At 57.4% G+C, this 107,083-nt stretch carries 86 protein-coding genes, 1 tRNA gene, 3 pseudogenes and 1 riboswitch; of the genes and pseudogenes, 46 read left to right on the top strand and 44 right to left on the bottom strand.

Annotation, left to right across the window (positions count from 1 at the left end; all coding sequences use genetic code 11):
- Nucleotides 1-713: 713 nt before the first annotated feature.
- Nucleotides 714-962 (bottom strand): hypothetical protein, encoded by a 249-nt coding sequence (locus JOD69_RS15180; RefSeq protein ID WP_139841196.1) that lies wholly within the window; start codon nt 960-962, stop codon nt 714-716.
- A gap of 131 nt (nt 963-1,093) precedes the next feature.
- Between JOD69_RS15180 and JOD69_RS15175 the strand changes: the two genes are divergently transcribed.
- Nucleotides 1,094-1,594, top strand: a complete 501-nt coding sequence (locus tag JOD69_RS15175) for a hypothetical protein (protein WP_086135715.1) — start codon at nt 1,094-1,096, stop codon at nt 1,592-1,594.
- Between the two features lie 422 nt (nt 1,595-2,016).
- Here JOD69_RS15175 and JOD69_RS15170 read toward each other — a convergent pair whose 3' ends face one another.
- A complete protein-coding gene (locus tag JOD69_RS15170) occupies nt 2,017-2,313 on the bottom strand; it encodes a helix-turn-helix transcriptional regulator (protein WP_086135714.1) in 297 nt (98 codons plus the stop codon).
- A 90-nt stretch (nt 2,314-2,403) separates the two neighbouring features.
- Here JOD69_RS15170 and JOD69_RS15165 point away from each other — a divergent pair, with 90 nt between their 5' ends.
- The 7 genes and pseudogenes from JOD69_RS15165 to JOD69_RS15135 all read left to right on the top strand — a co-directional run bounded on the left by JOD69_RS15165 (nt 2,404) and on the right by JOD69_RS15135 (nt 7,165).
- Nucleotides 2,404-2,616, top strand: a complete 213-nt coding sequence (locus tag JOD69_RS15165; RefSeq protein WP_077730240.1) for a hypothetical protein — start codon at nt 2,404-2,406, stop codon at nt 2,614-2,616.
- Nucleotides 2,617-2,638: 22 nt separating this feature from the next.
- Nucleotides 2,639-2,890 (top strand): hypothetical protein, encoded by a 252-nt coding sequence (locus tag JOD69_RS15160; protein WP_077730239.1) that lies wholly within the window; start codon nt 2,639-2,641, stop codon nt 2,888-2,890.
- A 16-nt stretch (nt 2,891-2,906) separates the two neighbouring features.
- A complete protein-coding gene (locus JOD69_RS15155; RefSeq protein ID WP_077730238.1) occupies nt 2,907-3,095 on the top strand; it encodes a hypothetical protein in 189 nt (62 codons plus the stop codon).
- 443 nt (nt 3,096-3,538) lie between these two features.
- Nucleotides 3,539-4,180 (top strand): hypothetical protein, encoded by a 642-nt coding sequence (locus JOD69_RS15150; protein WP_077730237.1) that lies wholly within the window; start codon nt 3,539-3,541, stop codon nt 4,178-4,180.
- A 108-nt stretch (nt 4,181-4,288) separates the two neighbouring features.
- On the top strand, nt 4,289-4,585 hold the full coding sequence (locus tag JOD69_RS15145) for a hypothetical protein (RefSeq protein WP_139841195.1): 297 nt from the start codon (nt 4,289-4,291) through the stop codon (nt 4,583-4,585).
- 66 nt (nt 4,586-4,651) lie between these two features.
- Nucleotides 4,652-5,779 (top strand): annotated as a pseudogene (locus JOD69_RS15140) (IS3 family transposase).
- A gap of 225 nt (nt 5,780-6,004) precedes the next feature.
- Entirely contained in the window at nt 6,005-7,165 is a 1,161-nt protein-coding gene (locus tag JOD69_RS15135) for an acyltransferase (protein ID WP_086135713.1), read from the top strand.
- 17 nt (nt 7,166-7,182) lie between these two features.
- Here the strand turns inward: JOD69_RS15135 and JOD69_RS15130 are convergent, their stop codons facing one another.
- Nucleotides 7,183-7,785, bottom strand: a complete 603-nt coding sequence (locus tag JOD69_RS15130; protein ID WP_168183917.1) for a PAS domain-containing protein — start codon at nt 7,783-7,785, stop codon at nt 7,183-7,185.
- Between the two features lie 207 nt (nt 7,786-7,992).
- The gene (locus tag JOD69_RS15125) at nt 7,993-8,328 is read right to left on the bottom strand and encodes a hypothetical protein (RefSeq protein ID WP_086135711.1); all 336 of its coding nucleotides are present in this window, start codon (nt 8,326-8,328) and stop codon (nt 7,993-7,995) included.
- A gap of 548 nt (nt 8,329-8,876) precedes the next feature.
- On the opposite strand from JOD69_RS15125, the gene JOD69_RS15120 reads away from it, so the two are divergent.
- The 10 genes and pseudogenes from JOD69_RS15120 to JOD69_RS15075 all read left to right on the top strand — a co-directional run.
- Entirely contained in the window at nt 8,877-9,875 is a 999-nt protein-coding gene (locus tag JOD69_RS15120; protein WP_077730233.1) for a hypothetical protein, read from the top strand.
- Nucleotides 9,875-12,361, top strand: a complete 2,487-nt coding sequence (locus JOD69_RS15115; RefSeq protein ID WP_077730232.1) for a DUF6603 domain-containing protein — start codon at nt 9,875-9,877, stop codon at nt 12,359-12,361. The genes JOD69_RS15120 and JOD69_RS15115 overlap by 1 nt, the downstream gene beginning before the upstream one ends.
- Nucleotides 12,362-12,364: 3 nt before the next feature.
- Complete coding sequence (locus tag JOD69_RS15110) at nt 12,365-15,637, top strand: hypothetical protein (protein ID WP_086134731.1); 3,273 nt, start codon at nt 12,365-12,367, stop codon at nt 15,635-15,637.
- Between the two features lie 98 nt (nt 15,638-15,735).
- A complete protein-coding gene (locus JOD69_RS15105) occupies nt 15,736-20,703 on the top strand; it encodes a hypothetical protein (protein WP_086134730.1) in 4,968 nt (1,655 codons plus the stop codon).
- An 8-nt stretch (nt 20,704-20,711) separates the two neighbouring features.
- Nucleotides 20,712-22,718, top strand: coding sequence for a hypothetical protein (locus JOD69_RS15100; RefSeq protein WP_077730229.1), 2,007 nt, complete (start codon nt 20,712-20,714; stop codon nt 22,716-22,718).
- 50 nt (nt 22,719-22,768) lie between these two features.
- Nucleotides 22,769-23,845 carry a hypothetical protein gene (locus JOD69_RS15095; protein WP_139841111.1) on the top strand — a complete coding sequence of 359 codons (1,077 nt, stop codon included), beginning with the start codon at nt 22,769-22,771 and terminating at the stop codon, nt 23,843-23,845.
- Between the two features lie 82 nt (nt 23,846-23,927).
- Nucleotides 23,928-25,013 (top strand): hypothetical protein, encoded by a 1,086-nt coding sequence (locus JOD69_RS15090; RefSeq protein WP_077730227.1) that lies wholly within the window; start codon nt 23,928-23,930, stop codon nt 25,011-25,013.
- Between the two features lie 14 nt (nt 25,014-25,027).
- Complete coding sequence (locus tag JOD69_RS15085; protein WP_077730226.1) at nt 25,028-25,717, top strand: dienelactone hydrolase family protein; 690 nt, start codon at nt 25,028-25,030, stop codon at nt 25,715-25,717.
- A 128-nt stretch (nt 25,718-25,845) separates the two neighbouring features.
- Nucleotides 25,846-26,217, top strand: a pseudogene (locus JOD69_RS15080) (transposase); the annotation flags it as partial.
- A 591-nt stretch (nt 26,218-26,808) separates the two neighbouring features.
- A pseudogene (locus tag JOD69_RS15075) lies at nt 26,809-26,943 on the top strand (IS256 family transposase); the annotation flags it as partial.
- Between the two features lie 129 nt (nt 26,944-27,072).
- Here JOD69_RS15075 and JOD69_RS15070 read toward each other — a convergent pair.
- Together JOD69_RS15070 and JOD69_RS15065 are read right to left on the bottom strand one after the other, a co-directional pair.
- Complete coding sequence (locus tag JOD69_RS15070) at nt 27,073-27,282, bottom strand: zf-HC2 domain-containing protein (RefSeq protein ID WP_086134729.1); 210 nt, start codon at nt 27,280-27,282, stop codon at nt 27,073-27,075.
- Between the two features lies 1 nt (nt 27,283).
- Nucleotides 27,284-27,853: a sigma-70 family RNA polymerase sigma factor gene (locus tag JOD69_RS15065; protein ID WP_086134742.1), complete on the bottom strand. Its 570-nt coding sequence runs from the start codon at nt 27,851-27,853 to the stop codon at nt 27,284-27,286.
- Nucleotides 27,854-28,080: 227 nt separating this feature from the next.
- Between JOD69_RS15065 and JOD69_RS15060 the strand changes: the two genes are divergently transcribed.
- Nucleotides 28,081-28,827 carry a DUF547 domain-containing protein gene (locus JOD69_RS15060; RefSeq protein ID WP_086134728.1) on the top strand — a complete coding sequence of 249 codons (747 nt, stop codon included), beginning with the start codon at nt 28,081-28,083 and terminating at the stop codon, nt 28,825-28,827.
- A 1,237-nt stretch (nt 28,828-30,064) separates the two neighbouring features.
- On the opposite strand, the gene JOD69_RS15050 is transcribed toward JOD69_RS15060, so the two are convergent.
- Nucleotides 30,065-30,979, bottom strand: a complete 915-nt coding sequence (locus JOD69_RS15050; RefSeq protein ID WP_086134726.1) for an SRPBCC family protein — start codon at nt 30,977-30,979, stop codon at nt 30,065-30,067.
- A gap of 181 nt (nt 30,980-31,160) precedes the next feature.
- Here JOD69_RS15050 and JOD69_RS15045 point away from each other — a divergent pair, with 181 nt between their 5' ends.
- Nucleotides 31,161-31,466 carry a helix-turn-helix domain-containing protein gene (locus JOD69_RS15045; RefSeq protein WP_086134725.1) on the top strand — a complete coding sequence of 102 codons (306 nt, stop codon included), beginning with the start codon at nt 31,161-31,163 and terminating at the stop codon, nt 31,464-31,466.
- Between the two features lie 336 nt (nt 31,467-31,802).
- On the opposite strand, the gene JOD69_RS15040 is transcribed toward JOD69_RS15045, so the two are convergent.
- From JOD69_RS15040 to JOD69_RS15010, 7 genes are all read right to left on the bottom strand, one after another.
- Complete coding sequence (locus tag JOD69_RS15040; RefSeq protein WP_086134724.1) at nt 31,803-32,669, bottom strand: phosphate ABC transporter ATP-binding protein; 867 nt, start codon at nt 32,667-32,669, stop codon at nt 31,803-31,805.
- Complete coding sequence (gene pstA, locus JOD69_RS15035) at nt 32,666-33,538, bottom strand: phosphate ABC transporter permease PstA (protein ID WP_240507068.1); 873 nt, start codon at nt 33,536-33,538, stop codon at nt 32,666-32,668. The genes JOD69_RS15040 and pstA overlap by 4 nt, the downstream gene beginning before the upstream one ends.
- Nucleotides 33,531-34,409 carry a phosphate ABC transporter permease subunit PstC gene (pstC, locus tag JOD69_RS15030; RefSeq protein WP_086134723.1) on the bottom strand — a complete coding sequence of 293 codons (879 nt, stop codon included), beginning with the start codon at nt 34,407-34,409 and terminating at the stop codon, nt 33,531-33,533. The genes pstA and pstC overlap by 8 nt, the downstream gene beginning before the upstream one ends.
- Nucleotides 34,366-35,196 (bottom strand): phosphate ABC transporter substrate-binding protein, encoded by an 831-nt coding sequence (locus JOD69_RS15025; RefSeq protein WP_205781101.1) that lies wholly within the window; start codon nt 35,194-35,196, stop codon nt 34,366-34,368. Before JOD69_RS15025 ends, pstC begins: the two co-directional genes overlap by 44 nt.
- A gap of 517 nt (nt 35,197-35,713) precedes the next feature.
- Nucleotides 35,714-37,057: an SCP2 sterol-binding domain-containing protein gene (locus JOD69_RS15020; protein WP_086134722.1), complete on the bottom strand. Its 1,344-nt coding sequence runs from the start codon at nt 37,055-37,057 to the stop codon at nt 35,714-35,716.
- A gap of 44 nt (nt 37,058-37,101) precedes the next feature.
- Nucleotides 37,102-37,515, bottom strand: a complete 414-nt coding sequence (locus JOD69_RS15015; RefSeq protein ID WP_077730215.1) for a MarR family winged helix-turn-helix transcriptional regulator — start codon at nt 37,513-37,515, stop codon at nt 37,102-37,104.
- A 413-nt stretch (nt 37,516-37,928) separates the two neighbouring features.
- Nucleotides 37,929-40,076 carry an FAD-dependent oxidoreductase gene (locus JOD69_RS15010; RefSeq protein WP_086134721.1) on the bottom strand — a complete coding sequence of 716 codons (2,148 nt, stop codon included), beginning with the start codon at nt 40,074-40,076 and terminating at the stop codon, nt 37,929-37,931.
- A 171-nt stretch (nt 40,077-40,247) separates the two neighbouring features.
- Between JOD69_RS15010 and arsS the strand changes: the two genes are divergently transcribed.
- From arsS to JOD69_RS14990, 4 genes are all read left to right on the top strand, one after another.
- Nucleotides 40,248-41,204 (top strand): arsenosugar biosynthesis radical SAM (seleno)protein ArsS, encoded by a 957-nt coding sequence (gene arsS / locus JOD69_RS15005; protein WP_086134720.1) that lies wholly within the window; start codon nt 40,248-40,250, stop codon nt 41,202-41,204.
- Nucleotides 41,205-41,231: 27 nt separating this feature from the next.
- Nucleotides 41,232-42,353, top strand: a complete 1,122-nt coding sequence (locus JOD69_RS15000; protein WP_240507067.1) for a methyltransferase domain-containing protein — start codon at nt 41,232-41,234, stop codon at nt 42,351-42,353.
- A 206-nt stretch (nt 42,354-42,559) separates the two neighbouring features.
- The gene (locus JOD69_RS14995; RefSeq protein WP_086134718.1) at nt 42,560-43,129 is read left to right on the top strand and encodes a carboxymuconolactone decarboxylase family protein; all 570 of its coding nucleotides are present in this window, start codon (nt 42,560-42,562) and stop codon (nt 43,127-43,129) included.
- A gap of 859 nt (nt 43,130-43,988) precedes the next feature.
- Nucleotides 43,989-45,185: a hypothetical protein gene (locus tag JOD69_RS14990; RefSeq protein ID WP_210024027.1), complete on the top strand. Its 1,197-nt coding sequence runs from the start codon at nt 43,989-43,991 to the stop codon at nt 45,183-45,185.
- Nucleotides 45,186-45,343: 158 nt separating this feature from the next.
- On the opposite strand, the gene JOD69_RS14985 is transcribed toward JOD69_RS14990, so the two are convergent.
- Nucleotides 45,344-47,095 (bottom strand): alkaline phosphatase D family protein, encoded by a 1,752-nt coding sequence (locus JOD69_RS14985; protein ID WP_245245614.1) that lies wholly within the window; start codon nt 47,093-47,095, stop codon nt 45,344-45,346.
- A 216-nt stretch (nt 47,096-47,311) separates the two neighbouring features.
- Here JOD69_RS14985 and JOD69_RS14980 point away from each other — a divergent pair, with 216 nt between their 5' ends.
- Together JOD69_RS14980 and JOD69_RS14975 are read left to right on the top strand one after the other, a co-directional pair.
- Nucleotides 47,312-49,528, top strand: a complete 2,217-nt coding sequence (locus JOD69_RS14980; RefSeq protein ID WP_210024026.1) for a DNRLRE domain-containing protein — start codon at nt 47,312-47,314, stop codon at nt 49,526-49,528.
- A gap of 68 nt (nt 49,529-49,596) precedes the next feature.
- Nucleotides 49,597-50,412 (top strand): tetratricopeptide repeat protein, encoded by an 816-nt coding sequence (locus JOD69_RS14975; RefSeq protein WP_210024025.1) that lies wholly within the window; start codon nt 49,597-49,599, stop codon nt 50,410-50,412.
- 435 nt (nt 50,413-50,847) lie between these two features.
- Here the strand turns inward: JOD69_RS14975 and JOD69_RS14970 are convergent, their stop codons facing one another.
- The 3 genes from JOD69_RS14970 to JOD69_RS14960 all read right to left on the bottom strand — a co-directional run bounded on the left by JOD69_RS14970 (nt 50,848) and on the right by JOD69_RS14960 (nt 53,176).
- Complete coding sequence (locus tag JOD69_RS14970; RefSeq protein WP_210024024.1) at nt 50,848-51,291, bottom strand: hypothetical protein; 444 nt, start codon at nt 51,289-51,291, stop codon at nt 50,848-50,850.
- Between the two features lie 146 nt (nt 51,292-51,437).
- Nucleotides 51,438-52,166 carry an alpha/beta hydrolase-fold protein gene (locus JOD69_RS14965; protein ID WP_086134716.1) on the bottom strand — a complete coding sequence of 243 codons (729 nt, stop codon included), beginning with the start codon at nt 52,164-52,166 and terminating at the stop codon, nt 51,438-51,440.
- 53 nt (nt 52,167-52,219) lie between these two features.
- Nucleotides 52,220-53,176: an acetylxylan esterase gene (locus JOD69_RS14960; RefSeq protein WP_210024023.1), complete on the bottom strand. Its 957-nt coding sequence runs from the start codon at nt 53,174-53,176 to the stop codon at nt 52,220-52,222.
- A gap of 538 nt (nt 53,177-53,714) precedes the next feature.
- Here JOD69_RS14960 and JOD69_RS14955 point away from each other — a divergent pair.
- A complete protein-coding gene (locus tag JOD69_RS14955) occupies nt 53,715-54,560 on the top strand; it encodes an aldo/keto reductase (RefSeq protein WP_077732832.1) in 846 nt (281 codons plus the stop codon).
- 97 nt (nt 54,561-54,657) lie between these two features.
- On the opposite strand, the gene JOD69_RS14950 is transcribed toward JOD69_RS14955, so the two are convergent.
- The 13 genes from JOD69_RS14950 to yjgA form a co-directional block, all read right to left on the bottom strand.
- Nucleotides 54,658-54,876, bottom strand: a complete 219-nt coding sequence (locus JOD69_RS14950) for a hypothetical protein (RefSeq protein ID WP_210024022.1) — start codon at nt 54,874-54,876, stop codon at nt 54,658-54,660.
- Between the two features lie 403 nt (nt 54,877-55,279).
- Nucleotides 55,280-55,474 (bottom strand): hypothetical protein, encoded by a 195-nt coding sequence (locus JOD69_RS14945; RefSeq protein WP_139841110.1) that lies wholly within the window; start codon nt 55,472-55,474, stop codon nt 55,280-55,282.
- 79 nt (nt 55,475-55,553) lie between these two features.
- A complete protein-coding gene (locus JOD69_RS14940; protein WP_086134714.1) occupies nt 55,554-55,745 on the bottom strand; it encodes a hypothetical protein in 192 nt (63 codons plus the stop codon).
- A 19-nt stretch (nt 55,746-55,764) separates the two neighbouring features.
- A complete protein-coding gene (locus JOD69_RS14935) occupies nt 55,765-56,034 on the bottom strand; it encodes a type II toxin-antitoxin system RelE/ParE family toxin (RefSeq protein ID WP_077732830.1) in 270 nt (89 codons plus the stop codon).
- Nucleotides 56,018-56,242 carry a DUF6290 family protein gene (locus JOD69_RS14930; protein ID WP_086134713.1) on the bottom strand — a complete coding sequence of 75 codons (225 nt, stop codon included), beginning with the start codon at nt 56,240-56,242 and terminating at the stop codon, nt 56,018-56,020. Before JOD69_RS14930 ends, JOD69_RS14935 begins: the two co-directional genes overlap by 17 nt.
- A gap of 247 nt (nt 56,243-56,489) precedes the next feature.
- Nucleotides 56,490-56,738, bottom strand: coding sequence for a BrnA antitoxin family protein (locus JOD69_RS14925; RefSeq protein ID WP_086134712.1), 249 nt, complete (start codon nt 56,736-56,738; stop codon nt 56,490-56,492).
- Nucleotides 56,739-57,093: 355 nt separating this feature from the next.
- Nucleotides 57,094-57,167, bottom strand: a tRNA-Gln gene (locus tag JOD69_RS14920).
- Nucleotides 57,168-57,205: 38 nt separating this feature from the next.
- Nucleotides 57,206-57,598: a 30S ribosomal protein S9 gene (gene rpsI, locus JOD69_RS14915; protein WP_077730789.1), complete on the bottom strand. Its 393-nt coding sequence runs from the start codon at nt 57,596-57,598 to the stop codon at nt 57,206-57,208.
- Between the two features lie 20 nt (nt 57,599-57,618).
- Entirely contained in the window at nt 57,619-58,047 is a 429-nt protein-coding gene (rplM, locus tag JOD69_RS14910; protein WP_077730788.1) for a 50S ribosomal protein L13, read from the bottom strand.
- Between the two features lie 60 nt (nt 58,048-58,107).
- On the bottom strand, nt 58,108-59,997 hold the full coding sequence (locus JOD69_RS14905; protein WP_240507065.1) for a nucleoside-diphosphate sugar epimerase/dehydratase: 1,890 nt from the start codon (nt 59,995-59,997) through the stop codon (nt 58,108-58,110).
- 3 nt (nt 59,998-60,000) lie between these two features.
- Nucleotides 60,001-61,026, bottom strand: a complete 1,026-nt coding sequence (locus JOD69_RS14900) for a glycosyltransferase family 4 protein (RefSeq protein WP_077730787.1) — start codon at nt 61,024-61,026, stop codon at nt 60,001-60,003.
- 58 nt (nt 61,027-61,084) lie between these two features.
- Nucleotides 61,085-62,353: a TIGR03790 family protein gene (locus JOD69_RS14895; protein ID WP_205781099.1), complete on the bottom strand. Its 1,269-nt coding sequence runs from the start codon at nt 62,351-62,353 to the stop codon at nt 61,085-61,087.
- 9 nt (nt 62,354-62,362) lie between these two features.
- Nucleotides 62,363-62,881, bottom strand: coding sequence for a ribosome biogenesis factor YjgA (gene yjgA, locus JOD69_RS14890; protein WP_077730786.1), 519 nt, complete (start codon nt 62,879-62,881; stop codon nt 62,363-62,365).
- Nucleotides 62,882-63,037: 156 nt separating this feature from the next.
- On the opposite strand from yjgA, the gene JOD69_RS14885 reads away from it, so the two are divergent.
- The 6 genes from JOD69_RS14885 to JOD69_RS14860 all read left to right on the top strand — a co-directional run bounded on the left by JOD69_RS14885 (nt 63,038) and on the right by JOD69_RS14860 (nt 72,924).
- Nucleotides 63,038-65,347 carry an alpha/beta fold hydrolase gene (locus tag JOD69_RS14885; protein WP_168183852.1) on the top strand — a complete coding sequence of 770 codons (2,310 nt, stop codon included), beginning with the start codon at nt 63,038-63,040 and terminating at the stop codon, nt 65,345-65,347.
- A 42-nt stretch (nt 65,348-65,389) separates the two neighbouring features.
- Entirely contained in the window at nt 65,390-67,108 is a 1,719-nt protein-coding gene (locus JOD69_RS14880; protein ID WP_205780789.1) for an AMP-binding protein, read from the top strand.
- Nucleotides 67,109-67,285: 177 nt separating this feature from the next.
- On the top strand, nt 67,286-68,422 hold the full coding sequence (locus JOD69_RS14875; protein WP_086134709.1) for a thiolase family protein: 1,137 nt from the start codon (nt 67,286-67,288) through the stop codon (nt 68,420-68,422).
- 53 nt (nt 68,423-68,475) lie between these two features.
- Nucleotides 68,476-70,815 (top strand): 3-hydroxyacyl-CoA dehydrogenase/enoyl-CoA hydratase family protein, encoded by a 2,340-nt coding sequence (locus tag JOD69_RS14870; RefSeq protein ID WP_240507064.1) that lies wholly within the window; start codon nt 68,476-68,478, stop codon nt 70,813-70,815.
- A 2-nt stretch (nt 70,816-70,817) separates the two neighbouring features.
- Complete coding sequence (locus JOD69_RS14865; protein ID WP_086134708.1) at nt 70,818-72,602, top strand: acyl-CoA dehydrogenase C-terminal domain-containing protein; 1,785 nt, start codon at nt 70,818-70,820, stop codon at nt 72,600-72,602.
- A gap of 91 nt (nt 72,603-72,693) precedes the next feature.
- Nucleotides 72,694-72,924: a hypothetical protein gene (locus tag JOD69_RS14860; RefSeq protein WP_086134707.1), complete on the top strand. Its 231-nt coding sequence runs from the start codon at nt 72,694-72,696 to the stop codon at nt 72,922-72,924.
- A 186-nt stretch (nt 72,925-73,110) separates the two neighbouring features.
- Here JOD69_RS14860 and JOD69_RS14855 read toward each other — a convergent pair whose 3' ends face one another.
- Entirely contained in the window at nt 73,111-74,412 is a 1,302-nt protein-coding gene (locus tag JOD69_RS14855) for a porin (RefSeq protein ID WP_086134706.1), read from the bottom strand.
- Nucleotides 74,413-74,764: 352 nt separating this feature from the next.
- Nucleotides 74,765-74,871, top strand: a riboswitch (guanidine-I (ykkC/yxkD leader).
- 63 nt (nt 74,872-74,934) lie between these two features.
- On the opposite strand from JOD69_RS14855, the gene JOD69_RS14850 reads away from it, so the two are divergent.
- The 9 genes from JOD69_RS14850 (at nt 74,935) to fusA (ending at nt 87,704) form a co-directional block, all read left to right on the top strand.
- Nucleotides 74,935-75,930, top strand: coding sequence for an ABC transporter substrate-binding protein (locus tag JOD69_RS14850; protein WP_086134705.1), 996 nt, complete (start codon nt 74,935-74,937; stop codon nt 75,928-75,930).
- Nucleotides 75,931-75,995: 65 nt separating this feature from the next.
- Nucleotides 75,996-76,820, top strand: a complete 825-nt coding sequence (locus tag JOD69_RS14845) for an ABC transporter permease (protein WP_086134704.1) — start codon at nt 75,996-75,998, stop codon at nt 76,818-76,820.
- Between the two features lie 5 nt (nt 76,821-76,825).
- Nucleotides 76,826-77,674: an ABC transporter ATP-binding protein gene (locus JOD69_RS14840; protein WP_077730797.1), complete on the top strand. Its 849-nt coding sequence runs from the start codon at nt 76,826-76,828 to the stop codon at nt 77,672-77,674.
- A gap of 85 nt (nt 77,675-77,759) precedes the next feature.
- Nucleotides 77,760-78,491, top strand: a complete 732-nt coding sequence (locus JOD69_RS14835) for an urea amidolyase associated protein UAAP1 (protein ID WP_086134703.1) — start codon at nt 77,760-77,762, stop codon at nt 78,489-78,491.
- A 10-nt stretch (nt 78,492-78,501) separates the two neighbouring features.
- Nucleotides 78,502-79,152, top strand: coding sequence for an urea amidolyase associated protein UAAP2 (locus JOD69_RS14830; RefSeq protein WP_086134702.1), 651 nt, complete (start codon nt 78,502-78,504; stop codon nt 79,150-79,152).
- Nucleotides 79,153-79,317: 165 nt separating this feature from the next.
- Nucleotides 79,318-82,962 carry an urea carboxylase gene (uca, locus tag JOD69_RS14825; RefSeq protein WP_086134701.1) on the top strand — a complete coding sequence of 1,215 codons (3,645 nt, stop codon included), beginning with the start codon at nt 79,318-79,320 and terminating at the stop codon, nt 82,960-82,962.
- Nucleotides 82,959-84,761: an allophanate hydrolase gene (atzF, locus tag JOD69_RS14820; RefSeq protein ID WP_086134700.1), complete on the top strand. Its 1,803-nt coding sequence runs from the start codon at nt 82,959-82,961 to the stop codon at nt 84,759-84,761. Before uca ends, atzF begins: the two co-directional genes overlap by 4 nt.
- Before the next feature lie 239 nt (nt 84,762-85,000).
- A complete protein-coding gene (locus JOD69_RS14815) occupies nt 85,001-85,297 on the top strand; it encodes a hypothetical protein (protein ID WP_086134699.1) in 297 nt (98 codons plus the stop codon).
- 352 nt (nt 85,298-85,649) lie between these two features.
- Complete coding sequence (fusA, locus tag JOD69_RS14810; RefSeq protein WP_086134698.1) at nt 85,650-87,704, top strand: elongation factor G; 2,055 nt, start codon at nt 85,650-85,652, stop codon at nt 87,702-87,704.
- Between the two features lie 29 nt (nt 87,705-87,733).
- Here the strand turns inward: fusA and JOD69_RS14805 are convergent, their stop codons facing one another.
- Nucleotides 87,734-88,468 carry a hypothetical protein gene (locus JOD69_RS14805; RefSeq protein WP_240507063.1) on the bottom strand — a complete coding sequence of 245 codons (735 nt, stop codon included), beginning with the start codon at nt 88,466-88,468 and terminating at the stop codon, nt 87,734-87,736.
- 504 nt (nt 88,469-88,972) lie between these two features.
- Between JOD69_RS14805 and JOD69_RS14800 the strand changes: the two genes are divergently transcribed.
- Nucleotides 88,973-89,455 carry an MEKHLA domain-containing protein gene (locus JOD69_RS14800; RefSeq protein WP_240507052.1) on the top strand — a complete coding sequence of 161 codons (483 nt, stop codon included), beginning with the start codon at nt 88,973-88,975 and terminating at the stop codon, nt 89,453-89,455.
- Nucleotides 89,456-89,472: 17 nt separating this feature from the next.
- Here JOD69_RS14800 and JOD69_RS14795 read toward each other — a convergent pair whose 3' ends face one another.
- Entirely contained in the window at nt 89,473-91,065 is a 1,593-nt protein-coding gene (locus tag JOD69_RS14795) for a hypothetical protein (RefSeq protein WP_086134696.1), read from the bottom strand.
- Nucleotides 91,066-91,474: 409 nt separating this feature from the next.
- Here JOD69_RS14795 and JOD69_RS14790 point away from each other — a divergent pair, with 409 nt between their 5' ends.
- Nucleotides 91,475-91,960 carry a DUF5063 domain-containing protein gene (locus JOD69_RS14790; RefSeq protein ID WP_166642569.1) on the top strand — a complete coding sequence of 162 codons (486 nt, stop codon included), beginning with the start codon at nt 91,475-91,477 and terminating at the stop codon, nt 91,958-91,960.
- 83 nt (nt 91,961-92,043) lie between these two features.
- On the opposite strand, the gene JOD69_RS14785 is transcribed toward JOD69_RS14790, so the two are convergent.
- From JOD69_RS14785 to JOD69_RS14760, 6 genes are all read right to left on the bottom strand, one after another.
- A complete protein-coding gene (locus JOD69_RS14785) occupies nt 92,044-93,210 on the bottom strand; it encodes an ABC transporter permease (RefSeq protein WP_077730770.1) in 1,167 nt (388 codons plus the stop codon).
- Nucleotides 93,211-93,463: 253 nt separating this feature from the next.
- Complete coding sequence (locus tag JOD69_RS14780) at nt 93,464-94,624, bottom strand: ABC transporter permease (protein ID WP_086134695.1); 1,161 nt, start codon at nt 94,622-94,624, stop codon at nt 93,464-93,466.
- An 11-nt stretch (nt 94,625-94,635) separates the two neighbouring features.
- Nucleotides 94,636-95,328, bottom strand: coding sequence for an ABC transporter ATP-binding protein (locus JOD69_RS14775; RefSeq protein ID WP_077730768.1), 693 nt, complete (start codon nt 95,326-95,328; stop codon nt 94,636-94,638).
- Nucleotides 95,329-95,350: 22 nt separating this feature from the next.
- Nucleotides 95,351-96,481: an efflux RND transporter periplasmic adaptor subunit gene (locus tag JOD69_RS14770; RefSeq protein ID WP_086134694.1), complete on the bottom strand. Its 1,131-nt coding sequence runs from the start codon at nt 96,479-96,481 to the stop codon at nt 95,351-95,353.
- A gap of 466 nt (nt 96,482-96,947) precedes the next feature.
- A complete protein-coding gene (locus tag JOD69_RS14765) occupies nt 96,948-97,607 on the bottom strand; it encodes a GNAT family N-acyltransferase (protein ID WP_086134693.1) in 660 nt (219 codons plus the stop codon).
- 375 nt (nt 97,608-97,982) lie between these two features.
- Nucleotides 97,983-98,735: a PEP-CTERM/exosortase system-associated acyltransferase gene (locus tag JOD69_RS14760; RefSeq protein WP_077730765.1), complete on the bottom strand. Its 753-nt coding sequence runs from the start codon at nt 98,733-98,735 to the stop codon at nt 97,983-97,985.
- Nucleotides 98,736-98,843: 108 nt separating this feature from the next.
- Here JOD69_RS14760 and JOD69_RS14755 point away from each other — a divergent pair, with 108 nt between their 5' ends.
- Complete coding sequence (locus tag JOD69_RS14755; RefSeq protein ID WP_086134692.1) at nt 98,844-100,826, top strand: ThiF family adenylyltransferase; 1,983 nt, start codon at nt 98,844-98,846, stop codon at nt 100,824-100,826.
- A gap of 33 nt (nt 100,827-100,859) precedes the next feature.
- On the opposite strand, the gene JOD69_RS14750 is transcribed toward JOD69_RS14755, so the two are convergent.
- Nucleotides 100,860-102,260 carry a DUF1302 family protein gene (locus JOD69_RS14750; protein WP_210024021.1) on the bottom strand — a complete coding sequence of 467 codons (1,401 nt, stop codon included), beginning with the start codon at nt 102,258-102,260 and terminating at the stop codon, nt 100,860-100,862.
- A 74-nt stretch (nt 102,261-102,334) separates the two neighbouring features.
- A complete protein-coding gene (locus JOD69_RS14745; RefSeq protein ID WP_077730762.1) occupies nt 102,335-103,012 on the bottom strand; it encodes an ABC transporter ATP-binding protein in 678 nt (225 codons plus the stop codon).
- A 326-nt stretch (nt 103,013-103,338) separates the two neighbouring features.
- Here JOD69_RS14745 and JOD69_RS14740 point away from each other — a divergent pair, with 326 nt between their 5' ends.
- On the top strand, nt 103,339-104,109 hold the full coding sequence (locus tag JOD69_RS14740) for an outer membrane lipoprotein-sorting protein (RefSeq protein ID WP_077730761.1): 771 nt from the start codon (nt 103,339-103,341) through the stop codon (nt 104,107-104,109).
- A gap of 111 nt (nt 104,110-104,220) precedes the next feature.
- Here JOD69_RS14740 and JOD69_RS14735 read toward each other — a convergent pair whose 3' ends face one another.
- Both JOD69_RS14735 and JOD69_RS14730 read right to left on the bottom strand, forming a co-directional pair.
- Nucleotides 104,221-105,432 (bottom strand): ABC transporter permease, encoded by a 1,212-nt coding sequence (locus tag JOD69_RS14735; RefSeq protein WP_086134690.1) that lies wholly within the window; start codon nt 105,430-105,432, stop codon nt 104,221-104,223.
- A gap of 32 nt (nt 105,433-105,464) precedes the next feature.
- Nucleotides 105,465-106,628: an FtsX-like permease family protein gene (locus tag JOD69_RS14730; RefSeq protein ID WP_205780788.1), complete on the bottom strand. Its 1,164-nt coding sequence runs from the start codon at nt 106,626-106,628 to the stop codon at nt 105,465-105,467.
- Between the last annotated feature and the right edge of the window lie 455 nt (nt 106,629-107,083).

The raw sequence follows: 107,083 nt of genomic DNA, 5'->3' as shown, positions 1-107,083 counted from the left end.
TGCCGCTTCGCACTGCGCTTCACTGCCGTATTGCGTCAGAAACTCGGCCAACGACAAACCCTTTTGAAATTGCACCCGGTTCATAGGCATGGGACTCCCCTCTTGTGATAGATGCCCATAGTCTAAGGACCCTAGCGGCTCACTATGTGAGCCTGTACTGAACTTCGTCGCTAATCAGGAAGGACTTTGTGGGAAGGGGCGTCCTGGCGCTCCAATCGCAAACGGTCATCCCAGGAGCGCTGGGATGACCCTTCCAATCGCAAACGGCCTGGCCGGGAGCGCCGGCCAGGCCCTTCCCAGGACGGCCGTTTGCGATTGGGAAGGGATTGCCGACCTACATATCGGGCTCCCTGATACCGGATCGGAAAATTCTCTAGGCGCGAGCGCATCATAAGACGACAGGGCGGTAGTTTTGAGCTTGGTTCGCTTTTACCCCTTTGCCGCTGGAAGACTTTACCGAGCAGAGTGAAGCTTTCCGAAAGGCCGTAATGCCGCCTCCAATCCTTTTTCTATCTATTCGTAAGTTCTGGCTTACACGATTTTCAGCCTTTTCCGACTCAAACCTGGCTTTTTTGAGTCGCGAAGTCACTAGACTTATCTGCTGGGATTATTCGAAACGACGTTTAAACATGGGTTACCGTCGCCGATATCGTCGCAAACGCTCACGGTCAGGGGGAGTGTTGAGTGACACGACTCACATTGCAAACCGTTTGTCATGAAAAGGTGCAGTGCTCTTTGGCCTTGTACTGTTTGTGATGTTCTATTGGTTGCTGCCGGCGTGGATGAATCATCTCCTTGAAAGCCGTCGCAGCAGCATGTTTTTCCCTGCGGTTGAGGCGATCTTCACTCGGCGGATTCATTGGCTTCAATGGTTGGGCATCGCCTTTGCCTTGATCTGCGGTTTTTTCGCCGTTAGCAACTATTTGTCCGCCGGTCGCCTGAGCCCTAAAGGTGAGCGCCATGTGAGTTTATTTAGTCGGCTCTTGGCCAGGTTCCTGGATTGATCGACGTGAATTGGGTCAATCTTATTCATTCTTCCAACCTAATTTGGCACCGCCGCAGGCGGATCATCAACAACTTTTCGGAGATTTAGATGCGCATGTTGCTATTGATCGCAATCCTGGCCGGCGTCAGCTGGTATTACTTCATCGGCGGGCGCAAGATCTCGGACGATCAGGTCAGGGCCTTCTACCAAATGCAGACTCACGCGACGTTGAGCCGCAATCCAGAAGCGCTCTGCAATTTATTGGATAACGACTTTGAGAGTCGCGGCATATCAGTCGTTTACGGTCAACGAACAGAGGTCACGCAGAACAAAGAGGAAACCTGCGCAGCCTACAAACAGATGTACCAGGGGATAGCTGACATCGGAGCGCGCCTAGGCGGTATAGCCACGCTCGGCTACGAGCATCACATTGATGAAGTCGAGGTCTCGTCGAATCGGAAATCCGCCATTGCGTCCGTTCACTTCGCCCTCACAGTCGCCGGCTCCGTCATGCAATATCGCGGGCACTCCAAAGATACGCTGATCCGCCGAGCCGGTCGCGTTCTCCTCCTGCGCAGTGAAGAGAAATCGAGCATCGGCAATGGCTAGCCGGCATCCAACAATTGGTTCGTAGGACAACGTCGGAAACAGCGGACGAATCTCACTTTTCCTTTCGAGTTAGAGGCTGTTTTCTATTCACCCGATGTTGGCCGAACTCTCGAACAATCTCTTATCTTTTCCGTTTTCTCAAATTCAGCCAGGACAAACCCGAAACGGACAGCAAAAGAGTGAGAGCTAGAGAAACGTCTTAAAAATTGCTTACTGGTACGAACAGGGGGAGGATCGACGCGACACTGTTTCCGAAACGTTATGAGAAGCTCCGTAAGCATCCCTTGATTCTTACGTAGTCCATAGCTAACAGAAATCGATGGCTTCCCGGCGAGTTACATTATCGACACGGAACTGTACGGGGATTTGGGTGAAGTTGATGTCCCCAAAAATACGCCGGTCGGCTATTGTCCTCCCTCTCGTCAGCGCTTCTCCGGCGGTGGCTCGGCCACTTTCAAATATCTCTGCGATTCCTTGATTTCGGGGCTGATTTGCCCGGCATCGGGCAGGACCTTTCCCGTACAAAGCCAATAACCGTACTGTGGCCATTCGTTGGAAATCGCCTCGATATGCCAGGCGTAAACCTTCTGCTTTTTGTGTTCCAAATTGCTGAGCTGGTTCGTTCCTATTCCTGTCTTCTGGGCGAATTCGTCCCTCGTCAGGCCTAATGTCTTCCGTAGCTGCTTAATTCGGTCGTTCGCGGCAAATTCGTCAAGCATAGATCTCATACTTGTACTATTTACCGTAATGTATAAAATACATGTTCAAATAGCATGTTATTTCCCAATGTAACGCAATGAGGGGACATTATGGACGAACAGGCCATCCGTCAAGTTCTGTTGCTGCCGCACGTGCAGGTGATGCACCGGGAGAAGTTCGCGGAACTGGTGGGGGTATCGCCGGGTGTGGTGGAGGGGTGGGTCGATCGGGGTCAGGTGGACAGCATCGTCATCGGCAAGCATCGGTTGATCAACATGGTCAAGCTCACCCTGCGCTGCCTCGAGCAGGAGGCGTATTTCTAGCCAAGCCACAGGGAAAGCACCGATGTCTATCTATCAAACCAAGATGCCCCTCGGCGATCTCCACGCTGCCTGTCAGTCGATTGTGACCCGGCTGGTCGACTATGTCCGCCGCGGCGGCAGTGTCGAGCTCGGCTATTTGATGTACCGGAATCAGCTTCAAGGCTTTCTCCTCTTCACTGCCGGAACTGCGGGAGAGTCGATCGTCAAACATGCGCAAAACGCCCTGGACGCCGAGTACCGGCGCTTGACAAGCCGGCGCAATCCGGGCGAATAGTCCCTCTACCCAGAAGATGAAAACATCCGACAACCACGCCGGCGAACGCCCGATGAGCCTCCCCCGTTTCTCAAGGTTTCTGGCCCGAACCGAGACCCACATCGTTCTCGCCGCCCTCCTGCTCACCGCTGCCTGCATCGGCATCGGCGGCTTGATCGTCGATCGACTGGTGGCGCTTCGCCTCTTCACCGGGACGGGTGGTTAGATTCAGTCACGTGGGGCAGGCAAGGGCCCACTGGCGTTGCAATGCGGGCGCCGCACGCCCGGCAACGAATGCCTGATATCCCTTTTCTTATCGGTTCATTGCTTCGGCACGAAGAGCGATTTTCGACAAAGTCAATGCACTTTCTTTTATTCCGATATCCGGACGAAATACGAGGAACCGGTAGAGTTCGAGCGCTGTTGGTTTTAGCTAACAGTACAAGATCCCATATAAATCATCGACATGAATAACTTAAAGCGTATAGCCGTTGGGCTGCCCCAACAGTGAAATCCGAAGCTCTTCGGTTCAGCAACCCTGATAAGCATCTGATTTTTCATGGTTATTCATGTTTGGCACGGTTTATTCAATACATCGGTCATGGATATGCAAACCGGCAGATCCAGATAAAACGAATTCAATAAACAAAACAAAAAGGACACAGTTCCATGATCAAGAAAACCGCTTTTTCCCTTTCCAGCCTCGTTGCAGCCGCATGTCTGGCTACCGCAGTGAATGCCGAGACCAATAACGCCTATCCCGGCGCCAATGGCAAACCGTTTCAAGCTTTGCAGGGGCAGGTAAACGATTTGCAGAGCCAGCTGGACCAGGTGAAAGCCTCCCTGCAAGCGCAAATCGACGAGGCAAGTGCCAAGATAGTCATGCTGAGCCAAACAGCCAGTGAACACGAAACCGAGCTGAGCACGCTGAATACTCAACTTAACCTGTTACAAAACCAGTTGGCCACTCTGGAACAGACCAAGCAGGACCGTATCAACGGCGCTTGCGAAGAAGGCTATGCCATCCAGGAGATTCTGTCGGACGGAACCACAATCTGCGCTCGCGACGGCGGCAACGGTTTCAAGTTCGTGAAAGAGACCTTTAACGTCCTGCCCGGCGTATACCTCAATGAGGTCCTGAAATGCCCTGCCTCTCACCCGGTCGTTACAGGCGGCGGCTACTACGAAGGCGGCACGGTCAGCGCCGTTGCCAGCAGGCCCACGCCGGAAGGGGACGGTTGGACGGTGTTCTACAGCGCTGTCGTTCCGGGGGACATTTTGATGATTCATGCAATTTGTACGGTTCAATGAACCATGAATTGATCGCTCCCCGTTTAAAGGCCGGCTTTCAGACTGTGTGAAAAGTCTGCGATGGTCCTTTCAAGAAACGCCCCGCTCAAAAGGCGGGGCGTTTTCATTTTGCACGCGCATAAACGCGAACTCCCGCGGAACGGCGCCCTCCGCGAATGGGTTCGAAAACGATTTGATCAGTCGGGGGATAATCCATGGCTGGAAATGCTGGACCACTGCGTTCTGGAGCTCGATGATGCCTGGAGAGGCACGCCGATCCCGATCAGCCAGGTGCGGGACTGGGTGTACGAATACGGCGGCGAGTCCCGCTACCGGGTGGTGGGGCGGATAACTCTGTCCACGGTCCACGGGGCGAAAAACAATTGGGCTTGGCGGATGTGGATAGAGGTGGCCTCAGAAATTTGAACAGTCGGTTAAGTGGATAAACTGCTCCCTAACGGCGTGGGCAACACCGATGACTTGGAGCGATTTATGAGCAAACGACCTCGCCGAAACCACTCACCGACCTTCAAGGCCAAGGTAGCATTAGCCGCGTTGAAGGGAGAGAAGACCCTGGCCGAGTTAGCCCAGGAGTTCGACGTCCATCCCAATCAGATCAGTGACTGGAGAAACCAGCTTTTGGAGCGGGCCGCCAGCGTGTTTGGCGGCGACGCCAAGACCGAACCGACTATAGACCTCAAGGCCCTGCACGCCAAGATCGGCCAGCAGGCGTTAGAGATTGATTTTTTAGCCGGCTTAGCTCAAACGCCGGAAAGCTGAGCGCAAAAGATGATCAATCAGACCCATGACCTACCAGTGACTCGTCAGACCGAACTGCTGGGCATCAGTCGGGGAAGCCTTTACTACGTGCCCCGGCCTCCGGCGGACTCTGATCCGAAGCTCATGGGCCAGATCGACGAATTGCATCTGGAACATCCCTTCATGAGCGCCCGATTGCTCCGGGATATGCTGAACCGGGAGGGCTTCCAGGTCGGACGCCAGGATGTCTCCACGCTGATGGAACGCATGGGCATCGAGCCCCTCTACCGGCGTCCGAGGACGAGCCGGAAGCATCCCGCCCAGCCGGTCTACCCGTATCTGCTGCGCGGACTGACCATCGACCGAGCGAATTTCGTGTGGGCTCTGGATATCACGTACGTGCCAATGGCTAAGGGCTTCGTCTACTTGTGCGTCGTGCTCGACTGGGCCAGCCGCAAGGTCCTGGCCTATCGGCTGTCGATCGCCATGGATGCCGGCTTCTGCGTTGAAGCCCTGGAGGAAGCCTTCCGCCGTTATGGCTGTCCGGACATCGTCAATACTGATCAAGGTGCCCAGTTCACTAGCGCGGCGTTCATCGAAGCGCTGACGAGCCGGGGCATTCGGATCAGCCTGGATGGCAAGGACGCCTGGCGCGACAACGTCTTCGTCGAGCGTCTCTAGCGCACCGTGAAATACGAGGAGGTTTACCTTAAGGCGTATGATTCGGTCTGCTACGCTGGCGAATCTATCGGGCGATACCTGGACTTCTACAACACCCGACGACCCCATTCGAGTCTGGACGGCAGAACCCCGAATGAGGTTTACTTCAACCCTCTAACGGCCCTTCCCAAGGCCTCGTAACCCCAGGAAGTAGCGGCAGCAGTTTTGCCATCGGGCGTTATTGGAAACTGCCAATCGTCCTTTGCGTGTATGAAGCCGCCATCGATCGGAATGTCGTCAGTGGCAATTAGATGGGGGAAGGAGACGTTCAACGCCTTGGGAACAATGTGTGGGTGACCAGGCTAAAATCAGTAAACTGTCAAAGTATTGTCTTGGTATAAACCAGCTTGCGAGGAGTATCGCTCGATGAGGTATTGCTTTGTAAACAGTCCGGGAGGGAATGAAAGCATCGATATTGCACGTGGGCTGGGTATGTTTCTCGTAATCTATGGTCACGTTTTGCAAATTTTATTCCATAAACGAATGGATGGCGGTTTTTCGCAGATCGCCTTTGCGCAGTGGCAGGCGATATACAGTTTTCATATGCCATTGTTTTTCATGATTTCGGGAATGATAGCGAATCAGTTTTCCGGAAAATCCTGGAAACAGGTGGCAGACCGATCCATTTATCTGATTCTGATAGCCTATATTGTGGATGTGATTGGCACTTCTTTCACCGTCATCCACCAAGGCGCGTCGGCAATTTCCAAGTCTAAGGTCGAAGACTATCTGATTAAGCACATAGCATTGGCGGAGTCATTCAGCACGATTACCGTATGGTTTCTCGTCGCAATTGCAGTTGTCCGCTTGGCCTCATACTCAATACTCAGATACACGGGAATTGTTCGGTGGTTCATCGTTGCTATTTTGATCGTTAGTTTTGTGTTTTCCTATGAGGGCCCTAACGCATTCCACATAAGGGCTGTGGCCCCCGGCGTCGTTTTTTTCATGATCGGTCGCTACCTCGCGTTATGTTCGATCAGTATCTATATCTATGCGGCACTGTCTCCTGTTCTTCTTGCGATCTCGCTGTGGCTTGCCCATTACAACGGGGGATGCACCTTTGGATGGCAATCCTCTTGTGAAAACCCGGAATTGCCAGGCCATTTTGCAGTACTGATGATCTTTGGACTATATGGGAATTTGCCATTGTTTTTCCTGACAGCCACTATGGGTAGTCTGGCCGTAATTGGGCTTGCCAACTTGCTTGTAAATACCAAGCTGTCCCCAATACTCGGTTTCATGGGAAGGAATTCCCTGGGTCTGTTAATCATAAATGGGTTTTATCTTGCCTTCGTCAATCCGCTTCTGAGAAACGTGATCGATATCGACGACACCATTATCTTTTATGTTGTACTAGGAAGTCTGGCGATGCTTGCGCATATCATTACTTTGCTGTTAATGAAACCCGTGCTTTCTTGTATTGAAAGTGTTGCGCAACGAATCGCTCAATTCTCTGTTGGAATCCTTTGGCTAGCTTTGGCTCGGTTTCGAGTGGATACTCGGCATGCTGGAACCGGTACATGATTTACCTGAGTGGCTTTTTAGAGAAGCGGCTGGTCGTGCAGATTCAAAGGCGGAGTGGAAGTCATCACCAGACTGACGAGTTCGGCCTGTCGGCCGGTTCCGGTTTTGTCAAATATCCGTTGCAGATGGGTACGTGCAGTTGTCAGACTCACGCCGATTTGTCTGGCTGCGTGGGCAAGCCCAGTTCCAGATAAGATTGAATCCAAAACGCGGGTTTCAGCGGGAGTCAAACCATAAATGCGCGCGATGAGATTGGATCGCGATTCTTGAACGGACTCGGGGTCGCAGACGAAAACCGCGCAGCAAGCGCGGGATTCCAGGTCCAGAAAGAACTGGTTTCCGGCGGGGAGAGGAAGAACGGTGGCAAGCAACGGCCGCCCTTGTTCGCGGTCGATTTTGATCTCAGCCCCGGCATCGGGTTTCCGTGCCACCACCTCGAGTATCGCCTTTTTCAGTTCACGGTTTGAGCGCGATTCTCGGCTCATAACGGTACCCTTGATCGTGGTCAAGCAGGTACCAGAAGCCAGCAGTTTTTCGGCGGCCGCGTTGGCGAAAACGATACGTTGATTTCTGTCCAGCAAAAGAACGGCAATCGCCGTGTGCGTTAAGATCGCTTCCATCGCGGACCTCTGATGTTGCAACGAATCAATCTGCATACCGACCCGCATGGCGCGCATCAGATGTGGCGCTAACCTGGCCAACAGAGCCCGCTCGTGATCGGTGGCGTCGCCGGCACCATCCGCACGAACCAAAGTCAAAGGACAGTAAACGTCATCCTGACGATGCAGCACCACGGTGACTGGGCAGCACAATCCCTGAGGACGTGCCTAACCATCATAGAACTCGGTGCGGCGGAACTCCTTGACAGGTACGACATCCCCGTTCGTGACAACGAATCCTGGCTGCATTTGCGGTGCAATTTCGAACAAGGGATTCATTGGCAAGTAATATGCGAAGGTTTTCTCCACATGATTCTTGTCAAAGCCAAAATAGACAAGAGGCTTTCCTTCGCGGGTTCGGCAATCCTCGATGGTAAGCCCACCGGCAATGCAATTCGTTAACCTGGCTAGCCGCCGCAGGACCTTTTCCCAAGCGGCGGGCTCCAGCGCTGCTCCCTGAATGAGGTCAAGGACGTCAAGATAATCCGCTTCCGAAACGACCATAACGATTCCCCTATCCGATCGAAGCCTTTGCCCCTCCTCGATTTCATACGCTATCCCCTGTCAAAGTCGTATGTTTTATCGGTGCCGGCGGGCATCTAAGTAGTGCTTTTTTGGACAAATCGCCACTCCGCCGATTGTAATCCTTGCTTAACGGAAAGGACCCCGGTCCGGTCTACATCTGGGCTGGGGAAATCGGTTAGAGCATCTTTCTATTGGGTTGTCATCATCCGTTTGAATGACGACGACGCGAACGCCGCGTTGAACAATCACCATCGCCCACAATTCGGCTTCCAGTCGCGAGCTTATCTTAGCAGGAGGTAAATCGACCTCCGCCTTCACAGAGGGGAGAGCGTGGCTCAACGCATTGGATCCGTATTGTTGCCAAGGATGGCGTTCAGGGCAGGTGTCCGACCGTGTTCAGCTTGCGTCAGCCGCATAGCTTAACGTCAATCCGGGGAAGAATTGAAGCCGATTTGCACCGGTCAGTGTAGGCCGAATTAGGTAAAAATCAGTGCTCAATAATAACGTCAAAGAAAGGGAGACAGAATGTGGCCGATACCGGGAAAAGCACTCTCCAGACAATTCTGGAAAATATCCGCGATGCAGGAGTTAGCTTTGGCCAGCGTTTCACTCCTCCGCAGGCCAACGTACTAGCCGAAGTCCGTAAGCTGCTTGCAGAACTCGGTATTAAGGACCCGGGAGGTTCGGTATCGAGCGCATTAGAAAGTGTCGCAGCTGATTGGAAAAGCATCGCTGATTCGCTTTCGGCAATTAGCCTTGATTTCACCGATCCTGCGGCAGTTATCGCTGGTATCGGCAAGAAGGCGGAAGATATCAAGGAAGCATTTGAAGGGATTCTCAAAGCGCCTGAAACCGCCTTATCCGGTCTCCAAGCGAACGGCGCCGCGCTCCGGGCAGTATTCCCGGAGCGCCTTCTTCATTACATTGTTTACGACTTTATTACCAAGTCGCACGAGAAAGTAGGCGGTGTATTCCTTTTACTCGGCGTGCTGCGCCGAGAGGTCAAGAGCGCTGCCGGCAATTCTGCATTGATTGATAACGCGGAGGTCCGCGTATTCGATCTACCACAACTTGTCCACGCTCTAACACATCCCCGTGAGGCGTTTCTACGGGTGTTTAAATGGGGAAAGGATGATTTCAATGCGCGGCCACTCGTCGACGGTATGGTGCTTCTGCTCGGAACCCTTCGGACAGTCTTTCCAGGTATTTCGATCGGTCCCGACGACGATATCTTTCCTCTTTCTGAAGAAAGTCCATTTGTCAACCGGAACCTGACCGTTGAAGGACTGAAACCCAGCGCTCGGCGTTCTATATCGAATGTGCCAAGTGTCGCTGGCGGAACGACGACGCTTTCTTTCGTCGGCTTGCACAAGCATGGGCTCGGTTTACAAGTTCCCAATCCGGTAAATTTGACTGGCAAGTTTGGTTCACTCGAATTGCCAAAGCTTCCGCCATCAAAACTTTTTGCTTTTACTCCGGGAAACACCCCTGAGACTGATCCACCAAGCTTTAAGGTTCTCCCGTAATGGCGAACGAGAAGTTGAAATTCAACCTAGGCGACGGTTCCGCACAACCCGTGCCGCTGCTCACCATTCCCGGTGGGATAGGGCTTTATCGAACGGATGTTGCACTTGATCTGGAGCTCGAGGTCGCACAAGGTCTCTCCGCGGAGGCTGGCTTCAAGAAGTGCTTCGTTCGACTGGGATCCAACGGCGATTCTTTCCTTGAAGCGCTAGTGCCTGGCCTTCAGGATAGCCAGCCCTTTGATTTGACGGTTCGTTGGGATAGCGAAAAGGGCGTGTCCTTTGCCGGTGGCGGGGCGCTACAGGTGACCCTCCCGATTCGTGCCCAGCGTCCGTTCGTGAAGCTCAATGCCTTGCATCTCATTGCCACTCCACGGCTGCAAGCTGACTCAAAACTCGCCATCGAGTTATCTGCCGATGTCACGGGCTCGTTTCTTGATGTGATCGACACGTCGGTGCAACGCATCGGCATAATGGCGGATTTCTCCGTTTCGGGGGCTGATCCCTTAGGTGCAATACCTTTTGGAACCACAATAGCATTCAAACCGCCGACCGGAGCCGGTCTAAATCTCGATGTCGCAGGGATATTAAATGGCGGCGGGTTTCTATCGATCGACCATGACAAAGGGCTTTATTTCGGAACGATCTCGGTTGAGCTTTTAGGGATAGGTGTAACGGCCAACGTTCTTATCAATACTCGGCCCAGCTTTTCTCTTTTGGCAATTCTTAGCGCGGACTTCAGGCCCGTAGGTTTGGATATTGGGTTTGGCTTTACCATCAACGCGGTCGGCGGACTGTTGGGCCTGAATCGGAGCGCCGATCTGGCTGCATTAAAGGACGGCGTGCGTACCAACGCGATCGCCAGCATTATGTTCCCGCCGAACCCGGTGGCTGATGCTCCTCGAATCTTCAGCGATCTTTCCCGTTTCTTTCCAGTGCTCGAAAACCAGTTCGTCGTGGGGCCGATGATCGAAATGGGCTGGGGAAAACCCACCGGCATGATGACATTGTCGCTCGGTCTCATCATCCAGGTGCCCGATCCGAAGTTCGCCATTCTCGGGATCCTGAAGGTACTTGTCCCGCCGGGCATCGATGCAGCCCCGCTCCGCATCCAGGTCAACTTTGCGGGCAGCATCGATTTTGCTGCGCGATTCCTCCGTTTCGACTCGAGTCTCTTTGACTCCCGCCTGCTTACGTTCGCGCTCGACGGCGACATGGCGGCTCGCCTGCGCTGGGGAGCCAACGCCAATTTTGCGGTGACCGTAGGAGGGTTTAGCCCGAAGTACGTACCGGCCTCCGATCTGGACATCGCTGGGACACGGCGGGTCTCGATCAATCTCTTGCCCACTTCGGACAATCCTCGGCTTCGGATCGAGTCTTACTATGCCGTCACCAGTAATACCTTACAGCACGGCGCCCGCATCGAAATATATGCCGCCGCAGCGGGCTTCGGGATCAGGGGTTTCCTGGGCTATGACGTGCTCGTACAGCTTTCACCGCTTTACTTTGACGCCTCTTTTGGCGGGGCGGTCGCGGTCATGGCGTTCGGCGAGGACATAATGAGCGTCGGTCTCGACGTGCGGCTGCAGGGGCCGGTCCGTTGGCAGGTGGATGGTGAAGCGAAATTCAGGTATCTGCTCATAAAGCACAACGTTCCGGTTCATGAAACCTTCGGTGGCGGCGAAGCGCCCGCCGTGCCGGATGTGATGGTCGAGGAACGATTCCGCGAGCAGGGAAGAAACCCGAAAAACTGGAGCGCAACCTGGCCGGGGCAAGGCCAGCTTGTTGTCCAATTGGTGCCCAGGCTTTCAATCGCCGAAAATGAAACCCTAGCCCATCCCTCGGCGACCCTTGAATTCAATCAACATACGCTGCCCTTGAACGAAACCTTGCAGCGTTTCGGCGCGGCCGTGCCAGCCGGCGCACGGTTCTTCGACATCATCGGCATGAAGACGAAGCACGGCAGTCTTCCCGCGTTGGAGGTTCTGCCGCTGAAAAGCGAGTTCGCCCCGGCGCAATTCTTCGAGCTGAGCAACGACGAAAAGATCTCGGCACCCGCGTTCCGAAGCTTCAAGAGTGGGGTGCGGGCGGATGGGGCCGCATTGGTCGAGTTCACAAAAGCCGTGCGGCGCGATCTCGTATACGAAGCCCACGTCATCGACCCCGTTGCTGAAGACGCTCCGCAGTCGCTCGCAAAATTACTGCTGTTCAACGTCCGGGCTTCGGAAGCGGCCAATCTCCTCCGCGGTGCCGCAATCGCACGATCCAGCATTTACAAGGATCGCGTTGCCAGCCTGCCGACGGGTGCCGAGGTGAAGAGGGTAACCCCAGGTTACTGTGTGGTCGACAAGGCGACCTTGACGCCGATTGCGGGCATAGGGGTCCTGGATAACCACGTCACGGCAAAACGCGCTCACGCGGATGCCGTGGCATTGAATCCCAGCCTTGCTGGCAAGCTCCTGGTTATCTCCGAGAATGAATTGGTGTAGGCCATGGTAGAGTCTTTAGCCCATTACACGTTCTTGCCCTTCTACCGCACCGGATTGGCGTCCGCCGTCGATCGCGGGACCGATGGTCGAGGCGAACTGGAAGTAAGCATTCAGGCAAAGATCGGTTCCAACGAGGAGTCTTTCTCCCGAACCATCAGGCTTATAGGGCCGGGCGATCTTCGCGGCATCGATCCACGGGCGATCATCCGGGTGGAGCCTCGTCCTCTCACCAACGATTTCGAACCCAATTACCTGGCGGCCATTGAGTTCTTTGACGAGGACTTTCCCTGGCGGTATTCGCCGCAAGCGCCCGCGGGGGACAGGCTGCTGCCATGGGTCGCGCTGATCGTTCTGGAAGAGGGCGAATTTGAAGGGCCTAAGGATCAGGGCCCGGAGCTACCGCCATTCATCTCCATTCAAAAGGAGCATGCTGCCAAATTGCCGCCGCCCGACCAACTCTGGGCCTGGGCTCACACCCATTTGAATTCCATTTCCGCCTCCTCTGCGAATCCCCGTGCGACTGCCGCTGCGCTGACCGGAAATCCGGCGCTGGGATGCTCCCGGCTACTTGCACCTCGCAGGTTGCAACCGAACAAGGCCTATTGGGCTTTTCTGGTACCGACTTTCGAAACAGGGCGCCGTGCCGGCCTGGTGCCCCAGGCGATTCAGCCCAACCGGCCCTTTGCGTGGGACCGGGCGAGTTCCACGACACTGCCGGTCTATTTTCACTGGCAGTTTCGGACCGGCACGGAGGGGGATTTCGAGGCGTTGGCGGCACGCCTGAAGGCGAAGGCTCCCGACAAGACCGTAGGACGGCGCCCAATGGATCTCTCGCGGCCGCTACCTGGTATGCCCGAAAAAGGAAAAGGATCCATACCTAAGATTCTGAACATCCCGCCACAAAAGTCCGGAGTACCTGAACCTGCCAGGCCCGTTCTCGACCTGGAAGGTGCGTTGCAGATCCCTGGCGCCAAGCCGAGCGCGGACTTTTGGGAGGCGCAAAGCAAGGCCGACTTTCAGAGCTGGCTGGCGGACTTCATCAATCTGGGCGAAGTGTGGACCATCAATACCCAAAATCGGCTGAGCGGCGCTCCGGAGCTCCCCAGCGGCATCAAGCTTCCCATCGTTTTGCCGCCAAGCTATGGTCGCTGGCAAGCGAATATCGAAGCACTAGAACCCGCCCAGGCCGAAGACCGCTGGTTAGAACAGATCAACCTGGACCCGAGCAACCGCGTGGCGGCGGCTTTCGGCACACAGGTGGTCCAGAAAAACCAGGAGGACTTCATGGCTCGTGCCTGGAGGCAGTACGGCGAACTTTTCGAGGCTAACCGCTTCCGCTTTCGCGCGCAATTCTTTCGCGAGTTGCTGACCTCTGTCGAGTTGAAGCATTTCACTGCACTTTCGGAAGCCAACCTGTTGGCGACCACCGCTTTCGTTCACCCCAAGGTGCTGGCCGAGACGGGGGAACGCCGCACGGTCTTCGGCGTCATCGATGCCAGCATCCTTCCGCAGGCCGCGGTGCAAACGACCATGCGCCGCATTTTGCGAGCCAATGGTCCGATCACCAAGCGGTTCGGAGGGGCGAAAGGTGGCCTCAAGCCGGTCCTTGAGGCGCTGGCCGCCGGGCGCGCCAGCCTTGCCCCGCCGTTGAACCAGCCGGAGGATCGTCTGACTCTTGCGACCTGGGGAGACAGGCATCGGGTTCCCGGAGAAATCGGTTGGTTGTGCGGCCTCTGGAAAAGGCTGCCGCCGTTCATCAGAAACTTCCTGGAGCAGTTGTTGATCCTGGTCGAGAAGCTTCCCGCTATAGGCATCATCGCCCGCTTTTTACTGGACAGCCTGGCCGTATGCCACAGCAAGCCCGCGCTGTCGGCGGAAGGCTTAACGCCCCAGGCAGTCGAAGAAGCGCAGGTGGCGGGTGGATGGGTGCCGCTGGCTAATCCGGGCGAGACGCCGCAGGTTCGGATCGAAGACCGCGCCCCTGCGCCTGAAAACCCGATTTTCTCCTCGGCGGCCTGGAATTTCCGTCAGGCCGCCTTGAATGCCACGGAATGGCTCACGCTGCCCATACCCGAGCCGAAGCCCCGCCCAATGCTCGATGTGGCAAGTACGGCCGCTACCCTCCGAAAATCACTCATTCCATATATCACCGTACCTGAGCGGGTCCGTCTGTTCTTCATGCTGCCGCCATGGGTGAAACTACCATCCTACGATCCTCTTGAAGCCATTATGGCGTATCCAAGTTTTGACGATGCCACCTATGCGTTTCTCAGAAAGCTTTCCGAGGAGCACCTGGTTCCGAACCTTTCGAAAATCGAAAACAACACCGTGACCCTGCTCGAGACCAACTGGCGCTTCATCGAAAGCTTCCTGGTAGGCCTCAATCACGAAATGGGGCGTGAACTCCTCTGGCGCGGCTATCCCACCGATCGGCGAGGGAGCTATTTCCGCCAGTTCTGGGATGTGGCGGGTATTCCCCGTGCCCATGACAGCCAGGGACGCATCGTCGAAATGTTCCGCGACATACACCCTATCCATGGCTGGAAATCCGAAGGGAAGTTAACCGAACTGGGCGGTAACCGCCCCATTGGCAAAAAAGTCACCAGCAACCTCGTTCTGGTGATTCGAGGCGACCTGTTGCGGCGTTATCCGAATACCGAAGTCTTCGCGGTGAAGGCGGTTCCGAATCCGAAACCGCGTCCGAAGGACGATGGTTTTGAACACCTAAACCGCAAGCCGGGCAATGATCTTAACGAGCCGACTAATTCGCAGAGGCAGAACCCTGTTTTTGGGCCAGTTCAATTGGCCGCCGACATATTCGGTTATGGATTCAACCTTGAGAAGGGCGAAGTTATCGGAGTAGATGCTGGAGAAGGTGAGCGAGTGAATCTGGGCTGGTATTTCGTGTTGCGGGAACGCTTCGCGGAACCGCGGTTTGGTTTGGATGAGCCTAAATCGCCTCCGAAACAAGATGCGGATCTCGCGAAAATCGTCGACGACAAGGGCCGCCCAAGCAAAAAAGCCCGCGATCTGAGCTGGGCTTCTCTGGTGAAGACCTTAAAAGAGTATGCGGATCTGGCTGCCATTGATCTGGACCGCAACAAGCCTAATTTGGATCACAGCAAGGTGGCAGATATCTTGGACATCGATAATCCTCCGACATCTGCCACCTGGAATAAAGATGCTGCGGACATGGCGATGATTCTCTTGCAAAGCCCGGTCAGCGTTTATTTTCACGCCAGCAAAATGCTGCAGGGAATTGAAGACGGCCCGTAGCCCATGAGACTGAGAATAGACATGACATCAAATGATCGACGAGGACGATATATGAGCTGCCCGACCTCTGCTTCCTGTGACCGTAGAGGACTAAGCCCGTGTCTATAGCCTCTCTGGACCTCTTTCGAACCCGGGTTGCCAAACTCCGCGATCGGCATTTGGCGTTGCGGCAAGAACTCGAACGGAACTTCCAGTCCTTTGCCATCGCCAATGAAGAGTCCGATCGGGCCATCAAACCGTTACGGGAGAAAATCGAAGCGGCTCGTGGAGAGGAAAAGGCCGTCATAGATCAGTATGTCGACCCTCGCGTCTTCATGGATGATTTGAAAGGGGAGATTCCCATATTGCTGTTCCCTTTGCGCGTGCAAACACGATTTTCGGACGCACCGCAGGGTGGAAGTCTGCGAATTCGGGTTTACCCCGACGATATCTCGGTGCAGTCCCACGAATCCAGGCTGACGGAGAATGAAAAAGCGGTCGGGGATCTGTTTTGGTCTAGCCCAAAAAACAAAATCGATTCCGAAACACGCATTCAGGTCGAAATCTGGCGAGGTATGGTTGGACGTTTCGGGATGAGGCGTGCCGCCTGGATCAGGCAGGCAACGGACCCGACAGCCCCAAAGGGTCCGGAATTGATCAACGCGCCCGTGCGGATTCCCGCGGTTTGGACTCTTCCCGAGCGCTTGGTGTTTCGGTTGTACGGTCCGGGGGATCGTCTTCTCATGCCGGAGATCCTCGGCGGTCCCATCCCGGATGGCCTAGAAATGGGGTTTGATCCCACCCGGTCGAACATGGGATTTATCAATGAGAAGCATGAGGACTTCGAATATCCGCCGGAACTCCTCTGGCAGGCGGATTTTTCCGAGGCGGAAAAGGTGGGCATGGGGATATCGATACCCCTGAGCAAACTTGGAGACGTGCGGAAGATCGAGCGGCTCGTGGTATTGGGTGTTCGCCTTTCGTCGGATGAGAAAGCTTCTAAGGAGTTGCTGGAAAAACTGATCGAGGACCACCTCTATTCTGATGGATTCTCCCTGGTGCCCCAAGGGACACCTACGAATATCACCGAGGACAACGATATTCGCTCAGAGCCGGGCCCTGACGATGTCCTTAACTGGTTGCAAGAGGGCGGGGAATTTCGGGGCAAAGACCTGAAGGATAGAAAGTACGAAGATGAAGCGGACGGCCTCCGCCTAGCCCACGCTCTCGGGATCGCACCCGAAGCCCTGCGTTATGTCCGCCATGCCGGCTGCGAAGACGGCCGGGAATCCATTTCGATGAAGCGGGCGCTGTGGGCCGGAACCTTTGGCTACTATCTCCAGCAAATGCTCGCGCCGCTTTTCGAGAGCCCGGAAGAGGTGCGGCGTGATCGGAATCGAGGGGAACGCCTGCTGCTGGCGACCCGTTTCTTCTTCACACACTTCGTGTTCGGAAGGGGGCCATTGCCGGCAATCCGGGTGGGCGATCAGCCCTACGGCGTTCTGCCCGTGTCCGGCGATATGCTGCAGGCGGCCGAGGATCGAGTGCCGGAATGGAATGAATCATTTATCGACGAATTTACCGGGGTCCTTCAGCAGAAGCTTATCCTTCTGTCGAAAGCATGGATGGAGCTTGTTCCGAAGCTCCCGGTCGCCGGCGCAAGCAAGGACCCCGGCGATGACGCGGATGCCCGTTTGATCAGCATCTTGGGACTACAACCGGCGTCGGGGGAGTATCGCAGCGAACGCCTTGTGGGTCCGGAATACCTCCGGAATTACCTGGACTTCCGGAATGAACGCAAGAGGGAAGCGGCGCTGGGCGCGTTGGAAGGACTGCGGCAAACCCGGTTTGCCCGCTTCAGGGACAAGTTCCCATCCTTGTTCGAAGCACAGTCCAGGATCTTCGACCTTACATTTTACGGAGCCGCTTGGACACAAATCCTGGCGGGTGCGGAGGCCGGTGCAAACGGATTGAGTCGGACGTTAGTGCCGCCGCTGTCCGGCGACGTGATAGACAATCTGCCGTTGTCCGAATCACGCGTGATCGACAGTGGATGTCCGAATTACATCAAATTGCTGGCGGAACTCCCTTTGGCGGAGATTCGCAAGGGTATTCAGCGCGCCGGAGAGAACGGCAAAATCGAGCCCGTCTCCGCGCTGCTTTACATGCTTCTTCGCCACAGTTACCTGTACGAGTATGCGTTTGGGGCGATGCGATTGCATCACCATCTGAACGGGACGCCCTGGAGCGAGTTTCGTGAGAAAGAGCTTTATAACCTGTATTTTATTTTTGACCGCACCTATTGGGATTTACTCGAAACCGAGGTTAACCTGCCTCAGGTGGCGGCTGTCGCTTTGCCCAATCCCACCGCACTGCAAGTCCTACAAGGCCGGGAGAGATATCGGCGTGAGCTTGGCAACAACTGGAGCCAGATTTTCGGGGACGTTGACGAGTTGCATCGTGCCCTCGTCCATCTTCAGGACCTTCCCACGGCACGGTTGGAGCGGCTCTTCGCCGAACATGTCGATCTCGCCGGCTATCGGCTCGATGCTTGGCTGACGGGCTGGGTCTATCAGCGTCTGATGGCCTTTCGCGCGTGGAGCGAAGATGCCCGTGGAGACCGCATTCATCCTCTTTATCCCGAAGATACCGAGCAGACGCTCCATGTCTTCCCCCGCACCGCGGCGGCGCAGATCCTGCGGTACGATTTGAATCACCGGCCGATTGAGAAATACTCGGAAGGCATTTATATCGGTGCCTTTGGCTGGGTCGAGCATATCGAAGCGGATCCAACACCCACGCCGGCCGACGATTTACCGACGGAACTTCTGCCAAAGAACGGTGGCCCGGTCACTCGCGATCCGGCGAATGTCGGCTTGATTCATGCGCCTTCGCTCAATCAGGCCGTGACTGCGGCTCTGTTGCGGAGCGCCAGTGTAAGCCAACCGGACAAAACGGCGTTCAATATCGATCTGTCTTCCGCCCGCGTCCGTGAGGCACTCTGGATTATCGACGGGGTGCGCAACGGGCAGGCCCCCGCCGCGTTGCTGGGCTACAAGTTCGAGCGTGGTTTGCGGGAACGGAAACCGGCCCTCCAGCAATATCTTCCCCACCTTCGGCAGGCATTCCCGATGCCCCATAGAGAAGAAACGGATACCGCTGGGGCCGAATCCATTCCCGCCAAAGATGTAGTCAATGGGCTTCGGATCATTCAAGCCCGCCGGGACAAAACGCCAGGCAAACAACTGGACGATTTCATCACCAGTTTCATGCAGGATCGGAATGACCGGCTCATCATCGAGGAACTCGCCGACGGTCTGATCGACGCATTGGATGCCTGCGCCGACCTCATGCTTGCGGAAAGCGCCCATCAGGCCGCTCAAGGCAACTATGAGCGCGCTGGCGGTGCGGTCACCGCCAGCGGGGAATTCACCCATGTTCCCGCCGAGTTTGAGGTCATCGATACACCGCGCAGCGGTACCTCCATCACCCATCGCGTGCTGCTCGCCTTTAATGAAGAATCCTCCGCTACTCCGGCAAAGACGGCACGCGCACGCCTTCAAGTCCAGATAAATGCTTGGCTGGGTGCCATTCTGGGCCCCCTGGACAAGATCGTGTGCGGTTTGACCTATATCTTCCGGAAGAACAATACCGGCGGCCGGGTGAATTACACCATCACCCTCGATCAACTCGGGCTCGAACCCATCGATCTCATCTACGTTTTCGACCGGGCCCTTATCAGCGAACTGGCCGGCCATTTGAACGCCGCCATGCGATCAAATTTTGATGCGCAGCACCCGAGCACGCAGATCGAGGGCGTCGAAGTCCAGTTTTTTGCCACTGGAAACTCCGGCACGCGCCCCGTAGGGGAATTTCTGCCTCTGCTAGGACAACTGCGCAAGCTGTTGACCAGCGGACGCCCGGCAACGCAACGCGATCTGGTCCCTCCCAAGGATTTGCATGGGCGGGATCAGGAAAAGATAGATGCAATCGATCGCGATGAACTCGTCCAGCGAGTGCTTGGTGTCACGGCCGCGGCGCCGGGCATGCGTGCAGCGGACAGCCTGTGGGGTGGCTTCGAGGCGGCGATGAAGGCTTTGGACTCCATCGGCGGTTTGAATGCAGACGGCATCCGGGACCGGTTACTTGCGGCAGCGCAATTCGGTATTCCGGAAGCCGCGCCCGACATCGCTGCCGAGCCCGCGCAGCTTCTCGAAATGCTCAAGACCCAAGCGATCCGGGTCAAAGACATCATGCAATCGCGCCTTGACGAGGCGAACGAAAAGTTGAAAGTCCGGCTGTCCCCGGAAGAGAAAGATGTGACGCCGACACCGGTCCCGAAGGGCGAAATCCTGACGTTGTGCCGGGAGGTCACTGGCATCCTGCTTGGAACAGCGTTCCCCGTCATGCCGCGAATCGCTCCGCCTGCGGGCTTCTCCGGTGCTCGCCTATCTCCCTCCCCGCCTAAGCCGGAGCACGTCGACGATTGGCTTTTCCTGGCATCGAACGTGCGCGAAAACGCCATGCAACTTCAACATGCCCGCGTCCTCGCAGAGACCACCGCGGGCGGCCTCCCACCGCTGCAGGTATTCCAGTGGCCGGCGGCATACCCAAGTTGGGTCGCCGACCCGCTGCCCGTCAAAGGGATGCCCGTTCACGATTTCATTTCCATCGTGATGCAACCGGCGAAAGCCTTCGAAGCGGGCAAGCCGATGTCAGGCCTAGTGATCGACGAATGGCACGAGCTGATTCCGAACGAGAACGAGACCACAGGCATCAGCTTCCACTACGACGCCCCCAATGCCGAACCCCCACAGACTCTGCTGCTAGCCGTATCGGAACGCCGACGGGACCAACATGGCCAATGGTCATGGGACGAACTCGTGCGGTGCATTGACCAGTCGTTTGCCTTGGCGAAGCTGCGTGCCGTCGGACCGGACGAACTTCGCCAAACGCCCCTGGATACCGTCCTGCCGGCCACCGTCGCGGCTGAGGCAGCAACGCCCGCCACAATCGCGACCAGCTTTCTCGCCAATGCCTCTGTGCGGATGGCCGCGGCCTACTCGGAAGCCTGGAAGAAAACATAGGTAAGCCCATGATTAACCATGACGTTTCGCGCTTCCAGGAACGCGCCAACATCAGCGACCGCATAAACAAGGGTTTGTCGGTGCTTTTTCGCATCCCGACCGCGACCTTGTGGAACCGCCTAGAGGGGCGCCCGCGTTCCGAAGATCTCGGCCAGGCTTTACGGGCCGAGGTGCGGGATCCTCTTTGGATGCTGGCTCGGCAATGGCAACTTGGAGAGTTCAAGGGCGAAGATGCCGGAACGCCGATACGGGCGAAGCTGTTCGCAGAAACGACCTCATTGGCAAGCTTGACCCTGGGAGGCAAGCCACCCGAAGCCTACGATGCGAAGAAACCTCTGGAGTTCGTCGTCGAGCGTCAAAGGTTCGAGCCGGATTTGATGATGAGCTTATTCATCGGGCAGGCTTGGCTCCGGAAGCTGGAGCAGAAAGCAGGTGCGGCGGCCGGTGCCTTAATCGCGAGTTTCAAGACGTCCGAGGCTTACGGTATCCGCGCGCCTGTGCAGCCCCCCGAAGATGCCGATACGTCCACGGTCTGGATCGCTCCTTCGAGTCAAACAGAGGAACCGCCGTCCAAGACGCAACAGAAAGACCTCGAGTTCTTGACACTACTGACTCATCGCCGTGAGCTTGAAACCCGGCTTGCGGCGGCTGGGCGGGGTATTGATGGGGGAAAGCTCCTTGTCGACATCTCAAAGGCGTTAGGCGATGGAACGTTACCTTCAGCCCAGTTCGTCGCCCAGGGTGTGGCCGTGCCGTACTCGCTGGCAAAAAAAGTGGATACCCTGGCGAGCGATTTCAAAAAAGAATGGTACGACAAACTCTTCCTTCCCCCCTCTGGCGATGAGAATGCGTGGGTACCGGAGCATCTCGAGCACAACTTTTCACTAGGAGTATCGAACGGAGACGGAGCCGGAACCGAAACCCGACTCGTTGCCGACCAATACCCCGGTGGACATCTTGACTGGTATTCCTTTGACGTTGCCGGCCGCGAAAAAAGCACCATCGCCAATGCGCCGGGGCCGACGAAACGGACGAAGTCATTCGTGCCGACGCCTTTGCGTTTCCCGGGCATGCCCAACGTTCGCTGGTGGGAATTCGAGGATAACCGGGTGGGCTTTGGGCTGACTACTGCTGCGAAGACCGATTTAGTCAAGCTCTTGCTTGCGGAATTCGGGCTGGTTTTTTCCAACGACTGGTTCATCCTGCCGTTTCGGGCGGACGTTGGGACGCTGACCGACACCAAGGGTATCGTCGTCACCGATAACTTCGGCATCAATACCCTGATTGAACCAACGGCAAAGCGCCATGCCGATGCTGGGCTTGCCGGACAATGGGGGATGTGGACCCTAACCAAGCGTGATGCCCCTCGGGCGGTGGACACACGGTTGTTTCTGGCGCCCGCGGTGGCGCGTTCACTCGAGTCGAAACCCATCGAGGAGGTCGTATTCCTTCGGGATGAGATGGCCAACCTCGTGTGGGCCGTCGAGGCCATCATTCCCGATCCTCTGGGGGGCGGACGCGATGCGCAAGAAGCGGGCAAACTCTTGCGCGAGGCCATCGTTCAAGCCTATCCGGAAGAGCCGAAAGGCGCTGACTGGAAAGATGTGCTCTTGCGCTATCAGCTCATGGGTAGCGTTCCGGAGAACTGGATTCCGTTGGTATCGGTGCGGCTGCAGGGCCAAAGCGCTTCGACGGCGTTTCTACAGGGAGCCATGCCGCGCGTGCCGCCGCTCAAACCGCCTGACGACGCCACAGACCTACAGAAACTTGCCCATAAAGTGGTCCTGCCCCGCGGCACCATCTTGGCCAGCGATCCGGTCAACCATCCAAACGTAATCCATGAGGAAGAACTGCTGCGCGGTGGCAGCTTGGTCCGAAGGACTTTTCAGCAGGTGCGCTGGCATGACGGTGGGACTTTCGCTTGGGTTGGCCGCAAGAAGAAAAACGGACGCGGAGAAGGAGCTAGCGGCCTTTCCTTTGACCAAGTAATACAACAAGTAACTCAAAACGATTAAGCCGATAACTGATTATATATTTAACTCTATACGTTTGAATGGAGGTTGCGATGGCCTTTAGTTTGCAGGGGGCGGTAGGCCTCAACAATGACGGTAGTTTTGCTAAAAATCTCGCGCAGGACCAACAACAGGTTGCCGAGCTGCTGATGATGATTCCTTTACCAGCTGGCGGCCTTAAGACCAGTGCAGGCTCCGCCGTCGAGATTCCGACCCCCTTTATGGCAGGTACCATCTCGGCTGAACTGTTAGGTGCGATCCAAACCTTCCAGACCGTTCAGAATGCATCGTTGAACGTTGATCTTCGGGTGGAACCCAATAGCCCAACCTTTCAGCTACTCGTTCAGCTTGCAACGCAACCACCGATCCCCACCAATCTCCTGGCAAACATCGTTCTTAGCCCAATTGATCAAGTTCTCGAAGAAGCTCCCCCAGCACCGGTTATGGGCCTGCCAACTATCGTCTATAAGCCTGCTAATACCGAACAGCTGGTGTTCGATAATGGTGCGGTGCGAGTAACCATGTCCTTTAGCGGCCTGCTCAGCGGTGCATGGGGGCCTAGCTTTGGCCTGGCTTGTGCTGCAAACCCTTCATTATTGGCGCTCGATCAGGCAGTAAAATCCGGGAGCGCACGACGGATCGGAGCGACAGCGCTTGACCAGGCATGTAACGAGCTTCGCGCTCAGACACGGCTCGCAGCCAATGGACTATTCGCCTCGGTAGCTATGAGTGCTGACATTCAAGGAACGTTTAAAGTGAGCGGCAGCCTCGGTGATAATTGGAGGCAGTTGTCACTTGGCTTTGTCTTTCCGAATACCGTCGTTGCGACCGGATCTATCACCGTTTCCGAGACCATACCATTGCCAACAATAGGCGGTAACGTCAAATTCGATGGAACGATGGCATGCACTATAACCGCGATGTTCAGGGACCAAATTCCTATGGATCAAGCTAGTCTCTTGGCAAGCCTCGCTGTAGTTCTCATTGCCGGTAGGGTTGTGCTTGTTCCTCTTGCCGCTTGGATTGCTGAGGCCGCGACAATTGCAGGCGCCCGAGAACTCGTTCGGAGAACAGCGTTAGGTCTTGTCAAGGAATATGTTTTGTTAGGACCTAGTCCTACTCTTCCTTAGGGAATCTCTGTATAAAAATTCAATTGATCAACAGGACTCCCGCTTAACTGAAAATAACAATTTTTCTAGTAGAGGAGAAACTATGGCAAAGGCAATGCTAGTAATTCCCGCAAATTTACCGATGGTTGCATTACAACAGATTTTCTCTGCATTTCCCGATCTCGCGCCCCACTTGGTGGTGGACGGTGTGGGGGCAGTCGTCGACGTACCCAATAACCTGGTAGCGAGCATTGCTAGTAGTCCGTCGGTGGCAGCGCTATCTACTGGCCCTATAGCAAATCCACAGACATTGCCGATAGCACCGGAAGCGATTACTTGGCTCGAAGCATGGAACCGGTTGTTCGATCCTGTATATCTCGACAAGCTTGCATCAAGGGCACTCAAATGGCTGAATACTTCGATCACGTGCCAGACAGTAAGTGCATTCGGTTCACCACAACCGATGATGACGTTAACAGGAGATATTGCTGTCGGCATCCTGATTGTTGATGGCCTAGCAGGGTCTACGGCGCAAATCACTTCTTCGGAATTTCTGGATATAACACTGGCACTCATCCAGGGGTTCGAAATTCTTTACAGAAATGCGCCGTCATCGGCGAAACTGGTTTTCGTGGCGGAACAGCGGCGAATCGCCTTATCACTCAACCCAGCGACCGTGCCGGGACCAGTGCCAGATCCCAGTACAGCGACATTCGCCGATTACGAAGCAAGAGAGTCGTTATGGCGCGATCCTGCGTTACAAGCCATCGGTTTTCAGGCCGGATTACCCGGTATTGATGCATACCGCGCAAATCTAATGAATCGCCAATGGCCAGCAGGTGCACCTCGGCAATCGATAGTCGTGCTGCTGAGCAAATACTCGGCTGCGCATTTCGCGTATGCCGCCTCTGGCAGATTACTCCTGCAGTTCGATAGGGCTTCATTGATCGTTCAGCCTGAGAATCTCGACCGTGTCATAGCCCACGAGATCTGTCATTTGTTCAATGCCCCGGATGAGTACGGAAGCTGTAATCCGCTACAAACATTTGGCCCGTTCGGAGCTGTTAACGGAAATTGCTTGAATAACCCCTTTGCGGCTATTGGACACACCCCTTGCCTAATGGCCGGTGAGGCCGATGATATGTGCCGTTTTACGAAAGCACACGTCGGGTGGGTGCCGCTTAATTAACAAGTGAGTTAACAATGGAAACCTACAAGAGCGGTGGTCAGGACATCAAGTTCGAATCTTTTGTCCCAAATACTACAGGCCAAAATCCTGCCGTGGTCATTCTGCCAGGAACGTTTGGCATGTTGCCCCCATGGGGCGACGATATTCGGACTTTCGCCAAAGGACTCCAGAGTGCAGGGATTGTTGCGTTTATTCCAAGTTATTTTGATCGCACAGGAACACAACCAGGCATGGAAACAACTGTTGCTATCACGAGACTGGTGAAGGACCACGGAGATGAATGGAATATGGCGATCGAGGATGGCATTACACTCGTGTCAAGGCTCCCAAGCGTGGATTCCGACCGGATCGGGTTACTTGGTTTCTCACTGGGTGGTAATAGGGCGTTGACTTTAGCAATGAAGCCCCAGCGCGTCGTGAAGATCAAGAGGATTGTGGAGTTTTTTGGTCCAACCGTATCAATTCCACTCTCCGGGGATGTAGCGCAGCTTCCGCCGCTACAAATTCATCATGGCGATGAAACCGACGTAATTGTGCATCCCGGCGAGACAGACGCCCTGATTAATCGGCTTAAAGGGACGGGCAAAACCGAAGGCACCGATTTCGTAGTACATCGTTACAAAGGAGCAGGACACGGCTTTCAGGGAAAGGATCTTGATGACGCACGCAAACGCACCTTGGAGTTCTTTAAGAATGGCCTCTAAGCAAGTGTTGATTGTCCACCGATTTCTACAACAAGTGAACCGGTTTGCTTCGGGATTTGCTCGATGCGCGAGCCTGTCAGAATTTTTGTGTGTGCGGCATATCATGTTATTAACAACCGGGAGCATGTATGCCAAGCAAGACGAGGAAGGCTACGGTGTGGGAGACGGCGTTGCCGTCTATCCCGAAGGAACTGATTGATCAGTTCGTGACCGGTCCTATGGGTGCCGAAGCGGTTAATGCCACGTCCTTGGCCTTCAAGAAGGCGCTGATCGAACGTGCACTGGGGCCAAGCCCGAGAAACGCAGGTAATCACCATAACGGCGCCACAAGCAAGACGATTTTGATTGATGAGGGTCCGCTGCGCATCAAAGTGCCGCGAGACCGCGACGGCAGCTTCGAACCATTACTCATCCCGCAGCAGGAGCGACGCTTTACCGGCTTCGATGACAAGATCATCGCGATGTATGCCCATGGCAGACTAAGTACATCCCAGAAAGTTTCGCGGAACGCGAGTGCAACACGTCGACAAAGGATTGCCGACGAATACTTCCGCGCAAAGCGATGTACTACGAACGTTTCGAAACCACGGCCGCATGACTTCAAGTCGCCCAGCGTGTTTCGACCCATCCAATCGAATCCCTGACAATTCTGCGCAATGAGCGGTTCGTATGCCGTAGGACTTTCCTGAATGTACTTAGAGCATTTTCTAATCGGGTGTACGGCGTTTCTGTATTTTCCCGGATGGCGCGCCCGAGCATCGCCGCCGGCTCAAGGCGGCGATGCGCAGGATCAGTGCGCCATCCGGGTGCCCTTTCTTTGGGTTACTTTGGATTTACGCCTATCCTGGCGCAAACCCTTCGGGCGCGCTCCGCGCGTCCAAATTTGTTCCCGACAAATTTGTCTTTGGGCAAGCAAAGACAAACTCGCCGGGAGCGAGTTTGGACCGCCGAAGGCTGACCCGACGGGCAAACCCCAAGGATGGGTTTTGCAAAAGTAACTCGCCTGCGGGGCTAGACCCGCTTTAAACTCGGCTGCCCGCCGAAGGCGGCTTCCCTTATGACCGTACATCAGCGATGAAAACGCTCTAAAGCGCGAGATTCAGGGCTTCCTGGTCGAGCAATACGGCGTTGAGGTCGGTCTGGAGCTTATCAGCTCGGTGATCGATGCCGTCATGGTCGAGCACGCGGTGGTCCGCACCAAGGCCATTTACTTGGCGCGGGGCGTGCCGCACAAGACTGGAAGATGGCGATGAACCAGTTCGCCATACTCTACGACGAACGATTCACCAAGTGATCCGCTGATCCTGTTGCTCAACCCCTCACACACAGAATTTCTGACACTTCCGATCCTGCCGTTAGCGCTTGACCGATTCTTTACGGCTTGTTTTTTCCAGATACTCCACATAACTCGCACCCGCCCGGCACAGGAACAACATCTGTTTCTTGAAGTTGCTGCAGTGCCTGCACATCATCAGGTGCAGCCGCACTGCCATCCGCTCTCTCAGACTCAAGTGAACGTCCAATGACTTGGACACCAGCTCACTGACTTCCCGGCAGGAACGCATGTTATTTATCTCCGGTCTGCTGTATGCCGAACCACCGCGCTTCCAGACATGCCCGCAATCTCATGCGGGCACGATGCAACGTAACCCAATAATTGGTCGAACTGAGGTTAGCTTCCTTACAGATTTCTTCCGGCTCCAATCCGACCAGTTCCCTGAGCATGAATACTTCGGCCTGACGCGCCGGCAGATTCTGCTGGCACCACTCGTAGATACGCCAGAACTCCTCCTGTTCCAGAGCATTTTCAGGATGCGACCAGACCTTGGGCGGTGAGTGCCAACTCCCTTCGGCGTTGAACAAGTGCTCCTCAATGTCCTCGTCCGCCCCAACCCGGTCCGGCTCGAACAAACGGGTTTCTCGTGCGTCACGACGCTGTTGGTCGGCGATCTTGTGCTTCAGGATCCCAATCAGCCAGGTACGCAACGATGAGCGTTCGGCAAAACCGGCATCGGACTGCAAGGCCGCCAGCAAGGTTTCCTGCACCACGTCTTCCGCCAAGTCGGCATCACGCAGATGCAGCAGCGCATAGCGGAACAATATCGGGCGGTGTTGTATCAGCGTGTCATCGGTCAAGGCATGCCCCTTCGGTTTTCTTGTTCGCTTCGGGCCATTGTTCTGGTGCCTTTTCACTTTAACCTTTGCACTTTGCGGGCAACAAGCCGGCTGGAATTTCTCGATGCGCGCCTCGCAAGGAAACGTATATTTCACGCACTTTTGAACTCTTCGGCCAAATCAGTCGTAAGGTTCGGCCCCGGCCAGCGACTAAGGGACAAACTTTCAATTGTAAGAGGACTCGATCTATGGCGAGGCACTGGCTTTTCCTATTCGGCCTTAGCATGGCGCTGGCCTTCCGAATTGGGTATGCGGCCGAACCGGACTGGAGCAACTACGGCCAGATTCTCGCGCGACACCTCAGCGAGCGCACCGTCGCCGGAACTCGTTTGGCATGGCTGAATTACACCGGGTTGAAAAGCGATCCGGCGTTCACGCGGGCGATCGCACAAATCGCTGCCTTTCCCGTGGACAATCTCAAGTCCCGCGAGGAAAAGCTGGCCTTCTACATCAACGCTTACAACATACTGGCCATCAAGACCGTGCTGGATCACTGGCCGGTTGAGAGCATCAAGGATGTCGGCAATCTCCTCAATCCGGTGTGGAAGCGCCCGGTCGGCAATGTGGGCGGCAATGCCCTGAGCCTCGACGAGATCGAGAACGACATCCTGCGCAGACTGGGCGAGCCGCGCATCCACATGGCCATCGTCTGCGCCTCGAAAAGCTGCCCCGATTTACATCCGGAACCCTATACCGCGGCAAAGCTGAATATGCAGCTCGACTCCGCCAGCGCCAGCTATTTGAATAATCCCACCAAGGGCCTGCGGGTAGAGGGAACGGCGGTAAGGGTATCAAAAATCTTCGACTGGTTCGGCGAGGATTTCGAACAGAAGGGCGGCGTCGAGGCATTCATCCGGACTTATCGCCCGGACTTGCCGCAAGGCTTGGAGATCAAGGCCAATCTGCCCTATGACTGGACGCTGAACGGCGAATGACGCCCAAACAGCGGAGTTGAGATCATTGTCCAGCAGCGCGAAAACGAGAACGCTGCGGAGAGGGTCCGTGCCAGAGTCTCGAGTGTCATCAGTGTTCTCTTTTGATTGAAACGACATGGAATGGATTCATCTGTTCTGTCGAACGCCCCCTGCCTCAGCATTTATTTGGCCACGACGGCAGACATCACAAGTCTCCGGCAAACAGCAGTTCGCCCCAATAGTGCCGGATCAGTCCAGCCAGTCGGCTACCGACCATCTTTCACTATATCGGTATAAACATTAGAGCATTTTCATACCTACTGTACGGGCACTCGCGAGTAGGTCGGGAATCCTTTCCAATCGCAAACGGCGTCTTCGGGAGCGCCGAAGCCCCCTTCCCGAGGTGCAGTTGGGCCAACGAGTTCGTCGGCAAAGGATTGCCGACCTACTCCACTGTTGGCCTCGAACAGTACAGGTTCTCGGTCCAGAAAAACTGGCCGATGTTCTCCCTTCCCGCAACACACCGGGAATTCCTGGACCAAGCCGCTGTGCCTCGCTGTGGCTCCCATTCGCAGGAAGCCCTCTAGCGTAGCGCCCCTCTCGAACGCCGGGTTGGGTGTTTCTTGCGGCGTTCGTGCACCGCTAACACCCGGTGGGAGCAGGCGGAAGGTCCGCATGATGGCCCGTGTAAGGGTGTCCGTTTTCAACCAAATACTTGAAGGATGCGAGTGACTGCGCCCCCATTCTTCGCATTCTGGCAAGCATAGCTGGCTCAAGGAGCGTTCCAATTAGACCACCCTTTAGCTCAATTTCGGCTTCCGACACCAGCAAAGCCTGTTGCGCGCCTTCCGGATGTACCGACCAAACATTGCTTGCTCGCTTAACGAACGGTATTCCAAACCCTTCGTACTTGAAGGCCCGCCCTTCGTCCCATGCGATCCAACGCTCCTTGATCGTTAACTTTCCCGCCAATTCGCAGGTGCGCTCCGCGCCAACACCGCGGGCGACCGGTCCATCACATGTGGCACGGAGTACAGGCTCTGACCATAGCTGTATGTCCTCCAAAGCTGCGAGCCTCTCCCACACGACCGAGGCAGGAGCGTTGATGCATACAGAACTGGACAGCTTAATCATGTAACCTCCTTTTGCGATCGGGGATGGTTGACGACCAATGTCTGAATTCACCGGACCTGCGCCGCTTTTCGCGCAGGTCCGGTGAAATGATGGGTCGGGCGCCATTTCAGATGGATAGCCCAGATTAACAAAGATTCGGCAGAAGACGCGTCATTACTTTGGGGATCGATTGCAAGTGAACTTCGTTACTCTTTCCTAAAGCGCTTGCAGCCATGCGCTGTATGATCTTTGGGAAATCGCGGTCGGCCTGAAAGGCCAGCAGAGGAAGGATGACCGGTGCAAGCAACCTGTTCTTCGGCATCAATTCCCACCACACCATGACTTGCGAACCAGCGTCCGATGGTGTGATTTTCCATCCGCCGCACATCGTTTTTGCCGGAAACGGAAAATCCGGAGCTTCTGAAAGAAAGCGCACGGCGAAACTGTGGCCGGGATTGAACTCAGTACATTCCTCGGACCATCGTTTGCCCGCGTGATCTTCACAAGATCGGACAGCCCCGACAGCAGGTGCTTTTCCTTCCAGGACAACGGAGCGCTTCAATGACGGCATGTACTTCTTGATGTCGCCAATATTGCCCACAATCGGCCACATTTGTGCAACGGGTACATTGGTTTCAACGATAATGCAATGGCGATAATCGCCATTTTTTCCTGTCCTGTGAGCCCGGCCAACGGCCCAAAGCTGCCAAGCGCCGAAGACAAATACCGCGCCAGCGACGGCAAGAACAAGAATAATGCCCAGAGGTGAAAACAGCTTAGGAAAGGCAAGCAACAAAACGATGGAGCCTACTACCCACGAGAAATCGGCGGCACTTGCATAAAGCGCGCGCCACGTTGCGATCCTCTGACGCGTTGCCTGATGGATCAGGTCGGCAGCAAAGATGACCAAGACGATGCTGACTACTTGAAGCACAGCTGGCGCATGTATCCCAAGCCACTCGCCCACCAGCGCTGGGCGAAGGAGCATGAGCAGCGCGGAGGAAAGTGAAAAGACGGCGTTCGCCGCCAAAGCCAAACGAAGCGGTAAAACGGCATGCATTTAATATCTCCTTTCGACGAATGACCAAGGGATGGATTCTTGGCCCCAACTTTCGATGTAGTGGGCTTTGTGCTCCTGCTCCCATGAGCTGGCGACCGGCGCTGTGATTGACAATCGCTTGCACGTTGCAAGTATCTGCATTTGGCTTGTGACGTGCAAGCGTTTTGCGTACGCTCGATTCATGAGAGAAAAAGCGCCTGCCGGGCGGCGTTCGGGCTGCCCGATCAACATCCTGCTCGAAGCTGTGGGAGACACCTGGTCGCTGCTGATCGTGCGTGATCTGATGTTCTTCGGACGCAAGACCTACAACGAGTTTCCGAACGCGGGTGAAAAAATTGCGACCAATATCCTGTCGGATAGGCTGCAACGACTCGAATCCTCCGTGATCGTCGCGAAGCAGCGCGATCCCTCCGATGCCAGGCGATACCTCTACCGCCTGACGGAGAAAGGCACGGACCTCGCCCCGGTCGCAATGCCGTTAAGTTAAGGCGTCATTCCGGCAGGGATTGCTCGCCCCTTCCCTGGGGCTCGTCCTTCGGACCGTGCTTAGCACGTCCAAATTCGCTCCTTGCGAATTTGTGCCGGAATCCAGAGCACAGGGAAGTGACACGCCTCTGCCATCCATGGCTTCTGGACCCCGGCATTCCAATCGCAAACGGGCCTTTAGTCGGCCCCTTCCCTGCCGGGGTGACGTCATTCGCCTTAAACTCAACGGCATTGACCCCGGTCGGGGTCATTCGCGAAATGACGGAGAACCGGGAGGGTTTCATCGCCAAGGTGCGCGAACGGTGGATGCATGGCTCACCGCCGTGACGAATCGACATCACCCCCGCATCCCGCTCACATAGGCCGCCGTCAGATCATGCGCCGGAGCCTCGAAGATCTGCCGGCAGTGGCCGAATTCGACGAGAGTCCCGCCCCGCTCCCGCAACCAGAAGAAAGCGGCGTAATTGGCGATTCGTTTTGCCTGAGCCAGGTTGTGGGTAACGATGACCACGGTATAGCGTCCCCTCAACTGGGCGATCATATCTTCTACGATGCCGGAAGCGATGGGATCGAGGGCGCTGCAGGGCTCGTCCGTGAGCAGCACGGAAGGCGCGAGAGCGAGCGCACGGGCGATGCACAGGCGCTGCTGCTGACCGCCGGACAGAGCCAAGGCCGGCTTGTCGAGCCGATCCTTGACCTCGGCCCACAGGCCCACATCGGTGAGCACCCGTTCCAGCGTTTCGTCCAGATCGGCGCGCTTTTTCATGCCGTGTTCACGCAGCGGCATCTCGATGTTGCGGCGGATGGACAGCGGAAAGGGATTCGGTTTCTGGAAGATCATACCCACCTCCCGGCGCAGCGCCGACACATCTAGGCGGGGGGCGAGTATATCCTGGCCGCCGATACGGATGCCGCCCTCGACTCGGCAGCCCGGAATCATGTCGGTCAGCCGGTTGAGCGCAGACAGAAAACTCGTCTTCCCGCACCCGGATGGACCGATCAACGCTGTGATACAGCCCTTGTAGATATCCAGCGTTACATCCTTCAGGGCTGGGTGATCGCCGTAGCTTACGGAGAGATTCGTCACCCGGATCAGGGGTTCGGGTACACAACAGGGCGGACCGGATTGCAATGGACCGACGGTGTAGGTGCCGGCATCGATACTGGGCGAACAGCCGCTGTGTCGGTCGAGAGTTTGCGTCATGGAGCTATGATCCTTCGGTTTAGCCAATGTTCCGCCAGATACAAGGCCGTGCCGTTGATCAGGATGAGCAGGCCGATCAACACCAGCGCTGAGGCGTAGGCATTGCCGTCGCCTCCGGCGACATTCATCGACAGGTCGTAAATGTGGACGGACAGCGCGCGGCCGGAATCGAGGAGCGACGACGGCATGCGATCCACATAGCCGCTGGTGAAGATCAGCGCCGCCGTTTCCGCCATCGCTCGGCCGATGCCCAGCAGCAGTCCGGCCACAAGGCCCGATGACGCCGCCGGCAGCAGGATATGGCGAAGCGCCGCGGTGCGCGACAATCCGAGCGCGGCACTGCCCAGCCGCCAATCGTCGGGCACGGCGCGCAGGCTGGCTTCCGCGGTGCGGATGAGGATGGGCAGCACCATACAGGCGAGGGTCAGGCCGCCGGACAGGATGGAAAAGCCCAGCCCCAGAAAGACGCTGAAGAAAGCATTGCCGAACAGCCCGAAAACGATGGAAGGCACCCCGGCGAGCACATCCAGGCTCAGGCCGACGAGTCGCCCGAACCGACTGCGGGGACGAAGAAATTCCGTCAGCAGCACCGCCGTCGCCAGTCCCAGCGGCACCGCGGCGGCGACGGCCACGCCCAGGATCAGCAGCGTGGAAACCAGGATAGGGCCGATACCCCCGGTCCTACCGGCGTTCAGCGGCGATGACGACAGGAAAGCCCAGGACAGCCGCTCGGCACCATGCCATAGCAAATCGCCCACCAGCCACAGGAAAGCGCCCGCCACCAGAAGCGCCGAGCCCCAGACGGCCAAGGTCATCAGCGGCTCAAGCACCCGACCGCGAACCATGGCAAACCGTCCCGCCTCAAACATGTGAACGCGCTCCGCCGAACCGCAGCGCGGCAACCGCCAGCAGGATGATCATCCCAGTCAGAACCAACCCGGACACGAAAAGTCCCGCACGGTGCTCGCCGGTGGCATAAGCCATCTCCAGAGCGATATTGGCGGTCAGCGTACGCACCGGGTCGAACAGGCTATGAGGGGTTTGCACCACATTGCCGGCAACCATCAGTACGGCCATGGTTTCGCCGAGGGCACGCCCGGCCGCCAGCAGCAGACCCGCGATGATGCCGCTCCGCGCCGCCGGCAGCACCACGCGAAGAATCGTTCCCGAACGCGATATCCCCAACGCCGCCGCACCGTGCAGGTATGCCTTGGGCACCGCCGCCAGCGCGGCATCGGCGGTGAGGGCCACGGTGGGCAAGATCATCAGGGTCAGAATGAGGATGCCCGCCAAAAGGCTGGCCCCCGGCGGTTGCCAGCGGGCGATCAGCGGCACCAGCACGGTCAAGCCCCAGAGCCCGAACACGACGGAGGGAATGCCGGCGAGCAAGGCCACCATTCGCCGATAAGGGCGGGCGGCGGATGGCGGGGCGTAAAACCGGCAGAACAGTGCCGAGGCCACACCCAAGCCCCCCGCCAGCACCAGCGCCCCGGCGCTGGACGCCAATGTCGCCCAGAGCATGGGGGCGAGGCCGAACAGCCCTTCGGAAGGATGCCAGGCCGCATCGGTGAAAAAGCGCAGCCAACCGATCCGCTTGAGTACCGGCCAGGATTCGTGCAGCAGAAACAGCACGATCAGCACCAGAACCGCGGCTGCCAGTCCGGCCGCGACCGAGAGCCACCCGGCGAGGCGCGCGTCAGTGCGCGAGGGGGACGAAATACTGTGCTTCGACCAAATCATGAACACTTTCCGAGCGGCTGAAGTCGATGAACTGCCGGACCAGCCCTTCAGATTCAGCCTTGGTCACCAGATTCAAAGGCCGCGCCAGCGGAAACCGGCCATTGCGCACATTCTCCACCGATGCATCGACCCCCGCCATGGGCAGCAACTTGATGGGCACGCCCTGAGAGGCCTCGTATTCGGCGGTGCCGATCGAAACGTAGCCGATGGCACTCGTGTTGCCGGCGACGGTCTTGATGCCCTGCTGGTTTTCGCCGATGACCACGTGGGCCTTGATGTCGCCGCTCTTGAGCTGAAAGTGATGCAGGAACAACTCCAGAGTCGAGCGGCCTTCGGCCTTGTTGACCACGGTAATGGGCCGGTCGGCCCCGCCCACGGCACGCCAGCGGGTAATCTTGCCGGTGTAGATGTCGACGATCTGCGGGTCGGTCAGGGTCTGCACCGGATTGTCCTTATGCACGATGAGAGTGATGCCGTCCAGCGCGATGGTGAAGCTTTTGAGGTCCTGCTCGTCGGGCTTGAGCGCCCGCGACACCAGGCCGATATCGGCCAGCCCCGAGCGGGCGTCGGCGATGCCCCGCGACGAACCGCCCGACTGCACATCCACTCGAACGCCGGGATTTTCCCGCTCGAAGCGCTTGCCGATCTCCGCCGCCAAGGGCGCGACGGTGCTGGAGCCGGTCAACACCAGCTTCCGCTCGGCCGCCTGCGGAATCGAGGCCGTTGTCGCGACGAGCAGCATGACGGAGAGAGCGCTCAGGTAGCGATTCAAGGATAGGAGCGGCATAAGTGTCGGGTCCTGTGAAAAGTATGTAATCACAAACTTACCGCATCATCGACTTGTCCGATGAAGCGCGGCAAGGGGAATCAGGTTCGTGGCAAGCGCACGAACTTCTTTCTGCGATAGGAGTTTCCGCCGCAGCGGTTCTCGTGAGCCTGCTGTTTACGCGTGATATTTAGTCGGGACAAATTCCACTTCCTTACAAGCTGTTCGATCAGCAAACGCCTCCATCCGCGGCCGTTTCGGCCAGCACCACTTGGCCGCCGCAGAATCATGCATTCATGGCACACTACTGCCGGATTGCACACACCGGCTAGCACGTGACCGGAGTTCTCTTAGGCTTGGAATGTTTGCCTTCATAAGAATGTCCGTTTTCGACCAAATACTTGAAAGCGGCGAGCGACTTCGGCGGCATCGCCTTTCCGGAGCGACACAATATTCTCCGGCAGGCGTACGGATTGTCCTTCCGCGAGGCGTTGTACGCCAGCGCCGCGAGCCGGTTGTCGCCGCAATCGGCTTGGGTTTACGCAGGAAAACAACGGCCGAATGCCAACAGCAGCCCCGGTGGTCCCTTGAACCGAATTTTTCGACGAATCAGCGCCCAGGCGAGGTATTTCTCCTTGGCCAGGAATTTAAGCCAAGTCCGGCTATCGGCCTTCAGCTGAAAATCCGGACGGCCGCTATGTCCTTCCAGTACCTGGAGTTTTTCGTCACGAATGATGATAGTGGCCTCGATTTTCTCGCCGCCAGTGAAAGTAAAGTGATAGGTGGCGTTGAGGCCTTTCGATTTCCCTCTTTGGAATACATTAGGAAGTCCCTTCAGGAAGGCCGGCACCGAGGTTGGCCTTAGGCTGTTGTTGGCGCGTTTGGCGGTTTTATGCGGAAAGCGGCGGGCCACATGCCCTTCCGCATCGGAGCCGGCTATGACATAGACGGTCTCGTGCTTGTCCTGCAAGGGGCGCACAACGTCTTTGACAAAGCGCTTCCGGTCATTGAGAAACGGTCCGATGACGTCATCGCCGGCGGGACACACCGCCATACAATAGGCAGCCTTGTAATTCGCCCCGAAGGAAAGGCTTTGCCACATGGAAACGGACTCGGCGTCAGAGACTTTCTTCCGATAGCTTCTGGCGTTTGCGCTCGAGGCGATGGCCTCGACCCAGTCGGTGAATCCGCCCATGAACTCCCGATAGTTGTGGGTGTAACAGGCCGAAAAGTCGAAATGCCCGTCGGCTCCGATCGCACCCACGGGACAGGCGGCAACGCAGAGCTTGCATTCGAGGCAAGGGTTGTAGTCAATGGGATGCGACTCCTCGTCGATCTCGGCATCCAGAATGATCGTGCCGAGAAGAACGAAGTTGCCGAACCGGGGATGGATGATATTGCGATGGATACCCATGCGCCCAAGACCTGCCGCCTCGGCTACCGGCTTGTGCGACACCACCCACATCTTGCCTGGCCAGCGATCCGCCTCCATCGGAAATCCCATCGCACCATTGATCGCACGGATGCCTTTTTGCTCCAAAACCCTGACCATTCGCCGGGCGACCTCGTTGATCTCGTCGCCCGTATTGTGGAACTCCAGATTGGCGACGGAACGGGCGGGACTGCGGATGTTCTCCCGGTTCATGCGGCAAACGAAGCTCAAGAGGGTCTTTGCCCACGGGAAGACGCGCAGGATGTCCGCTCGTTGTGCGTCGAGCTCGGACCGGCCAATCCCTATGCAACCGGCGTCGTCCGCGCCGGCTTCCGAAGCCAGTCGGCGCAACCAAGATGCTTCCAGTACTCGCCCGCCAATCGCCTCTTCCGCCGCTGGATCGGCTTCACGAAAATGCCTGACGGTGGGGTGTTCATCGAGATTCATCATGTATATCTCCTTATAGTGTATATACACGTAAATGACGAAAAAAATTATCGCGCCTGTGATGCCTCAATCAAGTCCGACAGGCTTCTCATCAGGATTTGCAATCGGTCTTCGCCCATAGCCTCCCTGATTCTGGACTGTGCCTGTTCCCACAGAGGATACGCTTTAAGCAGCACGCCCCGTCCTTCGTCGGTAATCGTCACCATCCGGGTGCGGCGATCTTCGCCGGAGGCGACATCAATAAGCCCTTGATTCTCAAGAAGCTCCAGATTACGGCTCAAAGTCGTTCGGTCCATGACGGCGTTCTCGGCAAGCTGGGTCACCGTGATGGGTCCGCTCATATGGACGGCGACCAGAAGCGAATACTGCGTACCCCGGATGCCGGCCGGGCGCAGCATCTCGTCGTAAAGCTGACTCACCGCACGGGTCGCCTTACGGAGATTGAAGCCGGTGCATTCCATACAGCACCGGTAATCCGGCATTTCACTCGAGGGGGCACATGCTTGGGACAAGTTCGGGATACCTAACTTTTAACGAAAGATATTAAGGAGTATATACACGTAATATCACATGTCAACGATTACTCGCGCTCTGCCGTCGCGGCTTGGCGGTGATTTTCCGGTCGTTGAGATGGCCATGCGGGGCTACAGAAATATTCATCCTCCGGACGTCGCGAGCCGGTTCTGGAATGCACGGTTCCGTGCACGTAAGGGTTTGCGAAGAAGCTAAGAGTTTTCCGATTCGGCGTGACGGAGCCTGATGTGTAGGTCGGCAACCCTTTGCCGACGTACCGGCTCGGCAAGGGATTGCCGACCTACGCTCTTCCTGCCCGACACGAATCCGTACACCGTAATGAAAACGCCCTATTTGGCCATCACCCCCGCCGCCAGGCATGATACCGCTCCATCCATCGAAGCAGCGCTTCCGGCGCATGCGCGCGTTTCCAGACCCCGGCGGCGTATTTATTGGCTTCGGCCAGGGTCGGGTAGATGTGAATGGTGGCGAGTACTTGGTTAAATCCCAGCCCGTGTTTCATGGCCAGGATGAACTCGGCGATCAGGTCTCCCGCATGCTCGCCGACGAGGGTCACGCCGAGTATCCGGTCCTTGCCCGGTACGGTGAGCACCTTGACGAAACCGTGCGCTTCGCCGTCCGTAATGGCGCGGTCCAGATCGTCGAGGCCATAGCGGCTGATTTCATAAGGTATGCCCCGTTCCTTGGCTTCCTGTTCGTTAAGGCCTACCCGCGCCACTTCCGGATCGGTAAAGGTTGCCCAAGGAATGACCCGGTAATCGGCCCGGAATTTCCTGAAATCGCCGAAGAGCGCGTTGACCGCCGCGTACCAGGCCTGATGGGAAGCCGTATGCGTGAACTGGAACGGCCCGGCCACATCTCCGCAGGCGTAGATATTTGGATAAAGCGTCTGAAGAAACTCGTCGGTTTCGACGGTGCGCGCTTTCGTCGTTTCGATGCCGAGTTCTTCCAGCCCGTAGCCCTTAGTGTTGGCGACGCGGCCGACAGCCACCAGTATTTGGTCGAAGACTATCCGTATCTCTTGCCCCTGGTGTTCGACGATCAGGATTTTCTCGCCGTTCTCGACGATGATCCGTTTGGCTTGATGCTCCAACCGAAGGTCTACGCCCTCGTCGCGGAAACGCCGCGCAATGATTTCGGAGACTTCCGGATCCTCCCGGATCAGCAGTCGGGACAACATCTCCACCTGAGTAACCCGACTGCCGAATCGGACGAACGCCTGCGCCAGCTCACAACCGATCGGACCACCACCGAGGACGACCAGACGCTTCGGCAATTCGCGGATATCCCAGACGTTGTCCGAAGTGAGATAGCCCACCTCCTCCAATCCGTGGATAGGCGGCACGAAAGGCCTCGCACCGGCAGCGATGACGATGGCGCGGGTGCTGAGCGTGCGAGTGCCCGCTTCCGTGCGAACCTCCACCGACCAGGGCGAGACGATCCTCGCTTCGCCCTCGATCACTTCAACGCCCAATTCGGTGTACCGTTCCGCCGAGTCGTGCGGCGCCACAGTCCGTATCACCCGCTGCACCCGTTCCATCGCATCGGCGAAATCGAACTCCGCAGAGGCCCGGCGGATGCCGAACTCGGGTGCCCGACCGATCTGGCTCAGCAGTTTCGCCGTGCGTATCAGGGCTTTCGAAGGGACACAGCCGGTGTTGAGGCAATCTCCGCCCATGCGGTGTTTCTCGATCAGCGTCACCTTTGCCTTCACGGCGGCCGCGATATAGGCGGTGACCAGACCCGCAGAGCCCGCACCGATCACCACCAGGTTACGGTCGAAGCGTTTGGGTTTTTCCCAGGGCTCATATAGCTTGCGGGCCTTGATCGCATCCACCAGCCTGCGGGCCAGTAGCGGGAACAGCCCCAATAGCGCAAATGACAAAAGCAGGCCGGGCGAGAGGATGTCCGACAGGGATTCGATCTTGGCCAACTGCGTGCCGGCATTCACGTAAACGATCGTTCCCGCCAGCATCCCCAGCTGACTCACCCAATAAAATGTGCGAGTGGGTATGGCGGTCAGGCCCATCAGAAGATTGATGACGAAGAACGGAAACGCCGGCACCAGCCGCAAGGTAAAAAGGTAAAAAGCGCCATCACGGGCGATGCCTGAATCGATGGCTTTCAGACGCTCGCCGAACCGGGCTTTGACCGCATCGCGAAACAAAAAGCGGGATGCGAGAAAGGCCAAGGTTGCCCCGATGGTCGAAGCGAAAGATACAATCACCGTGCCCCACAGCAGACCGAACACGGCGCCGCCGGCCAAAGTCAGCACCGCCGCGCCGGGCAGGGACAGCCCCGTGACCGCTACATAGAGGAGGGCGTAAATCGTGATGGCGAGGAAAGGACGGGCGGTTCGATAAGCGGCGATGGCTTCCTGCTGGGCTTTCAACGTCTCCAAAGTGAAAAAGCGTTGCAGGTCGAAGGCGAAAAAAGCCCAAGCAAGCGACAGGAGGACGATGACAAGACCGATACGGTAAGGGTTCATGACGGATTTCCCTAAAGGCAATGGTCGAATAATGCTATTAATTGGTCGGACAATGAGATAGAAAACTTACAGCCGCACCGGGATGATTTTCTTCGCGACGCTGTAAGATTTCGTCTCAGCAGGCGACTAATGATTAGAATTTTCCACTTCCCGACGGAGTCTAAGCCGCGCATGCATGCGATATTGCCCTTGGTACGATCCAGCAATTTTCCCGTCATCGTCCGCGGAGAGCTGGACACGGTGCAAGTGAACCTGGGTTACCGCTGCAATCAGACCTGCCTGCATTGCCACGTCAATGCCGGACCGAAACGCAAGGAGATGATGGACAGGGAAACCGTGGACCAGGTGCTCGATCTGCTGCGGCGGGCCGGAGTTGCCACCTTGGATTTGACCGGAGGCGCCCCTGAGATGAACCCGCATTTCCGCCATCTGGTGGAGAGCGCGCGGGACTTAGGTCTACAAGTGATCGACCGCTGCAACCTCACCATTCTGGAAGAACCCGGTTACGAGAGCCTCGCCGATTTTCTGGCCGCGCAAAAGGTGGAAATCACGGCTTCCCTCCCCTGTTACCTCGAAGATAACGTGGACCGGCAACGCGGCAACGGGGTATTCGAAGCGAGCCTTCGCGCCTTGAAAAGGCTCAACGGACTCGGCTACGGCCGACCCGGCACGGGGTTGATCCTGAACCTGGTCTACAACCCCCAGGGGCCGACATTGCCGCCGGCCCAGGAGGAACTGGAAGCCGCCTACCATCGAGAGCTGAAGGCCCGCTACGACCTCGTCTTCAACCGGCTTTATGCCCTCGCCAACATGCCCATCCAGCGCTTCGGCAGCACCCTGGTGTCGAAAGGCCAGTTCGAACCCTACATGCGCTTGCTGAAAAGCGCCCATCGCGATGAAAACCTGGAAGGCATCATGTGCCGCAGCCTGATCAGCATCGATTGGCAAGGTTACGTCCACGACTGCGATTTCAACCAGATGCTGGGCTTGCCGCTGGGCGGGCGACGGCGTCATATCACGGAAATCGATGCAACCGCATTGCAAGGCCAGGCCATCGCCACGGCCGATCATTGCTATGGCTGCACCGCCGGCTGCGGCAGCTCCTGCGGTGGCGCATTGAACACGTAGAAAGAGAACAGTGAATCTGGAGAGCCCATGATGTTTGTAGAAGAGTCGGTACGAGAACGCTATTCCGAAGGTGCTCGCGAGAGGCAGGCAGCCTTGTGTTGCCCGGTGGATTACGACCGCGAGCTATTGAAATTGCTGCCTCGGGAAATCATCGACAAGGATTACGGCTGCGGGGATCCCTCCCGCTATGTACGGGAGGGCGACACCGTGCTCGACCTGGGCTCGGGCGGCGGCAAGATTTGTTATATGGCGGCACAACTGGTCGGCCCTCAAGGGCTGATCATCGGCGTCGACATGAACGACGACATGCTGGCCCTGGCCCGCAAATACCAGTCGGAAATGGCTGAGAAACTGGGCGGCGACCGGGTGCGTTTCCACAAGGGTTATATCCAGGATTTGGCCCTGGACGTCGCCGCAATGGAACGCTATCTGGCCGAACAACCGGTTACCGACGCGGCGTCCCTGGCGGCGCTGAAATCCTGGCAGGCCAGGCAGCGCAAAACCCAGCCGCTGATTGCCGACGCTTCGGTGGATTTGGTCATTTCCAACTGCGTGCTGAACCTGGTGGGCGATGACGAAAAAACGCAACTGGTGCGGGAAATTTTCCGGGTGCTCAAACCGGGCGGACGGGTTGCCATCTCCGACATCGTCGCCGACGAGCCCGTACCCCAACATCTGAAGGACGATCCCGCGCTGTGGAGCGGCTGCATCTCCGGCGCCTTCGAGGAACGGGAGTTCGTCCGAGCCTTCGAGCAAGCCGGCTTCGGCGCCGTGTGTCTGGACAAATGGGAAGCCGAACCCTGGCAGGTGGTCGAGAACATCGAATTCCGCGCCGTCACCCTGGTCGCCGTCAAAGGCTACGGCCGGGAATGCCTGGACCGGGGCCATGCGGTGATCTATCGCGGCCCTTACGCGGAAGTGCGCGACGAGGAGGGCCATATCTTCCCGCGCGGCGAGCGCATTGCCGTATGCGAGCGAACCTTCCGCACCCTCACCGGAGGCCCTTATCAGAAGCACTTCATCGGCATCGAACCAAAGATTCTCGCCGAACCGGTGGCTTGGTGCGCGCCACCGGGAACCCGCCGTCCGGCAGCGGAAACCAAGGGCGGGCGACAAATCGCCGAATGCGGCGGGGAAAAATGCTGCTGAAGTTGAGCTGAGACCATAATTTTCCCAGGGACGATCTTCAGACTGCGACGACTCGCGGACTGAAGATCGCGCCCACCGCCACATACCGAAAACCTGAAGCAATCGTAGGTCGGCAATCCCTTGCCGACCTACTTCGGGCGCTACACCAAACCGGAAAATGGTCTAAACCCTGACTCCACCGTTACACACTGAAAACCGGAAGCCCTATGAGCTTTGTCGACACCCCCGAGAACTACCGCTATGCCTGGTACTTGCGCCCGGTATTAGCCCTGATGCGCCGGCGTTTGCGGGTTCTGCCGGAACCTGTGCGCCTGTGGGCACGCCTGCCGCTGGCGTTCGTCGGCTTTCAGTTGATGAATTTGGCCCTGGAACGTAAATCTTCACCCTTGAGCGGTGCGCTGCGCGCACTGATCCGCACTCGCATCGCCCAGCTCAACTCATGCCATTTCTGCATCGATCTCAACGCCTCCCATGCTATTGACCGGGGCGTATCGCCAGAGCAATTGCACGATCTGATCGGGTTTAGGGATTCGCCTCGATTCAGCGAAGCGGAAAGAGCCGCTCTAGCCTACGTGGAGGCCATCACGGGCACCGGAATCGAGATAGATCAGGATTTGATCGACCGATTACGGCAAGCCTTCGGCGACGATGGCATCGTGGAACTGGCGGCGCTCGCCGCGCATCAGAACCTGTCCGCCAAGTTCAACGCGGCCCTCGGAGTACCGGCCCAAGGTTTTTGTATGACCGCTCACGGAATTGCTGCGCCGGATCGGTGAACGACATCTTCCTCGGCAAGATTTCGGCCAGAGGGGCGTCGTCCAAGACGACGAGAAAGAAGAATCAGTTCATGTAGCTTGAACATTTGCTCAGTCGGCCAGATGAAGTCTCGGCTCTAGTAGACGTAGGCAATACCGGCGAGTCGGAGGACGCGACGAGCAGACACACGTTTAGAATCAGTTGACGGGTGTCACCTAGAAAGTTGCCCTGCCCGCTCTTTGGGACGGAAAGGCTCGAAAAATCAGAGCAGTAGTTTCAATCTCCGCCACAGCCCATGGGAGACCGGGAAACGAAGCGCTGGATAGAGTCAACGGAATCTGTGGCAACTACCCGATTGGCCGATCTTGACGGCCAGAGCGCTGGAGGCTCGCGGCGGCTGCACAGCGCAAGGGCTTTCCAACATGCCGCTGGCAGATATGAATACCCCCGGCATTTTCGAGCAATGTCACGATTTGGTCACGTGACAATGCTGGGAGTGGCTGGGGGACCTGGATTCGAACCAGGGTTGACGGAGTCAGAGTCCGTTGCAACGTGACGCAAGGACACGAAAAACAACCAAATACAAACACTTACAATTCAAAGCATCACAAAAAGCCGTAAAACGTTATAACTGCGTTGACACTCGGTTGACACATAGCCAGTTAAGGCAACACTTGATCATAAAGAAAGCTTGGGATATCCGCCCCTTTTTCGGATTCCCCTCAAAATCCCATCAAACAATGAAAAGCCGACACCTTCTCGCCCTGCCCTGTGCGCGGCTTTTTTGCGTCTAAACTAAATCGCATTGGCGTTGAAGCAAGCACCCAAGCGGGAGCTTTAGGCCACGAGTCTCGGTTGCCACTACATTGTTTCCGAATGATGCAAAAAGGAACCTATTTTTTAGCTTTTTTGCTAGTAATGATTTGCCCGTTAAGCTCACATGCCGGTGGAGCTTTTGGCAACTGGTCAGAGAGCTTTCAGGTCCACGGATTTCTCGAACAAGGTTTTGTAGCCACATCCGGAAATCAGTTTTACGGCAACAGTAGGCACGGAAGCTTCGACTTGACGCAGGTCGGATTAAATGCGGCGGCGCGTCCCTTCAATAATGTCCGCTTCGCGGTCCAAGGCCTATATCGCCGAGCTGGCGAGCAAATTCCCGAAGAGCTACGGCTCGATTACGGTCTTATGGACGTCACGGCGCTCGATCATCCCGGCTTTCGATCCGGAGTTCGCCTGGGGCGAGTCAAATTACCGCTGGGTTTGTATAACGAATCACGGGATGCTCCTTTTACTCGACCTTCCATATTTCTGCCCCAAAGTCTTTACTTCGACCGTACTCGAAATGTCGGCATGGCGACCGATGGCGCCCAGTTTTACACGGACTTCAGTTCCCCTTTCGGCAATTTTTCATTCAAGGCAAATCTTGGAGCATCCATACCGGATAATAGCCTTGAATTTAATGTATTCGGGGGCAGCAACCGTCCAGGAAAGTTTGTCGGAGATTTTTCGGCGGCAACTCAGCTGGCGTATGACTATTCGGGTGGGCTAATCCGGGTCGTATTTAGCGCTGCGTGGTTAATCAGCGATTATGATAAGCAATCGGATCCGATAATCGATTCGGGTGAATTTGAATATCAACCCTACGGTTTAGGCATCCAGTACAACGGCGAGTCGCTATCGCTTGCTTCTGAATATTCAATTCGCAACATACGCTTTGAGAACTTCGGGCGATTTCTCCCAGATAATGAATACAACGGTGAAGGGTATTACTTTCAGGCGGGTTATAAGATCAACCACTATATCGAATTGATCGGGCGTTACGATGTATTTTATACAGACGTCAGTGATCGCTATGGGAAAAAGTACGAAGTGCGTACCGGCATTCCTGGCTCCTTTTTCTTTGCCAAAGATTGGATGGCGGGACTTCGATTCAACATAATCGATAACTTTATGATTCGTGCCGAATATCATCGGGTCCATGGTGCGGGCTGGGTATCTCTTGCCGAGAACCGGAACGTCAGAGAACTCGAACGTGATTGGGATTTGTTTGCAATCGAGGCTGCTTATCAGTTTTAAGCCGTATGGCCCCCAATTTGCCCGAGTCGGTGGGTTACGCTGCGCTAACCCACCCTTACGATTAATGTTCGCTTGAATGTCGAACGAAGGAACGCTTCCACGGGCCGATGGCGTCGACATGCGTTTTCACCAATTCGGGGCCTGGCTCGGTTGTCTACTCAGTCGGGATCTCGTCCGTGTTCAGCCTTCAGTGTCTTGCTGAATACCGACGCGCCGTAAAGATCCTTTAGGTCCACCGTCAACTCGTGGGTCTTGCGGTTGATGTTGACCTCGCCGAAGAACTGCAAGCCCGCATAGGGCGAGAGGTTGACCTGACCCGCCGGCGGCGCCTTGGCGAACACGACCTGCGGCCCGAAGGTGCCGTCGGTGGTATTGGGACCGAAGGAACCGGCGTTGAGCGGGCCGGCGACGAATTCCCAGAACGGCGAGAAGTTCTTGAATTGCGCCTCCGAGGGATCGTAGAAATGCGCGGCGGCATAATGGACGTCGGCGGTCAGCCACACGATGTTCTTGATTCGCTCGTGCTTGATGAAGCGTAAGAGGCGGGCGATTTCCAGCTCGCGGCCGACGGCGGGGCCGTTGTCGCCGTTGGCGATGGCTTCCCAGCGGGGCTGGCCGTTCGCATCGACGCCGTCGCCGATGTTGAGGCCGATGGGCATGTCGGCGGAAATGACTTTCCAGGTGGCCCGCGATTTCTTCAGTTCCTTTTTCAGCCACTTCAACTGCGCTTCGCCCAGAAACGCCGTTTCCGGTCCCTCCTGCGTCTGCAAGTTGGCCGTGTTCGGGCCCCGGTAGCTGCGCATATCGATGACGAACACGTCCAGCAGCGGGCCGTAGGAAATCTTGCGGTAGAGACGCTCGGACTCTTCCGCCGTATGCGGGCGCAGGGGCGCATATTCGTGGAAAGCGCGCGTGGCGTGAGCGATCAGCACCGGAATCTCCTTGAGCGTGTAGCGGGGATCGTTGGCCAGGTCCTTGGCATCGGACCAGTTGTTGACCACTTCATGGTCGTCCCATTGCCAGATCTGCGGCACTTCGGCGTTGAAGCGGCGGAGGTTGGCGTCCAGCAGGTTGTACTTGTAGCGGCCCCGGAACTCGTCCAGGGTTTCGGCGACCTTGGAGACTTCGGGCGTTACGAGGTTGGTCCAGATCTGGCCGTTTTCGGCCGGTTTGCTCGCTTCGATGGGACCGTCGGAGTAGACGCTGTCGCCGCTCTGAATGAAGAACTGCGGCTTCACTTGACGCATGGCTTCATAGATCCTCATGCCGCCGAACGCCTCGTTGATGCCCCAGCCCTGTCCCGCGGTATCGCCGCCCCACACGAAGCGTATGTTCTCGTGCTTGCCCACGGTGTGGAAACGACCGATGACCGGCTCGCTCTTGTTGCGGGCGTTGGTCAGATCCTCGAACCAGACCTTCACATACACGTCCTTTCCGGACGGCAGCCCGACCAGGTCCTGACGCGCGGTGAAGTCGGAGACTTCGAGCGCATGAGGACCGCGGATGACCTTGGAATCGGTGAATTGTTCGTTGAACGCGTATTCCACCCACATACGGGCCGGGCGGTCGCAGCGGCTCCACACGATGGCGCGTCCCTCGCCGACATCGCCGAACTGGATGCCCTGTTCCATTTGCGGCAGATCGTGAAGAAGCCGGAGCGGGTCACTCGGGCGAAATATGGGAAGACGGCCTCCGTCCGCTGTGATTTGACCGACGGGGATTCGAATGCGGTCGGGCGCTCCTGGGACTTGAATGGTAGCGCCTGCGATTTCACCGCCGGCGGAAAGCTGAATGTCGCCGCCCTCCGCCAAGACTTGAGCGGACATGCTCAAGGCCAACAGGAGCGCGGACGCGGCAGCTTTGCCGATGGGAGACAGAATATTGCGTGTTTGTCGATCGAAGGCCTGCATGGAACACCTCATGGAGTTTCTGGAGGCCCGGATTCTATAAATCGCTTCGGGTCAGCCTGATGACGGTTCGATGACCGATTCATGACCTTTACAGGTTCGGCTCACCTGGAAGTCTTCGATGCGCTGAGCTTCGTTTTCGTCGTATCCCTGTCACTAGTTCGTCACTTGTGCTGCGTAGTATTCCGGCGGCTCCACAACCAACACCAGGGAGTTTCTATGAAGCCGTCGAACTTTTTCCGCGTTTTTTCATTGACTCTTGCCGCCTTGATGGCGACGACGCTGGCCCGCGATGCCGCCGCGCTTTCGGTCACCCGCGGCCCTTATTTGCAGATGGGCACATCTAGTGGGCTCATCGTGCGCTGGCGCTCGGACGTGGCCTCGAACAGCCGGGTGCGCATCGGCACCAGCCCTACGAACTTGACGCTCACCTTCGATGATGCCGCGTCGACCACCGAGCATATCGTGCAGGTCACCGGACTCAATCCCCAGGCCAAGTACTATTACTCGATCGGCTCCACCACGCAGACGCTCTCGGGCGGCGACAGCAATACCTATTTCCACACCGCGCCGACCACGGGCACGCAGCAGCCGACGCGCATCTGGGTAATCGGCGACGCCGGCACCGGGACTTCCGGCCAGGCCGCCGTGTACAACGCCTATCGCAACTTCACCGGCGCCAATCCCACCCATTTGTGGCTGCAGCTCGGCGACAACGCCTACAGCAGCGGTACCGATGCCGAATATCAATCGAAGATGTTCAACATGTATCCGGACATGCTACGGCAGTCCGTGACCTGGCCGACGCTGGGCAACCACGACGGCGCCTCGGCCGATTCGGCCACCGAGACCGGCCCTTATTACGACATCTTCTCGCTGCCGCGTAATGGCGAAGCGGGCGGTGTGGCATCGGGTACGGAGGCGTATTACTCCTTCGATTACGGCAACATCCACTTCGTCGTGCTCGATTCGCAGGATTCGAGCCGCGCCGTCGGCAGCCCGATGTTGAGCTGGCTGGAATCCGATCTTCAGGCGTCCAGCGCCGATTGGAATATCGCCTTCTGGCATCACCCGCCCTACTCCAAGGGTTCGCATAATTCCGACACCGAGACTGCGTTGGTCCAGATGCGCCAGAACGTCGTGCCGATTCTCGAAAATTACGGCATCGACCTGGTACTGACCGGCCACAGCCATTCCTATGAACGCTCGAAGTTCATCGACGGCCATTACGGCTCGTCCTCGACCTTCAGCGACGCGAGCCATGTCGTGCAGTCCGGCAGCGGCCGCATCGACGGCACCGGGGCCTACACCAAATCGGGCGTCGGCGCACCGCACGCCGGCGCGGTCTACGCGGTGGCGGGCAGCTCGGGTCAGACCAGCGGCGGCACGCTCAATCATCCGGCCATGTATGTCTCCTTGAACGAACTGGGTTCGATGGTGCTGGATGTGAACGGTTTGACGCTCGACGCCAAATTCCTCAACAACAACGGCACGGTGCGCGACTACTTCACCATGACCAAAGGCGGAACACCGCCGCCGCAGTTGGCCAACGTGAGCGGCGCGGTGTGGCAGGACATCGACGCGGACGGCATCCGCGAAACCGGCGAGAGCTTCCTGCAAGGCATCGAGGTGCGGCTCTATACCGATACCAATACGCTGGTTGCCACCCAGTCCACCAACGCGAGCGGTGCCTACCAATTCTCGAGTGTTGCGGCCGGCAGCTACTACGTGCAGTTCATTCCGGGCACGCGCACCATCTCGCCGCAGGATCAGGGCGGGAACGACAGCATCGACAGCGATGCGAGTCCGCTCGATGGCAAGACCGCCGTGTTCAGCGCGGTTGCGGGCAGCAGCGTCGTCAACGTGGACGCCGGCATGTACACGGCCGGCGGCGCGCCGCAAACGGTACACTTGCAGGACGGCCTAAACGCTTACGCCGGCACGCAAGACACCTATGTCGCAAGCGGCAAGGCCACCACCAACTACGGCAATGCCACGACCGTACTCGCCGATGGCGCCGACGGCACCAACGGCCGCCTCATCGGTTTGATGAAGTGGAATGTTTCATCAATCCCGGCAATGGCCACCGTGACCAATGCCACCGTCACGCTGCGGATTTCCAACCTCAGCAACGGCACCTACGACCTGTATGCGGTGAACACGGCCTGGACCGAAGGCGGCGCCACCTGGAACAGCGTCGATCCGCTGAACAATCAGGGCGTACTGATCGGCTCCTTCCAGCCCTCGGCGACCGGCACCCACACCATCCAGCTCAACGGCGCCGGCATCTCGCTGGTACAGGGCTGGGTCAACGGAGCGGCCGCGAACAACGGCCTCATGATCGTGGACGGCGGCACCAGCGACGGCGTCGATCTGCGTTCGTCCGAGTACGGTACGCAGTCGCAACGACCGAAACTCACTGTCACCTATCAATAAACTTCCGACGCCGGGCACCCGTGCTCAATGCCCGGGTCCCGGCACGTTCTTGCACCTAGGAAAAGTTCATGTCTACACGAACACTGCTTATTGCCGCACTGCTGGGATATTCTGGCTTCACGCTGGCTCACGGCGACGTGCACGAACGCATCCACGATCTCAACCGCGAAATCGCTCATCACCCCAAGAACGCCGATCTGCTCATAAAACGCGGCCAATTGTTTCTCGACGAGGGTCACGCCGACCATGCGCACGACGACCTCGCCAAAGCGATCAAACTCGCTCCTGGACGGATCGACGCACTCTTCCATCTGGCACGGGCGCAACTCGTGCTGAAACAGCCGGATGCCGCGTTGGAATCCGCGCGGCAATTTCTCCGGCAGGCAACGAACGATGCCGCCAAGGCGCGCGGCCACGTGCTCACCGGCGATATCCTGTCGGTATCGGGCAAACCGCTAGCCGCGGCCGAGGCGTACCTGACAGCCGTCAGACTCTCCAAGGACATAAAACCCGATCACGTGCTCTACGCCGCCGACGCCTTTCACTCGGCGGGCAAAACGGACAAGGCCATAGAAGTGCTGAACGACGGAATCGCGCGGCTCGGCCCTCTGCACGTGCTGAGCGAGCGGGCGCTGACGCTGGAGATGGAGCAACAACGCTACGAGTCGGCGTTGCGGCGGGTCGATCAAATGCTCGCAACCCACCAGCGTATGCCTTTCTTGCTCTACAAAAAGGGAATGATTCTCAAGGCGCTGGCGCGCATGGACGAATCCAAGCGGACTTTCGCCGCCGCGCTCAAGGAAATCGACGGACTACCCGAGGCGCGCAAACAAACTCCGGCTCTCGAAAGTCTCCGGACTTCGCTGTTGGCGGAGATGAACTAGGCGCGTTCACATTGATCTCTCACCCGCTGTCGATGATGGACGACATTCGATCCCCCCGCCGGCGCATGCAAGTTCGCCAGGTGCCAAGGGAGAACATCTGGTTGCCGGAGTGTTATCGTCCGATCGATTAACGAAAAGACAAACAAAAACCCCGCGAAACGAGGCGGGGTTTTTTCGAAGTAGGCGGATAATCCTAGAAACGGCAGTTGGACGTGCTCGAGTGTGCGGCGGGCGGGTCGGCTGGCAAGGCGCGACGCCGCCGCGGGGTAGTCTCCCGCAAGAAGGAGCAACGCCGCCAGGTGGCCCGCCCGCCGTGCAATCGGGCACGTAGCGGCTTCACCCAAACGGTGAAATCGGCAGAAGGGACGACGGTCGGAATCCTCGCGGCGTTTCTACCGCATCTAAGCGGTCAACTGCCGTTTCTAGGATAATGGCTCAGGAAGTGGCTAAGCCCGCGTCCGCGGGAGCTTCAACGGTAGCGGCCGAATCCCGATGAGCCGCCCGCTCCTTCTGGTACTCGTCAAAGGATTTCTTGGCAGCGTCCGCGCCGGCCTGGATTCCTTCGCCCATGGCATTATCGGTGGGTATCAGGCTCGCGACGACCAGAGCGCTGTAAACGACCCCGTACGATAGATAATAAAAGCCTTTATAAACAACCTCGGACAAGGTCTGACTTACGGCCGACACGCCTCCGGAAACGGCTTCGCGCGCATCGCCCGCACCTTCCCTTAAACCTTGAACGGCTGCTTGTGCCGGCGTTTCCAGGGCGGTTGCTTCCATCACGGTTTCTTGGTGCGTTTCGGAAGTCATCTGTACGATGGTTTCCCGAAGGATTTTTTCTCCAGTGTCATTTGAATCGGAGGATGTTTTCTTGGCCATAGTGATACCTGTATGGGTTGCTGCGACGAAAGCGATGGCTTATGGAACAAGGCGATTTCGACGATAGCAAAAACTTTTCGGCCTGTCGTACATGCCTCATGCGACATTTCCGCACAGGTACTTTAGTCTGAAAACGGACATCCAAATCACACGTATAGCGGCGCCATCTTGCGCCAGTAGTGGGCTTGATGGGCGCGGCCGTCCCACTCGCTGAGGTGGTTCCACACGCCTTTTTCCCAGAGCATGCGGCTCAGATAACGGTTGTTTTCGAGAAAGGGATCCTCCCGACCGACGACGAGGATGATGTCCATGGCGCGCAAGGCGTTCAGTTGGTCGCATTGCCCGAGATTGGGCAGGAAATGGCAGGGGGTATTGTAATAGATGTTGTCGTCGTAATAGCCGTCGTACAGATTGCCGAAATGCTCGACACTCAGGGTCAGATCGTAGCGCCCGGAAAATGCGCTGAGCTTCCGAAACAGGTGCGGGTGACGAAACGCGATGTTGGCGGCATAGAAGGCGCCCAGGCTACAGCCATGAGCAATGACACAAGGATGCGGGTTTTTCGCGGCCATGAACGGCAAGACTTCATTGAGGATATAGTCCTCAAACTCGATATAGTGTCGGATTCGATCCGCCGGGTGCCGCCAGCCACAATAAAACGTCTCGTGCGCCAAGCCGTCGACGCAATAGAGTTGCAATTGTCCCGCCTCGATCTTGTGGGCCAGTGCTTGCACGATACGCAAGTCCTCGTATTCGTAAAATCGCCCGTCGCGCGTCGGAAACACCAACACTTTCGCTCCGGCATGGCCGAACACCAGCAGTTCCATGTCGCGATTCAGCCGCGGGCTATACCAACGATGATATTCACGGTTCATGCTGAATTACCAAGTGTCGTAAGCAGCGATCGAAGGATTCGGGCTTCATGCAACTACAGCGCTTCGAAAAAATCCGCGAGGATGTCCCGCAGTTCCGCGTCCTGCCGCGCCCTGGCCGGATAATCGACATGCCCCGCTTCCAGGACATAAAGGCTCTTCGGCCCTGCTAGGGCGTTATGGACCGCGAACTGTCCGGGCGGTGCCACCACCGGATCGAACAGGGCGGCCGCCACCTGAACGGGGATCCCGGTATACGCCGCCGCACTCGCGGCATCGTAATAACGCAATGTGTCCAGAACGTTACCGTGCTTCTGCTGGTAATCCCTGATCGCGCGCCCGCTGCCTACGGTCGGGAGTTCGAGACGCAGCGGATGATGGCCGAAGGTGGGCATGTTCAGGTGCGCCCTCCGGATGCGGGCGTCCCAGGGCAACGCCAAGGCGCCGATGCCGCCGCCGAAGCTGATGCCCATGTAGCCGATATGACCGACCGTCTCGGGGTACAGCTCGAGCAGAGCCGACACCGCGAGCCACAAGTCCTCCACGCAACCGCCGAGAATGTAACGGTCGCGCTTGTCGATGTCGTGCAGGACGTGCCAGTACGGCTCCTCGGAAATCGGCGGCCGGCGGCTTCGGGAAAGGCCACGAAAACAGGGAAACAGATAGGCGGTATCCGCGACGGGAAGGTCAAAATCCGGCGCATCCCGGCCGCCATAGCCGTGCCCCACCACCATGCCGCGCCGCACCGACCGGTCTTGCGGCAGAAGCAACCAGCCGCCGATGATGAAATCGTCCGTGGAACGGTATTCGAGGTCGTACACGGAGAAGCCCTCCCGACCTTCGGGCCATCGGCTCAGACGCGGTTGGGGGGATACCGTCAAGGTTCGCCGGTAGCGGGCCTCCCAAAAAGCCGCGAAATCATCCGGTATGACCGGAGCTCCGACTTGCAGGAGCCTATCCAGGGTGTAGCCGTAAGTTGGATCGAAGGTATACGCGTGGCAAAAATGAGACATCGTAAGGCTTATCCTGAGGTGTCCTCGACGGCCGAAATCGTACTTAGAGCCTATCCCAGTAGGCCGTTCGCCCTGAGCTTGTCGAAGGGTTTCTTGAGCCTACTGGGATAGGCTCTTATGACCTGGTGCGAACAGGGACGCCGCCCCGAATCGATGCTTGCCGATATGCTGCACACTTCGCCCCGTTCGCCATATTTTACCTTTCGGCTTCAACATTGCCCGAGAGCAGTAGCTCACGCCACTGGGGTGACTACATTTCGGTTTGTTCCGAGATTTCAAAGGGGCGTCAACTTCAATGCCGGATAGCGTACTTTCGAGTGTGGCGAAGCCGAAAACATGCAGTTTGCATTCCCCCTGGATCCACTGCCGGTTTACCCGCATAGCGGCCGATCTGTCCGTCGCCGGATGCGTCTCCGTAATTAGTCCTATAGAGTTCGGTTCTTGTACGATTGTCGCCGACGCTCTGAAACAAATGCATTAGTCATGCGGCATTAGTCAAACAGTTTAAAGTTAACGTCCTCTCGCTCGGAGACCATCGATGAAAGACACCGACTTCGTGAGATCCGCCTACGGGGTGCGGATACCCAAGATTCTGTACGGGACGGCATGGAAGAAGGACCGCACGGCGGCTCTGGTGCAGCAGGCCATCACCTTGGGATTTCGCGGCATCGATACCGCCGCCCAGCCGAAGCATTACGACGAGCCGGGCGTCGGTGCCGGCGTCGCGGCGTGTTTGAAGGCGGGGCTGACCCGTGCCGAACTCTATCTCCAGACCAAATTCACGCCCGTGAATGGGCAGGATCCCACCCGAATACCGTACGATCCGAAGGCGAGCTTGGCCGAGCAAGTCGCCCAATCGTGCGAGAGCTCACTGAGAAATCTTCAGAGCCCGTATCTCGATGGGCTGGTACTGCATTCCCCTCTAGCGAACGAGCGAGACACGATGGAAGTATGGCGGGCGATGGAAGCGATCTTCGAGGCTGGCGCCGTGAAGCAATTGGGAATCAGCAACTGCTATGCGCTCGAACAGCTCGAGCGGTTGTATCGGCAGGCGGCCATCAAGCCGGCGCTGATCCAGAACCGCTTCTATGCCGAGACCCGTTACGACCGCGAGATTCGCGCCTTCTGCCGGCAACACCAAATCGTCTATCAGAGCTTCTGGACGCTCACCGCCAATCCCCAGGTCATCGCACACCCCGCCTTGCAGACCTTGGCCGCAAAGTACCAGCGTACGCCCTCGCAAATCTTCTTCCGCTATCTGACCCAGATCGACATCATTCCTCTGACCGGCACAACCTCGGAAACCCACATGCGAGAGGATCTTGCGATCTTCGATTTCGAGCTGACGACCGGCGAGTGCGATGCGGTGACCACCTTGCTTTGATTTTAAAGACAGCTGATGGCCGAGGGGAGGAAACCAACATGCCAGTCATGGGACATCACTCAAATACCCAAACCCTGACAGCTTTGATAGCGATGGTTCACGCCCGCCCTACCGGGCTCGTTTTTACGTCCGAATGCGAGACCAGCCCCCGTAAACCGACCGCCAAGACATGTGCCTTGGCGGTCGGCGTATGCGTCGGCAGTGTGAAAAACCCATAGCATCCATAGATCACGTAGCCAGGGAATACGTAAAGCCCGTTAATCATGGTGGTGATGGCGGTGTCCGTGCCCGTGTTTGCCCTTGTGATACCCGCCATCGCCATGGTAGTGGTGTCTGTGGCCGTGGCCATACGCATGGCCGTGGTGATGGGGGTGTACCACTCTATAGCACCCGTCCAGTGCCATCATCAATGTTAGCAACATTGCTATCCGCCAAATTTTTTTTGCTGATGCGTTCATCTGTATCGAAACTCCCCTAACCCATTACAAAGACAAGCGGAGTTGCCTGATCCAGATACGCCGTGTTTCTCTACGGCCGATCATGCAATTCGTTCCGCGCCTCCTTTCTACTCCTCCCGACATTAACCAAGCCTTAACGCACTTGACCCCCGCCGAACGTAGGAAGTGGAGCTTGTCGTCGTCCGCCGGCCTGCGCGGTAGCAAGCATTGCACTCGCTCCAGCCGAGTCCGTAAGCCGAACGACGGAGTTTCACTAGTCAGTTAAAGCGTTCGGAATTGGAGTATCGAGGACGCGCAGGGCGTCATGAGTGCCCATTCGATGATGTGAAGCGTGGACAGAGCGGCTACGGCGGAATTAGGAAAGAAGCGGAACGAGCCGGCATCGAAATTCCGAACGGCCCGCCCGCGTTCGCCGTTCAGATCATGAACCGCGTAAGCTCGCTTCCGCGTGATCAAGACTGACTCCATGCTTGCAAAAAGGTTGGCGGCTGCTTTTCGGGGCGCCAGGGGGAGTGTTGGAATGTGAGAACTGACGCTATTTGTGTGCTCGGATCGCCTCCGGCTCCTCAAGCGATTCCGGAATCGTTTGATACTTCTCGATGTCGATGACCACAGCCTTACCCCTTCCATCGGCATCGGTAATGAAATATTCATGGATCTCCACCACGCCGGATTCCTCGCAATTATTTACGTCATCAAATAACGAAAGCCTGACACCTTTATTCATGCCACTGCCGTAGTTGCTGCTATCGGTAAATGTCTCGTCGATGTCCGATTTTGATGACTGTCACCGTGACGGTTTGGTCTTCGATATGGCAGATAAGGCGGTAATCGCCTATGCGGTATTTCCAGAAATTTCCAAGTTCCGAGCCGTGCAAGGCTTCGCCTAGTGCTCTAGGATTTGCGGCTGTTCTTATCCGTTCATCCAGAAACTTCAGTATTCGTTTCCTGATCGGCGCATCCAGTTCCTTCAGCTGCTTCTTTACCTTGTCCGGTATCTCAACATTCCAGGCCATGTTCTTTCATGACTTCTTCGAGGGATGTTGTTTTCTCCCGCCCTTCCTTGATGTCCGTCATGACTTGTTCGGCCTCCTTAAGATCGTGCAAGTCTTGCAGGTATTCGAGAATCACTTCTCGGGTCCATTCTTCCTTGCTTTTCCCGTGCTCTTTGGCAACGGTGTCGAGTTGGTTCTCGAGTTCGGGTGAAAGCTCGATGGTGATCATGGTGTTACTCATTCAATGGGTCGGAAGGTAGCTGGCCGTTACCGAACGGCTTCGTAATGAACTTCGTAGCAGTTCATGACTTCTTGGTCAATGCGTGTTCCTGTTTTGTTGCAATCCTTCAAAGGGCGCCCGGGAATTTTGAGTGTTCTGGTCGCGGATCGCGAAACCTTGTCGCCGGCGTTATTCGGTATGTCGAGCCAAGGTTTCGTCGCCATCGAACCCTGACACCTTCTCAAACATCGGGTAATCAGGCCGTATGCAGTTCCTCTCGGATAATCCGCCGTAGGGTTTTTTGGGTGATCGGCGCATTCTCCGGCTGAATGCCTGCGCGTAGCGCTTCGTTAATCAGCGTTTGATAACCTTTTCCTTCCGCTTCAGCCTTCGTGCGGAAAGCTTCAATGATGTCGTCGTCCAGGAAAATCGTAATTCGGATTTTCCCTGGCGAAGGAATTACCGGGCCGCGTCGGCCTTTGCTGAAATCGTATTCGTCACGCATAAGCTTCACACTCTTTTGGGCTGGTCTTTCGGGCCGAAATAAGGCGCGTCCGATCCCCACGCGGCGTATGTACAACGACTAGAGCGTTTTTGATCCCGGTGTACGGATTCGTGTTCGCGCGGGAAGAACGTAGGTCGGCAATCCCTTGCCGACAAAGCCCTTTGCCGAGCAGGTACGTCGGCAAGGGATTGCCGACCTACATATGGGGCTCCCTTACACCGAATCAGAAAGTGCTCTAAAGCCCGCTCCCACGAGCCGTAAACCAATCCGACAGCCGCTCTAAGCACCCGTTCAAAGCTCTGTTGGCGTCAGGCAACAAAAAAGGGCCATACCGAAGTATGGCCCTTTGAATTGTTGGCTGGGGGACCTGGATTCGAACCAGGGTTGACGGAGTCAGAGTCCGTAGTCCTACCGCTAGACGATCCCCCAGTAAGTAAAGCACGCCGGGGAAGCCGGCGCGCCTTGCATTAACGCTTGGAGTATTGCGGACGGCGTCTTGCTTTGTGCAGGCCGACTTTCTTACGTTCGACTTCGCGCGCGTCGCGGGTGACGTAGCCGGCTCTGCGCAGCGGCTGGCGCAGGGTTTCGTCGAAGCTCATGAGCGCACGGGTCAAGCCATGGCGGATGGCTCCGGCCTGGCCGGTGGGACCGCCGCCTGCGACCTTGACGAACACGTCCATCTTCTCTCCCAGAGCGACGAGTTCGAGCGGCTGGCGCACGACCATCTGGTCGGTCTTTCTGCCGAAGTACTCTTCCAGTTGTTTGTCGTTAACGACAATACGACCGGTTCCGGATTTTGCGTAGACGCGTGCGACCGCGCTTTTGCGGCGACCTGTTCCGTAATACTGCGCTTGTGCCATGGTTGATTCAGCTTCTTAAATTAGATTTCCAACAATTTGGGCTGTTGAGCCTGGTGATTGTGCGTGGGCCCTGCATAGACTTTCAGCTTGCTGAACATGGCGCGGCCCAAAGGATTGCGGGGCAACATGCCTTTTACGGCGGTCTGGATGATGCGTTCCGGATGAGTTCCGCGCAGCTTGCCCAGGGCCACGGACTTCATGTTGCCGATGTAACCGGTGTGCTTGTAATAGATCTTGTCTTGCTCTTTATTGCCGGTAACACGCACTTTTTCCGCGTTGACGACGATGATGTAGTCGCCGGTGTCGACATGGGGCGTGTATTCCGCTTTGTGTTTGCCGCGCAGACGACGCGCGATCTCCGTCGAAAGGCGCCCCAGCGTCTTTCCTTCCGCGTCGATGACGTACCAGTCGCGTTTTACTTCGGCCGGTTTTGCGCTAAAGGTCTTCATTACTGCACGCTCCAAACTCTGGCGTTGTTCGAAAAAGCGGGTATGGTACCCGACAACACATTATAAAACAAGCGATCGCTGAATGGCGGACCGATCGTCTTCTCCATACTCGGCGGCGGTACGCTGGACGTATTCGGGAACCAGCCACTTGAGTTTGTGCAGGATCGCGGCCTCGTCGAAAGACCGGCAAGCCTCGGCCAGTTCGATCACGGCTTTCTTGGCCATCCGATAGTCGACGGTCAGGGGATGGGCCAGCAAGAGCTTGCTGTGCTCGGTCGGCGTGGGTCCCTCGTGGTCGTTGAACAATTCCTCGCTGATTTTTTCGCCGGGCCGGAGTCCGACATATTCGATCCGGATATCCTGTCCGGGGCGTTTGCCGCTTAGGCGAATCATTTGTTCCGCCAGGTAGCTGATCTTGACCGGGTCGCCCATGTCCAGCACGAAGACTTCTCCGCCTTTTCCGATGGTCGCGGCCTGCATGATCAATTGGCAGGCCTCGGGTATCGTCATGAAATAGCGGGTGACATCGGGATGAGTCACGGTGACTGGTCCGCCGGCCCTGATTTGCTCGCGGAACAGAGGCACCACGCTGCCCGCGGAATCCAGCACGTTCCCGAAACGCACGTTGATGAAACGAGTCCCGGCGACGCCGTTCATGCTCTGCACCAAGACTTCCGCCGCCCGCTTGGTCGCTCCCATGACGTTTTCGGGGGCTACGGCCTTGTCGGTGGAGATCAGCACGAATTCGTCGACGCCGCCCGCGATTGCCGCTTCCGCCACCGTATAAGTACCCAGAACATTATTCTGAACTGCCTGGCGGACCTGATATTCCAGCAACGGGACGTGCTTGTACGCCGCCGCATGGAAGATGACTTCCGGCCGATATTGCGAAATCACCTGCTCGACGGCGAGCTTGTCGGTGACATCGCCGAGTATCGCGGACAGGCGCAATCCGGGGAAGCTGCGCCTCAACGCCCGTTCGATCTGGTACAGATTGAATTCGCAGCGCTCGAAAACGATCAGCTCGGCAACGGAAAATTGTGCGATTTGCTTGCAGAGCTCCGAGCCGATCGAGCCGCCTCCGCCGGTAACCAGAACCCGCTTTCCGCCGAGATGGGCCTGAATGCCCTGCCGGTCGAGCTTGATCGGCGCGCGTCCGAGCAAATCCTCGATGGAGACTTCGCGCAGGTGCCCCGACATTTGGCCCGACAGCATTTCCTGCATCGACGGCAAGGTCAGAAATGGGACGCCGGTTCCTTCGCAAATTTCGACGAGACGCCGCATCTCCTTGTCCGTGGCGGATGGCACGGCGATCAGAATCGTCTCGATCTCCAATTTCTCGACGAGCCGCGGAATCTGTTCGCAACGTCCCCTCACTCTCACGCCGTGAATCTCGCTTCCTTTCTTCTTCGGATCGTCATCCACGAACGCGATCGGGGCGAACTCGGTCCCGGCGGCGCGAAGCAGGTCCCTCACCAGCATTTCGCCGGCCTTGCCCGCACCGACGATCAGCGCGCGCCGCCCGGCCGACATCGGCGCGCCGCGATCTTTCCAGATGCGGTAGATCAGCCGCGGCGTGGACAACAGAAATAGCAGCAGCACCGCATAGAGCGGAATGACGGAACGGGGCACGCCTTCCAGCCGATTGACGGAAAACAGGATGATGGCGATCGTGGCAATCCCGAGGCAAGACGCCTTGGCGATACGAACCAGGTCGGGAATGGACGCGAACCGCCAGATGCCGCGATACAGTCCCAAGCGGCGGAAAAACACGGCTTGGACGACGAGGACCAGGGGCAGCCAGTGCAGCGAAGTCCGCGTTTCGAGTTCGGGCGGCAACGACAAATTGAACCGCAGCCAATAAGCGCCCAGCCAGGCGAGCGCCACCATGATCAAATCATGAATGAATATGATCGTTCCCGAGCGCATTTTCGAAAGCATGTCCTGCATCGCTTACCCCCCCTGTTTTCCTGCCTCCAGCCATAGCGCCAAGCCTATCAAAGGCGCATAGGCGCACGCCAGAAAGACCGGCTCCAGCTGCGGCCAGCGCACCGCCGCGAAGGCCCAAGGCAATAACCAACACAGATTGATGGCCAAGACCGACAGGCTGATCCGCTTGTGACTGGCCCAGCGCCGCGCCGCACGCTGATACGCATGGCTGCGGTGCGCCTCGTACCAGCGCTGCCCGCTGAGCATACGCCTCACCAGCGTCACGCTCGCATCCACGAAAAACACGCCGAACAGAATCAGCCAGACCGCCAGGGACAGCGTACCTTCGACGGAGGTACGCAGCGCGAAAACGGCCAGAACGAACCCGACGAACGCGCTCCCAACATCCCCCATGAAGATTTTCGCGGGAGGCCAGTTCCAACATAAGAAGCCGCCCGCCGCTGCCGCCAGGGCTAACAATAAAACATTTGCATCCCCTGGGAACAGCGGCGACTGATAGGTCAGAAGCCCGTACGCGGATATCGCCACCGAAACAACCTCGATTCCCGCGATGCCGTCTATGCCGTCCATGAAGTTGAACAGGTTCAACAGCCAGACCGCCAGCAAACCGGCGAGAACGGGGCCGAGCCAGCCCAATTCGTAAATTTCGGCGGCGAACCGGATCGATTCGAAGCCGCCCAGCCAATAAAGCGCCCAGCCGGCGCAAGCGATCTGCACGATTAGACGCCATCTTGCAGGTACGTGTCCGTGATCGTCCCAGAAACCGATGGCAGCTATCGGCAGTGCCCCGAGCACGAGCATAAAAAGCTCGAATGAGATTTGTCCCAGCCAGTGGAGACCGGCCGCGACGAGCGTGAAAGACAGCACGACCGCCAAACCGCCGCCGCGGGGCGTCGGCACCTGGTGGGAACTGCGGGCATTGGGCAGATCCAGCAAGCGTTTGGTCGCGTAACCGCGCACCGCTCCCGTCAGGATGCCGGAAACCAGCAGCACGGAGATGACCAAAAACCCTAACGAAAAAAGACTCATCAGTTATTTTGCTGCGCCGCTCGGCAGCCGAAAGAAAACCGGCACGAATTCTTTTGAACTATTTCTTGGTTTGTTCGCTGCCCGGATAGGCCAATCGATAAAATGCGGCGGTATCCGGCAATTGGAAGGACAGTTCATTATAGCCGGGTATGAGGACATAGGTTTTGACCGCCGAACGGTAGGGTCCGATAGCGCTGGTCGCGGCTTGCAACGCCAGCATATGCGACCTCGGGGAAAACAGCTTGACGGTGATCAGGCCTTTATGCTGGATCAATTGAGGCGCGAAGGGCGCCGCCAAAGGCTCGCCGATGAAAACGCCCTCCCCTGGCCGGGCGACGCTTTTCCAATAGGCTTCGAGTACCGTATCGCCTTCCAGATAGTGCCACATAGCCACGGCCGGATGAGGAAACTTGCTCAGGATATTGCAGGGTTCCGTCACCGTGCCGTAGCTCGCCGTAGCCCCCGCCTCCAGCCAGCGCACGCTGCTCATCTGGGCATTTTCGGTCAGCCTCCCGCCGAACGAGGTCAGGTGATCCGCCATCGCCCCGGGCACGAAACCCAAGGTGTCGAGATCCGGCACCTTCGCCAGTCCGGTAAAGTAGAACAGCACATCCTGCTTGCCGCTGATGAAGTCCGCTTCAACCCGATGCAGCCGGATCGCCGCGCCGAGCATATCGACCGTCTTGTCGAACGTGACAGCCCGAACGCTTCGGTGCTTGTCGGAGGTGTTCAGCAAGTAACCGGTACCGGCCGGATAGGTCCGGTCGGAGGCGATGCCGCGATCGATCAGTTTGCGGACATCCCGGACCGTGCGCCCGGCCAGCATCATCGCGGGCCGAATGCCGTGATCGGTATAAGGCGCGCGGCTGGCGGAATGAAAGTATCCGCTGGGCTTGGTTTCGCCGCATTTGCTCGAACAATAGGCTTGGTCGAAACCTAGCGCGAAAGCGGAGGTGATCGACATGCAATCGACCCTGAACGGCGCCATCCATGCGAGCGCATAGGCTTGAACCCCCGGCGGCGTCCGACTGTCCACCGCCTGCTTGACGGATTCGAACTGGGCGCGCGGCAGGTTGTCGGTACCCGGCGGAAAACTCACCCGTATCATGTTCTCCTCGGGTATGCCTCGCCGTTTTTGGTAGTAATTGCCGATGGCGACGCTCGACGGGTCGGCCTCGTTCACGATGACCGCCAACTCCGCCGGCCCTAGCGACCTCCGCGAAAACAGCAGCCGATCGATACTCTCTTCGGCCTTTGCAACCTGAAATGCGGCGGCAAAGACTGCGAAAAGGATCGGCAGAAAAACCGACCTAATCCGATACTTCACGGGTCAACCTCACTCCAGAACTTCCCGCAAGTACCGAAACAGCAAGCGAGCAGACTTGGGGGCAGCCGCCGCATCGCGCTCCCGGCGCGCGTCTCGGGACAGCTGCCGCAACTTCTGCCGGTCGGCTCCCGGATGGGCTGCCAAGAATTCGTTAATCGCGGCATCGCCTTCGGCTATCATGCGATCGCGCCAACGCTCGATGACATGCTGCCGGTGCACCGCTTCAGCGCTCTCGTTCCTGAGGGCCGCGAGCCCTGCCCGAATGGGTTCAGCGTCGATATGGCGCAGCACTTTGCCGATATACTTGCGCTGCCGCTTAAGGGCGCCGCGCTCGGTGATGGACTGTCCGAGCCGCACCGCTTCCATCAGCTCTACAGGCAAGTCCAGCCGCTCGAGCTGTTCGCGGGATAAGCCGATCAACTCTTCTCCAAGATCCTGCAAGGCTGCGCTTTCGCGCTTCAACTGGGATTTACTGATTCGCTCCGGATACTCATCCGGCGAAATTTCGGGATCTTCCGTCCACGTCATGAGAAAGCGACTACAAAAAGGCCAGATAACGGCACTGAATTTTCGGCCTACTATACCACTCGTCCCACCAAAACGGTGGTGACGGCCGATTGAGCAATCAATCGGCACAGATGGATCTAAATGAAAAGAGAGAGTACGCTACCCGACAGAAAAAGTATGTTTCTCAAACAACGCCACATGGAAGGCCATCCGAACGCAGATCCGGAATATGGCATCAACACCTCGACTTATGACTGGTCGGTGCGCGTTTTCCGGCAGATCAAGAAGCTGCTCAAGGTCCGCATCACCTTGCACGGCAGCCCGGACATCATTGATCGCGGCCATATCTTCCTTTTCAACCACTTCGCCCGATTCGAGACCTTCATCCCCCAATACCTGATGTACGAGGCCAGAAAGGTCTACTGCTGCTCGGTGGCCTCGGCGGAATTCTTCGAGGAGGAAGACAGTGTCCTGGCGGGATTCCTGCGCGACGTCGGCGTCATCCCGAACAACTACCCGAGACTTCTGCCCTGGCTCGCCGAACAAATCCTGCTCGGCCGCAAGGTCGTCATCTTTCCCGAAGGGGGCATGGTGAAGGACCGCCGGGTTCTCGACAAAAGAGGCCGCTACAGCATTTACTCCCGAGTCAGCATGGATAGGCGCAAACACCATACCGGGGCCGCCGTTCTGGCGATGGGTCTTGAAATCTTCAAAATGGCCGTGCGCCGCGCCGAGCACCAAGGGCAGCAGGAGCGTCTGACATCATGGGCCGAGGCGCTCGGGATGGAGAGCCGCGAAGCCCTGCTGGCCGCCGCGCACCAACCCACCATCGTGGTTCCGGCGAACATTACCTTCTATCCCATACGCATCAACGAACATATTTTGAGCAGCGCCGCCGAACTGTTGAGCCGTGGGCTGAGCCGGCGGGCTGCGGAAGAAATCCTGATCGAGGGGAATATCCTGCTGCGCAACACCGATATGGATATCCAGTTCGGACATCCGATTATCGCGTCGGAGTCCTGGCACCACTGGGAAACCTGGCTGGCAAAATGGGTAGCGCCGCGCATCGGGACAATCGACGATGTCTTCGCCGTCACCCGGAAACCCGCCAACACGAAAGAGCGGCTCCTGGCCGGCCGGCTGCGCCAGCGTGCCCAGATCGTGCGCAACAAATATATGCGCGAGATGTATCAGGCGGTGACGGTGAATCTCAGCCACCTCGCCTCGACACTGATTTTGTATCGCGCAAGACGTAACCGGATCGAGATCGACCGGGCCGAATTTTTCCGCAGCCTGTATTTGGCCATCAAATACACCCAGCGATTGCCGCACGTACATCTTCACCGCAGCCTGCAAGACCCCGAGGAATATCGAAACCTGCTGGAAGGCGAACATTCCGGTCTGCAAGAATTGATCGATACCGCGAAAGCCAGCGGGCTGATCGAAGTTCATCCGGATCGTTATCGGTTGCTGCCCAAGCTGCTTCATGAACACGAATTCGATGAAATTCGCATCGAAAACGTAATCTCGGTTTATGCCAACGAGATCGAACCCATTTCCGGCATTACGGAGGCAGTCAAGCGCGCCCTATCGGTGGAAAAGAAGCTAAGCGCTCTCGAACTGGCAAATCTTCAGTTCGACGATGAGGTCAGGTCATGGCGATGGGATTCGAAGCACTATGCCAAACACGCTCCAAGTTTGACGTCTCCTGCGATAACCGCGGCCGCGAGCCCTCGCCCCTTCTTTCTGAAGGCGCGATCGAGCAATGGTGCCGGCGTGATTCTGATCCACGAACTTTTGTCTTCGCCGGCCGAAATGCGCGACTTCGGCGGACGCTTGGCCGATCTCGGTTTTCACGCCCTCGGCGTCCGTTTGAAAGGCCACGGAACTTCGCCCTACGACCTCAAAGACCGACGCTGGGAGGACTGGCTCGAATCCTTGCGCCGCGGGTACGAGATCATGAAGGCTTATGCGTCTCACATTTACATCGTCGGCACCGGAATCGGCGGTCTGTTGGCGCTGCAACTGGCCAGCGAACAGCCTGAGCGCTTGGCAGGGATAGCCGCGATTTCGCCGCCCTTCAAGTTCAGCGCGTCGGGTCCCATGGCTCCGCTGCTCCGCAGCCCAAACATTCTGGTTCGCTGGATGTCTCGGCGAAACAGCCGGCCGTTCGTGGAAAGAACGCCGGAATATCCGCAATACGCCTATCGGGAAGTGCCTCTGCGTACGCTCTACGAACTGCGCCGCTTGATCCAGGAACTGGAGGAAAGTCTCGCGGACGTGCAGTGTCCGGTATTATTGGCACAGGCCGATCACGATCCGATTCTCGATCCGGAAAGCGCGCGGATGATCTATAAGGCCCTGAGCTCGAAGAACAGGATTCTCCGGTCCGTGCATGCCGATCGCCACAATATGCTCGCGGAGGATATTGGTGGTATAAGGGACATCGTGACTCGCTTTTTGACCAGGGACGCCCCGGCGGGTTGAGTCGAACCCGTTCAAGTGATTTATTGTGCAGCGGAGAGCGCCATGCGAAACCTTCAAAGCACCTTGTCGCAATACGTCATGGAAAAGCCCTGGTTGAAGAGCTATCCGCCGGGCGTCCCGGAAACCATCGGCGAACCGCAATACTCTTCGCTGGCGCATTTTTTCGAAGAAATGGCCGCCCGCTATCGGGAACGGCCGGCACTTTCCAATTTGGGGCGGACTCTTTGCTATGCCGAACTCGAGGAGCTGAGCCGGCATTTCGCCAGTTTCCTGAACCGACGCCTAGGCCTGGAACGAGGTGAACGGATCGCCATCATGCTGCCGAATGTCTCGCAGCAACCCGTTGCCTTATGGGGCGCGCTGCGCGCCGGGCTGATCGTCGTCAACACGAATCCCCTCTACTCCGCCCGCGAATTGGAACATCAACTCCAAGACTCGGGGGCAGCAGCCCTGGTGATGCTCGAGAATTTCGTCCCGGCAGTAGCGGCCGCGCTTCCAAGATTAAAGCTCAAGGCGATCATCATTTCCGGACTCGGCGACCTGCTGCGGTTTCCCCGCTCCTATCTGATCAACTGGTACGTGCGCCTGTTCAAAACGGGAAACCCCGGCACCCACATCAGCGAGGCCGTCTCCTTCAATACGGCCCTGCAGGAAGGCAGCCTGCTTTCTTTCGAAAGGCATGATCTGAAACTGGAAGACGTCGCCTTTCTCCAATACACCGGAGGCACCACCGGCATCGCCAAAGGGGCCATGCTGACGCACCGCAATCTGCTTGCGAACGTGGAGCAGTGCACCCAGTGGATTGTCGGCGGACTTCCCCCGGAACGAGCGATGGTCAAAGGCGAGGAAGTCGTGATCACCGCGCTGCCGCTCTACCACATCTTTGCCCTGACCGTGGATTTGCTGTGCTTCACCGAACTGGGTGGGTTGAACTATCTCATTACCAATCCGCGAGACCTGCAAGGTCTCATTAAGATGCTCGGCAAGGTGCGTTTCAGCGTCATAACCGGCGTCAACACGCTCTTCAAGGGATTGCTCAACACGCCCGGCTTCGACGAACTGGATTTCAGCTCGCTCAAGTTCGTCATCAGCGGCGGCATGCCGACCGAGGAAGCCGTGGCGAACCGCTGGCAGCAAGTGACCGGCTGCCCGATCACCGAAGGTTATGGCTTGACCGAAACCTCTCCCGTGGTTTCCGTCAATCCGCCCGGATTGACGGAATTCAACGGCAGCATCGGGCTTCCCGTGCCATCCACCGAATGCAGCGTTCGGGACGACGACGGACGTCCGCTGCCGGTCGGGACGGCTGGCGAGCTGTACGTGCGCGGACCTCAGGTCATGAAGGGTTATTGGAACAGCCCGGACGAAACCGAAAACGTCATGACGCCGGACGGGTGGCTGCGTACCGGGGACATCGCCCGGATGGACGAAAACGGATTCTTCTATATCGTGGACCGCAAGAAGGACATGATTCTCGTCTCGGGCTTCAACGTTTATCCCAATGAACTCGAGGCCGTCTTAAGTACCCACCCGGCTGTTCGGGAGTGTGCCGCGATAGGCGTGCCGGACGACAAGACCGGAGAAACGGTCAAGGTTTTTATCGTGCGCAAGGACGAGAGCCTGGATGCGGACACCGTCCGCCGCTACTGCCGTATGAACTTGGCGGCCTACAAGGTGCCTAAGTATATAGAATTCCGCGACGAACTCCCGAAGAGCGCCGTAGGCAAGATTCTTCGCCGCGAGTTGCGGAAACTGACTTAACAATACGACACGCAGCACGTTCCTTTAATTCCCGCTGCGTCTAAGAATTTCGGATGACACGGCCGATTTAGGCGGCCACAGGCGATACGCCGCCATTTCTGTATTTAATTGTTGTTTCCGTTTCGGAGATCGAGCGATCTCCTGTCCTTTGTGGCGTTTCCTGTCAGGAGGCAGACCATGAAAAACGTTGTCATCGCCGGCTACTGCCGCTCGCCGTTTACCCCGGCCAAGAAAGGGCAGCTCAGCGGCATCCGCCCCGACGAATTGGCCGCGCAAGTGGTGAAAGCCTTGTTGCGCAAAACCGGCGCCAAACCCGAAGACATCGAGGATTTGATCCTCGGCTGCGCCTTTCCGGAAGCCGAGCAAGGCTTCAATTTGGGCCGTCTCGTGGTATTCCTGGCCGGTCTCCCGCAGTCGGTCGCAGGCACCACCATCAACCGGTTCTGCGGCTCGTCCATGCAGGCCATACACCAGGCGGCGGGAGCCATTCAACTGAATGCCGGCGAGGCGTTCATCTGCGCCGGCGTCGAATCCATGAGCCGGGTGCCGATGACGGGCTTCAATCCGATGCCTCACCCCAGGCTTTACCAGGAATATCCGCAAGCCTACATGAGCATGGGCGAAACCGCGGAAAACCTGGTCGAGCGGTACGGCATCAACCGCGCCGACCAGGAGCGCTTCGCCTTCGACAGCCAGCGCAAAACGCGGGAAGCCGGAGACGCAGGCCAATTCGACGACGAACTTATCCCCATCGAGACACCTGACGGCACGGTGACGCAGGACGGCTGCCCGCGTCCCGAAACCACTCCGGAGGGCTTGGCCGGTCTTAGACCTGCCTTCAGGGAGAACGGCGTGGTCACGGCCGGAACCTCTTCGCCCCTCACCGACGGCGCCGCCGCGGTCCTGGTCTGCTCCGAGGATTACGCGGAACGCCACGGACTCGAACCCCTGGCGCGCGTCAAGAGCATCGCGGTGGCCGGCTGCGCCCCAGAGATCATGGGCATAGGTCCGGTCGCCGCGAGCCGCAAGGCGTTGCAACGCGCAGGGCTCGCTCTCGAGGACATCGATATCATCGAATTGAACGAAGCCTTCGCGGTCCAGGCGCTGGCGTGCATCCGTGAACTCGGCATCGACGAGAGCAAGCTCAATCTCCACGGCGGCGCCATCGCCCTGGGCCATCCGCTGGGCGCGAGCGGAGCCCGCATCACCGGAAAAGCGGCGTCGCTGCTGAAAAAGGAAAAGAAGCGCTACGCCCTGGCGACGCAGTGCATAGGCGGCGGACAAGGCATCGCGACGATTCTGGAAGCGGTTTGAACTTTGAAAAGGCGGGCCTCGGATGGCCCGTCTCCAAGTCAAGTGAGGCCGACATGATGAAAATAGAAAAAATGGCTGTCATCGGCGCAGGAGTCATGGGATCGGCTATCGCGGCCCAGGCCGCCAACGCCGGCGTCCCGGTTTTGTTGCTGGACATCGTGCCCGAAGGCGCAACGGATCGGAACATGGTTGCCAAGAACGCCTTGAAGAAGCTTCAGGAAACCGATCCGCCCCCGTTGATGCACCGCAAGAATCTCGCGCGGATCACGCCCGGCAACATCGAGGACGATCTCGAAAAACTCGCCGAGGCCGATTGGATCATCGAGGCGGTAATCGAAAAACCGGACATCAAGCACAGGCTCTACCGCAACCTGGACAGTGTCCGCAAATCCGGTTCCGTCGTTTCCTCCAACACCTCCACCCTCCCGCTCGCCGAGCTCACGCGGGACATGCCGGAGAATTTCCGGCGCGACTTCCTGATCACTCACTTCTTCAATCCGCCGCGCTACATGCGGCTGCTGGAAATCGTTTACGGCCCCGAAACCCGGCCCGATGCGCTAGCCGCGCTGGTCGACTTCGGCGACCGGCGGCTCGGCAAGAGCATCGTGCATTCCAACGATACGCCCGGCTTCATCGCCAACCGCATCGGCATCTTCTGGCTGCAGCTGGGGCTCCTGGAAGCCCTGCGTCTCGGGCTCACCGTCGAGAAAGCCGACACCGTCATCAGCCATCCGTTCGGCATCCCGAAAACCGGCATATTCGGCCTGCTCGACCTGGTCGGTCTCGATCTCGTCCCCCACATCGTTCCCGGCATGGATCGGGCGCTTCCGCCGAACGATCCGTTCCACGCCATCAGCCAAGTGCCGGACCTGGTGACGCGGATGATCGCGGAAGGCTATACCGGACGCAAAGGCAAAGGCGGATTTTATCGCTTGAACCGGAACCGCGGCGAGCGGATCAAGGAAGCGCTGGACCTTCAAACCGGCGCGTACCGGGTCAGCACCAAACCGGAACTCGCCAGCATCGCGGCGATGAAGGCGGGCGGCTTGGCCGGGCTGCTGCAGTTCCACGACAAGACCGCCGAATACGCCCGGAGCGTCATGGCCCAGACCCTGGCTTACGCCGCCGAGGTGGCGCCGCACGTCGCCGACGACCTGGAATCGGTCGACCGTGCCATGCGGCTGGGCTACAACTGGCAGTACGGCCCGTTCGAACTGATCGACCGGATCGGCGACGAAAACCTGGTCCGGATGCTCGAAGCCATGGGCAAGCCCGTGCCAGATCTGCTCCGACACGACGGACCGCTTTACCAAGTCGTCGACGGGCGGCTGCACGGGCTTGCATTCACCGGCACGGGCGGGACCAAGCCCACTCTACGAGCGGTGAACCGGCCACCCGGCGTCTTGCTGCTGGCCGACGTCAAGCGGCGCAGCAAGCCTCTGACGAAGAATCCTTCGGCGAGCCTTTGGGACGTGGGCGACGGCGTCGTCTGCCTGGAATTCCAGAGCAAGATGAACACCTTCGATCCTCTGGTGCTCAAGCTGGTCCACAAGGCTGTCGACATCGTGCGGAGCGATTACCGCGCGCTGGTGATTTACAACGAAGCCGACAATTTCTCCGCCGGAGCCAATCTCGGGGTGCTGCTCTTCGGCGTCAACATCGCGCTGTGGCCGGAAGTGGAGAACATGGTCAAACAGGGCCAGGAGGCGTTCAAGGCACTCGAATACGCGCCCTTCCCCGTGGTCGGCGCGCCCTCGGGAATGGCCCTCGGCGGCGGATGCGAAATTCTGCTCCATTGCGATGCCGTCCAGGCTCATGCCGAATTGTACATGGGGCTGGTGGAAGCCGGCGTCGGCGTGACTCCCGGCTGGGGCGGCTGCAAGGAGATGCTGCTGCGCGCCTTCGCCGACAAGAAATCTCCCCAAGGCCCGATGGCGCCGGTCGCCCGCGTCTTCGAAACCGTCAGCGTCGCCACTGTGTCGAAATCGGCCCAGGAAGCGAAAGACCTTCTGTTCCTGCGCCCCACCGACGGCATCACCATGAACCGCGACCGGCTGCTGTTCGACGCCAAGGAAAAGGCGCTGGCGCTGAGCGAAAGCTACGCGCCGCCCGAGCCGCCGGTCTTTTATCTCCCAGGGCCTTCGGGCAAGGCCGCGCTGGACATGGCCATCGGCCAGTACCGGCGGCTCGGCAAGGCCACGGCCCACGACGCTGTTGTCGCCGGAGCCTTGGCCGATGTACTCACTGGAAGCGATACCGACATCAGCAAGCCATTGTCCGAAGACGATCTCTTGGCATTGGAGCGGCGCGCCTTCATGGACCTGGTCAAGCGAAAGGAAACGATCGCCCGCATGGAACACATGCTGGAAACCGGCAAGCCTTTGAGGAACTAGCCATGGCCACCTACAAAGCACCCTTGCGCGACATGCGCTTCATCTACCACGAGTTCCTGGCCGACCAGCACTTGGAGGACATGCCCGGCATGGAGGACGTGCCGCCCGAGCTGGTGGATGCGGTCCTGGAGGAAATGGCCAAGGTGGCCGAAAACATTCTGTTCCCCCTCAACCGGAGCGGCGACGAGGAAGGCTGCCGGCTCGAGAACGGCGAGGTGCACACTCCGCGCGGCTTCAAGGACGCGTATCAGCGCTACCGGGAAGGCGGCTGGCCGGGGTTGACCAGCCGCCCCGAATACGGCGGGCAGGGACTTCCGGAAACGGTCTACGTGCTGACCTCGGAAATGATGTCGGCCAGCAATCTGTCCTTCGCCATCTACACCAAGCTGACCCACGGCGCCTATCAGTTGCTGCTCAAGACGGCCTCGGAGGAGATCAAGAATCTTTATCTTCCGAACATGGTGGAAGGACGCTGGACCGGCACCATGTGCCTGACCGAGCCGCAATGCGGCACCGATCTCGGCCTGCTCCGCACCAAGGCGGTTCCGCAAGCCGACGGCACTTATCGGCTCACCGGCAACAAGATTTTCATTTCGGGCGGCGAGCAGGATCTCAGCGAAAACATCATCCAGATGGTCCTGGCGCGCGCACCCGACGCCCCGCCTGGGGTCAAGGGCATAAGCCTGTTTCTGGTGCCGAAGTTCCTGGTCAACCCGGACGGAAGCCTCGGACCTCGCAACCGCATCTTCTGCACGGCCATCGAACACAAGATGGGCATCAAGGGCTCGAGCACATGCAGCCTGAGCCTCGAAGACGCTACCGGCTATCTGATCGGAGATCTCCATAAAGGACTCCGCGCCATGTTCGTGATGATGAACAGCGCCCGCCTCGAAGTCGGATTGCAGGGGCTGGGGCTCGGCGAAGTGGCCTATCAAAATGCCGCGGCCTATGCCAAGGAGCGCTTGCAAGGCCGCGCCCTGACCGGCCCGAAAAATCCCGACAAGCCGGCCGATCCGCTCATCGTCCATCCGGACGTGCGGCGCATGCTCTTGACCATGCGCGCCTATACCGAAGGGATGCGGGCGATGTCGGCCTGGGTCGGCGCTCAATTGGACAAGGAAAACCGGCACCCGGACCCCGGAATCCGCCAGCAGGCGGAGGACTTCGTCGCCCTGCTGACGCCCGTGGTGAAGGCCTTCTTCACGGATCTCGGGTTCGAAACCGCCAATCTGGCCATGCAGGTATACGGCGGGCACGGCTATATTCGAGAACACGGCATCGAACAGTTCGTGCGCGATGCGCGCATCGCCCAGATCTACGAGGGCGCCAACGGCATCCAGGCGCTGGACCTGGTCGGACGCAAGCTGCCCGCCCATGCCGGGCGGTACTTGCGCAGCTTCTTCCACCCGGTCCAGCGTTATCTCGACGAACGTACCGGGCAGGCTCAACTGGCCTTCGTCACCGAACCGCTGGCCAAGGCGTTCGGCCGGCTGCAACGCGCGACGGCCTTCATCGCCGAGCGCAGTCTCGCCGACCCCAACGAAGCCGGCGCCGCGGCCTACGACTACCTGCATCTGTTCGGCCTCACCACCATGGCCTATTGCTGGGCGCGCATGGCGGAAATCGCGCAAACAAAGGTCGAGAACGATACAACCGGCTTTTATCAGGCCAAGCTCGACACCGCTCGCTTTTTCATGGAGCGCATCTTGCCCAGAACCTCGGGGCTCTTTTCCGCCATTCTTTCCGGCAGCGGGAGCATCATGGATTTCAAGGACGAGGCGTTTTAGACCGACTCCGGAACCACTCCACGTCACTTTGACGATACAAACGCCCTGGAACTGTCTAAGAAAGGTTACCCTTTGGACAGTTCTAAGGCGCATGAAACGTGAATCTTTTTCCGAAATCAGGGTGTTCTGTTATGCCGGCTATCGCGGCGACGAAGAACCGCGGCGGATGTTGATCGACGACCGCAAAGTCAAGGTGGAAATCCTCAACCGCTGGACCACGCCGGAGCACCGCTACTTCAAGGTGCTCGGCGACGATTGCCACATCTACACCATCCGCCAGAACGATCGGGACAGCCGGTGGGAACTGACTTTGCTGCACTAAGCAGGAAATGCTGCCGACAGCGCCACTGTTTGTAGTTTGTAGGATGGGTAGAGCGAAGCAAAACCCATCGATGGTGGGTTAGGCCGCGAGGCCGTAACCCGCCGAACCACCTCGAATCGGTGGGTTACGCTCCGCTAACCCACCCTACGATCAATGCTCTCGATCCGCGGCGGAGAATGGAACTCCTCAGAACTTGATGACCGCGTCGATAGCGAATAAAAGCTGATCGCTTTTCTTGCGCGCGTCGTAGTTGTCTATTCCGTCAGCCCAGTCGTATCGGACTTCGGGACGAACCGCGACCCAGTCCAGCGGTTTCCAGTTCAAGCCAAGGGTAACGCCGTAATAGCTGGCGGGTCCGGAAGCAAGAACGGCGCAGCCGGGACACATTTGCGCAACCCGCACGCCGTCGTCATCGCGGAACCACTCGCCCCTCAATCCCACGCCCACGGTATCGGTGACATCGTAGATCAGCTGCTGCTGAATGCCGTACCACTGAGCGTCCTTGAAGTTGTTCAACGGATGTTGTTGCTCTATGCCGTGATCGTGCTGGAAGACATAGTGCAAGTGATCGGTGAAATTCTGCTTGAAAATGAAACTGTAGAAGGTGCGATTGTCCTTTTTGTCGATGCCCGTTTCCCGGCGAAAATCGTCGAGGTCGTTATCGGCGTTGACATCCCCGGTGATGATCGAGAGTCCGACCGACGTAGCCTTATCGTCGGTATTCCAGAAAACGCCGCCCAGAAAATTCCAGTTCTCCATATTCTTGTCGAAACCGTCCCAGCCCGCATTGCCGTCCAGCGATCCGCCGAACTGATTGTGTCCTCCGGTGACGGCCCCGAGGGTGACCAACAGATTGCTGACGACCGGGTAGGTGAACATGGCCCCGGTATGGGTAAAGGGTTCGCCGTACTGGAAGGTATACGGGTGGGAATAAAAGAAGTTGTCCGGAGACAGACCCGTTTCATAACCCATGATGGTATAGAAACGGCCCAGCCGTGCCGTGATTCCGTTGCCGAACGGTGCGAACACGTCGATATAAGCGTTGGGAAGCGCGATTTTGTAGAAACGCGTGTCGTCGCCGATCAAGTCGTTGTCCCAATGACCGTCGCCATAGGCGTTGATGGTGTTGGTCCGGGCGTCGGTACCGAACATGAAAGTCAGCTTTCCGCCCACGTCCCAATCGCCGCCCTCGACGTTCACGGTTCGGGACAAATCCACCACCAACTGATTGAGCTGAAACTCGCCGGCCCGATCGTTGAAGATCACGGGACCGTTGTAGTTGTCCGCCGGATCGTTGGCGTTGTAGGTAATACCCGCGTCTATCCAGCCGGTCAGGGTCAGCCCCAGGGATTTCATCCAGGCTGATTCGTTGATGACCTTTAATCCCCCCAATAAACCGGATGTCTCTTCTGCCCGGCTCGGGTCACCGATACTCATCAGCCCGCCCGCGATGAGTGCCAGATGACGCTTCGATTTGATGTTTTTCATGAGTTCAGGCTCCTGTGTTTCTTGCGCTTAAACAGCGGAGCCCTGTGAGTCGTCGAAAGACTACAAAAGCACAAAGCGCGCCATGCCTCTTAAAAAACAATAAGCAGCGTTGGTCTTCCCGGATCGGCTGAACGGACATCTGCTTCCGGCAGCAATAAAAGACTCTAGGCGATAGTCGAATCCGGTTTTTCTGCACCATTTCGGAGCACAAGACCGACCTCTCGCCCCGAAATCGGTCCAAATCGCGCGCAATTCAGTTCCGAATCTTGCCGAAGCCGCTGAATTCGAGGCTGGCACGCATCCTGCTCGGTCTCATCCGTAACGAGAGGTGCGCCATTCGGCGGCACCGTTCACAAATGGCGACTAGGGTTCCGGCCCCTCCGCTCGGGGGCGTCTGGTCCGAGAGTTTCCGGCCCCGTGGCTCGCGGGGTTACACGGCGGGATAAAAGCCCGGGAGGTCGTGACGGTTCGTAAGAACCGGTTCGCCCTCTCGCCGTGTAATTTCCGAAAAGGAGCCCCGTGATGTCGTCCCTATTCGCCCATGCCTTGCGCCGTTTTCTCGCTTTCCCGGCCTTGATCGGCCTTCTTCTGCTTCCCCTGCCGTCTCCCGCCGAGGTCAAGATCGGCGTCAGCGACTGGCCGGGCTGGGTCGCCTGGTACGTGGCCGAAAAAAACGGCTATTTCAAAAAGCACGGCGCCAAAGTCAAACTGGTTTGGTTCGCCAACTACACCGATTCCATTTCCGCGTTGTCGGCCGGCCAGCTGGACGGCAATTGCCAGACCTGGTCCGACACCATGGCCCCTCTGGCCAAGGGCATTCCGCTCAAGGCCATACTGGTCAACGACAACTCGGCCGGCAACGACGCTCTGATGGTCAGCCCCAAGATCGAGAGCTTCGCCGACCTCAAGGGCAAGAAGATCGCGCTGGAGCAGTTCAGCGTCTCCCATTTCCTGCTGGTGACCGCGCTGGCCAAGAACGGCATGACGCAGGCGGACGTCGAGATCGTCAACCTGTCCGCCGGCGACGCCGCGGCGGCCTTCCTGAGCGGTCGTGTCGACGCCACCGTGGTATGGAACCCCTGGGTCAACAAGATCGAGCTGTCGGGCAAGGGCAAGGCGCTGTTCAGCTCCAAGGACATCCCCGGACTGATTCCCGACCTCCTGGTCGTGCAGGAAAAATCCCTCGCCGTCCACCGCAAGGATTTCCTGGGCATGATCGAGGCCTGGTACGACGCCGAAAAGTTCATTCGCGAACACCCGGACCAGGCGGTCAAGATCATGTCCAAGGTCGTCGGCCTCAAGACCGACGAATACAAGATTTTTCTGCCCGGCACCAAGTTCTTCGCCGAGGCCGATAACCTCGAAGCTTTCGGCCCGCCCGACCAATCCCGGTCGCTGCTGAACGTAGCTCCCGCCATTTCCGACTTCCTGCTCGACAACCGGCTGATGGAAGGCACCGTGGACTTCGCCCAGGGCGTGGACGGCTCGTTGATAAAGGAAATCGCGGACAGGAAATAGGCAGCGGCCCGCCTCCGCCGGGGACACTCGCACCTTTTCTTAACGGCTTCAATCGAGGAAAGAGAATGGCAGCTCAATACGACAGCGGCATCCCGAACCCGCGCCGGCGATGGTGGGTGATACGGGGACAGATCGGCCGCCGCGAATATCTGGTTCTCGCGCTGCTGGGCCTCTTGGCGCCGCTGGCGGCCTGGTGGGGTCTGGCCCACAGCGGCTGGGTGGACAAGGTGTTCATGCCGGCGCCGGAAGAAGTGGTTACCCGGATCTACGGCTGGTTCGCCGAGGACGACCTGCTGGGCGACATCTGGATCAGCGTCTACCGGGTGACCGCCGGCTTCGCCATCTCCGCCGTGCTGGCCTTGCCGCTGGCGCTGCTGATCGGCACTTATCGGCCGCTGCAGGCGCTGTTCGAACCGCTCACCGATTTCATCCGCTACATGCCCGCGGTGGCCTTCATTCCGCTGGTGATGCTGTGGGTCGGCATCGAGGAGAGCGCCAAGATCGCCATCATCTTCATCGGCACTTTTTTCCAGATGGTGCTGATGATGGCCGAAGACATCCGCCGCGTGCCCATGGCCCAGATCGAGGCGGCGCAGACCATGGGCGCGACGCGCGGCGAACTGACCCGGCTGGTGATACTGCCGTCCGCCAAACCGGCGCTGCTGGATACGCTGCGCGTCACCATGGGCTGGGCCTGGACCTACCTGGTCGTGGCCGAGCTGGTGGCGGCCAATTCAGGACTGGGCTTCGCCATTCTCAAGGCGCAGCGCTTCCTGCAAACCGACAAGATCTTTGCCGGCATTCTTCTGATCGGGCTGTTCGGGCTGCTGATGGACCAGTCGTTCCGCTGGCTGCACCGCAAGCGTTTCCCCTGGCTTTACTTCAAGTGATCAACATGACGGCCAAGATCGAAATCAGACGAGCCAACAAGCTGTTCGACACCGGGGGACGGCACATCGCCGCGCTCGAGAACGTCGACCTCGATATTCGCGCCAACCAATTCGTCACCCTGGTGGGCGCTTCGGGCTGCGGCAAATCCACCCTGCTGCGCAGCATCGGCGGCCTGGAGGACCTCAGCTCGGGCGAAATCCGGGTGGACGGCCGGCCGGTGTCCGGTCCCGGAGCCGAGCGCGCCATGGTGTTCCAGCATTACAGCCTGTACCCGTGGCTCACGGTGCGCGAAAACATCCGCTTCTGCCGCTCGCTCAAGATCAAGCGCGAAGAGATCACTTCGGCCGACGTGGAAATCGCTTCCGGGCGTACCGACGCCCTGATAGGGCTGATGGGGCTCGCCCCGGTCGAAAACGCCTATCCCAACCAGCTTTCCGGGGGCATGCAGCAGCGCGTGGCCATCGCCCGCGCACTGATGAACCGGCCCGACATCCTGTTGATGGACGAACCGTTCGGCGCGCTCGACGCGCAGACGCGCGAGGTGATGCACGATCTCATCCTGCATGTGTTCGCGCTGGAAAGGCCCACCATCGTGTTCGTCACCCATGACGTGGAAGAGGCGATCTATCTCGGCGACCGGGTGGTCCTGATGGCGCCCCGTCCCGGACGGATCGACTCGATCTACGAGGTTCCGCTGCCACCGGAACGCGAGCAGGACATGAAGCTATCTCCCGAATTCACCGAGCTGAAACGGGAAATCCTGTCCCGCATCCGCGCCACCTCGGGGATGCAAACCGATCGCGGAATGCTGGACAAGCTCACGGCCACCGCACAGCCGGGGGCTGCCGCATGACCACGACCGGTGCCGATGCGAGCCATGCGGCCAAGAACCGGAGCGCTTCTTTTTGTGTTCATTTTTCGATGATGAGAGGTCAAGCATGACGATCACCTTCACCCCTGACCGAATCCTCTGGGAAGAGACGGTTCCCGGCGGCAATCACTGGTCCGGCCTGCTGCGGCGCGGTTCGGCGCTGCGCCTCACCGACCTGGAGGGCGGCGCCAACGTCTCGGCGCTGTTCTACAACCAGGAGGAGAAGCTGGAACGCTACAACATGCCGGATACGCTGAAGGCCCAGCACACCGCCTTCCTCACCGCCGGCCACGTGTGCTACTCCGACATGGGCCGAGTGCTGTGCTCGATCATCCACGATTCGGTCGGCTGGCACGACACCGTGTGCGGCACCAGCGACAACGCATCGATTCTGGACAAATACGGCACCGCCACGTTTCAGACCCACCGCAACGACATGTACCGCAGCGGCCGGGACGGCCTCCTGATCGAACTCGGCAAATGGGGCCTGGGCAAGCGCGATCTGGCCGCCAACGTCAATTTCTTCAGCAAGGTGACGGCGGATGCGGACGGCGGACTTCGCTTCCGTTCCGGGCACAGCCGGGCCGGCGACGTGGTCGATCTGCGCTTCGACATGAACGTGCTGGTGGTGTTTTCGACCGCGCCGCACCCGCTGGACCCGAACCCGGAATACCGGCCGGCGGCGGTAAAGCTGACCGCCTGGCATGCGGGGCCCGCCGGTGAAAGCGACCTCTGCCGCACCTCGTGCGAACAGAACCGGCGCGGTTTCATCAATACCGAGCGTTTCTACGCCTGCTAGGAGGACACCCATGTTGATCGAAAGCACACTCGCTCCGGAAAACGCCGTTCTCGACGAAACATGCCCGGCCGGAGAACCGTGGACGGGGTTGGTGAAGAAAGGCCAGATCTTTCGCATCCTCGACCTGGAGGGCAACCAGGCGGTGGATACCCTCTTCTACAGCGCCGATGATCGGGAAGAGCGCTACAGTGCGGTGGATACCATACGCCGCCAGGGCAATCTTTATCTCGGGGTCGGTTCGGTTTTGTATTCCAGCGAGGGGCGGCCCATGCTGACCATCGTCGCCGACACCTGCGGCCGCCACGACACGCTGGGCGGCGCCTGTGCCGCGGAGAGCAACACTGTGCGCTATGCTCTCGACAAGCGCCCCATGCACAGCTGCCGCGACAACTTCCTGCATGCTCTGGCCCACAGCGATCGCGCCCGTCAGCTCGTCATGACCAAGCGCGACATCACCGCCAACATCAATTTCTTCATGAACGTGCCGGTAACTCCCGAAGGCGGCCTGACCTTCGCCGACGGCATTTCGGCACCCGGCAAATATGTCGAGCTGCGCGCCGAGATGGACGTGATGGTGCTGATTTCCAACTGTCCGCAACTCAACAACCCGTGCAACGCCTACAACCCGACGCCGATCCGGCTGCTGGTGTGGAACGGATGAGCGACCGCGCCGGGACGTTTCCCATGTTGCCGAAGCATCGCGCCAGCCATGAGGCACCCAGCCTCGGGGCATGCCATCAACCATGATTCGATTCGCCGCGGGACGACCCGTGGCTCGCGAAAACGGCGGGACGGCCCGCCCCATCCTGAAAGAGCAAGAACACCGATGTTCGACAAGGTATTGATCGCCAATCGCGGCGAGATCGCCTGCCGTATTCAACGTACCCTGCGCCGCTTGGGAATCGGCAGCGTGGCGGTTTATTCGGAGGCCGACGCCCACGCCCGTCACGTGGAAGAAGCCGATGAAGCCGTCTGCATCGGCCCGCCGCCCGCCGCCGAAAGTTATCTCCGCATCGACCGCATCCTCGATGCGGCGCGAAGCAGCGGCGCGGAGGCCATCCATCCCGGTTACGGCTTCTTGAGCGAAAACGCCGCTTTCGCCGAGGCATGCGCCGAACGCGGGCTCGCCTTCATCGGCCCGACGCCTGAGCAGATCCGAAGATTCGGACTCAAGCACACGGCGCGTGAAATCGCCGAGGCGAACGGCGTTCCGCTGCTGCCCGGAACCGGACTCCTGTCCGATATACGGCACGCTCTGGCCGAGGCTCAACGCATCGGCTTTCCGGTGATGCTGAAAAGCACCGCGGGCGGCGGAGGGATTGGCATGCGATTGTGCCGGAGCGAATCCGAACTCGTGGATGCCTACGACTCGGTTCAGCGCCTCGGCGCCGCCAATTTCAAGGACACCGGGCTCTATCTGGAAAAATTCGTCGAACGCGCCCGCCATATCGAAGTGCAAATTTTCGGCGATGGACAAGGGGGCGTTCTGCATCTCGGCGAACGGGACTGCTCGCTGCAACGCCGCAACCAGAAGGTGGTCGAGGAAACGCCGGCGCCGGGTTTGAGTCCCGAGGTGCGGGAACGGCTTTATGCGCATGCCCTGGCCATGGGGCGCGCCGTGAATTACCGCTCGGCGGGCACGGTGGAATTCGTGTACGACGCGGCGACGGGCCAATTCTATTTCCTCGAGGTCAATACCCGCCTGCAGGTGGAGCACGGCGTCACCGAAGCGGTCACCGGGGTCGATCTGGTCGAATGGATGGTGCGGCTGGCCGCGGGCGAACGGGCGTTTTTCGAGCGCTATCGGCACCAGCCCGAAGGCTCGTCGATACAGGTTCGGATTTATGCCGAGGACCCCGGCAAGAACTTTCAGCCGTCTTCCGGACTCCTCACCGAAGTATCGTTTCCGGAAGGCGTGCGGACGGATCACTGGTTAACACGCGGACTCGAGGTGCCCGCGTTCTACGATCCCCTGCTGGCCAAGCTGATCGTGCATGCCGCGGATCGCGACCGCGCCATCGCAATCTTAAAACAAGCCCTGGCCGAAACCCGGCTCGCCGGCATCGAAACCAACCTCGATTATCTCCGCCAGATCGCGGACGACGGGGTATTCCGGGAAGGCAGCCAGACCACGGGTTATCTCGCCCGTTTCGAATATCGCCGGCGCACGCTCGAAGTGATGGAACCGGGTACCCAAAGCACGATACAGGACTATCCCGGCCGGCTCGGTTATTGGGACGTGGGGGTGCCGCCGTCGGGCCCCATGGACGCCCTCGCCTTCCGCATCGCCAATCGGCTGATTGGGAACGCCGAAGGAACGGCGGCGCTCGAATTGACCGTCACCGGTCCGACCCTGCGGTTCAACTGCGACGTGCTGATATCGCTGTGCGGCGCAGCGATGCGCGCAGAACTGGATGGCGAACCGCTGCCCCTGTGGACCGCGCATTCGGTCAGAGCGGGGCAAGTCCTCCGTATCGGCCCGGTCGACGGCCACGGCTGCCGCGCCTATCTCGCGGTCGCCGGAGGCTTCGACCTGCCCGATTATCTGGGCTCCAAATCGACCTTCACGCTTGGATGCTTCGGCGGCCATGCCGGACGCGCACTCCGCACCGGCGATGTGCTGCATCTAGAAAAGCCGGCCGCAACGACGCAGACGGGCATTCGGCCGCCGACGGACCTGATCCCGAGTTATACCGACGCCTGGGAAATCGGCGTGCTTTACGGGCCCCACGGCGCACCGGATTTCTTTACCCATCGCGATATCAAAACCTTCTTCGCCACGGATTGGGAGGTACACTACAACTCCAGCCGCACCGGAATCCGTCTGATCGGCCCAAAACCCGAATGGGCCCGGCAGGACGGCGGCGAAGCGGGGCTGCATCCGTCGAACATTCACGACAACGCTTACGCCGTCGGCGCCGTCGACTTTACCGGCGACATGCCGGTCATCCTGGGCCCCGACGGCCCCAGCCTCGGCGGCTTCGTTTGTCCGGTCACGATCGTCCAGGCCGAGCTGTGGAAGCTGGGGCAACTCCGCCCCGGCAATACGGTGCGCTTCCGGCCGGTCACCCCGGACCAGGCCCGCGCACTGGCGGACGAGATCGACGCTTCCCTGTCCCGCATCGGCGACGGCGGCACTGTTACGCGGGCGGAACCGCGAAGACAGACGACACTTCACGGGGACAATCCGCGCGCACTCTGCAGCCCGGTGCTTTACGAAAGGTCCGGCGAGGACTCCTGTCCCACGGCGGTCTATCGCCGGTCCGGCGATTGCAACCTGCTCATCGAATACGGTCCGCCGGTTCTCGACTTGAATCTCCGGTTCCGGGTTCACGCCCTGATGGAGTGGCTGAAGGAGCGGAGCATCGCCGGCATCGTCGACCTCACACCGGGCATCCGCTCGCTCCAGGTCCATTTCGATGATCGCGCGATCCCGCAGGAACGGCTGCTCGATGTGCTCATAGCCGCGGAGAGCGAATTGCCGGCCATAGACGACATGGAAACGCCGACCCGCATCGTCCATTTGCCGCTCTCCTGGGACGATCCGTCCACTCAGCTCGCCGTCGAAAAGTACATGCAATCGGTGCGCAAGGATGCGCCCTGGTGCCCCAGCAACATCGAATTCATCCGCCGCATCAACGGCCTCGACAGCATCGACGAGGTCAAGCGGATCGTGTTCGACGCCAGCTATCTGGTCCTGGGACTGGGCGACGTTTACCTGGGCGCGCCGGTGGCGACGCCCGTCGATCCGCGCCACCGGCTGGTGACAACCAAGTACAACCCGGCCCGCACCTGGACCCCGGAAAATGCGGTCGGCATCGGCGGAGCCTACCTGTGCGTGTACGGCATGGAGGGTCCGGGCGGTTATCAGTTCGTGGGGCGCACCGTGCAAATGTGGAACCGCTATCGTCAAACCGCCGATTTCCGGGACGGCAAACCCTGGCTGCTGCGCTTCTTCGATCAGATCCGCTTCTTCCCGGTCACGGCGGACGAACTGACGCGCTACCGCGAGGATTTCATCCGGGGACGCCTGAAGCTGGACATCCGCGAAGAAACCTTCAGCCTCACGGAGTACAACCGGTTTCTGGAGACCCATCGGGAGGAAATCGCCGCATTCAAGGCGAAACAGCAGGCGGCATTCGAGGCGGAACGGGAACGCTGGGCCGGTTCGGAACGGAGTTTTGCCGACGATCATGCCGTGGCCAAAGCGGCGGCGGATACCGAACTCGATCTTCCGCCCGACGCCCGGGCCGTCGCGTCCCATGTGGCCGGCAGCGTCTGGAAAATCGCGGTGGGGACGGGCGACCGGGTGGAGGCCGGCGATCTCCTGGTGATCGTCGAATCCATGAAAACCGAGATTCACATTCACGCCCCGGCCGCCGGCACCGTCTGGGGCGTTTTCTGCACCGAAGGCGGCCCGGTGGCCGCCGGGCAAGACCTGCTCGTGCTGCAAACGGAGGATAAGCAATGACCGATAATTTTCCGGCGAGTCTCGATATCGAAACCTTGTCGGCGGCCTACCGCCAGCGCCGTATCACGCCGGTCCGATTGATCGAAGGCCTGCTCGCCCGGATGGACGCCGAACACGGGCAGCCCGTCTGGATCTACCGTCTGCCGGCGGATGAAGTCCTGCGATATGCCCATGCGCTGGAGCAGCGCTCGCCGGCCGAATTGCCCCTGTACGGCATTCCCTTCGCCATCAAGGACAACATCGACCTGGCGGGAACCCCGACCACCGCCGCCTGCCCCGCCTACGCCTACCGTCCGGAGCAATCGGCCTTCGCCGTCCGGAAGCTGATCGAGGCGGGCGCGATTCCCATCGGCAAGACCAACCTGGACCAGTTCGCGACCGGCCTGACCGGCACCCGTTCGCCCTATGGCGCCTGCCCGAACGCCTTCGATCCGGGTTATATCTCGGGAGGATCGAGCTCGGGCTCGGCGGTGGCCGTGGCCAAGGGATGGGTCAGCTTCGCACTGGGTACCGATACCGCCGGGTCCGGGCGAGTGCCGGCGGCGTTCAACAATCTCGTCGGGCTCAAACCCACGCCGGGCCTCATCAGCACCTCGGGCGTCGTGCCCGCCTGCCGTTCGCTGGATTGCGTGTCGATATTCGCCTTGACTGCCGGCGATGCGCGGCGGGTGTTTCGGGTGGTGGCGACATTCGACCCGTCCGATCCTTATGCCCGATGCGATGGAACGGCGCGGCCCGAATTCGCCGAGCGCTTCCGTTTCGGAGTGCCGCGGCCCGATCAGCTCGAATTCTTCGGCGACAAGGACGCTGAGCGGCTGTTCGCGGCCGCCGCGGAACGGCTGGAAGCCATCGGTGGTCGCAGAATCGAAATCGATTTTGCCCCGTTTCTCGAAACGGCCCGCCTGTTGTACGAAGGTCCCTGGGTCGCGGAGCGCTATCTGGCGATACGCGATCTGCTGGATAGAGACCCGGATGCCGTCTACCCGGTCACACGCACGATCATCGAGCGCGGCAAGCACCACTCGGCGAGCGATACCTTCGCCGCCTTCTATCGCCTCATGGCTCTAAAGCGGGCCGCGGAGGAAGTTTGGACGCAAGCGGACATCATCCTGACGCCGACCACGGGAACGATCTACCGGCTTGCCGAGGTCGAGGCCGATCCCGTTCGGCTCAACAGCAATCTCGGCTATTACACCAACTTCATGAATCTGATATGCCTCGCCGCCGTCGCCGTGCCGGGAGGGTTCAATCCGGGCGGCCTGCCGTTCGGCATCACGCTGTTTGCCCCGGCCGGCAGCGATCACGCCCTGCTGAATCTGGCCGAACGGCTGCATTACGCCGCTGGACTGACGATGGGCGCCACCGGCCAGCCCTTGCCGGCGCCTTCTTCTCAACCCGAGCGGGAAAAACCGGGCCATGTCCGGATCGCCGTCTGCGGCGCCCATTTGTCCGGACTCCCGCTCAACGGACAACTGACCCGCCGTAGAGGAAGGCTGGTTAAGGTAACCCGCACGGCGCCGAGCTATCGCCTCTATGCCCTTCCGGACGGCAAGCGTCCCGGGCTGCTGCGGCAAGCGCCCGGTGCCGCCATCGAAGTCGAGGTCTGGGAGCTGCCGGTGGCGGAATTCGGCGGCTTTGTCGCGGAAATCCCGGCCCCCTTAGGGATAGGCTCCCTGGAACTCGAGGACGGCGAATGCGTGCAAGGCTTCCTCTGCGAAGCCTATGCGGTGGCAGACGCGCTTGACATCACCGGGCACGGCGAGTGGAAAAGCTACTTGAGAAGTCGTGACCCGGCTTAGGCACGAGCCAAACGGGCTCCTATTGTTTTCTTACCGCAGTTTCAACAACGACGACTTGCTCCCAATGCATGCGGCATAACGCTGCCGGTGCCCCATTCGGCAAACATCAAGCGAACCCTGCATCGCCCTTTAAATCTAAGTTGCAGCTTGATACGTCAAGAGTTCTTCATTAGCGTTTCACGCACAAGCTTTGAAGATCGGGAGTCAACCGCTGCCATTCTTTGCCGGAGGAAGTCGTCATGATGTCTATCGCTTTCCGCGTCATCGCGGCATTCGTTGTCGTTGGAATTTCGTTGGGCGATTCAAACGCCGAACCGAAAGAGCTTTTCCAGCCGGACGTGGAGGATTGCCGATTTATCGCCAATGTAAAAGGCTCTTCGGGATACGGGAAGGACATGAATTGGCGGCACGCGGCAAAGGTTCGGGCCTTGAAGAAGGCCGAAGGGATCAGCGCCACACATGTGGTCTGGAAAAGCTTCAAGGAGCTCGGAGTGCTCAATGGCGTAGCCGATGGCGCTGCTTATCGGTGCGATTAGCAATCGATCGGCAGTTCTTGCGCTTAAACCGAGATGAGGAACGACGGAACAATCAATGCAGGCAAGAAAGGACAGGTAACACAGACATCATTTTTTTCCTTGCGCGCTGTAATCAAGCATCCGCACCAACCGATAGATTTCAAGGAGATCGGATCGGCGCCGCCGTGATCAGCATATTTCTGCCGTACGAGAAATGGTGAACGGCTCCATCCGACGGGAGCGCACCTCCGAGTTCTCAAGGTCGAATCGGCGAAACTCAGGTCCATTTTGAGAACATAAGCTAACTTGAACTCACCCCTCGTACTCCCCTACACTCGAACTCAACCCCCAAATCGCGAGAGTGAGGACGGATATGAACGCATACTCGACCGAAGACATCAGGACTATCGCACTGGTCGGACACGCGGGCGCGGGAAAGACGACGCTGGTCGAAGCACTGCTGTATAAGACGGGAATGATCAATACGCCGGGCAGTGTGGAGAAAGGAACCACTGTTTGCGACTACGATCCGCTCGAAAAAGCCCATCAGCATTCCCAGAAACTCGCCGTCACCCACATCGACCACAACGCTACCCGCATTCACCTTTTGGATACTCCGGGATATCCCGATTTCATGGGCCAAGCCTTGTGCGCGCTGGATGCGGTCGAAACCGCGGCCGTGGTCATCAACGCCGCCAACGGCATCGAATTCACCACCGGCCGGATGATGCAATGGGCCCAGGCAAGAGGATTGTGTCGAATGATCGTCGTGAACAAAATCGACGGCGACAATCTGAACCTGCCGGAACTCGTAAATGAGATTCGCGATGCCTTCGGCAAGGAATGCCTCCCGATCAACTTGCCTGCCGACAAAGGTACACGGGTCATCGATTGCTTCTTCAACGGGGATGGCAGGGCCGATTTTTCGTCACCGACCGAAGCCCATCGCGCGCTGATCGATCAGGTGGTGGAAGTCGATGAAGAGCTCATGACGCAATACCTCGAACAGGGGGAGATCGCTCCCGAAACCTTGCACGCCCCTTTCGAAGAGGCGCTACGCAACGGCCACCTGGTTCCCATTTGTTTCGTTTCCGCCCGCACCGGCGTCGGTGTTCCGGAATTGGCGGACGCATTCGTAAAACTGCTGCCGAATCCCAAGGAAGGCAACCCGCCCCTGTTCGAACGCTGGCCATCCAATACCGAGCGCAAGAACGCCGTGCCGTTCCGGTCGGAACCCGATGCGTCCAAGCATGCGCTGGCTCATGTATTCAAGGTGGAAATGGATCCGTATGTCGGCAAGATCTCGGTATTCCGCATCCATCAAGGCACCGTCGTCCCCGATACGCAACTGTTCATCGGCGAGTCCCGCAAGCCCTTCAAAGCGGGGCATCTGTTCATGCTCCAGGGCAAGCAGCACGTTCCCGCGATGCGGTGCATACCGGGCGACATTTGCGCCGTGGCCAAGGTGGATGAAATCGAGTTCGATTCGGTGCTGCACGATGCGCCCGAGGACGACCATATCCACTTGAAACCTCTCGACTTTCCCCATGCAGTGTTCGGTCTGGCGATCACTCCGAAGCGCCGGGGCGACGAACACAAGTTATCCGAGGTCCTGCACAAGCTTGAAGCGGAAGATCCCGCCCTGGACGTGGAATACGATGCCACGACTCATGAGGAAGTGATGCACGGTCTGGGCGAACTCCACTTGCAAAGGGTGCTGGAAAAAATGCAACAGCAGTACAAGCTGGAAGTGGACACTCATCCGCCCAAAATTCCTTACCGCGAAACGATCACCTCGCCGGCCGAGGGGCACCACCGACACAAGAAACAAACCGGCGGCGCCGGCCAATTCGGCGAAGTTTTCCTGCGTATCGAACCGCTGCCGAGGGGGGCGGGTTTCGAGTTCGTCGACGAGGTCAAAGGCGGCGCGATTCCCGGACAATTTATCCCGGCGGTCGAAAAAGGCGTGCGACAAGCATTGGAAACCGGCGCCGTGGCGGGCTACCCGATACAGGATGTCCGCGTCGTGGTTTACGACGGCAAGGCGCACCCGGTGGACAGCAAGGAAGTGGCGTTCGTCGCTGCCGGCAAGAAGGCCTTCCAGGATGCCGTGGCGAAAGCGCGACCCATCGTGCTGGAACCGGTGGTCAACGTGGAAATCAGTATTCCGGAATCGACGATCGGCGATGTCACCGGAGATCTCTCGTCGCGACGCGGCCAGGTTACCGGCACGGCGCCATCGCGAAGCGGGATGACGACGGTCGCCGCCCGCGCGCCTCTGGCCGAACTGAGCAGCTATCATTCACGGCTCAAATCGCTTACGGCCGGCCAGGGTTCCTATACGCTGGAATTCAGCCACTATGAACCGGTATCGCCGCAGATTCAGCAACAGCTCATGGGGCAATACAAGCCTCGTCCGGAAGACTGAGAACCCTTGACCTACCGAGACAAGCCGCGTCACCGCCAGCCGGAATAGGACAGCAGACGCAAGAAACGCGGAAACTCGACGCCCATGAGCAACTCCATTGTCTTCGCCTGCTGCTTCAGATCGGCGATCTCGGCGTGTTCGAGTCGCTCTCCGAAACCGAATCCGATCACATTGCCCCGGCCGGGAACCTGCAAGCGCATCGTGCGTCTTTCGAAATAAAGATTGAGCAGTCCCATGGACTGCCGCAGCGACTGGGTCTCCGTTCCCCACAGATTTATGGCGAGAATGCCCTCCGGGTGCAAAAGCCGGCGGCTTGCCGAAAAGAAATCCTGTTGATTTACGGCCTCCGCAAGGCCTTGATGATCGAAGACATCCACCAGAATATGATCGTACTCCGCCTCCCGACGGTCGGCTTCGGCACAGACGAATTCGTTTCCGTCCGAAACATGAACGGTGAGTCGCGCATCCTTCGGAAGACCGAAATATTCGTAAGCAATCTCGGCGACCGCCGGTCGGCACTCGACTGCATCGATTCGGCATTCGGGGAAGTGATTGAACAGGAATCTCGCGAGCGTACCGCCCCCCAATCCCAGCAGAAGAATTTTGCGCGGCTCGGGTTTGAACAGAAGTCCCGCGAGCATCGCCCTCGCATAAGAAAGCTCCAATTTATCGGGTTCGGCGAGCGACATTGCGCTCTGTTTGGGATGGGTGCCGAAATGAAGAGAGCGAACGCCGCAGGTTTCAACAACCTCGATGAGGCCCATTTCATCTCTGCAGCAATGGACAAGGGTACCGCCGTACTTCCGCATCGCAATGACTTCAGACCGAGCCAAATTCCAGTGGAAACGCGAGGCATGTCCGATCGGGCGGAACAGGTATGGTGCGCGTTTTCCCGCACAGGATTGAGGCAGATGCCCCGAATCCGATTGCAACCCCACAGACGAAACGAGCATATCGTTGTTTTAACTGATTTTTCAATCGTGGCACGCCCATTGCGTTAACATCTTTGCATAACCTCTTCTTTCGGACACCAGGGGACAGCTGACATATTCTCCATAACTGCCTACTGTATCCCTCCGTTAACCGCAAAAGCCATTTCCCCCTGTTACTCTGGTGTCCTTCTTTTTTGACGAACGGCCGATTCAGGCAGTGCCAGCGGGCACCGTCGCAATAGTGATGCTATCGGCCATTCGGGAATGCCTTCGGTACGGGCTATAATCGGGTTACGCCTACAAAGCGCGGCTTAATTTACGTCCTGAGAGCCGTACATGTCCATGACCGCTTTTCCCAAACCCAGCGAAGAGAACTGTTTCTTGGTCGATCATGTAGCCATTTTGCGGGATAGCTATAGACATTGGACGGGGCGCGCACTAGTCGATCCGAGAATGAATCACTACGAAGCGGCCCGGTATCTGTTTTCCGCCCCGTTCGCGGTGCTTTCTCACGATACGGCCAAGGACCCGGTTTTCAACTACGCCAATCAAACCGCGATGAGTTTGTTCTGCATGGAGTGGGAGGAATTTACCGCGTTTCCCTCGCGCCTTTCCGCCGAGCGCCAGAACCAGGAAAATCGGGAACGCCTTCTAGCCGAAGTCGCCGCTCGCGGCTATATCGAGGATTATCGGGGGATTCGCATCTCGAAACACGGGCGTCGCTTTTTGATCGAGCACACAACCATCTGGAATCTGCTCGATGCCAGAGGCGTCTACTGCGGCCAAGCGGCGAGGTTCTCCGATTGGAGTTTCGTCTGAGCGCGAGCGAGGCGTATTCAAACGGAAGGTGCTGGCGCTTCGGGTGTCGTAAGCGCTATTTGGCAGAAATTCGAATTGGCTTCGATAAGCCGGGCTACTCGGAAGGTGTTTTTCTCTCTCTGCTCCTCCACGAGGACGGTATCGCCGCAACGTAGCTTGACAGGCGGAATGACTAAACTATCCGGCACATCCGTGCCCATTTTGAACAACAAACCTTTATGCGCACGGCTTCCGGGCGAGTCGGCGAAAAATCGGACAAAGCACGGACGATTTCCAAACAGTTCGACGTTGTAGCAAAACTGGCCGTTGTATATTTGTCCGCCCCGCACGACCCCCACCTGGATAATCTCATCGTCGGTGTTTAATGCGAGCAGATCGCCTATGCGAAAGACCTGCCCACCGGAATCGATGATATAAAAACCAGGAAGCTCGCTACGGTAGACCTTTACGGAACGCATGTCCCCGAAACCAATGCCTAGGCTCTCGTCCTTGGCTCCCGAACCCGAAACCAGCGCGGCGGCAAAAGTGCCTGTGGACTTTGAGCCGAGAATCTCCGGTCGCATATCCGAACTCAGGGGCGCCAATTCGAGTTGGTCCAGGTTCGACCAAAGGGATTGGGAGGCGCCGCTGATTCGGCGTGACTCGATACGGCCCACTGTTGCGGCGATTGCCTCGACTCCCAAACTGGCAGCGGCACGCCGCGCGGTCAGTTCCGGCTGATTCGGCAGACGATCGCCGAGTCTGGGGAGAACCAAGGCCAGCGGATTTTCCTCTGGCTTGCCGTCCGTCCGAATCTCGTTGCGAAATTCATTGAGCAAGCGTTCCATGAACAAAAACCTAAGACCCGGCTTGTCGACCGGGGCAGGCGCGGGCACCGGCATGATAGGTACACCGACCGACAAATCGAAACACAAGACGGCACGCGCCCCATTACTGACGGGCGTCGACTCGATTCTCACGAGATCCGCATGAGCCACCAAAAAATCGAACAGCCGCTGCATGTCCTGCTGGCTGAGCCTACTTGGAGCGGCTATCCCGAACAAGAGTATGACCTTAAAGAACAGGGGGACGGAAACCGTTCCCAAGGCTTTGTCGTCCGGGGACGAATGACAGAGTCCCCGCTCTTCCGCCAGCCGGAAAAGCCCGAAGACGAACGACCAAAAAGCCGAGGGCTGCGCCTCATAAATCTGAGCAGATCTTAGAAGGCTGTTGGCGTAGTACTCGAATGCGCGCCCGATGATCAAAGCCTGCTCTGATGGATTAAAAACGCCGGTAGATGTCTCCGCTTCCACGAGTTGCCTATAACCCGCGGCCAGCTCGCTATGAAATCTGGAGCAGAGACTGGCGATTTTCCGTGTCTTTCCATCCAATGGAAAAGGCCTGTCAAGGAAATATGACAGGAGCCCCTTATCAAGCCCCGTCACTGTCGCTCGGCATTTCTCGAGGATCGCAAAACGAAGGCGCGGCTCGATGGCGGAAGCGTTCAACGCCCGCAATACCGGATAAAGTACACGGCAGCTTTCACGGATATTGGCCACGGGCAATCCATCCAGCCAAACCGAGGCCGCTTCGATATCGAGCTTGAAAGGCAGAGCCGGATCGTGATCCATAAATCGAGAGATAGGACTTGTGACTTTACCTGAGTTTAGCCCTAAGTCGGCTTCTTACAATTCGGCTGTAGCGAGTATATTCACCCGTTACGATATCTTTGAGATCTTGATCTCAAAATCGAGCACTTCAAAGGATCGCGCAGGCATTCCTCAGCCGAGGGAATTCTGGCCTTGAACAGCCATTCCGGAACTCCTTTCCGGCATAGCGATGGACGTTCCATGCGCTACGAGGACACCGCCGCCGCAAGCGAATCGCCCCGGATTGACTAGACTTGTTCACGATGCGCTTTGGCTTGCAGCGAGCGATCGGCTTTCGAACCTCTAACGCAATGACTTCGGAGCGGCACGATTGATCGCTGAAGATGCTGGTACGATTTGGAGTCAATTGGACTTTAACCGATCAAAAAACGTGATTGACGATAAAACCCCGCTCGAAGCGGTAGCCGAAGCCGCACATGACTATTGCCGCTTGATCGAGCACGTGAGAGCCAATCAGCTGGCGGACTGGCTGAGCTGCGTGCAAAGCTCATTACTGAAATTGGATACCGCCGTCAGGCGACTCGCCTCTCAAGAACCCTACCACGCGTACAAACTGGCCCACGATTTGGATGCGCGTTTCGAGTCCTATCTTCGCCTTAAACGTTACCTGGACCACTACGACGAACTCTCACCGGGGCCGGACCCTGCCGAATTCTATGACCTGAGCTTCGGAAATCTTTCGGAAAACCTGACCGATATCTATTTCGAAGTCAGACGAGGACTGGCCTCGTACGAAGCCGGAACCATCGGGGAACAGTCGGCACAGCGGATCTGGTCGAACGGCTATCGCAATTATTGGCAGCAACATCTGAAAGAGGCGCGGAAACGTCTCAACCTTATCCGTTTAGCCGGATGAGCGGCCAAAGCGCCGCCATTTCGAAATTCGCATATCGATTCACAGTCATCGGCATGCTCCTTCAGAGGTTGTAAAAAAGCCTCTCAGACAGATCGCAAGGCATCGATCAAATCCATCCTGGCGGCTCGAAAGGCGGGGAGCAAGCCGCCCAGCAGGCCCATGAACAGCGAAAACACGAGTGACTGAAACGCGATCGTCGGCGTCAGGGTAAACGTGAATGCCAGTTCGGAAAACGTCTGCCAATTGAGGGTGGAAACCGTCAAAAGTTGCATGGTGGAAGCCAGCGCGACACCGGCGAGACCGCCGATCAATCCCAAAAGCGCTGATTCGAAAAGAAAGGCGCTCAATATACCGCCACGCCGAAAACCCAGCGCTCGCAACGTTCCGATTTCGCGGGTCCGGCTCGCCACCGCGCCGTACATCGTGATAACCGCTCCGATGATTGCGCCCAGCGAAAAAATCACGCTCAGGGTCATGCCGAGTATCTTCAGGAAATTCGCCAGCATTTCCGATTGCTCGGCGTAAAAAACCGTTTCCCGCTTGGCTTCCACCTTCATCCGCGGGTCGGCCTCGATACGGACCCTGAAGCGCTCCAACAACGAAACATCGGCGAGCTTGGCGACGACCGCGGAATAAGCCGTCCGCCGAAAAGCCTGCATCAACTGATCGGCATCGCCCCAGATTTCGGAGCTGAAGCCGGTGTTTCCGGCGTCCATCACGCCGACGACGGTCCAATCGCGCAGGCCGAAGCGTATCGTTTCCCCGATGCCGGCACCTTTGAAATTCTCTGCGATTTTCCTGCCGGCAACGATTTCGGACGATCCGGGACGAAACATCCGTCCCTCGGCCAAACGCACCTGCGGTCTTAGCGTCAGCCCTTTCTCGGACAGCCCCCGAATGGTCACATTGGAGGGTTTGTCGCTGCCCCGTTTCGGCAGCGTCATCAAAACCATGACCTCCTTGGAGGCAAGCTTCGTTCCGTTCGGCGCATAGGCGATTTCCGGCGCGCTCTCGATGATCGCAGCCTGCTCCCGCTCGATCGAGCTTTGAACTTCCGTCTCCGCCCCCTGCCGGATCAACACCACGTTGTCATCGCTTCCGGTCGCCACCAAGGTCTGCCTGAGACCCTCGGTGAGCATCAGCACGGTTGCAAATACATAGACGACCAGAGCCATCCCCGCCGCCGTCAAGACGGAGGTAGCCTTGCGCGCCCACAAGCTCTTCCACGAATAAGAGAACGGTATCTTCATCCTAGAAACGGCAGTTGGACGCGTCCGAGTGTGCGGCTGACGGGCCGGATGGCTAGGCGCGACGACGCCGTGGGGCCGCCCCCCACAAGAAGGAGCAACGCCGCCAGGTGGCCCGTCAGCCGTGCAATCGGGTGCGTAGCGGCTTCACCTAAACGGTGAGATCGATAGAAGATAGGACGGTCAGAATTCATATGGCTTTTCTGTTCCTTCTAAGCGGTCAACTGCCGTTTCTAGGTTCATGGTCGCGCTCTCGCTAGCCGATGCTGCGCAGTCCCTCGCTGACCGGGAAGGTAATGACGCGCCAGGCGGGGAACACCGCCGCCGTCAGCCCGATCAGGCACGAAGCGAACAAGCCGAATTGTATGGTTCGAGAGGATATTTCGAACACCGGAAACAGCGTGCCGAACTTGGTCGCCAGAAGGCCGGCGGCTGGGAAAGCGGCCAGGATGCCCAGAATGCCGGAACCGATCGACAAGGCCAGAGATTCGCCCAAAATCAGTGCCAGCAAGTAACGTGGTCCGAACCCGACTGCCTTCAGCGTTGCGTACTCGCGCCGGCGCTCTCGGGTACTCATCGCCATGGTGTTCGCCATTACCGCCATGATGATGGCGATGACCACGAAGGAAACTATCTTGATGGCGACCAAGATAGCTTCTGTCATGGCGACGAAGCCGAGCTGGAATGCCTCCTCGGTTTCGGTCAGAGTCTCCGCGAGCGAATTTTCGAAAAGCCGGTCGACCGCATCGGAAAGTTCCGCCGCGCGACCGCCCCTATCGATCCGGAGAACAAAGACGCCTACACGCTCGGCCCGGCTCGGATCCGTTTTCTTTAGGGTTTCGTTGAGGTTGTCCCAATGAAACAGGAATAAGGTCTCGTCGGTCTTTCTTTCCGCCCCGCGATAAATGCCTCGCAAGACGAAACTCCAACTCCCCGAATAGATGGTTCCGCGCAACGGAATCACATCGCCGATCTTCCAACCGTACTCTTCCGCCAGCTTTCGGCCCGCAATTGCGCCTTTCCGGTCCTTTATGAAAGCCGTTTTCTCCGTTTCCGATAGAATGAATTCGGGGTAAAGCTCGAGATAGCTTTTCGGCTCTATGGCGAACTGGGGGAAAAAATTCCGCTCGTCGATATACACGCCCCCGAACCAATTCGAATAGCTCAGACCGGTAATCCCGTCTATCTGCCGGATGCGGTTGGCATAGCTGATCGGCAGCGGAAATATCAGGGAGATGGCGTTTCGGGTAATGAGGCGATTGGCCGAGGTCGCCTCCGCACCCGCATACCAGGCGTCGACCACGGTTCGGAGGAGAGCGAAAGCGACGATGGCGATGACGATGCCAAGCGCGGTCAGACTGGTCCTGAGTTTGTGCCGAAAAAGATTTCGGAGTGCGAGACGCAGGAAAAACAGCATCGATCGGAGACTTAGTCCGTGCCCGATGGATCGTCGGTCAGGACCCCTTTATCCAAGTGCCGGATGGCATGCGCCTTTGCAGCGGCGCGTTGGTCGTGAGTCACCATGATGATGGTCTTGCCCAGGTTCAGATTGAGATGCTCCATGAGCTCCAGTACCTCTTCCGCCGATACGCGGTCCAAATCGCCGGTGGGTTCGTCCGCCACGATCAAGGCGGGATCGACAACTAGAGCGCGGGCGATTGCGACGCGTTGCTGCTGTCCGCCGGACAGTTGGGACGGATAATGATCCATGCGATCCGTCAGACCGACCAGTTCCAGGACCAGTTCCACGTGCTCGCGCCGTTCCCGCTTCGACAAGCCGGTCAGCAATAGCGGAAGCTCGACATTTTCGAACGCCGTCAAAACCGGCATCAAATTGTAAAACTGGAAGATGAATCCGACATGCTCCGAGCGCCAATCGGTGAGACTGGATTCCGGCAGCTCGGCGATATTGATTCCGCCAACCCTGAGAACGCCGCCGGTCGGCCGGTCCAGGCCCGCGATCAGATTGAGCAGCGTGCTTTTGCCGGAGCCGGACGGCCCCATGAGCGCCAGAAAGTCCCCCTCCCGAATGACCAAATTGATATCGGCGAGTACCGGGACGATCTGATCGCCCTTCCAATAGTGTTTGGTGAGATTCTCGATTTCGACGATCGGGTTCATGTAACGAACCGGGCCGGCAGCCCTAAGATCTTTCGGCTTCGCGGACACGGATCTCCGTACCGTCCTTGATTTTTTCGGACGGACTGAGTACGACTCGGTCGCCGGCCTTGAGCCCGTTCTTCACCACCACCCACTCGCCGATACGTTCTCCGGTATCGACCGGGACTTCCTTGACCCGATTGCCGTCCAGCACGAAGGCGACGCTATCCGGACCGCGCGTCACGATCGCCGCGGGAGGTACGCCGGAAATGGGCTTCCGCTGATCGGCGGCAAGCTCTCGCGACAGAAACGCCACTTTGGCGGTCATATCCGGCAGGATGCGCTCGTCCTTATCGATAAAGCGCACCTTGACCAGCACGGTTGCCTTCGTGCGGTCCACTGTGGGCACGATGCGATCGACCGAGCAACGGAATCGATCATCCGGAAACGCATCGAGCTGGATTTCGCACGGCTGACCGACACGTACCTGATTAAGATTCGACTCAGCCACATCGACCTCGACTTCCAAGGTATTCATATCGGCCATGGAGACCACGGTCCCCTTCGACAGCATCGTCGAGGAGAAGGGCGCCAGAATGTCGCCGATATCCGCATTCTTGCTTAGGATAATGCCGTCGAAAGGCGCCCGAATGAAGGTGTAATCCAAGGACACTCGCGCCCCCTGATATGCCGCCTCGGCCGCGGCGATCGCCGATTTTGCGCTTTCCACGGCGGCCACGGCCTTTTCGTGCCGGGCAACCTCGGCATCATAGATTTCCTGCGAAACGAATTTTTTCTGCACAAGCGTGCGGGCACGGTTCAGAGCCAGGGTGGATTCCTTCAACTCCGCTTCCGCTTTCAGCAGATCCGTTCTTGCGACCGCGACATTGGCCGCAGCCTGGTTAAGACTCGCCATCAGATCGCGATTTTCGAGCTGTGCGATGATCTGATCCTTTTTGACGTAGCTTCCTTCCTCAACGTCGAGCTTTTCCAACTGCCCGGTTGCCTTGGACGCCACATCCGCCTTGGTTTGCGGCACCACATAGCCGGTTGCGTTCAGCAAGGTAAACGCTTGAGAAGGAAAAACTTTTGAAACAGTGGCGACCTCGGTCTCGATGCCGGCGCTACGAAGTTTCGAATAAACCAGAGCTCCCACAGCGATCGCAATCAGCATCGCAAGCAGTCCAATGCGCTTGCGAAGGGCCCCGATGCGAGGGGGAGCCGAAATCTCTCGCGCCGGCCGATCGATCCGTAGTTTAGAAAGGTTATTCGTTGTCACGATATGACTGATTGACAGCTAAGAGCACTATTTCGATCGGAAGCCATTACGCCCGACGAAATGAGGATTTAACGGAATGAAGCTAGCAATTGCCGAATGCCGTTAGCATACTCCAAACGCATGCTTACCGCGTCATATTGAATGTCGATTGCGACGCAAAAACACCAAAGCGCGCTTGCGCCTGAAAGCGTCATCGTTTCAAACGGTACGACGCTCCCGGAGCGTCAACGGCTTGCGCGGCAGCCGTAAACGTTTAAGCCGACATAATGGAAAGGATGAATTTCGAAGAAAAGACGGATCTAGCGATTCCAAATAGCTCCACAATGATCGCGAATTCCATCGCCGGGTCATCGTGAATGGCTTATGCTACTTGGCGACTATAGAGATCCGAGTAGTAATAGTAGCTGTGTGCCCTGGAAAACATCTGATAAGCCCGGCTATACGGACGAAAAACCCGATCAAATCCTCTTTCCAAGTCCACAAGATAAGGCGCTCTCACGCCGCGGTGAATACAGGGGGCGCCGATTTGAAGCATGTCGACGCCTGCGTTCCCCAAGATTCTGTGAATAGAGCGGCGGCACAAAAACAGTACGCTTTTTATATCCTGTCGGAGGCAATAGTCTCGGGCAGCACGGATAAGCCCTAATAATATTTCGGGTTCCGCAGCCAATTTCGTTTGGGCTTGGCGAAAGTTGTCGAGTACCAGAAGCCGCGAAAACTCTGCGACTACGGCATCTTTTTCGTTCGACGGAACCTCGATATCAGCAATGTGATTAATCGGCAAAGCGGAGACCTTATCTATCACTAAGCGCGCAGCGCCAATCCATCTGTTTGTCAGCGGCTCCCTGACCAAGAAATGAATCGCCCGGTCGTCGTACTGATCATTTTCCATTTCGGAAGTGAATCTACTCGCATCTTCAAATCCCTTTTCCAAGCAAAATACCTTGTACCTCAGATTGAAGTGAATCTCTTTACTTTCCGGGGTATCCGCCAATACGACCTCGTAGCGAGCATCAAACATCACGCGTTCTCCTTAAATCCAACTTAAGTCAAGCAGAGTCGGCCTATCGAACGAACAGATTTGATCTCAGGTGCCTTACCGCGACTCATCGCGCCCTGAGAGTACGCAGCTCTTCGCTGAGACGACGCTCAGCAAAATGAGCATGCGAAACACCAGGATGCGTATAAGCAAGAAAAACGCCAATGGCGGAATAACCCGGAATTAATAGCTTCGACTGAAAGTTCTTGGAGTAAACTCAGAAATTCCTCACAGCGAGGTGTCGCCGAATCGCGACACAATTCGGTGACTCGCTGTATTCCCTTGAAAAATCTCGCATCTCGGTGTCTCTTATCGGCGTCAGGGTTGATCGGTACGCTACCGCTACAAAAGCATTCCTCAATACGGCCATAGCCTGCCTTTCTGGGTAATGAATTCCCAGACCGCAGGGCAGTCGCGCTTGATGCCGGACATCACTTCATCCACTGGACCAATGCAGGGGACTCGCAAGCCATGATAATTAACCGGCTCGCCAATTTGAGTAAACCGAATTCCGAACCGTTTTAACAATCTCAGCAGCTGCGTTTCCATAACCGCATACCAAAGCTTGATATTGTTTTCGGCACTCATCTGCACTATCGCTTGAAACAGCCCCAAAGTGATGTGAGGAACCAATCTCCGGTCGTCCTTCTCGATGACGGGAACTTTGTGCTCAGCAATACCATGGATGGTCTCGGACTCCCCAACGCGGCGCCGAAATTGCTTCGATACGGCAAAGCGGGAGATTTCGGCTATCTGCTTTCGCTCGAATTTAAGTGAGATGCTTGATCTGTCTTCCGGAGAAATCGAACAATGGTCCTCGATCGGAAAGCCGTTTTGTGGGTTCTGGTTATCGGAAAGAACCAGCCTTACTGTGGCCACTGCCGCCTCATCAGGTTTTGACTTTAGATGCCGAACCAGGGAATGAACGGCCCTTTGATCGTATTGGTCTTGTTCCAGACCGTCCTTAAAAGTAGTTTTATCTTCAAAGGGATGCTCTACGCAATATATCTGGAACCGTAAAGCCTTAACCTGTTTGATCAGTTCATCTGTATTTGCCGGAATAACCTCGAAATGCCGATTAAAGCTATCAAACCAGTTTTCTTTTGTCATGGCCGGTTCCTAATTAGCCTAATAATTTCAGTCTAGAATAAGCTTAGCTGAATAGAACGGACTGGCTTTACATTAAGTGAAATTGCGCTTCGGATCACACAGGCTCTTATGAACTTCGATTATTTGTCCGCGTTCTCTAGAAATATCGGCTGGATAACTTGGGAAGAACAGCAGATTTTACGGTCCAAACGCGTCGCCATAGCAGGACTCGGCGGTGTCGGCGGAAGCCACCTGTTGACGTTAACGCGCCTCGGCGTTGGCGGCTTCAGTATCGCCGATATGGACACTTTCGAATTGGCAAACTTCAATCGACAGGCCGGCGCCGATCTCAATGCGATCGGGCTGTCGAAAGCCGAAGTGATGGCGGCAAAGGCGCGTGAAATCAATCCGACCCTCGATCTGCGATCATTCCCCGAAGGTGTTACCGAATCCAACTTAACGTCTTTCTTGGACGACGCTGACCTTTACATCGACGGGCTGGACTTTTTCGCGCTAGATATGCGAGCCAAAGTCTTTGCCGCTTGCGCAACACGGGGTATCCCCGCGATCACGGCAGCGCCGCTCGGAATGGGCGTAGCGCTGCTCAATTTCCTTCCCGGCCAAATGACGTTCGAAGAGTATTTCGGACTGGAAAACCAGCCGGAAAACGAAAAAACCGTTCGCTTCCTGATGGGGCTGTCGCCGGCGATGTTGCAGACACCGTATTTGGTCGCCCCCGACGCCGTCAATCTAGCCCTGCATCGTGGGCCCTCAACCGCCATGGGATGCGAACTGTGTGCCGGAGTTGCAGCGACAGAAGCTTTGAAAATCCTACTCCGAAGAGGCAAAGTATTCTCCGCACCATGGGGCGTTCATTTCGACGCGTACCGCAACAAACTGGTACGTACCTGGAGACCCGGAGGAAACCGAAACCCCTTGCAACGAATCGGATTAAGGATTGCGAGAAAAAAATTTATGGCGAAGCTGTCCGAGTGCCCTTCAGCGCAAACCGAACCACAACGTTCCTCTCTCGAGCGCATTCTCGAACTTGCCCGGTGGGCGCCCAGCGGCGACAACACTCAGCCCTGGCGGTTCGAGATAGTCTCGGATAACCGCGTCGTCATCCATGGGTTTGATACCCGCGATCATTGTGTTTACGACCTTAAGGGCCGGGCCAGCCAAATTGCGATCGGCGCTCTTCTTGAAAATCTCGTCATCGCCGCCAGCAGCCACGGGTTAGCCGCCAACTGGTCTCTACGTCCAGAGTCCAGCGAAACAGCGCCGACGATCGACGTTCATTTTTCGCCCGATCCAGAGCTCAAGCCAAGTCCTCTTGCTGCTTATATTCCCATTCGCGCCACTCAACGCAGGGCGATGAAACGGCGGCCACTTTATCCCCAAGAAAAGATGCGGCTAGTCGAAAGCCTAGGTAACGATTACACGGTCTTGTGGCTGGATAAACCTGAAGATCGGCTACGGACTGCGCGACTGATGTTTCGAAACGGAAAAGTTCGGCTTACGATGCCGGAGGCGTATGAGGTTCATAAGAACGTCATTGAATGGAACACTCAGTATAGCGAAGATCGAATTCCCGACCGGGCCGTAGGATTAAACCCGCTAGCTCTCGGACTCATGAGATGGGCCATGAGGAGCTGGTCGACGGTCAATTTCCTTAACACCTATTTCGCCGGAACCGTTCTGCCGAGGCTGGAATTGGACTTGATCCCCGGAATCTTTAGCGCCGGGCATTTCGCTCTCATTGCGGATAAGCCGCCAACTTCAGTCGGGGACTATCTTTCCGCAGGTCGCGCTTTGCAGCGCTTTTGGTTGACGGCCACGCAACTTGGTTTGCAGCTACAGCCGGAAATGACTCCCTTGATCTTTGCCGGCTACATCCGAGAATCGATCAAGTTCACTCGTGTGGACGCTGTCGAGAAAAAGGCAAAACTATTGGCAAACGAGCTAACTGCTCTTTTGGGAGATGAGTGTGTCGAAAGAGCGGTATTTATGGGCCGGATTGGAGAAGGAAAACCGCCAAAAGCACGCTCGATCCGCAAACCCTTGTCCGAGCTTCTGGTGACAGGGAATATCAACACGCGATTGGTAGCGTGATTGATCGATCGGGCAAGTCGCAGCGCCAAGAGATTAAAACGAATACCGAAACTCGCCGTATACCCTGTCTTTGGCATCGAACTGCCCGAACAGTCCGGTAGGTTGGCCGCCGAAAATATCGGCGCCGACTACCATTCGCCAGTTCCTCAGAAACTCCCAAGTCACCTTAGCCTGCACATTCCAATCGGACCGATTGAGACTGTGTATGAAAAGCACCTCCGGCTCCACTTTCGGATGAAAATACCGCGTGCTGACCAATGCGGATACACCGCTCTCTAACTCGTCAGGAATCATGTGCTGATCGTGGTGGCTGAACCAGCGTTGAAAAAACTGCAGGTTGAGGCGCGTATCTTCCAAAAAGCTGAAATCGAGCCCGAGGATGTAATCGAGAAAATCCTGAGACACCAGTCCATCCGAATCCATGAGCCGAGTCGTCAAAAAAGGCTGATCCACCGTATAAACAGCCTCGCCTTTCAATACAAAAGGACCAAAGTCTTTGGCAAGCGTGCTACCGACCTGATGAATTCTCTTGTGAACGGAGCGATAGGTAATCGTCGGCGCAGGAGCCAGCACGATGTTACGCGCGAAGGCAGGAGAAAGATCCAGACCGCTGTAATAGAAAAGCGAAGTATCCCAGCCAGATTGAAGATAAGATAGCCTTAATCCGTAAGCGGTATTTTCAAAGGTATTGTTGGGCCGCTGGTCGTTCTCGATTACCGTCGTGAATCCCGGCGTCGGAGGTGGATTAAAAGGGAAGAATTCCGAACCGACTTTGCCGATATCGTTGTAGGTCATATAAGGAATCCATATCGCTTCGCCATGGAATCCTCCTTTGAAATACTCGGCCCGCATGGCCCACTGAGGAATTCGTAGTAAATCAAAATCGGGAAGCACGAACTGGCGCAGATCCTTCGCAGAGACGACATCGGCGAAAAACAATCCCACCATTTCGCCCCAGATGATGTGCTGACGTCCGAAGCGGAAATCCCAATCCCCGGCGGAATAATCGAGATAGGTTTCACGAAACATCGGCTCGAAACGTTGGTCGTGACGCACCGATTCAGGATAAAAATCGGTCAAATCGTAAATCGCGTCATACATAAGCCGGCCGCTCGCCTTCCACTTCAGACTGGCACCCCAGCTACCGTGAGTTCCCAGTTCCAGGAGGTTACGAAACTTCGACCAATGGTCGGGCGACGCATAGGTGTAAGCGAGTTCACTCTGAAAAAAGCCGTTCAAATCCGGCCAACGGAGCGGGCGCGCATCATCACCCGTCTTCCGCTCAACCTCAAACAACTCATCAACCGATGCCGGTTCTTTGTTTTCTGTTTTTTCGTCTTTTAGATCAAATAGCTCGTCTACGGAAACCGGCGCTTCCTTCTCCAGATCAGCAGAAACGCCGTCTGTCGAGTTGAAAAGCCAAGTAAGAGCCAAGATGCCGTACAGACAGAGACGAGATGATCGCGGGTACTGCACGAGGGAATTCTCCAAATCGGGAAAGCACGCGTTTATGGAACTATTATCCGGCCGTCACTGATTCTCACGACCCTGTCCGCCATTTCCATAACTCGATGGTCGTGGGTCGAAAAAATGAAGGTCGTTTTTTCGTCCCGATTGAGTTGCTTCATCAACTGCAAGATGCCTTCACCGGTCTTGGAATCAAGATTAGCGGTCGGCTCGTCCGCCAGCACGATGACAGGATGCCCGGCCAGGGCTCGTGCAATCGCGACCCGCTGGCGCTGGCCACCGCTAAGTTCCGAAGGTTTGTGCTTAGCGAAATCAGCAAGCCCCACCACGACCAGGTAATGGGCTACACGCCGGCGCCGCTCCTTGGGCGGAATATCCTTTCTATACAAGAGAGGATATTCGACGTTCTCCCACGCGGAGAGAACCGGTAGTAAATTGAAGGTCTGAAAGATGAAACCGAGGGTTCGAGCTCGAAGATCGGCCAATTGGTTAGGTGTTTTCTTGCTCACCTCTTCATTGCCGATGTAAATTTCTCCCCGCGTCGGGGTATCGATGCAACCGATTAAGTTTAGCAAGGTAGATTTTCCGCTCCCGGACGGCCCGGCTATCGCCATGAACTCGCCTTCCCCAACCCCCATGGAGACGTCCCTAAGAGCTTCGACCGTCTGTTTTCCTAACTTATACTCCTTCCATACGTGTTCCACGCGAACCTTAGTCATGTTAGCTGTTATAGTCTGTGTGAAGTTACCCTACTATATTTATCGTATCCGAACATTGTCCGATAAGGTCAAACAACAAGCTTTTTGAAAAGGCACCCCTAGCGCTAGTAGAAGGTACTCGAATTAAGTAAAAAAATGCGGATATCCTTCAAAAATTCTTATCAATAGAAGTAGTGAGATTATTTCCCAGATTTCTCCGGGACGGATGGCGACAAGCGTAAATCCGACGGGGGAACACCCCGATATCCTAACGCTTCCGAAGCGACCAGCTTAGACCGTCACCGTTCATAAAGCATAGCCGAGCTTAGCAACATCTAGGAAACAACATGCAAACCTCTATCGCCCGACGATTCGCTTTTGCCGCAGCCGTTACCCTATTGTCAAACATAATATTGTCCGGCTCGCTTCGAGCCGACGACGTACCGGACCCGGCCGAGATTGTGGCAGCGGCAGATCGCATTCGCTTCCCTCAAGAAGGATTTCAGGTCGATATCTCCATCACCACGACTACCTCGGACAGCGAACCCGATGTGCGCGAATATCGTGTTTTATCGAAGGGTAACGAAAACACCGTGATTTTAACGACCGCACCGGCCGCCGACCGCGGGCAAATCATGCTCATGCGGGGGCGCGACTTTTGGGCTTTCATGCCCTCCGTATCGCAACCGATTCGTCTCCCCTTATCACAAAAGTTGACAGGCCAGGTGGCAAATGGCGATTTGGCCAGAGCGAATTTTACCGGCGACTATAATCCAAAACTTTCAAGAATCGAAGAAATCAACGGCCGAGAATATTATGTGCTTGAACTTAGCGCCGTAGATAGAGGCGTCACCTATCCGAGGGTGCTGTATTGGGTTGATAAGAAAAACTACAACCCATACAAAGCAGAATTCTACACCTTGTCAAACCGGCTATTTAAAACCTGCCGATTTCAAAAATTCGAATCAATGGAGGGAGAAGTACGCCCTACTCAGCTAGTAATGGAAAATGCTCTGAAAAAGGATGAACGATCGATCTTGGATTACAGAAAAATGAAGCTCAGAGATTTGCCCGACAAGGTTTTCACAAAGGACTATTTAAAGAAAGTTCAGGAGTGATCGCCATCCAACCCCACACTGTAGCCTCTATAAATCCATTAAGAGCCCTGTCTCCGTAGGCCATTCGCCCTGAGCCGAGTCGAAGGGTTTTATGACCTACCGGGATAGGTTCTAAATATTGCTCCGTAAAGCCTCTACTATAGGCGTATGAATAACCCTTCGCGCAGGCACCACGACAGCAAGAGCCGTCGCCAAAAACCCAACCACAAAGGCTACGCCAAGCACATTCGGAACAACGCGTACGATAGCCGTGTATCCCATATCCGAGTTGGGCGGCGGCGGCATTGGGATACCGAAAGCAGATATTCCCCCAGCCAGTAAAACGCCGACAAAGACTCCGACCGCCGCACCTATAAGCCCAAGAATGGAATATTCCAGAACAATTAACTTAAAAACATCGAAAGGTCTATTACCGAGAGCCATAAGCGTACCAAACTCACCTATGCGTTCGTGAAGCGCCATGTTTACGCTATTGGCCACGCTTAAAAATACCATGATCAAAATAATGATTTCCAAAACGGTGAACTGTCGCTGATACATATCGACCGTTTTTTGATAGAAATCCGCGAGCACGAACCAAGGTTTTACCTCATATTGCTCTGGCGATAACTCCGCCATTAACCTTTTGACAACACGATCAGTATCCGCCGTATCATTCAATGCGAACACCAGTGCGTGGATTCCCGGGGTTGCTAAAAGATCCTGGGCAGAACCTAGGGAAATCCGAACGGCGCGATCATCGAAATCCTTCGAAAAACTTTGAAATACTCCAACGACGGTAAATTCAAGGCTGTTTAGAGCACCCTCCGGCGTATTGACGAGGAGTGTCAGTGGATCCCCCGGTTTGACCTTGAGTGCATGGGCAAGACCTTTTCCTACCAAAATGGCCATCGGGTCCGAGTCGCTCAGCGGCTCCCCCTCCACAATCGACAACATACTTCCAACCTGTTTCTCTTTGGTTGGCTCGACGCCCTCCCCCAAAATCGGGTAATCGGAGTGTCCGTTATTCACAAGGCCCGAAAAACTTAGACGTTTCATAACCTCGGCAACTTCCGGCCACGTGCGGAATCGGTCAACGAGCCCGTCAACATCCTCCATCAGGAATTTATAAGGATCGCGGCGGCCGATGGTCGAGAACCCACTTCTGTATATCTGCAAATGTCCCAGCTGAGAATGTATCGTCGACTCGCGCAGCTGAACAAAAATGTCTTCGATAAATCCGCCGACTAATGAGATACCCGCGACGCCTAAGGCAATTACCGTCAGCGTCAGAATAGATCTTACGGTCTGTCGAAATAGATTTCTAAGCGCGAATGTCAGCATGGATTAAATCAGCGAGATGAGGCGCCATCCGGTTAACGTGACTTTCTCAATGCCTCGACTATGACAAGCCGGGAGGCCTTCCACGCCGGAAATACACTGGCCAGAAAAGTGGATATCAGGGCGACTAGCACGGCCTTGGCGATCAACGGCCCGGTGATAAATATTTCAGCTGTATAACCGGTGCTCGTGCCTGGAGCCGGCGGCATGGGAATACCAATTGCCGATATGATCGCAGCCAAACCCCAACCGATCGAAACGCCCAACACGCTACCGATAACTCCCAACATAAGCGCTTCAGCGAGAAAAAGCCTGACGATTTCCAATCGTTTGAGCCCCAAGGCCATCAATGTGCCGATTTCGCTTGTACGGTCCATTACATTCATGATCAGCACATTCGATATACCCAGCAAAATCATGAATCCAATAATGCCTCCCAACACATTCATTTGCTGGGAAAAAAGCCTCACGGTCTTATTGTAGAAATCGGCGAGATCGTACCAAGGAATGAGCTGGAACTCTCCGGTCTTTTCGATGAAAAGCTGCTGAATTCGCTTGAGTATTTTTTTAGTATCTGATGTGTCGTCAAGCAAGACGGTCCATCGGTGAGCCCCCGACACTCTAAGAAGTTTCTCTGCCGTAATCAAAGGTATGCGCAAAGCGGAATCGTCGAACGCCTTATTCGCCGTCGAGAAGACCCCAACGACATTAAGCTCCACCGCATTTATCCCTCCGGAAACGGTATTTGCCAGCAAAACCACTTTGTCGCCCGATTTTATGCCCAAATTAGCGGCGAGACCGTTCCCGATAACTGCGCTTAAGGGTTGATTCGGATCGAGCCCCACGCCCTCTTGAATGGAAAGATCCGGTTTAAATGCTTTCTCTTTCTCGGGATCTATACCTTCTCCAATAAAACCAATCGTTGTATCCCCATGACTAAGCAGCCCATTGAAACTAAGCCGTGGCGCCACCACCTTTATGCCGGGCAGTTTCGCCAGCACTTCAAGCTCATCGACGGAATGCGGCAACAGAAACCTGTACGGATCCGCCGCGCCCCGATCCAAATAGCCAGGCCTGACGACTTGGATATGGCCGAGCCGAAAAAGAATCGTTGATTCCCGCATTGCCCAGAAAATCCATTCGATAAATCCTCCCGCAAGCAGCAGAGCAATGATGCCTACACCAATCCCCGAGAGCATGATCGAGGTCCGTCTCGGTTGCCTCCAAAGGCTACGTAACGGCAACTCTAGACTTGATTTCATGGGCGAGAAGCTCTTTTTGCAAAAAAGATTTCTAAGGAAGCTCTGATCCAATCGCAAAAACACACAATGAGGAGCGTTTTTAGGATGACAATAATCACTACACCTTGGAATAAATCAGAGGTTCCCTAACGAACCAAGATGGGCGGATGGTCGATAGTAACTGCCTGTCGCGACTATTTTAGTGTATAAGGCAAGGGAATGCCGCGTGATGGCTTGGCTTACCCTTTCCATTTCATCCTCGCCCGCAAAATCCCTTACGGCGAACATTGCCGAAATGCAGGCTCTAGAACGAGCCAAGAGTTATGCTCGAAAGTTGTGGATGAGGGGCTGAGGTAGGCGGCGTATTCTTGATGGTCTTCGAGGTCATCAATTCCTGTTGAGAGGAGCGAATA

Source organism: Methylocaldum sp. RMAD-M, assembly GCF_017832375.1.
Lineage (GTDB): Bacteria > Pseudomonadota > Gammaproteobacteria > Methylococcales > Methylococcaceae > Methylocaldum.
This window is presented reverse-complemented; position numbering and strand designations above follow the sequence as displayed.

Excerpts from the sequence above, each read along its gene's own strand:
- JOD69_RS14960 (WP_210024023.1), bottom strand. The coding sequence starts at position 53,176 with ATGTCTCATTTTTGCCACGCGTATACCTTCGATCCAACTTACGGCTAC.
- yjgA (WP_077730786.1), bottom strand. The coding sequence starts at position 62,881 with ATGACGTGGACGGAAGATCCCGAAATTTCGCCGGATGAGTATCCGGAG.
- JOD69_RS14980 (WP_210024026.1), top strand. The coding sequence starts at position 47,312 with ATGAAGCCGTCGAACTTTTTCCGCGTTTTTTCATTGACTCTTGCCGCC.
- JOD69_RS15050 (WP_086134726.1), bottom strand. The coding sequence starts at position 30,979 with ATGCATGCCGTTTTACCGCTTCGTTTGGCTTTGGCGGCGAACGCCGTC.
- JOD69_RS14755 (WP_086134692.1), top strand. The coding sequence starts at position 98,844 with ATGAACTTCGATTATTTGTCCGCGTTCTCTAGAAATATCGGCTGGATA.
- JOD69_RS15095 (WP_139841111.1), top strand. The coding sequence starts at position 22,769 with ATGGCCTTTAGTTTGCAGGGGGCGGTAGGCCTCAACAATGACGGTAGT.
- JOD69_RS14860 (WP_086134707.1), top strand. The coding sequence starts at position 72,694 with ATGAAACGTGAATCTTTTTCCGAAATCAGGGTGTTCTGTTATGCCGGC.
- JOD69_RS14955 (WP_077732832.1), top strand. The coding sequence starts at position 53,715 with ATGAAAGACACCGACTTCGTGAGATCCGCCTACGGGGTGCGGATACCC.
- JOD69_RS14865 (WP_086134708.1), top strand. The coding sequence starts at position 70,818 with ATGGCCACCTACAAAGCACCCTTGCGCGACATGCGCTTCATCTACCAC.
- JOD69_RS14935 (WP_077732830.1), bottom strand. The coding sequence starts at position 56,034 with ATGGCCTGGAATGTTGAGATACCGGACAAGGTAAAGAAGCAGCTGAAG.
- JOD69_RS14940 (WP_086134714.1), bottom strand. The coding sequence starts at position 55,745 with ATGAATAAAGGTGTCAGGCTTTCGTTATTTGATGACGTAAATAATTGC.
- JOD69_RS14780 (WP_086134695.1), bottom strand. The coding sequence starts at position 94,624 with ATGCTGTTTTTCCTGCGTCTCGCACTCCGAAATCTTTTTCGGCACAAA.
- JOD69_RS15090 (WP_077730227.1), top strand. The coding sequence starts at position 23,928 with ATGGCAAAGGCAATGCTAGTAATTCCCGCAAATTTACCGATGGTTGCA.
- JOD69_RS15010 (WP_086134721.1), bottom strand. The coding sequence starts at position 40,076 with ATGAACCCTTACCGTATCGGTCTTGTCATCGTCCTCCTGTCGCTTGCT.
- JOD69_RS14745 (WP_077730762.1), bottom strand. The coding sequence starts at position 103,012 with ATGACTAAGGTTCGCGTGGAACACGTATGGAAGGAGTATAAGTTAGGA.
- JOD69_RS14765 (WP_086134693.1), bottom strand. The coding sequence starts at position 97,607 with ATGTTTGATGCTCGCTACGAGGTCGTATTGGCGGATACCCCGGAAAGT.
- JOD69_RS14840 (WP_077730797.1), top strand. The coding sequence starts at position 76,826 with ATGACGGCCAAGATCGAAATCAGACGAGCCAACAAGCTGTTCGACACC.
- JOD69_RS14870 (WP_240507064.1), top strand. The coding sequence starts at position 68,476 with ATGATGAAAATAGAAAAAATGGCTGTCATCGGCGCAGGAGTCATGGGA.
- JOD69_RS14835 (WP_086134703.1), top strand. The coding sequence starts at position 77,760 with ATGACGATCACCTTCACCCCTGACCGAATCCTCTGGGAAGAGACGGTT.
- JOD69_RS15180 (WP_139841196.1), bottom strand. The coding sequence starts at position 962 with ATGGCGCTCACCTTTAGGGCTCAGGCGACCGGCGGACAAATAGTTGCT.
- JOD69_RS14795 (WP_086134696.1), bottom strand. The coding sequence starts at position 91,065 with ATGGATCACGATCCGGCTCTGCCTTTCAAGCTCGATATCGAAGCGGCC.
- JOD69_RS14760 (WP_077730765.1), bottom strand. The coding sequence starts at position 98,735 with ATGACAAAAGAAAACTGGTTTGATAGCTTTAATCGGCATTTCGAGGTT.
- JOD69_RS15165 (WP_077730240.1), top strand. The coding sequence starts at position 2,404 with ATGGACGAACAGGCCATCCGTCAAGTTCTGTTGCTGCCGCACGTGCAG.
- JOD69_RS15100 (WP_077730229.1), top strand. The coding sequence starts at position 20,712 with ATGATTAACCATGACGTTTCGCGCTTCCAGGAACGCGCCAACATCAGC.
- JOD69_RS15125 (WP_086135711.1), bottom strand. The coding sequence starts at position 8,328 with ATGGTCGTTTCGGAAGCGGATTATCTTGACGTCCTTGACCTCATTCAG.
- JOD69_RS14990 (WP_210024027.1), top strand. The coding sequence starts at position 43,989 with ATGCAAAAAGGAACCTATTTTTTAGCTTTTTTGCTAGTAATGATTTGC.
- JOD69_RS14965 (WP_086134716.1), bottom strand. The coding sequence starts at position 52,166 with ATGAACCGTGAATATCATCGTTGGTATAGCCCGCGGCTGAATCGCGAC.
- JOD69_RS15070 (WP_086134729.1), bottom strand. The coding sequence starts at position 27,282 with ATGCGTTCCTGCCGGGAAGTCAGTGAGCTGGTGTCCAAGTCATTGGAC.
- JOD69_RS14900 (WP_077730787.1), bottom strand. The coding sequence starts at position 61,026 with ATGAGTCTTTTTTCGTTAGGGTTTTTGGTCATCTCCGTGCTGCTGGTT.
- JOD69_RS15000 (WP_240507067.1), top strand. The coding sequence starts at position 41,232 with ATGATGTTTGTAGAAGAGTCGGTACGAGAACGCTATTCCGAAGGTGCT.
- JOD69_RS14735 (WP_086134690.1), bottom strand. The coding sequence starts at position 105,432 with ATGCTGACATTCGCGCTTAGAAATCTATTTCGACAGACCGTAAGATCT.
- JOD69_RS15130 (WP_168183917.1), bottom strand. The coding sequence starts at position 7,785 with ATGGAAGCGATCTTAACGCACACGGCGATTGCCGTTCTTTTGCTGGAC.
- JOD69_RS15175 (WP_086135715.1), top strand. The coding sequence starts at position 1,094 with ATGCGCATGTTGCTATTGATCGCAATCCTGGCCGGCGTCAGCTGGTAT.
- JOD69_RS14830 (WP_086134702.1), top strand. The coding sequence starts at position 78,502 with ATGTTGATCGAAAGCACACTCGCTCCGGAAAACGCCGTTCTCGACGAA.
- JOD69_RS15170 (WP_086135714.1), bottom strand. The coding sequence starts at position 2,313 with ATGCTTGACGAATTTGCCGCGAACGACCGAATTAAGCAGCTACGGAAG.
- JOD69_RS14970 (WP_210024024.1), bottom strand. The coding sequence starts at position 51,291 with ATGGCCAAGAAAACATCCTCCGATTCAAATGACACTGGAGAAAAAATC.
- pstC (WP_086134723.1), bottom strand. The coding sequence starts at position 34,409 with ATGATTTGGTCGAAGCACAGTATTTCGTCCCCCTCGCGCACTGACGCG.
- JOD69_RS14800 (WP_240507052.1), top strand. The coding sequence starts at position 88,973 with ATGTCCATGACCGCTTTTCCCAAACCCAGCGAAGAGAACTGTTTCTTG.
- JOD69_RS14815 (WP_086134699.1), top strand. The coding sequence starts at position 85,001 with ATGATGTCTATCGCTTTCCGCGTCATCGCGGCATTCGTTGTCGTTGGA.
- JOD69_RS14850 (WP_086134705.1), top strand. The coding sequence starts at position 74,935 with ATGTCGTCCCTATTCGCCCATGCCTTGCGCCGTTTTCTCGCTTTCCCG.
- atzF (WP_086134700.1), top strand. The coding sequence starts at position 82,959 with ATGACCGATAATTTTCCGGCGAGTCTCGATATCGAAACCTTGTCGGCG.
- JOD69_RS14880 (WP_205780789.1), top strand. The coding sequence starts at position 65,390 with ATGCGAAACCTTCAAAGCACCTTGTCGCAATACGTCATGGAAAAGCCC.
- JOD69_RS15085 (WP_077730226.1), top strand. The coding sequence starts at position 25,028 with ATGGAAACCTACAAGAGCGGTGGTCAGGACATCAAGTTCGAATCTTTT.
- JOD69_RS14805 (WP_240507063.1), bottom strand. The coding sequence starts at position 88,468 with ATGGGCCTCATCGAGGTTGTTGAAACCTGCGGCGTTCGCTCTCTTCAT.
- JOD69_RS15020 (WP_086134722.1), bottom strand. The coding sequence starts at position 37,057 with ATGATGAATCTCGATGAACACCCCACCGTCAGGCATTTTCGTGAAGCC.
- JOD69_RS14845 (WP_086134704.1), top strand. The coding sequence starts at position 75,996 with ATGGCAGCTCAATACGACAGCGGCATCCCGAACCCGCGCCGGCGATGG.
- arsS (WP_086134720.1), top strand. The coding sequence starts at position 40,248 with ATGCATGCGATATTGCCCTTGGTACGATCCAGCAATTTTCCCGTCATC.
- JOD69_RS14930 (WP_086134713.1), bottom strand. The coding sequence starts at position 56,242 with ATGATCACCATCGAGCTTTCACCCGAACTCGAGAACCAACTCGACACC.
- fusA (WP_086134698.1), top strand. The coding sequence starts at position 85,650 with ATGAACGCATACTCGACCGAAGACATCAGGACTATCGCACTGGTCGGA.
- rplM (WP_077730788.1), bottom strand. The coding sequence starts at position 58,047 with ATGAAGACCTTTAGCGCAAAACCGGCCGAAGTAAAACGCGACTGGTAC.
- pstA (WP_240507068.1), bottom strand. The coding sequence starts at position 33,538 with ATGTTTGAGGCGGGACGGTTTGCCATGGTTCGCGGTCGGGTGCTTGAG.
- JOD69_RS15115 (WP_077730232.1), top strand. The coding sequence starts at position 9,875 with ATGGCGAACGAGAAGTTGAAATTCAACCTAGGCGACGGTTCCGCACAA.
- JOD69_RS14985 (WP_245245614.1), bottom strand. The coding sequence starts at position 47,095 with ATGCAGGCCTTCGATCGACAAACACGCAATATTCTGTCTCCCATCGGC.
- JOD69_RS15155 (WP_077730238.1), top strand. The coding sequence starts at position 2,907 with ATGAAAACATCCGACAACCACGCCGGCGAACGCCCGATGAGCCTCCCC.
- JOD69_RS15025 (WP_205781101.1), bottom strand. The coding sequence starts at position 35,196 with ATGCCGCTCCTATCCTTGAATCGCTACCTGAGCGCTCTCTCCGTCATG.
- rpsI (WP_077730789.1), bottom strand. The coding sequence starts at position 57,598 with ATGGCACAAGCGCAGTATTACGGAACAGGTCGCCGCAAAAGCGCGGTC.
- JOD69_RS15160 (WP_077730239.1), top strand. The coding sequence starts at position 2,639 with ATGTCTATCTATCAAACCAAGATGCCCCTCGGCGATCTCCACGCTGCC.
- JOD69_RS14995 (WP_086134718.1), top strand. The coding sequence starts at position 42,560 with ATGAGCTTTGTCGACACCCCCGAGAACTACCGCTATGCCTGGTACTTG.
- JOD69_RS14785 (WP_077730770.1), bottom strand. The coding sequence starts at position 93,210 with ATGAAGATACCGTTCTCTTATTCGTGGAAGAGCTTGTGGGCGCGCAAG.
- JOD69_RS15135 (WP_086135713.1), top strand. The coding sequence starts at position 6,005 with ATGAGGTATTGCTTTGTAAACAGTCCGGGAGGGAATGAAAGCATCGAT.
- JOD69_RS15045 (WP_086134725.1), top strand. The coding sequence starts at position 31,161 with ATGAGAGAAAAAGCGCCTGCCGGGCGGCGTTCGGGCTGCCCGATCAAC.
- JOD69_RS15015 (WP_077730215.1), bottom strand. The coding sequence starts at position 37,515 with ATGGAATGCACCGGCTTCAATCTCCGTAAGGCGACCCGTGCGGTGAGT.
- JOD69_RS15060 (WP_086134728.1), top strand. The coding sequence starts at position 28,081 with ATGGCGAGGCACTGGCTTTTCCTATTCGGCCTTAGCATGGCGCTGGCC.
- JOD69_RS14770 (WP_086134694.1), bottom strand. The coding sequence starts at position 96,481 with ATGCTGATTGCGATCGCTGTGGGAGCTCTGGTTTATTCGAAACTTCGT.
- JOD69_RS14925 (WP_086134712.1), bottom strand. The coding sequence starts at position 56,738 with ATGCGTGACGAATACGATTTCAGCAAAGGCCGACGCGGCCCGGTAATT.
- JOD69_RS14905 (WP_240507065.1), bottom strand. The coding sequence starts at position 59,997 with ATGCAGGACATGCTTTCGAAAATGCGCTCGGGAACGATCATATTCATT.
- JOD69_RS14875 (WP_086134709.1), top strand. The coding sequence starts at position 67,286 with ATGAAAAACGTTGTCATCGCCGGCTACTGCCGCTCGCCGTTTACCCCG.
- JOD69_RS14740 (WP_077730761.1), top strand. The coding sequence starts at position 103,339 with ATGCAAACCTCTATCGCCCGACGATTCGCTTTTGCCGCAGCCGTTACC.
- JOD69_RS14975 (WP_210024025.1), top strand. The coding sequence starts at position 49,597 with ATGTCTACACGAACACTGCTTATTGCCGCACTGCTGGGATATTCTGGC.
- JOD69_RS14950 (WP_210024022.1), bottom strand. The coding sequence starts at position 54,876 with ATGGCGGGTATCACAAGGGCAAACACGGGCACGGACACCGCCATCACC.
- JOD69_RS15040 (WP_086134724.1), bottom strand. The coding sequence starts at position 32,669 with ATGACGCAAACTCTCGACCGACACAGCGGCTGTTCGCCCAGTATCGAT.
- JOD69_RS14855 (WP_086134706.1), bottom strand. The coding sequence starts at position 74,412 with ATGAAAAACATCAAATCGAAGCGTCATCTGGCACTCATCGCGGGCGGG.
- JOD69_RS14885 (WP_168183852.1), top strand. The coding sequence starts at position 63,038 with ATGTTTCTCAAACAACGCCACATGGAAGGCCATCCGAACGCAGATCCG.
- JOD69_RS14775 (WP_077730768.1), bottom strand. The coding sequence starts at position 95,328 with ATGAACCCGATCGTCGAAATCGAGAATCTCACCAAACACTATTGGAAG.
- uca (WP_086134701.1), top strand. The coding sequence starts at position 79,318 with ATGTTCGACAAGGTATTGATCGCCAATCGCGGCGAGATCGCCTGCCGT.
- JOD69_RS15110 (WP_086134731.1), top strand. The coding sequence starts at position 12,365 with ATGGTAGAGTCTTTAGCCCATTACACGTTCTTGCCCTTCTACCGCACC.
- JOD69_RS14730 (WP_205780788.1), bottom strand. The coding sequence starts at position 106,628 with ATGCTCTCGGGGATTGGTGTAGGCATCATTGCTCTGCTGCTTGCGGGA.
- JOD69_RS15150 (WP_077730237.1), top strand. The coding sequence starts at position 3,539 with ATGATCAAGAAAACCGCTTTTTCCCTTTCCAGCCTCGTTGCAGCCGCA.